The sequence below is a fragment of the Brevundimonas sp. NPDC055812 genome, assembly GCF_053616535.1.
In genome coordinates this window covers 1-110428 of record NZ_JBSHDX010000008.1, presented here as the reverse complement: position 1 = coordinate 110428, position 110428 = coordinate 1, and the positions used below count along the sequence as shown (strand labels likewise).

Here is a 110428-nt window from a genome sequence, read left to right as displayed (position 1 = left end):
TGTTGTTGGTGAAGGGCGCGCGGTCGTCCTGCGTCCGCGTCGAATAGATCAGGGTCCGCCCGTCGCGCGAGAGCGTCAGTCCGCCTTCGCCCACGCCGACGTCCGCATCCAGTCCGGCGGTCAGATCGCGCGGCGGGCCTTCGGCGAAACCCGAGCCGTTCAGCGGTTGCAGGAAGAGATGGCTCTGGCGCCCGTCAGCCCAGCGGTCGAACACGCGCAGCGGCATCCGGTCATAGACCTGCTGGGTCGACTTGGCCCGCTCGGCCAGTCGGTCCTTCGTGCAGTCCAGGGTCTCGCAATCCGTATAGACCGACACGCCCAGCACCAGGGCCTTGCCGTCCGGCGTGAAACGGAAGCCCGACACGGAGACCGGAAGCGTCGTCGCCTGCGCCGCCGCCAGACCCTCGCGGTCCGCGCGCCACACCTGGTTCGATCCGCCGCGTGACGACAGGAAATAGATCGACTGCCCGTCCGGCGCCCAGCGCGCGCTCGAGACGCCGCCGTCGGAGATCGGCAGGCGACGCGGCGCCGTCGCGCCGTCGACGTCGGCCATCCACAAGCCGGTCTGGTTCTTGTTGCCGGCCCAGTCCGTGGTGGTCACGGCGTAGATGACGCGGCGGCCGTCGGGCGAGACGCGCGGATCGCCGACCCGCTCCATCGTCGCCAGATCCTTCAGGCCGAGACGATCGGAAGCCGGGGCCTGGGCCGAAGCCGCAGCCGCGACCGGCGTTTCCTGCGCCAGCGTCGGCGTCGCCGCCAGGCCGCCCGCCAGCAACAGCATCTGGACGGCCGCCGCCGTCATCCAGTGTGATCGGGTCATTACGCTACATTCCCCCAAAGAATGGTCAGGCTTCCTGCATAGGGGGCCGTTCCCGCTTCGCCAAGCGGGATGGCGCTTGCCCGCCGCCGCCGCCTCGGCGACAAGCAGGCGATGAGTCCGGCTCTTCACATCGTCGACGTGCTGATCGCCGAGCGCGCGCCCCGGCTGACGGGATCGGCCGCCTGGCCCCTGGCGCGGCCCGCCCTCTACGGCCTGCTCGACTACGCCAAGGCGCGGCGCATGGCCGACGCCATCGGCCCCATGGCCGGACGTCAGGCGCTGGACTATGTCTCGGACCTGCTGGAGCTGACCGTGCGGACGGCGCATCTGGATCGCCTGCCCGCCTCGGGCCGCTGTCTGGTGGTGTGCAACCATCCGACCGGCATCGCCGACGGCCTGGCCGTGCATGACGCCCTGCGCACGGTGCGAAACGACCTGATCTATTTCGCCAACGCCGACGCCCTGCGCGTCTCGCCGCGCCTGTCGGAAACCGTCGTCCCCGTCGAATGGGTCACGGCCAAGCGCACGCGCGAGAAGACCCGCGCCACCCTCCAGGCCGCCAAGGAGGCGTTCGAGGCCGAACGCTGCGTCGTCATGTTCCCGGCCGGGCGCCTGGCCCGCGTCGGTGCGGACGGCCTGCTGACCGACCCCGAGTGGGCCGCCACCGCCGCCTCCCTGGCCCGCAAATACGAGGCGCCGGTGGTCCCGATCCACGTCTCCGGCCCGACCAGCCGCCTGTTCCATCTGTTCGACAAGGTGTCGCAGGAGCTGCGCGACATCACCCTCTTCCACGAACTGCTGAACAAGAAGGGCCGCGCCTTCGACCTGATCGTCGGCCGCCCCATCCCGCCGCCGGCCCTGGACGTCGACGCCCAGGCCGCCACTCTGAAACTGAAAACCTTCGTCGAGCGGACCCTGGCCGCCGATCCTGACGCGACCTTCGCCTGATGCCCTCCGCATGACGACTTTCGACCTTCCCGACGCCGACGCCACCACCTGCCTCGGCGAAGCCATCGCCCCCCTGCTGGCGCCGGGCGAGGCCGTTCTGCTCTACGGCCCGCTGGGCATGGGCAAGTCGACGCTGGCGCGCGGCCTGATCCGCGCCCTGACGCGCCCCAATGAGGACGTGCCGTCGCCGACCTTCACCCTGGTCCAGTTCTATGAGAGCGACCCGCCCATCGCCCACTTCGACCTCTATCGCCTCAGCCGGCCCGAGGAGGCCTTCGAGGTCGGGCTGGACGAGGCGCTGGACGAGGGCTGCGCCCTGATCGAATGGCCCGAACGGCTGGGTGACGATCCTGGCCGGATGCTCGGCCCCGACCGGCTGACGATCACCATCGCCGAAGACGGCGAAGGCCGGCTTGCGACCGCAACTGGCGCAGGGTCGTGGGAAGCCAAACTGAAGGAACTCCATGTCTGACCGCGAAGCCCTCCGTCTCGACTTCCTGCGCTCGGCCGGTCTGGCCGAGGCCGTCCGCGCGCCCCTGCCCGGCGACGCCTCGACGCGGCGTTACGAACGGCTGACGACGGCCTCGGGCGCCTCCCTGATGCTGATGGATCAGGCCCCCGCCGCCGAAAGCCGGCCCTGCGATCCATCGTGGACGCCGGAACAGCGCCACGCCCACGGCTGGAACGCCGTCGCCCGCCTGTCGGCCGGACGCATCGAGGCCTTCGCCGCCGTCGCCGCCCATCTGAAGTCGCTCGGCCTGTCCGCGCCCGAGATCGTCGCCGTCGATGCTCCGAACGGCCTGGCCCTGATCGAGGATTTCGGCGACGCCCTGTTCGCCCGCGTCATCGAGGACGGCGCCGACCCCGCCCCCCTCTATCGCGCCGCCGTCGAGGCTTTGGCCGTCCTGCACGCCGCCCCGACGCCAGAGTCGCTGAACGGCCCGGCAGGCGACTGGCCCCTGCTGACCTATGACCAGACGGCTTTGCAGGGCGGAGCCGACCTGTTGGTCGAATGGTTGCCGAAACTGCTTCCCGCGCTGAGCTTCGACGAAGCCGCCATCGCCGAGTGGCGCGCGGCCTGGGCGCCGATCACGGCGGCGGGCGAGGCGGGCGCGACCGTCATGGCCCACCGCGACTACCACGCGGAGAACCTGATCCGGCTGGACGGCAGGACCGGCGCCGCCTCGGTCGGGATGATCGATTTCCAGGACGCGGTGAAGGCCCACCCGTCATGGGATCTGCACTCCCTGCTGCAGGACGCCCGCCGCGACGTGGCGCCTGAGCTGGAGGCTCTGGCGCTCGACCACTATTTCACCCTGCGCCCCGAGGCCGACCGCGAGACTTTCATGGCCGCCTACGCCGGTCTGGCCGCCCTCAATGAGGCGCGCATTCTGGGCATCTTCGCCCGCCTGATCGCCCGCGACGGCAAGCCCCGCTACGCCGCATTCATACCGCGCATGTGGGCGCACCTGAACGCCAATCTGCAGGCGGCGGGCCTCGACGCCGTCGCCGCCTGGATGGACCGCCATGTGCCGGAGGATCTGCGTCGATGACCGCCCCCACCACCGCCATGGTCCTCGCCGCCGGGCTCGGCACGCGGATGCGGCCCCTGACCGACGACCGTCCCAAGGCTCTGGTCGAGGTCGGCGGCAAGGCGCTGATCGACCACGTCCTCGACCGGTTGGCCGAGGCGGGCGTGACCGACGCCGTGGTCAACGTCCACTGGTTCGCCGACCGGCTTGAAAGCCATCTGGCCGCCCGCACGCGCCCGATGATCCGCATCTCCGACGAGCGCGCCGAACTGCTGGAGACCGGCGGCGGCCTGAAGAAGGCCCGCCCCCTGCTGGGCGACGGTCCGGTGTTCGTGGCCAATATCGACAGCGTGTGGATCGACCGGGGCGACGCTCTGGGCGACCTGATCCGCCTGTGGGATCCTGCGCGCATGGACGCCGCCCTGCTGCTGGCCCGGCGCGAGGGCTCCATCGGCTTTGAAGGCGGCGGCGACTTCTTCCTCGGCGACGACGGCGCCCTGACCTTCCGGGGCGAGGCCGCCAGTGCGCCTTACGCCTATATGGGCGTCCACATCACCCGCCCCGACTACGCCGACCAAGGCCCCGACGGCCCCTTCTCCCTCAGCCCCCTGTGGCGCGCCTCGGCCGCCGAGGGGCGCCTGTTCGGCTGCGTGCTGGACGGCGACTGGATGCACGTCGGCGACCCCCAAGCACGTGACGAGGCCGAAGCCCGGCTGAAGGCGGAGACCTGATCATGACGGGGGGGCGCTTCGATCCGTTCGCCGGAAGCGGGCCGCGCTGGCGCGCCGTGCCCGCCTGGCGGCCCTTCCTCGAAGACATGGCGGCGGGGGTGCTGGACTGGCTGGGCGACGCCCCGCCCGAGGCCCTGACCGACGCCACCATCCTGCTGCCCAACCGCCGCGCCGCCCGCGCCTTCTCCTTCGCCCTGGGCAAGCTGGCGGGCGAGCGCCCCGTCCTGCTGCCCCAGGTGCGCCCGCTCGGCGATCTGGAGGAGGACGAGCCGCCCTTCGCCCCCGGCGAGCTGGGTCTGGACCTACCGCCCGCCATCGCCCCCTTGACGCGCCGCTTCGAGATGGCGCGCATGATCGCCGAGAAATTCGAGCCGGGCATGAAGCCCCTGCGCGCCCTCGAAATGGCCGATGCGCTGAGCGCCTTCCTCGATTCCTGCCAGCTGGAGGAAGTCTCGGACCTGTCGCGCGTCGCCACCCTGGCGGAACAGGATCTGGCCGAGCACTGGCGCGAGAGCGCCCGCTTCCTCGGCCTCGCCGTCGAGGCCTGGCCCAAGCGTCTGGAGGCGCTCGGCCTGGTCGATCCGGCGTGGCGCCGCGCGACCCTGCTGCGCCGTCTGGCCGAGGCCTGGGACGCCCGCCCGCCGCAGGCCCCGGTCATCGCCGCCGGTTCGACCGGCACCGTCCCCGCCGCCGCCGATGTGCTGAAGGCGGTGGCGAAAGCGCCGCAGGGCGTGGTCGTCCTGCCCGGCCTCGACCTCGATCTGGCCGCCGACGCCTGGGACCGCATCGACGACCAGCATCCGCAGGCCGCGCTGAAGGCCCTGCTGACCCGCGCCGAGGTCGCGCGCGAGGCCGTCCAGCCGTGGTTCCAGCCGCCGCTCGACCCCGCCATCGAGGCGCGCGGTCTGGCCCGCCAGCGCCTGATCAACGAGGCCCTGCGCCCCGCCGAGGCCACCGACGACTGGCGCCGCGAGATCAAGCGCCTGCGCGCCCGCTCGGCCGAGGCGGGCCGCGCCGCCGACCCCATCGCCGAGGGCCTGTCGGGCCTGACCGTCCTGTCCGTCCGCGCCGAGGAAGAGGCCGCGACCGCCGTCGCCCTGATGATGCGCGAGAGCCTTGAGCATCGCACGCCCGACGGCCGTCCGATCACCTGCGCCCTGGTGACGCCGGACCTGCAGTTGTCGCGCCGCGTCGAGGCGCGGCTGGCGCGCTGGGGCGTCGTCGCCGACTCCTCCACCGGCCAGCCGCTGTCGCGGATGACGGCGGGGGTGCTGGTCGACCTTTGCGCCCGCTTCCTGGCCGAACCGCTGAAGCCGCAGACCCTGCTGGCCCTGCTGAAGCACCCGCTGGTCCGTCTCGATCTGGGCGAGACGACACTGCTCGACGCCGCCGAGGCGCTGGAGGAGCACGCCCTGCGCGGCCCGCGTCCGCGGCGCTGGTTCCAGCTTCACGAACGCCTGCTGAAGGCGGCCGAGCCTCGGCGCGGCGGCCTGCCGCTGGCCGACTGGAAGCTGGCCCGTCTGAAGGGCGCGCAGACCCTCGCCGACCGGCTGGAGACGCTGGCGACCGCCCGCCCCTGTGCGCCGGACCAGGCCGCCCGAACCCTGACTGCCCTGATCGAGGCGCTGGCCGGTCAGAACGCCTGGGCCGGACCGGACGGCGAGGCCGCGGCTTCCCTGCTGTCGGCCCTGATCGAGGGCGGCGGCCCGCTGGGCCAGACCACGCCCGCCGAGTTCGCCGATCTGATCGCCGCCTTGCTGTCCGAGGCCACGGTGCGCACCGGCGGCGCCACCCACCCGTCCCTTCGCATCCTCGGCGCCATCGAGGCGCGGCTGGCGCGGGCCGACCGCATGATCCTGGCCGGACTGGAGGAGGGCGTCTGGCCGAACGCCGCCCCGGTCGATCCCTTCCTGTCGCGGCCCATGCGCGCCGCCCTGCCCCTGCCCGCGCCCGAGCGGCGTCTGGGCCAGACGGCGCAGGACTTCGTTCAGGCCGCCTGCGCCGACGAAGCCGTTCTGGTCCACTGCGAGCGTCGCGGCGGCCAGCCCGCCGTGCGCTCGCGCTGGCTGTGGCGGCTGGAGATGCTGACACGCGGCGCCGACGCGCCCGACACCCCGGTCAGCCTCAGCGCGCCCGAAGGCGTCGCCGACTGGACCCGCGCCCTGGACGCCCCGCCGCCCGGTCCCGCCCGGCTGGCCCCGCGCCCGGCGCCTACGCCCCCGGTCGAGCGCCGCCCGCGCAGCCTCTATGTCACCGGCGTCGAGCGCTGGGTCCGCGACCCCTACGCCCTCTACGCCCGCCGCCTGCTGAACCTCGAACCGATGGAGCGCCCCGGCGCCTCGGCCGAGGCCCTGGCGCGCGGCAACGCGGTGCACAAGGCCATCGAGCGCCTGACCGAGGACTGGCCCGACCTGCTGCCCGACGATCTCGACGCGGTGATCGAGCGCCTGCTGCTGGAGGAGCTGGGCGCCCACGGCTTTGAGGACGCCGCCATGGCCCGCGAGGCGCCGCTGGCGAGGAACGCCGCCCGCTGGCTGGCCGGGTTCGAGACCGAGCGCCGCGCGCGCGGCGTGACCCTGCTGATCGAACAGCAGGGCGCTCTGACCTTTGAGGCGCCCGGCGGCCCCTTCACCGTCAAGGCCTACGCCGACCGCATCGAGGTCGGCGCCCTGTCGGCCGCCGTCATGGACTTCAAGACCGGCCAGGTTCCGAGCGCCAAACAGATCAAGGCGGGCTTCGCCCCCCAGTTGACCCTGACCGGCGCCATCCTGGCCGCCGGCGGCTTCAAGGAGACCAACGGCCCCGTCGCGCCGGAAGAACTGACCTACGTCCGCGTCGTCGGCCGCAAGAAGGCGGGCGAGGTCGCCGTGCGCGCCGCCGGACCCGAGGCGCAGGCTCTGTCCGACGCCGCTCTGCAAGGCCTGATGGCCCGCGTCGCCGAATTCGACCGGCCGGAGACGCCCTACCTCTCGTGGGCCGCACCTCATCTGATGGGCAGCTACAGCCCCTACAACCTGCTGGCCCGCGTCTGGGAATGGCACGTCATCGGCGGCGGCGAAGAAGGAGAGGCGGAATGAACCTCCACGTCCGCGACAGCCTCAACCCCCAGACCCGCGCCGCCGATCCCGCCCGCTCGGTCTTCGTCACCGCCAACGCCGGGTCGGGCAAGACCACCACCCTGGTCAGCCGGGTGGCGCGCCTGCTGCTGGGCGGCGCCGCGCCCTCGGCCATCCTGTGCGTGACCTACACCAAGGCCGCCGCCGCCGAGATGCAGGCGCGCCTGTTCGAGACGCTGGGCAAATGGGCCGTCATGGACGACGCCGCCCTGTCCGCCGAGCTGGCGAAACTGGACGACAGCGATCCCGCCGACCTCAATCCGGCCCGTCTGTCCGAGGCGCGCCGCCTGTTCGCCCGCGCGCTGGAGACGCCCGGCGGGCTGAAGATCCAGACCATCCACGCCTTCTGCGAAAAGCTGCTGCGTCGCTTCCCCATCGAGGCGGGCGTGTCGCCGCGCTTCACCGTGCTGGAGAACGAGGCGGCGGTCGCCCTGTCTCATGCCGCGCGCGAAGACCTGGCCCGCGCCGCCCTGGCCGACGCCGAGGGGCCGATCGGCGAGGCCTACAGCCATTTCGCGGTCGAGCTGGACTGGGGCCGCTTCCAGGATCTTCTGGCCCTGATCGAGAGCAAACGCGCCGAACTGACCGACTATGTCGCTCGCGTCGCCGACGGCCGCGCGCCCGGCCCTTACGTCCTGACCGGCGCCGATCCGCAAAAGACGCCCGAGGACATCGAGGCCGACTTCCTTCGCTGGGTGGGCCGCGGCGAGGTCCGCCGCATGGCCGAACTGATGGCCACCGGCTCCAAGACCGACAAGGACCGCGCCGCCGAACTGATCCACGCCATCGACCACGACTGGAGCTTCCCCGGTCTCGGCGTCGTCTTCCTGACCGGCGCGGGAGCGCCCCGCAAGTCGATGGCGACCAAGCAGGCGCCGCCCGACGCCGCAGGCTGGCTGACCGATCTGCAGGACAAGTTTCTGGCCGCCCGCGACCAGTTGCGCGCCGCCAAGGTCGCCGACGACACCATCAGGCTGCTGACCCTCGCCAACGCCCACGCCGCCCTCTACGAGGCGGCCAAGACGGCGCACGGCGCGCTGGACTTCTCGGATCTGGTGGCGCGCACGGTTGAACTGCTGACCGTCCGTTCGACCGCCGCCTGGGTGCTGTACAAGCTGGACGGCGGCGTCGACCACGTCCTGATCGACGAGGCCCAGGACACCGCCCCCGAACAGTGGGCCATCATGCGCGCCCTGACCGGCGAGTTCTTCACCGTCCCCGACACCGACCGCACCGTCTTCGCCGTCGGCGACGAGAAGCAGTCCATCTACTCCTTCCAGGGCGCCCGGCCCGAACGACTGCGGCAGGAAGCTCAGGTCTATGACGGCCTGATCACGGGAGCAGGCGGGGCCTTCGAAGGCGTGCCGCTGGAGACCTCCTACCGCTCGACCGAGGCGGTGCTGAAGTTCGTGGACGACGTCTTCGCCACGCCCGAACGCGCCCGGGCGCTAGTCGGAGAAACGGGCGAGATCCCGCACCATACCGCCGCCCGCAAAGGCCAGCCCGGCGCGGTCGAACTATGGCCCCTGTTCGTCGACGAGGCCCCGCCCGAGCGCGACGCCTGGACCGATCCCGTCGATCAGGAAGGCGCCGCCAGCGCCCGCAAACGCATGGCCCAGACCCTGGCGCTCGAAATCAAGCGCCAGGTCGAGACCGGCGCCGTCGTCTTCGACAAGGGCGGGACGCCTCGCCCCTGCGGTTACGGCGACTTCCTGATCCTGGTTCGCCGCCGCGATGCGACGTTCGAGGAAATCATCCGTGGCCTGAAGGCGGCGGGCGCGCCTGTGGCGGGCGCCGACCGGCTGAAGCTGTCGCAGCACATCGTCTTCGACGACCTGAAGGCGCTGGCCCGCTTCGCCCTCTTCCCCGGCGACGACCTGACGCTGGCCGAGGTGCTGCGCGGCCCCTTCTGCGACGTCGACGAGGACAGCCTGTTCGAACTGGCGGGCCGCGAGAAGCGCGACGGCCTGTGGCGCGAGCTGAAAAAACGGGCTGAAGAGCGGCCCGATTGGGGTCAGGCGCTCGACCTGCTGCGCACGGCGCGCGGCGCGCGCGACCTTGATCCCTTCGGCTTTTTCTCCTGCCTGCTGAACCGCGTGGACGCGACCGGCGTCTCAGGCCGCGCCCGCATCCTGACCCGTCTGGGCCGCGAGGCCGAGGAAGCCATCGACGAGACCCTCAATCAGGTGCTGGCCGCCGAAGGGCGCGGCGGGACCGATCTGGAGACCTGTCTCGCCCTGCTGGAAGCCGCCGACGTCGAGGTGAAGCGCGAACTGGAAGGGCCGCGCGGCGAGGTCCGCGTCATGACCGTCCACGGCGCCAAGGGGCTGGAGGCGCCGGTCGTCATCCTGCCTGACACGACGATGAAGGCGAAGGCGCAGGGACCGTCGTTGATGCCAGTCCCCACCGAGAGCGGCGAAGCCTGGCTGATGTGCCCCGGCTCGTCCAAGGAAGATTGCCCCGCCTCGGCCGACGCCCGCGCGGCGCGCGAGGCGCGGGTCGGCGACGAATCCCTGCGCCTGCTCTACGTCGCCCTGACCCGCGCGCGCGACCGGGTGATCGTCATGGGACGCGGCTCGAAACGCGCGCCCGAGGCCGGGGACTGGTGGTCGGTGATCGCAGAGACCTTCGACCGGCTAGGCGATCAGGTGCGAGAGCTGGACGGCGGCGTCCGCCGCTACGGCGCCGATCCCGACAGCCTTCCCGCCGCCGTCGCCACGATTGAAGCCCGCCCTGAGGCGCCCGACTGGGCGCGGACCAACCCGCCGCGCGACGCCGCCGCCCGCTTCGCCTCGCCCTCGCAGATGCAGGAACAGAAGCGCATCCCGGCGCCGTCGCCCTTGGCGCGGGGCGAAGGCCCCGGCGCAGGCCTCGGCCGGTTCCGGCGCGGCGACCTGATCCACCGTCTGCTGGAGCGCCTGCCGGACCTGCCGTCGCCCGACCGTCCCGACGCCGCGCACCGGATGCTGGCGCGCGAGCGCGACCTGACCGAGGATCAGCGCGCCGAGATGATCGCCGCCGCCTTCGGCGTTCTGGACGACGCCCGCTTCGCCCCCGTCTTCGGCCCCGGCAGCCGCGCCGAGGTCGCCCTGACCGGGACCGCGCCCGACCTGCCGTCCGGCGTGTCGATCTCGGGCCGGATCGACCGGCTGGTGGTCACGCCCGAGCGGGTTCTGGTGGTCGACTTCAAGTCCAACCGTCCCGCTCCCGATCACGTCGAAGACGCCGATCCGGCCTATGTGCTGCAGATGGCGATCTACGCCGCCGTCCTGCGCCGCCTCTATCCAGACCGCGCGGTCGAGGCGGCCCTGGTCTGGACCGACGGGCCGAAGCTGATGGCCGTGCCGCAGGGCCTGATGGACGCCGCTCTCGAAAATGCGCGTTGATTTGTCGGGGATTCGCACCCACATCTGTGCCTGAACGCCGGAAATTCAATTCGGCGCGCCACTAAACGCGCTCAAGCAGCGAGCGACCGCGTCGCGAGCGTAGCGCACCAAAGGAGAGCCATTCATGGCGACTGTGAAAGTCACCGACGACAGCTTCGACGCCGACGTCCTGAAATCCTCGACCCCCGTTCTGGTGGACTTCTGGGCCGAGTGGTGCGGCCCCTGCAAGCAGATCGGCCCGGCGCTGGAGCAGATCGCCGACGAACTGGCCGGCAAGGTCACCGTCGCCAAGGTCAACATCGACGATAGCCCGATGGTCCCGTCCAAGATGGGCGTGAAGGGCATTCCGACCCTGATGCTGTTCAAGGACGGCCAAATGACCTCGATGAAGGTCGGCGCCATGCCCAAGGGCAAAATCGTCGAATGGCTGGCCGAAGCCGGCGTGAAGGCGGACTGAAACTGGACGCCTGATGTTCTGAAGCCCGCCGGACATCCGTTCGGCGGGCTTTTCATTGGACAGAGCTCCTGCCGCCGCCAATGCGCAAATCATCATGAAACACGCCGTCCTGACATCCATCGCGCACAACATCGCGGACTCGTTCGCCAGCGGCGCAGGCTTCATGATCGGCGTCTATGAAATCGACATCTGGGCTGCTGTCGCCGAAACCCCGTCGCGACAGATGGACATAGACTTCCTGACCGGAGAGTGCAGTCCCGCCGTTTCCGACCATCTGGCCCGCGCCGTCCAGCTATACGCGAGGGCCTTGCCGGATCTTTGCCGGAGGCAGGACGTCGACATCACCGATTTTGCAGGCCTGACGGCGCGCTTCGTAGGCGCGCCGCCTCTGCACCGAGTCGAAATCACGGTGACGGATCGCCTGGGGCGCACCTCGAACGACCCCTATTTCGGCGTCCCGCTCAAACGGCGGAAGGTCCTGGACAGGCTGGGACGGTTGCGCCCCGCCTGAAGGTTAGGCCGGCCAGGTCTCGCGGCTGGCGCCCAGCACCTCGCCCGCCAGATACAGCGAGCCGCAGATGACCACCCGTCCGGCGCCCAGGGTCAGGGCGCGGTCGAGCGCGGCGTCCACAGATCCCGCCGCCATGGCGCCGAAGCCGCGCCCCTGCGCGACGGCGGCCAGGGCCTCCGGCTCGGCGGCCGTTCCCTCGAAGCCGACGGTGAAGACCTGGGCGTCGATGCCCTTTAGCGCCTCGAAGAAGCCGCCGGCGTCCTTGTTGGCCAGCATGCCGACGATCAGAGCCGTGGGGCGCGGAGCGCGCGTCTGGCGATCGGACAGGGCGCGGGCCAGGGCGCGGGCGGCGTGGGGATTGTGCCCGCCGTCCAGCCACAGTTCGGCGTCGGCCTTCTGGGCCTTGTCGGCATAGGGGCCGGCGGTCAGCCGCTGCATCCGCGCGGGCCAGCGCACGGCCTTCAGCCCCTCGGCGATGGCGGTTTCGGGCAGGTCCAGCTCCAGCGCGGCGGCGATGGCGACGCCGGCGTTGTCGAACTGGTGCGCGCCGGACAGGGCGGGCGCGGGCAGGTCGAGGAACCGCTCCTGATCCTGATAGACGAGGCTGCCGCGTTCGGCCCAGGCGTCGAAGTCGACGCCCATGACGGTCAGGGGCGAGCCGACCTCGGCCGCGCGGCGCGCGATCACGGCCATGGCCGCCTCGGACTGGCGCGCCACGACGCCGCGCGCGCCCGCTTTCAATATGCCCGCCTTCTCGCCCGCCACGCCCTCGAGGGTCGTGCCCAGGAACTCGGCGTGGTCCAGATCGACGGGGGTGATGACGCTGAGCAGGGGCCGGGCGATGACGTTGGTGGCGTCCAGCACGCCGCCGAGGCCCACCTCGATGACCGCCAGGTCCGCAGGGGTCTCGCTCATGGCCAGAAAGCCCGCCGCCGTGGTGCTTTCGAACACCGTGGCCTGCCCGCCCGTTTCGGTCATGGCCGCCTCGACCCGGTCGAGGGTGGCGTTCAGGGCGTCATCGGTGATCAGCGTCCCGGCCAGCCGGATACGCTCGTTGAAGCGCACCAGATGCGGCGAGGTGTAGGCGTGGACGCGCAGACCCGCAGATTCTGCAATGGCGCGGATCAGGGCGACCGTCGAGCCCTTGCCGTTCGTGCCCGCGACATGGACGACCGGCGGCAGCTTGTCCTGTGGATTCCCGAGCGCCTCGCACAGGGCCCGCATCCGATCCAGCGACAGGTCGATGCGCTGGGGATGCCGGGCGCGCAGGCGTTCCGAAATCGGGTCCATGGAAAGAGTCTGCGGTTAGGCAGCCTTCTTCTGGGCCGCGCCGCTCATCAGCATGGACAGGATCAGGCCCAGCGTCGTCGGCAGGTCGCCGCGCGACACCACCTTGTCGACCATGCCCTTGTCCTTGAGGTATTCGGCGCGCTGGAAGCCCGGCGGCAGTTTCTCGCGGATGGTGGTCTCGATCACGCGCGGGCCGGCGAAGCCGATCAGGGCGCCCGGCTCGGCCAGGTGGACGTCGCCCAGCATGGCGTAGGAGGCCGTGACGCCCCCCGTGGTCGGGTCGGTCAGCACCACGACGTAGGGCAGCTTGGCCGCCTTCACTTCCTGAACGGCCAGGGTGGTGCGGGCCATCTGCATCAGGCTGAGGGCGCCTTCCTGCATCCGCGCCCCGCCGGCGGCGGTGTAGCAGACGAAGGGAACATTGCGCTTCACCGCCTCGCGCGCGGCGGCGATGAAGGCCTCGCCCGCCGCCATGCCCAGCGAACCGCCCATGAAGGTGAAGTCCTGCACGATGACCACGGCGGGGGCGCCGCCGATGCGGCCGTAGCCGATGGCCATGGTGTCCTTGCGGCCCGCCGCCTTGCGCGCCGCCGACAGGCGGTCGCGATAGGGTTTGCCGTCCGAGAACTTCAGCGGGTCTTCCGGCACGTCCGGCGTGTCGATCGCCTCATACAGGCCGTCGTCGAAGGTGGCCTTCAGGCGCGTCGGGGCGTTGATCCGCATGTGACGGCCCGACGGCGTGACCCACAGGGCCGCCTCCAGGTCCGAGCGGAACAGCATCTCGCCCGTGTCGGGGTCCTTGACCCACAGATTGTCCGGGGTGTCGCGCGGGCTGACGATCTTGCGCACGCCCGGCGCGAAACGCGACAGCCAGCCGCCGCGTGCCTTGTTCTCGGGATTCTTATCGACCATGGGCGGGGCCTTTAAACGGTTTCCGTCACGGAAGCACTAGCGCGGGCGCCATGAACCGCATCGGCCAGGGCCTTCACCTTGGCCAGAACGCGCGGCGCGGCGGGTTCGTTCGCCTCGAGAGCGGCGGCGACCTCGTCCACGAAGACCGAGCCGGCCACCACGGCGTCGGCGACGCGGGCGATCTCGGCGGCGCGTTCAGGCGTCCTGACGCCGAAACCGACGGCGACGGGGAGGCCGGCCGCGCGACGGACGCGCTCGACGGCGGGCGCCACCTCGGCGGCCACGGCCTCCTTCACCCCGGTCACCCCGGCGACGGAGACATAGTAGACGAAGCCCGACGTGCCCTCGGCGATGACCTTCAGCCGGTCGTCGTCGGACGTCGGCGTGGCCAGGCGGATCAGGGAGACCTCGGCCGCGTCCAGGGCGGCGGCCAGCGGCCCGGCCTCTTCCGGCGGACAGTCGACGACGATGATGCCGTCCACCCCGGCCTCGGCCGCATCGCGGGCGAAGACCTCATAGCCGTAGGATTCCACCGGGTTCAGATAGCCCATCAGGATCAGCGGCGTGTCCTGATCGCCCTTGCGGAAGTCGGCCACGAGGTCGAGCGTGCCGCGCAGGGTCATCCCCGCCTTCAGCCCGCGCAGGGCGGCGCGCTGGATCGGCGGCCCCTCGGCCATCGGGTCCGAGAAAGCCAGGCCCAGCTCGATCAGATCGGCCCCGGCGGCGGGCAGGCCCTTGAGGATTTCCAGCGCCTCATCCCGGCTGGGATCGCCGGTCATGACATAGGGGACCAGACCGGCCCGGTTCTCGGCCTTCAGCTTGGCGAAGCGGGCGTCGATGCGTGCGGTCGTCACTGAGTCGCTCCTTCCGAAGGCGTCGGCGCCGGAGGCTCGGGCGTCGCGGCGCAGACATCCCCCGGAATGACGGCGAAGCCCAGATAGCCCGGAGCGGTCGCCTCGGCGGGCTTGGACACGTCATAGAAGGCGACCATCTGCAGGCCGTCGCAGCCGCCGCCGTCGCGGCGGCGCACGAAGATGACGCGGTTGTCGTCGCCGTCCGCCGCCAGCCAGTTCAGGGTGGAGAGGTGCTCCGTATAGGCGTCGGCCAGGGCGCCGATCTGATCCAGTTGGGCCGTCACGCAGAAGGCCGGACTGCGCAGCAGGCCGCCGCAGTCGGCCGCTTCCGTCGCCGGCGGCAGGACCGGCATTCCCGTGGCCGCCGGACCGGGCGGGATGGCCGGGGCCGCCTGAACCGGCGCCTGGGGCGCTGGAGCGGCCGTGTTCTGCGCCAGGGGCAGGGTCGGAGAGAGGGTCGCCATGGCGGCGGCGATCAGCAGGGTCTTCATCATCACAGCTCCACGTCCAGATGCTTGGCCACAGTGTTGATGTCCTTGTCGCCCCGGCCCGACAGGACGATCACCAGATCGCCGTCCTTGCCGATCTGTCTGGCGACGTCGCCGGCGCGCGCCAGGGCGTGCGAGGACTCCAGCGCCGGGATGATGCCTTCCAGCCTGCACAGGGTCTGGAACGCGTCCAGCGCCTCCTGGTCTGTGGCCGACAGATATTCGCCCCGGCCCAGGTCGTGCAGCCAGGCGTGCTCCGGCCCGATGCCCGGATAGTCGAGCCCGGCCGAGATGGAGTGGCCCTCCAGAATCTGGCCGTCGGCGTCCTGCAGCAGATAGGTGCGGTTGCCGTGCAGCACGCCCGAGCGCCCGCCCTTCAGGCTGGCGGCGTGGTCGGGGGTGTCCAGGCCGAGGCCTGCCGCCTCGACCCCGATCAGACGCACGGCCTCGTCCTGGATGAAGGGATGCATGGCGCCGATGGCGTTCGATCCGCCGCCGATGCAGGCCATGACCGCGTCGGGCAGGCGGCCGATCTGACGCTGAGCCTGGGCCTTGATCTCCTTGCCGATCACCGACTGGAAGTCGCGCACCATGGCCGGGTAGGGGGCCGGACCCGCCGCCGTGCCGATGATGTAATAGGTGTCGGCGACATTGGTGACCCAGTCGCGCATCGCCTCGTTCATGGCGTCCTTCAGCGTCGCCGCCCCCGCCGTCACCGCCGAGACCTCGGCGCCCAGCAGCTTCATGCGGAAGACGTTCGGCTGCTGCCGGGCCACGTCGACGGCGCCCATGTAGACGGTGCAGGGCAGGCCGAAGCGGGCGCAGACGGTGGCCGAGGCGACCCCGTGCTGACCGGCGCCGGTCTCGGCGATGATGCGCGTCTTGCCCATGCGGCGGGCCAGCAGGATCTGGCCCATGCAGTTGTTGATCTTGTGCGCGCCCGTGTGGTTCAGGTCCTCGCGCTTCAGCCAGATCTTGGCGCCGCCGAAATGCTCGGTCAGCCGCTCGGCGAAATAGAGCGGGCTGGCGCGGCCGACATAGTGCTCCAGATAGCCGTCCAGTTCGGCCTGGAAGCCGGGGTCCGCCTTGGCCGCCTTATAGGCCGCCTCCAGCTCGTGGATCAGCGGCATCAGGGTTTCGGGCACGAAGCGGCCGCCGTAGGGGCCGAAGCGGCCTTCGGCGTCAGGCCAGGCGTAGGAATTCGATAGGGCGTTCACAGTCTGGGGCACGGTCTGGGGCACAACGAAAGTCTTCAGGGAGGAAGGCGACGAAATCAGGACCGCGATGCGGCGTCCAGAAAAGCTTTGATCAGGGCCCGGTCCTTAACACCCGGCGCGCTTTCAACGCCAGAGGAGACATCGACCATCGGCGCCCCGGAAATCCGCACCGCCTCGGAAACATTTTGCGGGTCCAGCCCGCCCGCGAGGAACCAGTTTGCCGGAAGCGCCCGGTTCTGCATCAGCCTCCAGTCGAAAGACGCCCCCACGCCGCCGGGCAGATCGGCCCCCTTCGGCGGCCTGGCGTCGAACAGCAGATGATCGGCGACGCCGGTCCAATCGGCGACGCCGGCGAAATCCGCTTCATCCCGGATCGGCAGCGCCTTGATGACACCCGCCCCCGTCAGCCGCCGCGCCTCCGCCGCGCGCTGCGGCGTCTCATGACCGTGCAACTGGATGAAGTCGGGCCGCAGGATCAGGGCGACTTCGCTCAACAGGGCGTCGTCGGGGTCGACCAGGACGGCGACCACCTTCGCCTTGCCTCGCGCCCGGTCGAACAGGGTGGCGGCGTGCAGCGGCGGGATATGGCGCGGGCTCTTGGGAAACACCACCGCCCCGACAAAGGCCGCTCCGCCGTCCAGCGCCGCATCCAGCGTATCCGGCGTCGTCAGGCCGCAGATCTTGGTGAGTGTCATGAGACAGGCAGGTGCGCGACTGCGGCGGGCAGGTCAAGCGCCGCACTCCCCCTCCCTTACCCCTCGTCATCCTCCGGCGGAGCGCAGCGACGACCGGGGGACCCAGCGGCGCCGGAGGCGATGTTTACGGCAAGCGCTACGCCCGCTTCTTTCGCGCTTACGCGCGCCGCTGGGTCCCCCGGTCTGCGCCGCTTGCGTGGCTTGCCGGAGGATGACGAAAGAGTGGTTCAGGCGAAGATCGAAGCGATCTCATCCTCGGTCAGCAGCCGCCATTCGCCCGGCGCCAGCTCATCCGGCAGCGCCAGCCCGCCCAGCCGCTCGCGATGCAGGGCCTCGACGTGATTGCCGACCGCCGCGAACATGCGGCGCACCTGATGATAGCGGCCCTCCGTCACTGTCAGCAGAGCCGCCGTCGGTGACACCACCTCCAGCCCGGCGGGCGCCAGCGGCTTGTCCTCGCCCTCCAGCACCAGTTCGCCCGAGGCGAACAGCGCGCCCTCCGTCCCGTTCAGCGGCCGCGCCAGCGTCGCGCGATAGACCTTGGCCACATGGCGCTTGGGACTGATCACCCGGTGCAGCAGGTCGCCGTCGTCGGTCAGCAGCAGCAGGCCGCTCGTCTGCTTGTCCAGCCGCCCGATGGTCGAGATCGCCGGGTCGCGCCGCCGCCAGCGGTCGGGCAGGACGTCATAGACCAGCGCTCCGTCCTCCTTGTGCGAGCAGGTCATGCCCAGCGGCTTGTTCAAAAGGATGACGAGGCCGGGCACGGGGTCCAGCGGCTCGCCGTCGATCTCCATTCGCATCGGCAGATCGGACGTCACCGGAATGCGCTTCGACACGTCGGTCAGATCGGCGCCGTCCAGCACGACGCCGCCCGCCTTGCCCAGCCGCGCCATCTCGGCCCGCGAGCCGTAGCCCATCGAGCCGAGCAGCTTGTCCACGCGCGATGTCGGAATCTTGCCCGCCATTATTTCACCGCCTCGAAAATCTTGTAGCCGCCCTGATCCACGACCATCCGCACCTGCTTGAAGGCCCCGTCCAGCTCGGCCTCATAGGGCAGGTGGCGGTTGGCGACGATCCAGGCGGTCCCGCCCTTCCTCAGCATCTCGGCCGCCTTGCGGATGAAGTTCTGGCCTAGCCGCCGGTCCTCGGCCCCGCCGTCGTGGAAGGGCGGATTGCTGACGATGAAATCCAGGTCGCCCGCCGCTTCCAGCGTCCGCACATCGGCCCAGTCGAAGCTGGCGCGCGCGTCCTCGACGTTGCGCTTCGCCGCCTCGACCGCGCGCCGGTCGATGTCGACCAGCCTTAGCGCCGTGACGGCAGGTGAGCGCAGCACCACCGTCGACAGCGCCCCGAAGCCGCAGCCCAGATCGGCGCCCGCCCCCTTCAGCGGCGGCAGGACTTCGGCCAACAGGGCTGTGCCCGGATCGATCCGGCCCCAGGCGAAGACGCCCGGCTGCGACCAGGCCTCCAGCCCCGGAACCACGCGCGGCGCGCCCGCCTCGATCGCCGCTTCCAGTCCCTCGACCGTCTCGGGGCGAATGACGACGCAGCGGCGATGGTGGGCCTTGGCCGTCTCGATCACCTCCAGCCCGAACGCCTTCAACTCCTTGCCCAGACGCGAGCCGCCCTTGTCCTTGGGCGCCATGACGTCCAGCCGGCCGCCGGGTTTCAGCGCCTTCAGCGCCAGGGCCAGCGTATAGCGCCGCTCCACCGCGCCGGGCGGGGCGTAGAGCATCGCCCCGTCGGCCGATCCGGGCGCGACCGTCTCCAGCGCCGTCGAGCCGGGGATCAGAGGCGAGGTCTGGGTCGCCGTCGACGGCGGATCGAACACCGCGGGCGGGCGGCCGTAGAGAAGCATGGTCATGACGCTGCCTATAATCCCTTCTCCCACAGCGGGAGAAGGGTTCGCGGGTGACACCCCCGGCCGAATACGGCACAACGGCCGCCATGTTGGACTTCCCACCGCCCGCTGACTTCTCGCCCACACTGGACGAGGCGCGGACCCTGCTGGAGCGGGTGTGGGGCCATGCTGATTTTCGAGGACTGCAAGCCTCGGTGATCGAGGAAGTCCTGGCCGGGCGCGACGTGCTGGCCGTGCTGCCGACCGGCGGCGGCAAGAGCGTCTGCTATCAGGTGCCCGCCATCCTGCGCGAGGGCGTGGGTCTGGTCGTCTCGCCGCTGATCGCCCTGATGACCGATCAGGTCGAGGCGCTGAAGCAGCAGGGCGTCGCCGCCGCCCGTCTGGATTCGGGGCTGACGATGGACGAGCGTTCCGCCGTTTGGCGCGCGGCGCGCTCGGGCGAGCTGGACCTGCTGTATGTCTCGCCCGAAGGGTTGGCGTCGGGGTCCATGCTGGAGCGGCTGGCCGAACTGCCGATTAGCCTGATCGCCATTGACGAGGCGCACTGCGTGTCCCAGTGGGGCCACGACTTCCGCCCCGATTACCGCACCCTCGGCCGTCTGGCTGAGATCTTCCCCCGCGTGCCCCGCATCGCCGTCACCGCCACCGCCGACGCCCGCACGCGCGACGACATTCTGGCCTCGCTGAAGCTGGGCGAGGCCCGCGTCTTCGTCGACAGCTTCGCTCGCCCGAACCTGCAGCTGACCGCCGAGCGCAAGGTCAACGGCTCGCGCGCCCGCACCGACGCCCGCGTGGTCGAACTGGTGCGCGAACGGCGCGGCCGCTCGGGCGTGGTCTATTGCGGCAGCCGCGACGGATGCGAGCGGGTGGCCGACGCGCTGCGAGACGCCGGGACCAACGCCATCGCCTATCACGCCGGGTTCGACGCCCGCGAGCGCGACCGGCGGCTGGAGCGCTTCCTGGCCGAGGACGGGACCGTCATGGTCGCCACCATCGCCTTCGGCATGGGGGTGGACAAGCCGGACGTGCGCTTCGTCATCCACGCCGATCCGCCCGGCAGCCTCGAGGCCTATTGGCAGGAGATCGGCCGCGCCGGACGCGACGGCGAACCGGCCGAGGGCATCACCCTCTACGGCCCGTCGGACATCGCCTGGTCCCTGCGCCGTCTCGACAGCCGCCCGATGGCCGAGGAGATCAAGCAGGTCCAGACCCGCAAGGTGCGCCAGTTGTTCGCCATGCTGGACGGCGCGACCTGTCGCCCGCAGTCCGTGCGTCGCTATTTCGGCGAGCAGGACGCCGAGCCGTGCGGCGTCTGCGACGTCTGTGGCGATCCGCCCGCCACCTTCGACGCCCTGATCCCGGCGCAGAAGGCCCTGGCGGCGGTGCATCGTCTGGGCGAGCGCTTCGGCCGCACGCGCGTCATCGACCACCTGCTGGGCAAGACCAAGGACGTCCAGCCGTGGGAGGCGGGGCTGTCGACCTGGGGCGTCGGCGCCGACCTGTCGCTGGTCGGCTGGCGCGACGTCATCGACCATCTGATGTTCGAGGGGCTGCTGGTCGAGGATCCCAACGACGGCAAGCCCTTGATCCGCCTGGGCGACCCTCAGGCCGTGCGCGGCGTCTATCGTGGCGAGCGCGAGGTGCGGGTGCGTCAGGCGCCGATCCGGGCCGCAGCCCTGGACAAGCCGCGCCGCAACGCCGGGCGCAACCTGGCGGTCGAGGGGCTGGACGCCGACGTGCGCGCCCGCTTCGAGGCCCTGCGCGCCTGGCGTCGCGAGCGCGCCGTCGAACAGCGCGTGCCGCCCTATGTCATCTTCCAGGACAAGACCCTGGTCGAGATCGCCCTTCAGGAGCCGCGCGGTCTGGATCAGCTGGCCGTCATTCCCGGCGTCGGCGCGGGCAAGCTGGAGCGTTACGGCCCGGCCGTGCTGGAGGCGCTGGAGGCCGTCGTCTGACGGTCGCCATGACCAAAACTTAACTGGCGCGCCGTTCCTCCCCCTGTCACCCCTTGGCTGACAGGGACGAGAGGATGCTCATGAACCGGATGTTGGCGGCGGGCGTCGCCTGCCTGGCGATGGCGGGCGCAGTGCAGGCGCAAGAGGCTTCAAACGGAGCGCCAGGGCCGATGGAGCAGCCGCGCGATTGGTCGGCCGCCCTGGTTCAGGACGCGACCGGCCTGCACGACATCATGATCGACAGCCATCCGGGCGTGCATGACCGGCTCAACCCCCAGTTCCGCGACCGTCTGGACCAGGGCTTGGCGACGGCGTTGGAGCGGGCGAAGACCACGACCGACGCGGGCGGCTGGTGGTGGGCGCTGCGCGCCTATGTCGCCAGCTTCGAGGACGGCCACGTCCAGATCAGCCTGGCCCAGAGGGATTTCGGCTTCCCGACCCGCTGGCCCGGCTTCCTGACCGTCTATCGCGGCGCCGATCAGGTGGTGGTCGATCGCGACGAGTCCGCCGCCGACGTCCCGCCGCTGGGCGCTCGGCTGATCGACTGCGACGGGGTGGACGCCGCCGCCCTGGCCGAACAGCGCATCGGCCAGTTCCGGGGGCGCTGGTTCCTGGAGGCGATCCGGACGCGTTTGGGCGACTGGATGTTCCTGAGTGCGGAAAACCCCTGGCAGACCGAGATGAAGGCCTGCCGGTTCGAGACCGACGGCGCGACCATGACCTACGCCCTCGACTGGCGTGCGGCGCCCGATGATCTGAGCGATCGCCGCGCCCGGTTGATGCAGAGCGCCAGGCCCGACTTCGCCCTGAAGCATTTCGACGACGGCGGCTTCTGGATCTCGACCCCCACGTTCAACGGCGACCCCGCCAGCGAGGCCCACGCCGAACTGACATCCCTGATCGCCGACATGAAGACCAAGCAGGACGCCCTGCGCGACGCCCCCTATGTGGTGCTGGACCTGCGGGGCAACGGCGGCGGCTCCTCGCACTGGAGCCAGCTGATGGCCCAGGTCCTGTGGGGCGACGACTGGATGGCTGCACACCCCGAGCCGGCGATCGAATCCGTCGACTGGCGCGCCTCGGACGGCAACATCGCGGAAATCTCCGCCTTCCTGGACAAGCTGCGCGCCACGAACAGCCAGCCGGAGCTGGTCGCCTGGGCCGAGGACGCCGTCGACGGGATGAAGGCGGCCCGGGCCGCCGGCGAGATCTATTGGCGCAGCGCCAATGACGAGGAGCCGGCCGACGCCGCCCCGTCGCCGCCCACGCCGCAACTGATGAAGGGCCGAGTCTACGTCCTGACCGATTCCAGCTGCGGCTCGGCCTGCCTGGACGCGGTCGACCTGTGGAAGACCGTGGGCGCCGTCCAGGTCGGACGCGAGACCTCGGCCGACACCGTCTACATGGAGATCCGCCAAGCGTCTCTGCCCAGCGGGCTGGCCGAAATCGCCGTGCCCATGAAGGTCTATCGCGGTCGCGCGCGCGGCAACAACGAACCGCAGCGGCCTCAGTATGTCATCGAAGGCGACATGAGCGACGATGCGGCCCTGCTGGCCTCGATCCGTCGGCTACAGCCGAACTGACGCCTCAGCGCAGGAAGCGATCGACCGCCGCCTGAAACTGCCGCGGGCGATCGATCATGACCATGTGCTCGGCGCCTTCGACCCGTTCGAAGGCGGCCGGGCGGGGCAGGGAGCGGTAGCCCGCGCGGAACAGGTCGTCGACGTGGCTGCGCGGGCTGCGGTCGTCCGGGCTCCAGCCGTAGACGACGGTGACCGGCGCCTCGATCAGCGGCAGACGCGAGCGCAGGTCCGTGGTCATCACCTCATACAGGCCCTGGGCCAGGACGCGGCGGTCGCCGCCCTGCCAGCCGAGGCCGCCCAGCACATTGTCGGCGGCGCCGCCCAGCTCCAGCCCCATGGAGGCCGCCTGGGTCCGCAGCGCCTGGTCGCCCAGCAGCATCAGGCCCTGATAGGCGATGCGGGCCAGGGGCTCGACGTCGGTGGCGGTTGATCCGGGGCTGATCAGCGACGGAAAGAAGGGCGAGGCGTCCACCACCATGACCTTGCCGATGCGGTCGCCGGCGTCGGCGGCGACCCGGAGGGCCACCTGGCCGCCCATGGAGTGGCCGATCAGGGCCGGGCGTCGAAGGCCCTGCTCCTCGATGTAGCGGCGGATCTCGGCGGCGACGGGCGCGCTGACCAGGCCCTCGGCGTTGCCGGCGGGCGCCGTCTCGCCGAAGCCGCGCACCGTCACCAGATGCACCCGATAGCGGCCTTCCAAAGCCGCCGCCGTGCGCGCCCACACCGCCGAGGTCGAGGCCAGACCGGGGATGAGCACCACGTCCGGCCCCTGGCCTTTCGTCTCGACCAGGATGCGCGAGGACTGGAACAGCGCCGGCGTCGGCGCGGTCGTCGGGCGCGCTGCCTGGGCGGCGGAGACGCTTTGCGCCGGCGCGCTCGACGGGATGATCGTCAGAACGGCGGAGAAAAGGGCGAAACAGAGCGATTGGCGCATGGCGTCAGCCTGCCCGTGGATAACGGCGAAACCTCGACCGGGCCGGGCCCGTGGCGGGACCATTGTGTTTTCGTCTTAACAGGAGTGAAATCCCCTTGTTCCTGGGGAGGATGAGATGAAACCAACTGTCATCACCATTGTCGCCGCCGTCGCCGCCCTGGCGGCATCGCCCGCCCTGGCCGAAAGCTGGCACGTCGTTTCGCGCAGCTCGGCCACGGTCTTCATGCTGGACGTGGACTCCATCACCGAGGCGAGCGGCGCGCGAACGGCCGTTCTGGCGCGCGTTCCGGCGTCCGGCCCGGTCGACGACCTGTCCTATTCCGCCGGCGAGATCACCATCCGCTGCAGCGCCAACCAGTCCAAGCCGGGCGTGGAGGTTCTTTACGGCCCCGACGGCGCGGAGCAGGAGCGCATCGACGACGGCTACGACTTCGACGCCATCGCTCGGAACTCGCTGGATTCCTACATCAAGGACATGCTGTGCGATGACCAGCGCGGCACGCTTGTCTACCCGTCCATCCGCGCCTTCATCGAGGCCGGGCGTCCTCGGGCGGACTGAGCCGCCGTCGAAGCGCCCTTGCCGGGGCGCAGCCGGGCGTCTATCGCCTAGCCGCAAGGGCGCATGCCCCTGTCCGGGCGATCCCTTGCTCCATCCTCAACGCCTGAGGCGGCGTCCAGGCGGCCGGACCCGTAGTGTAAACAGTCAGAGTCGCCGCCTTGCCCCATCCGACGTCGGCCGTCGTCACGTCGCCCATCGCTCCCGAGCCGCCGGTCGACCCGCTGAGCCTGGAGCGTCTGCGCGCCCTGCTCCATGATCAGGCCGACGCCATGGTGGCGGCCTTCTATCAGGTGCTGCTCGACGACCCCGAGGCCCAGACCTTCCTGCACCACTCCATCGTCCAGGAGCGGCTCAGCCCGTCCCTGCGCAACTGGCTGATCGACCTGTTCGCACCCGAACAGGACGTCGAGGGCGAGGCCTTCATCGCCCGCCAGACCAAGATCGGCGAGGTCCACGCCCGCATCAAGATTCCCATGCATCTGGTCATGGCCGGGGCGGCGGTGCTGAAGGCGCGGCTGGCCGATGATCTTGCGGCGGACCCGGCGGCCTTCGATCTGTTGCGCCTGGTCGGTCGGCGCATCGATCACGCCCTTCGCCTGATGAGTCAGTCCTATGAGAAGGGCGCCAGCAACCGGGCGCGCCTGGACGAGGCCTACCGCCTCTTCTCTCTGGATCAGGACATCCACTTCGAGCGCGAGAGCCAGCGCGCCGGCCTGATGGAGTGGAGCCAGAAGACCCTGTTCCGCATCCTCGCCTCGGGCGGCGTCGACGGGGCGGGCGCCCTGGGGGCCTCGCCCTTCGGCCTGTGGATCCGACATCGGGCCGACTTCCTGTTCGACGGCTCGCCGCACCTGGCGCGGCTGAACGCGACGATGGAACGGATCGACGGCGCGCTCTTGCCTCGCTTCACGCCCGGCGCGGCCCCGGCCGAGCTGGCCGCCCCCCTGAAGGCGCTGGAGGCCGCCGTCGAGGAGGTCGCCTTCCTGCTGAACGAGATGTTCCAGGGGCTGGCGGGCATGGAGGGCGGTCGCGACCCGCTGACCCGCGCCCTGAACCGGCGCTTCCTGTCATCGATCCTGAGCCGTGAGATCGGCTTCGCCAACACCAACCACACGCCGCTGTCGGTGCTGCTGCTGGACGTCGACCACTTCAAGCGGATCAACGACACGCACGGCCATCCGGTCGGCGACGAGGTGCTGCGCCAGGTGGCCGAGGCGGTGACCGAGAACGTCCGTCCCAGCGACTTCGTCTTCCGTTACGGCGGGGAGGAATTCCTGATCGTCCTGGTCGAGACCCATCTGCACCAGGCTGCGACCATCGCCGAGCGCATGCGTCTGGCCCTGGCGGCCAAGCCGATCACGGCGGCGGGCCTGGCGCCCTTCAACGTCACGGCGTCCATCGGCGTCGCCGAGCATCGCGGCCATCCGGACGAGAACTATCTGGTCAAGGCGGCCGACGACGCCCTCTATCGCGCCAAACAGAACGGTCGCAACCGCGTCGAGCAGGACCGCCGCAGCGCCTGACGGCCCCGCGACGGCTGTCGCAAAGACGCTTCCCCTCGCTTGAAAAACGGAGTTATCATCCGTGGCGGGCAGGGGGACGCAATGTCGGAATTTGACGCGCTTTTCGCCTTCTACGCCCTGCTGCTCGGGCTGGCGGTCGCCAATGTCGCGACCGCCTTCGCGGAGATGTACAAGGTGTGCGGCCGGGTCGTCATCGGCTGGACGGTCCCGCTGCTGGGCGCCGTCGTCCTGACCGCAGCCTGTCAGCAATGGCTGTCCCTGTTCCGCGCCCAGGCGGATATGAAGCTAGGCCCCGGCGAGCTTCTCATCTGCCTGGCGATGGCCCTGCCCTACATCTTCATCAGCCAGGTCATCCGGCCCCGTCACGACGAAACCGCGTCGCTGGAGGCCTATTACGCCGAACATCGCCGGATCCTCGCCGGGGCCTTGCTGGTCCCCGTGCTCGCCAGCAGCGTCGTCAACGTCATCTATGCGGTGGCGCTGAACGACGGCTTCGTTCCCGCCGCGCTCGGCTTCCTGATCTACCAGGGCGTCCGCTACGCCTGCATCATTCCCATGCTGATCTGGCCGAACGTCGCTGTGCAGCGGGCGGGACTGGTCGTCCTGCTCGCCCACACGGTCTTGATGATGTTCTAGGCGTCAGGCGTCGACGGCGGCGTCCAGGGCGTTGTCCTGGATGAACTCGCGGCGCGGTTCGACCACGTCGCCCATCAGCTTGGCGAACAGGTCGTCGGCGTCGTCGCCGTGCTCGACCTTGACCTGCAGCAGGGTGCGGGCGTTGGCGTCCAGCGTCGTCTCCCACAGCTGTTCCGGGTTCATCTCGCCCAGACCCTTGTAGCGCTGAATGGCGATGCCCTTCTTGCCCGCGTCCAGAACGGCCGCCAGCAGGTCCAGCGGGCCGCGGATGGTCGTGGTCTTGTCCTTGCGGCGATAGACGGCCGGTGCCGAGAACAGGCCGTCGAAGGCGGCGGCGCGCTCGGCCAGACGACGGGCGTCCAGCGACCGACCCAGCACCTCGTCCAGCACGATGGTCTCGCTGACGGCGCGGCGCACGCGGTTGAAGGCCACCCCGCCCTGGGCGGCCGGTTCGCCGCTCCACGGACCGTCGCCTTCCTCGGCGTAGAGGTTCAGCCGCTCGGCCGCGCGCGCGGCGCGTTCGGCCAGTTCGCCGGCGTTCTCGTCGAACAGGCCCGCCAGGGCGCCCTGTTCGATGGCGAAGGCCGGGGCGCGGGCGGCCAGGCGGTCGACCAGGGCCTTGAACGCCTTGGCCTCGCGGACCAGTTCCTGCAGGTCCATGCTGGCGCGCACCTCGCCCGAGGCCAGCTCCAGCGTCGCCTCGGCGCTGCCTTCCTCGATCAGATAGGCGTCCATCTCCGCCTGATCCTTGATGTAGCGGTGCTGCTTGCCCTTGGAGACCTTATAGAGCGGCGGCTGGGCGATGTAGACGTGGCCGCGTTCGATCAGCTCCGGCATCTGACGATAGAAGAAGGTCAGCAGCAGGGTGCGGATGTGGGCGCCGTCGACGTCGGCGTCCGCCATCAGGATGATCTTGTGATAGCGCAGCTTGTCCGCGTCGAAATCGTCGCGGCCGATGCCCGTGCCCAGCGCCAGGATCAGGGTCCCGATGGTGTCGGACGACAGCATCCGGTCGAACCGGGCGCGCTCGACATTCAGGATCTTGCCGCGCAGGGGCAGGACGGCCTGGTTCTCGCGGTTGCGCGCCTGCTTGGCCGAGCCGCCGGCGGAATCGCCCTCGACGATGAACAGTTCGGACTTGGCCGGATCGCGTTCCTGACAGTCCGCCAGCTTGCCGGGCAGGGAGGAGATCTCCAGCGCCGACTTGCGACGGGTCAGGTCGCGCGCCTTGCGGGCGGCCTCACGCGCCGATGCCGCCTCGATGATCTTGGAGACGACCAGCTTGGCCTCGACCGGGTGTTCCTCGAACCAGGTCGACAGGCCTTCGGTGCACAGGCTTTCGACGGCCGGCCGCACCTCGGACGAGACCAGCTTGTCCTTGGTCTGGCTGGAGAATTTCGGGTCCGGCACCTTGACCGACAGGACGCAGGTCAGACCCTCGCGCGCATCTTCGCCCGAGATGGAGACCTTCTCCTTCTTGGCCAGCCCCGAGCTTTCGATATAGGCGCCCATGACGCGCGTCAGGCTGGTGCGGAAGGCCGAAAGGTGGGTGCCGCCGTCCCTCTGGTTGATGTTGTTTGTGAAGCACAACATCGTCTCGTGGTAGGAATCGTTCCACCACATGGCCAGGTCCAGCTCGATGCCGTCCTTCTGGCCGCGGATGACGATGACGTCCTTCAGGATCGGCGTCTTGGACTTGTCCAGGTGGCGCACGAAGGCTTCGACCCCGCCCTCATAGTGCAGCAGGATCTCGACCGGCTCCGGCCCGCGCCTGTCGCTCAGCTTGATGACCACGCCCGAATTCAGGAAGGCCATTTCGCGCAGACGGTGTTCCAGCGTCTTCAGGTCGAAGTCGATGTGGCTGAAGGTGTCGATCGACGGATAGAAGGTGACCTCAGTGCCGGTCAGCAGACGGCCCTTGTCCTCGCGCATCGGCGCATCGCCGATGACGGCCAGCGACCGCACCGTCTCGCCGCGCTCGAAGCGCACGCTGTGCTTCTTGCCCTCGCGATAGATGACCAGCTCCAGCCAGTCCGACAGGGCGTTGACCACCGAGACGCCCACGCCGTGCAGACCGCCGGACACCTTGTAGGAGTTCTGGTCGAACTTACCGCCCGCGTGCAGCTGGGTCATGATGACCTCGGCCGCCGAAATGCCTTCCTCGGCGTGGGTCGCCACCGGAATGCCGCGTCCGTTGTCGGTCACGGTGACCGAGCCGTCCTCGTTCAGGGTGACGGTCACCAGATCGGCGTGCCCGGCCAGGGCCTCGTCGATGGCGTTGTCCACCACCTCATAGACCATGTGGTGCAGGCCCGAGCCGTCGTCCGTATCGCCGATATACATGCCGGGGCGCTTGCGCACCGCGTCCAGGCCTTTGAGAACCTTGATGGAATCGGCGCCGTACTCTGGCGTGGGAGCAGTCTGTTCGGTCATGAAAACGTCGGCTCAGGGTCCGCGGGCGGACAGGGAAGAGGCGACGCGAAAGCCGCCCGTTTCAGGACCGCAAATCAGCGCGCCCCGAAGTCTCAGATATATAGGAAATTCGACGGAAAAAGCGAGCCTTTAAGCCCTATGCCGACAGCCCGCCGCCTTCCACCGCCACGAACTGCGCGCGGCCTTCCAGGGCGGCGAACAGCGGCCGCTCCGTCCCGGTCATGAAGGCCTGAAGCTTCAGCGCCTCGATCTCGTCGAACAGGGCGGCGCGGCGGGCTTCGTCCAGGTGGGCGGGCGCTTCGTCCAGCAGCAGAACGGGCCGCGCAGGCTGATCCGCCAGCCGCGCCACCTGGGCCAGGATCAGGTTCAGCACCAGGGCCTTCTGCTCGCCGGACGAGCCTTCGGCGGCGGGGCGGTTTTTCTCGCGGTGCAGGGCCGTCAGGTCCGAGCGGTGCGGCCCGAACAGGCTGCGCCCGGCCGCCGCGTCGCGGGCGCGGGCGCGCATCAGGCCTTCGCCCAGCGCTTCGACGATGTCGGCCTCGTCCGCGCCCGCCGCCGCCATCTCCTCGGCCGGTCCCGCGAGCCCCAGATCGGCCTGCGGGAAGGGACGGTCGGCGCGGGCGTCGATCCCGGCCTGAAGCGCCCTCAACGCCCCGGCGCGCGCCATCGCCGCCCGGGCGCCGCTCTCGGCCAGCCGCGCCTCTAGCGCATCCAGCCACAGAGGATCGGCAGGACGAGTCTCGTCGGTCAGCAGGCGCAACCGCTCGCGCAGGGCCTTTTCATAGGTCGAGACGACGGCGGCGTGGTCAGGATGGGCGGCGAAGACCAGGCGGTCGAAGAACCGCAGCCGCTCGGCCCGCGCGTCCGAGAACAGCCGGTCCTGCTCCGGCGTGGCCCAGACCGGGCGGAGGTGGTCCAGCAGCCGCCCCGGCGGCGCCGTCTCGCCGTCGATGCGCACGATGCGCCGCGCCGACGGGCCCATGGTCTGGACCCCGGTGCCCAGGCGCACTTCGTCGCCGTCGGCGGCCTGCAGCGTCGCCGCCACGGCCCAGGGCCGCCCGACCGCTTCGCCCGGCTCGCGCCGTCCCATCTCGGCCGCCGTCGCCCCGCGCAGCCCCTTGCCGGGGGTCAGCAGGCTGATCGCTTCCAGAAGGTTGGTCTTGCCCGCCCCGTTCGGCCCATGCAGCACCACCGTCCCGCCGGAAACCGGCAGGGTCGCGCCCGCATAGGAGCGGAAGTCGGTGAGGGCGAGGGTGGTGAGGCTCAATCTATCCGCTCATCCCGGCGGACGCCGGGACCCAGTGCTTTGGCCGCAAGCGGCGCGGTTCAAAGGAGCGTCTCGAACAGATCGGCCCATTCAGGGTTCATACGCTCGATCAGGTCCAGCTTCCACTCGCGCCGCCATTCCTTGATGCGGCGTTCGCGAACAAAGGCCGCCGCTCGAGAGTCGTGGACTTCGTACCAGACCAGTCGCGAAACATCGTACTTCGCCGTGAAGCCGCCGCGCAATTTCTCGCGATGTTCCACGATCCGCTTCAGCAGGTCGTCAGTCGAACCTGTGTAGAGCGTGCCGTTAGGGCGGCTGGCCAGAATGTAGACGTAGAACATCCGACCGACCGCTCCCGGCTCTCACTGGGTCCCGGCGTCCGCCGGGATGAGCGGAAGAGGGGGCAGCACCGGCTAGCCCTACACCCGCAGCGGCATCAGCACGTACTGCACGCCCACGTCGGCCGGGTCGAGGACCAGCGTCGGGCTAGCCGGGTCCGCGAACTTGAAGTGGGCCGTTTCGCCGGTGATCTGACCGGCGACGTCCAGCAGGTAGCGGGCGTTGAAGCCGATCTCGAACGGTTCGTCGGAATAGCCGATCTCGACCTCTTCCTCGGCCTGACCGGCTTCCATGTTGCGGACGGTCAGCTTCACCCGGTCGTTGTCGAAGGCCAGCTTCACCGAGCGGCTCTTCTCGGCCGAGATGGTGGCCACTCGGTCGACGGCCTTGGCGAACAGGGCGTTGTCGATGTCGGCCTGTTTGTCGTTGCCCTTGGGGATGACGCGCAGATAGTCGGGGAAGGCGCCGTCGATGACCTTGGAGGTCAGGCTGGCCTGGCCGAACTCGAAGCGGATCTTCTGGGCCGAGACCTGGACCTCGACCGGGCCGGCGCCGTCGTCCAGCAGGCGGCGGACCTGGTCCACCGTCTTGCGAGGCACGATGACGCCGGGGCCGCCCGCCGCGCCTTCGGGCGCCGGGGTCTCGGCCAGGGCCAGGCGGTGGCCGTCGGTGGCCACGGCGCGCAGCAGCGGAATGCCGCCGTCGGCCACGGTGTGCAGATACAGGCCGTTCAGATAGTAGCGCGTCTCTTCGGTCGAGACGGCGAAGCGCGTCTTGTCGATCAGGCGCGCCAGGTCTTCCTTGGGCAGGGTGTAGCGCGCGCCCGAGGCCTCGGTCGACATGACCGGGAAGTCGCCCGCCGGCAGGACCGGCAGGTTGAAGCGCGAACGGCCCGCCGCCACCACCAGACGCGGATCGTCGCCCGAATAGGTCAGCGACACCTCAGCGCCGTCCGGCAGCTTGCGCACGATTTCATACAGGGTGTGGGCCGGGGCCGTGATCTGGCCCTCGACGTTCACCTGGGCCTCGGCCTCGTCGACCATTTCCATGTCCAGGTCGGTGGCGGCGAACGACAGGCGGTCGCGCCCGGCGCTCAGCAGCACGTTGGACAGGATCGGAATGGTGTTGCGACGCTCGACCACGCTCTGGACGTGCCCCAGGGCCCGAAGAAGCGCGGAACGTTCGATGGTCAGCTGCATATGGTCTCGCCCGGTCGCGACCCCGCCGAAGCAGCGTCGCCTTAAATATGGGCGGGAACACTAGCGCATTGAGCGAAAGGGGCAACGGGCAGAGGCGTCTCTACGCCGTCTGCCCCCGATTTCCACAGGCGATCGCCCTTAAATCCGCTCATCCCGGCCTTCGCCGGGATGAGCGGGCTAGGGACTTACCCGCGCAGTTTGCGCGTCAGGGCCTCGACGTCGCGGGCGATCTGGTCGTCCTTGGGCATCAGCTCCTCGATCTTGCGGACCCCGTGCAGGACGGTGGTGTGGTCGCGCCCGCCGAAGCGGCGGCCGATGTCGGGATAGGAGCGGGTGGTGTGCTGCTTGCACAGATACATGGCGATCTGGCGCGGGCGGGCGATGGCGCGGGTGCGGCGCTCGCTCAACAGGTCGGCCTGTTTCAGGTTGAAGTGCTCGGCCACCGTCTTCTGGATCTCGTCCACGGTGATGCGGCGCTCGGGTCCGGTGCGCAGGGCGGCGCCCAGCAGGGATTGAACCTCATCGACCGTCAGGGCCGACAGGCGGCTTCCGGCGACGGCGGCCAGGGTGTTCACGGCGCCTTCCAGCTCGCGCATCGAGCCGGGGGTGCGATCGATCAGATGCTCCAGCACATCGGCGCGTGCCTCGCCCGAGACGACGCCCAGCTGGGCCAGGGCGTTCAGGCGCGACTGGGCGACGGCGACCTTCAGGTCGCGATCCGCCGCCTCGACCGGGCAGGTCAGGCCGGCGGCCAGGTGGCTGCGCAGGCGCGGCTCGACGTCGGTCAGGGCCATCGGCGCGCGGTCGGCCGACAGGACGATGCGCTTGCCGTCCTCGATCAGGGCCGTGAGGGTGTTCAGCAGCTCTTCCTGGGTCGAGGTCTTGCCGCCGACGAACTGGACGTCGTCCAGCAGCAGCATGTCGGCCGAGCGCAGGCTTTCCTTGAAGGCGGCGGTCGAGCGGTCCTGCATGGCGCGCACGAAGGTCGACAGGAAGCGTTCGGCGGTCAGATAGACCACCTTGGCGTCCGGGCGCAGGCGCTGGGCCTCCCAGGCGATGGCGTTCAGCAGGTGCGTCTTGCCGTAGCCGTAGGGGCCGCAGAAGAAGACGGGGTTGAAGTGGCCGTCGGCCCAGGTCGCCACTTGCTTGGCGATGGCCAGGGCGAAGGCGTTGCCGTGGCCTTCGACGAAGCTGTCGAAGGTCAGGCGCTCCTGCAGGCCCGCAGCGCGCACGGCGCGGGCGCCGTCGGTGGCCGGAGCGAAGGCGGGCGCGGCAGGCGAGGCGGCGGGGGCGGCGCTGATCGAGGCCAGGCGCGGCGCGACGCCCGAGGCGGCGGCCGGCGGGACCGAACCCATCTCAGCGCGGCAGCGCACGTCCAGGCGGCGGGCCAGACCGTCCAGACCCAGCCACAGCTCGTTCATCCGGCGCAGGGCGTTCTTGCGCACCCAGTCGCGCGCATAGGCGGTCGGCGTCACCAGGATCAGATTGCCCTGTGAGTCCACACGCACCGCGGAGGGCGCGATATAGCTGCTGAAGGGTCCGTCCCCGATCTCAGCCTTCAGGCGGTCCGCCGCCTCGGTCCAGATACGGTTGGGATCCGTCATTCCCGCCATCGCCGCGCCCCCGATCATTCAGAACACCCGCCACAAGAGTTATCACCGACGAACGCCCTTCGAGATATCGGGTCCAGGGACGACTTCTCTCGTCTCGCGAAGCAGGCTTCGCAAGCGGGGTCGTACTCGCAGACAGACATCTCGCGCCAAGGGAAACCATTGATTTCCCTCGTCTTCATCCAGAAAGGACGGAAGTGCGTTACCCCCTCAACTTACCCCCGGAGCGGCGGAGATCAACGCTGATTCGAGTCGAGATTCGCACTTAAATTGATTGACTCCGGCAAACCTCGGCAGGGCTTGGGAAAATGGCGATTTCGCCTCATTCCAGAACCGGAATCGTCAAGCGCCACTTAGGCGCAGACAGCAAGACGGCGAGGGAGCTTGCGCTTCCTCGCCGTTGAATTTCTTACATTCTTTTACGAAATGCCTGTTACAGGCCTTCCGTAGCCGTCGCATTGCGCCGTTTGACGAAGCCGTGAAGACCCGTCCGAGCGCCCCTGCGAAATCAGGCGGCCGACAGCTTCTTCAGCTGGGCGGCCAGACGGCTGACCTTGCGCGAGCCGGTGTTCTTGTGAACCACGCCCTTGGACACGGCGCGCATCAGTTCCGACTGGGCGGTGATGAACGCGGCCTTGGCGGTCTCCACGTCGCCGCCCGTGACGGCTTCCTGGAACTTGCGCAGGTAGGTGCGAACGCGGGTGCGGCGGGCCTTGTTCACTTCGGTCCGCGCTTCGATCTTGCGGATCGCCTTGCGGGCGCCTGCATTGTTGGCCATCGGGTAAAAACCTTCGAACGAAAACGCCGTAGACCCACGTCCACGGCGAGAAAATCTCAAGAGCGCGCGGCTATAGCGGAAACCCCCCGGACGGTCAACGCGATCCGGCGGGAATTGAGTCGGGGCCGGGGTTTGCGCCCCATATGATCCGGCCCCGACAGGATTCAGCGTCCGGTGAAAGCGGGCTTCCGCTTCTCGACGAAGGCGGCCATGCCCTCCTTCTGGTCGTCGAAGGCGAACAGGGAGTGGAACAGCCGGCGCTCGAACACCACGCCCTGCGCCAGGGTCGTCTCGAAGGCGGCGTTGACCAGCTCCTTGTTGGCCATGACGGCCAGGATCGACTGTCCGGCGATCTTGGCGGCGGCGGCGCGCGCCTCGTCCAGCAGGGCGTCGGCGGCGACGACGCGCGACACCAGTCCGGCGCGCTCGGCTTCGGCCGCGTCCATCATCCGGCCGGTCAGGCACATGTCCATCGCCTTGGCCTTGCCCACGGCGCGGGTCAGGCGCTGGGAGCCGCCGATGCCGGGCGCCACGCCCAGGTTGATCTCGGGCTGGCCGAACTTGGCCGTCTCGGAGGCGATGATGAAGTCGCACAGCATGGCCAGTTCGCAGCCGCCGCCCAGGGCATAGCCCGAAACCGCCGCGATGATCGGCTTGCGGAAGCTCGCCACCCGGTCGTGGGCGCGCGCGAAGAAGTTGCCGCGATACATGTCGGCGTAGGCCTGATCCGCCATCTCCTTGATGTCGGCGCCCGCCGCAAAGGCCTTCGCCGAGCCGGTCAGGACGATGCAGCGCACGCTGTCGTCGTCGGCCACGCTTTCGAGGAAGTCGCCCAGTTCGCCGGTCAGGGTGGTGTTCAGGGCGTTCAGCGCCTCGGGCCGGTTCAGGGTGACGACCGCATAGCCGTCGGCGTGCCGTTCAATCAGCAGGGTGGAATAGGCGTCGGCCATGGGGCGCTCCTCATCTGTCTTCGCGGGCAGGTCTAGCCGCTCGGGCGGCCTGCGCAAACACCCGGCTAGCGCTTCTGGCAGACCGGGCAGAAGAAGGTCGAGCGCCCGCCCTGCACGATGCGTTTCACCACGCCGCGACAGCCCGCGGTGCGGCACGGCTCATGCTCGCGCCCATAGACGTCGAAGCGGTGCTGGAAATAGCCCTGTCCGCCCTCGACGTTGGCGAAGTCCTTCAACGTCGACCCGCCCGCCGCGATGGCGTCGTGCAGGACGTTGCGGACCTCGAGCGCCAGCCGCTCCAGTCGGGGGCGGCTGACCTCGCTCGCCGCCGTCAGGGGCGAGATGCGCGCGCGGTACAGGGCCTCGCATACATAGATGTTGCCCAGGCCGGCCACGATGCACTGGTCCAGCAGGCTGACCTTGATGTTCTGCGCCTTGCCCGCAAAGGCCTCGGCCAGATGCGCGCCCGAAAAGGCGTTGCCCAGAGGCTCGGGTCCCAGCTTGGCGAACCAGGCGTGACCCTCGACCGCCTCGGTGGGGATCAGGCCCATGAAACCGAAGCGCCGGGCGTCGGCGTAGCCCAGCCGCGTCAGCACCCCGTCCCGATCGGCCGTCAGGCTCATGTGCTCATGCTTGCCCATGACAGGGGCGGCCGTTTCGAACGCGCCGGGGGCGACGCCCTCCAGGGTGAAGCGCCCGGTCATCCCTAAGTGCGTGATCCAGGTCTCGCCGGTGGACAGGGGAAACAGCAGGTATTTCGCCCGCCGCTCCAGCCGCAGCACGGATGCGCCCTCCAGCCGCTCGACGAAGCGCTCGGGAAAGGGGAAGCGCAGGTCCGGCCGGTTCTGGCGCGGCGCCGTCAGGCGCGCGCCCTCCAGCACCGGCTGCAGGCCGCGACGCACGGTTTCGACTTCGGGAAGTTCAGGCATGGCGCAAATCTAGCCTGTCACGCCTCTCGCCGCATCTCCCGTCTACGCCGGGCGTCCGGCTCGCTCGCAGGGCCGAGGTCCTGAACGGTGTCGGACGGCGAGATGCGCGATGGGCCAAAAGCAAAAATCCCCGCCGAAGGCGAGGGCCTGGATGGGACTGCGTCAACCCGGAGAACCGCAGTCCCGCCCCGGAGCCCGCCGGAAACCGGCGGGGCGGACGGCGGCCCCTCTAGGGACCGTTCGTGTCGGCCATGGGGCCGAAAGTCGACGACGCGGCGGCCCTGCTCAAGCAGCGAGCCGCCGCGCGGCGAACGCTAGCAGGCTTAGAGCTCAAGCAGCGAGCGACCGCGTCGCGAGCGATAGCGGACTTAGATGTACCGCCGCAGGCTGCGGGCCAGGTCGGACGAGGCGTCCTTGCCGGCGCTCTTGCGGACCTGGGGCTGGTAGGCGACGCGGGCGTGCTCGACGCAGTAGACGCCTTCCGAGGCGCGGCGGCCGCAGAAGCTGAACTCGCTGGTCGAGGGGTCGCCGATCGGCCATTTGCACATGTGGGCGCCCAGCGTCAGCACGGTGGCGGTGCCGGCCAGTTCAGGCGCGGGGGCCGGGGCGGGCGTCTGAGGCGCGGCGACGACGGGGCGCGGCGCGGCGGCCTCGATGCGGCGCGGCGCCGAGGGGGCCTGCGTCGGCGCGGCCGGAGCGGCGGCGCGCGGACGAGCCGGGCGGAAGGTGGTCCGCGCGGGCTGCGACGGGGCGGCCCGGCCCGACAGGCCCAGGCGGTGCACCTTGCCGATCACGGCGTTGCGGGTCACGCCGCCGCCCAGGGCCTTGGCGATCTGGCTCGCTGACTGGCCTTCCAGCCACAGCTTCTTCAGCGCGCCGACGCGGTCTTCGGTCCAGCCTGGGTTCATGTCGCCCTCCTGCGGAGTCGGATTCAACATCTTGTGCCGGAGTCCGAATTTCGGCCCCTCATCACGCCTCTAATCGTAAATCACCTCTTAAAACACGCAATATGTGGGAATTCACCTGTCCACAGAAACTATATCTAGTATGGTTAATGTCTCGATTTGACTCAATTTCTTGGTCGTCATCCACAGGCCCCACGCCTTGCGAAACCGGCTTGGCTGTCGCATCTGAGGCCGCATGACGCACCTGACCGCCGGTTCCGACGCCCCTTCCGCCCCTCACGGCCTGCCCCAGCCCCGTCGCTATGACGGGATCAACTGGGTGGGCCTGCGCACCCTCTACCTGAAGGAGGTCCGCCGCTTCTGGAAGGTGGGCGCCCAGACGGTGGCGGCGCCGGTGGTGACGACCCTGCTCTACATGATGGTCTTCGTGGTGGCGCTGAAGGGGGCGAGGCCGCCGTTGCACGGCACGCCCTTCGCCGAGTTTGTGGCGCCGGGCCTGATCATGATGGCCATTCTTCAGAACGCCTTCGCCAACGCCTCCTCCAGCCTGATCCAGGCCAAGATCATGGGCACGGCGACCGACTTCCTGACCCCGCCGCTCAGCCCGCTGGAGCTGACGATCGGCTTCACCCTGGGCGCGGCGACGCGCGGGGTGGCGGTCGGCCTGGTGACGGCGATCTGCGTCATGCCCTTCGCCAGGCTGGGTCTGGCCAACATCGCCCTGATCGTCTGGTTCGGCCTGATCGCCTCCCTGCTGATGGGCATGGTCGGAGTGCTGGCGGGTCTGTGGTCCGAGAAGTTCGACCATCTGTCGGCGGTGCAGAACTTCGTGGTCATGCCGATGACCTTCCTGTCGGGCACCTTCTATCTGATCGACAGCCTGCCCGAGCCCTTCGCCAGCATCAGCAAGTTCAACCCCTTCTTCTATCTGATCGACGGTTTCCGGGCGGGCTTCATCGGCCACGCCGAGGGCAGTCTGGCGATCGGCGTGGTCATGAGCGCCGTGCTGACCGTGGTCCTGGGCGCCGCCTGCTGGCTGGTCTTCCGTTCGGGCTGGCGGCTGAAGAGCTGACGTTTTAATCAAGGCGTCGAGCGCGGGGCGAGGGGCCTTCGCGAAAGGGGCCTCGCCATGTCGTTTCGTCTTCGTCTGAAAGCCGTCGCCAGCGGCGTCTGCCTGGCCGCCGTCTGCCTGACGGCCGCGCCGTCCTTGGCCCAGAACCGCGCTGCCGATCTGCGCGAACAGGTCGGGGCCTACGTCAAGCCGTCCAACGCCGAGCGTCTGGAGGTGCTGCTGGGCCAGCTTCGGGCCGAGGGCTTCGCCCCGACGGTCGAGACCTTCGAGGGCGGCGGCCGCGCCGGTCCGATGCAGGGCTCAAACGTCGTCGTCACCCTCGGCGAGGGCGAGAAGGAAATCCTGCTCACCGCCCACTACGACGCGGTGAAACTGCGCGACGGAACGATGGCGGACGGCCTGGTCGACAACGCCGGCTCTGTCGTCGCCCTGATCGAGGCGGCCAAGATCCTGCGCGAGGCGCCGCTGTCGCACCGCGTCCGCATCATCTTCTTCGACCAGGAAGAGCTGGGCCTGATCGGCGCCAAGAAGTGGATCGAGGCGCACGGGATCGCCCATGTCGCGGCCGTGGTGAACTCGGACGTCGCCGCCTATGGCGACACCATGATGTACGGCCAGAACAACGGGGCGCAGTCGGCCTTCGTCACCCGCGCGGTGCAGGAGCTGTGCGCCGAGCGCGCCCAGCAGTGCGTCGGCTTCCCTGAGTATCCGCCGTCGGACGACCGCGCCTTCTCGGCCGCCGGCGCGCCGGTCGTCTCCCTGGGCTTCCAGGACGAGGTCGGGGCCCATCAGATGTGGCTGGCCTTCAACGGCGGCGAGACCAACGGCCTGGCCGAGGGCTTCGTCCCGCAGGTCTTCCGCCTCATCCATTCCAAAGACGACGCGATCGAGGCGGTCGAGGGCCACACGATCGACCTGGCGGGCCGGACCTATGCGGCCCTGATCGTGAAGCTGGACGCGCAACTGCGCTGAATTCGCGCCCCGCGTGGTGTTGACTAAGCCGGAATAGCGCCCGACAAGTTCGTCGCCCTTTTCCAAAGCGGTCCCGTCGCAGACGCGCCGGGACCGTCTCGCTTTATGGAGTCTGCCAAGTGTCCGGTCATCTGATGGGTGTCTACAATCGCGCGCCGCTGGAAGTGGAGCGCGGCCAGGGCGTCCGCCTGTGGTCCACGGACGGCACGGAGTATCTGGACTGCGTCTCGGGCATCTCGACCAACGCCCTGGGCCACGCCCACCCCAAGCTGGTGCAGGCGGTCAAGGATCAGGCCGAGAAGCTGTGGCACGTCTCCAACATCTTCCGGATTCCGGGGCAGGACGCCCTGGCCGATGATCTGTGCGCCAAGTCCTTTGCCGACGTCGTCTTCTTCACCAACTCGGGCACCGAGGCCGTCGAATGCGCCCTGAAGACGGCGCGCAAATTCCACGTCGCCAACGGCCAGCCTGAGCGGATCGACATCTACGGCTTCGACGGCTCGTTCCACGGCCGCACCTACGGCGCCATCAACGCCGCCGCCAACCCCAGCTACACCGAGGGCTTCGGGCCCAAGATGGAGGGCTTCCATCAGCTGAAGTGGGGCGACAAGGACGCCCTGACGGCGGCGTTCGAGAATCCGACCACGGCGGCGATCATCCTGGAGCCGGTTCAGGGCGAGGGCGGCTGCCGCGCCACGCCGGACGCCGATCTGCGCTGGATGCGCGAGATGGCTGACAAGTACGGCGTCCTGATCATCTTCGACGAGGTTCAGTGCGGCATGGGCCGCACCGGCAAGCTGTGGGCCCACGAATGGGCGGGCATGACGCCGGACATCATGGCCATCGCCAAGGCCCTGGGCGGCGGCTTCCCTATCGGCGCCTGCCTGGCCACCGCCGAGGCGGCCAAGGGCATGACGGTCGGCGTGCACGGCTCGACCTTCGGCGGCAACCCGCTGGCCATGGCGGTCGGCAAGGCCGCCTTCGCCGAGGTGTCGTCCGACGCCATCCTGAACAACGTCAACGAAGTCGCCGGCTATCTGAAGCAGCAACTTCATGGCCTGCAGGAGCGCTTCCCCGACGTGATCGTCGAGGTGCGCGGCAAGGGTCTGCTGCTGGGCGTCAAACTAGTTCCGAACAACCGCGAGTTCATGGGCTGGGCCCGCGACGAGGCCAGGCTGCTGGTCGCCGGCGGCGGCGACAACCTGGTCCGCATCTTGCCGCCGCTGAACATCACGCTCGAAGAGGCCCGGGAGGCCGTCGAGAAGTTCGAGAAGGCCTGCGAGTTCGCTCGCGCCAAGGTCGCGGGCTGACGCTGTTTCTCCCTCCCCTTCATGGGGAGGGTGGCCGAGCCCGTCAGGGCGAGGCCGGGTGGGGACGCTTTCTTCTACCTCCAGACTTCCGCAGGGCCGCCCCCACCCGGTCCCTGCGGGACCACCCTCCCCATGACGGGGAGGGAGAAGGCTTGGTCATGGTTCGTCACTTCCTCGACATCCACCGCCTGGACGCCGCCGATCTGCGCGCCATCCTGGACGACGCCCACGCCCGCAAACGCGCCCGAAAAGGCTGGCCCCAGGGGCGCGCCGACGCCGACGCGCCGGGCAAGGACCGCGTCCTGGCGATGATCTTCGAGAAGAACTCGACCCGCACCCGCTTCAGCTTCGACGCGGCCATCCGTCAGTTGGGCGGCGACTCCATCATCGCCACCGCCTCGGACATGCAGCTGGGCCGGGGCGAGCCGGTCGAGGACACGGCCCGCGTCCTGTCGCGCATGGTCGACGCCGTGATGATCCGCGCCAACGACCATGAGGACGTCGAGCGCTTCGCCCGCGTCTCCACCGTGCCGGTCGTCAACGGCCTGACCGACCGCAGCCACCCGTGCCAGATCCTGGCCGATCTGATGACGATCGAGGAGCATCGCGGCCCGATCGAGGGCAAGACGATCGCCTGGATCGGCGACGGCAACAACGTCTGCCACAGCTTCATGCACGCCGCGCCCAAGTTCGGCTTCCACCTGCACGTCGCCTGCCCGGCGGAATATCATCCCGACCTGCGCGATCTGGAGAAGGGCGGCGCCCACGTCCACCTGACCAGCGACCCGCGCGAGGCGGTCAAGGGCGCCGACGTTGTCGTCACCGACACCTGGGTCTCCATGGGCGATCAGGACTATGAGGCCCGCCTGGCCGCCTTCGAGCCTTACGGCGTCGACGAGGCCCTGATGGCCGAGGCGGCCGACGACGCGGTCTTCCTGCACTGCCTGCCGGCACACCGCGGCGAAGAGGTGACCGACGCTGTCATCGACGGCCCGCAGTCGCTGATCTGGGACGAGGCCGAGAACCGCCTGCACGCCCAGAAGGCGGTCCTGGCCTGGTGCTTCGGGGCTTTCTAGGTTGCCCTAACGCGCTTCGCGCTGCTTGAGGGCGAGTGAGGCGCAGGCCTCGCCGCCTAGAAGGATCCGGCGCCCGGCAGCGGCCGCCCGCTGACTTCGGCCAGCAGGTGGATCAGCAGGAAGAAGACCAGGGCGGCCGCCAGCAGCATGATGAAGCGCCAGGGCATCATGCGCGGGCCGCGCGTGATGTCTGTCGGTCGCGACCCGCGCCATCCGGCGAAGACGACGACCGCCACGGAGGCGACCAGCAGGATCAGGGTGAGCACAGCGTCCATGAAGGCGCCAGTTGGGACATCGGCGGGCGCGTTGCAAGCGCATGGACCCCGGCTTTCGCCAGCTTGGCCGTATTTCTTGATGCGGGGTTAATCTAAACGCGGCATTAACCATGTCGGGCGCATCAGCGCCTGGTCGGCTGCCGTCGGCGCCTCGCCGTGAGGCGCCACATCTAGCGGTTAACGACACGTTTACACGCTTTATCTGGAAGGATACCGTTCGCGCCATGGGTCGGGAGGCGAATCAGTGACCGCAGCGGCGCCGTGGAGCGTGAAGGGCATCGATCCGAAGGCGCGCGAGATCGCCAAGGATCTGGCGCGACGCTCGGGCATGACCCTGGGCGAGTGGCTGAACTCCATGATCATGGATGAGCCGGACGAGGACGACGGCGTCGCCACCCTGCCGCGCCGGTCGCCCATTCCCGATCCCTATGACCGCCGCAGCCGCTCGCGCCGTCTGGACGACGTCTATGGCGAGGATGGGCGCCAGGGTCCGGGGCGCCATGAGAACCTAGGCAGAATGGGCGCCTCGCTTGAGGTGATCGCCGAGCGTCTGGAAGCGGCCGAGCGCCGCTCGACCCTGGCCATCCAGGGCATCGACCAGGCCGTGGCCGGCCTGGTGCGTCGTCTGGAGACGCAGGACGAGGCCGAGGCGGCCAAGGCCCGCCGCATCGACGACATCGCCGAGGAGCTGCGCGAGGGCCACCGCCGCCTGCGCCGTCTGGAGCAGGACGCCGGGACCGAGGCGCGTGAAGGGCTGGACAAGCTGGACGCGGCCCTGACCGCCGTCTCCACCCGCCTGTACGAGATGGACGAGCGCCAGCGCGCCGGCGTCAGCGAACTGCGCGACCGTATCGAAGCCGTTGAAAAGGCGGCTGGGCCGGGCGCCGGAACGAACCTGCTGTCGCAGGTCGGGGTGCGTCTGGACGACGCCCAGTCGCGCACCTCCGAGGCGCTGAAGGGGTTGGAGCGGTCGTTCGCGGCTCTGGATCTGCGGATGCGGGACGCCGAACGCCGCATCGAGCCGGACCATGCGCGCGAAGCCTCGCGCTTCGAGAAACTGGCCGAGAGCCTGACGCGGCAGGTGGAATCCAGCCGCACCGAGATGATCCGCCGCCTTGACGCGGTCGAGACCGAGGGACGCGTCGACCGCATCGAGCGCGCCCTGGCCGCCATCGGCGATCAGGCCCGGGCCGCCGAGCAGCGCTCGGCCTCCGCCGTCGAAGGCATGGGCCGCGAGATCATGCGCATCGCCCGCAACCTCAACGGTCGGCTGGAGACGGTCGAAGCCGGCGGCGCCGGTCCGTCCGACGCCCGCGTCGCCGCGCTGGAGCAGAAGCTGGAGCGCGATCTGGCGCGTCACGCCGAAGCCGTGGATCAGCGTCTGACCCAGGCCGACGACCAGCACGCCCTGGCGCTGGAGCGGCTGGGCGGCGAGATCGCCCGCATCTCGGACCGCCTGAGCGAACGCATCGCCCAGTCCGAGCGTCGCTCGGCCCAGGCCCTGGACGACATCGGCCGCCGCCTGTCGGAAAGCACCGACAAGATGCACCAGCGCCACGAGCGCGCCTCGGGCGATCTGGCCGAACGGATGCGCCAGAGCGAGGAGCGCACGGCGCGCCTGCTGGCCGACGCGCGCGACAGCATGGAGCAGCGCGCCGATCGCGACGTCCGTCGCGCCCCGCCGCTGGAAAGCCCTGACCCCGCGCCCTGGACTCCGGCGGAAACCGCCGGGGGCGACTGGCGGGCGACGGCCTTCGCCGATCCGATCGACGACTGGAGCGCCGAGCCCCTGACGGGCGCCGACGCTGCGCCGGGACAGCCGTTCGACTCGGGCGCCGGGAGCGTCTTCGGCGATCCGCTGGACGCCGAACTGCTGGACGCCGGGCCGACGACGGCGCCCTTCGGCCGGATCGCGGACGACGCCTGGCCGCACGCCGCTCCGGCGCCTGCGTCCTCGGCCGATGACGATCTGTTCGGCGGCGCCGACGTCAGCGACATCCTGAACGCCGCAGCCGATCTGGACGCCGAGCGGCCGCTCGAACTGGACCGCGTCGGCGACGACGACGGCTTCTCGGCCGATCTGGACTTCATCTCCCCGCACGCCTCGGCGCAGGAGCCGACCGCGAGCTCGACGCGCGACGTGCTGGAGGCCGCCCGCGCGGCCATGACGCCGGAAGAGGATACGGCCCCGCGTCAGGCCTTCGGCCTGGCCAAGCGCGGCGGCAAGTCCAAGCTTCAGGAGCGGCTGGACAAGCAGGCCGGCCGTCAGAGCTCGACCATGCGCACCGCCCTGGGGGCCATGGCGGTGGCGGCTCTGGGCGTGGTCGGCGGCTACGCCACCTTGCAGGTCGTGGGCGGTTCGGGTCTGAGCCTGCCGGGCGGCTTCGCCCTGGCGCCGACCCCGACGACCGGCGCGGCGCCGGCCGAGACGGCGACGCCGATCGCCGCCCTGGCGCTGGACGCCTCCCCGACCGACGCCGTGCCGTCGCCCGACGCGGCGGCGACCGAGGGCGCAGGCCTGTTCGCCCGCGCCGTGCAGATGCTGGATAACGGCGACGACGGCGGCCTGGAGCCCCTGACCCGCGCCGCCAACCTGGGCTACGCCCCGGCGCAGCTGCGGCTGGCCAGCCTGTATCAGGACGGCGCCGCAGGCCTGACGGCGGATGAGGCCGAGGCTCGCGCCTGGGCCCGTCGGGCGGCCGAGGCGGGCGACGCCAAGGCCATGCATTTCTACGCCATGCAGCTGTATGACGGCGTCGGCGGCGCGCGGAACCGCGCCGAGGCCCTGGCCTGGCTGACCAAGGCCGCCGGCGCCGGCCGCGTCGACAGCCAGTACAACGTCGCCCAGCTGCTGGAGAAGGGCGACGAGGGCGTGGCCCCCAATCGGGTCGAGGCGTTCAAGTGGTACATGATCGCGGCGCGCCGCGGCGATCAGCAGGCTCTGGCCTCGGTTCAGCGCATGACGTCGGGCCTGTCGGTCGTCGACCGCCGCAAGGCGCGCGAGGCGGCCGACGCCTTCACCGTCGAGCCCGTCGCCTGATCGGCGACGCCAGCGTGCAACCGGGGGTGGCGGTTCGCCGCAGGGGCGGCTAAGACCGAAGGCCTAGTCGCCTTTCCGGCGCTGATTGCCTGTCCTTCCAGCCGAAGGCGCGTGCCGTGGATATTTACCTGCCGATCGCCGAAGTCTCGGTGAACTGGCCGCTCCTAGTCATGCTGGGGGCGCTGGTCGGATTCGTGTCGGGTCTGTTCGGCATCGGCGGCGGCTTCCTGATGGCGCCGGTCCTGGTCTTCCTGGGCATCCCTCCGACGGTGGCGGTGGCCAGCCAGGCCAGCCACGTCGTCGCCTCCTCGACCTCGGGCGTCATCCGCTATTCCGGCATGAAGGCGGTGGACTACCGCATCGGCGGCATCATGGCGGTTGGCGGCGCCCTGGGCGCGCTCGTGGGCGTCGAGCTGTTCCGCTACCTGCGCCTGCTGGGTCAGGCCGATCTGGTGGTGGCCCTGTCCTATCTGCTGTTCCTCGGCTCGATCGGCTGCATGATGCTGTACGAGAGCCTGACGCAGATCCTGCATCGCGTCCGGGGCGAGACCCCGCCGCGCAAGGAGCGCCGTCGCCCCATGTGGCTGTACGGCTTGCCGTTCAGGATGCGCTTCCCGCGCTCGGGCCTCTACATCAGCGCCATTCCGCCGTTCGGCCTGGGCGTATTCGCAGGCATCCTGTCGGCCATCATGGGGGTGGGCGGCGGCTTCATCCTGGTGCCGGCCATGCTCTATGTGCTGCGGATGAAGGCCAGCGTGGTGGTCGGCACCAGCCTGTTCCAGATCATCATCACCACCGCCATCACCACGGTGCTGCAGGCCGGGCGCAACCAGACGGTGGACATCGTCCTGTCGACCATCCTGCTGCTGGGCGGAGTGGTGGGGGCGCAGTACGGCGCGCGCCTGTCGGGCCGCTTCCGCGCCGAAGAGATGCGCGCGGCCCTGGGCCTGATCGTCCTTCTGGTCGGCATCCAGATGGGGCTCGAACTGTTCGTGCGGCCCAGCGACCTGTTCCTGCTGGCGCCGGGGGTGGCGGACTGATGTTCCAGGTCCTGCCGCCAGAACCGCCGCCCCAGGCTGCGGCGCCCGAGATCATCATCGAGCGCTCGGCCGCCACGAACGAGGAGGTGCGGGTCGCCGCCGCCTTGACCGACGCGCGGGTCGATGTGGATTCCGGCTTCCGGGGGGCGTCCATCGTCCTCTACGGCGCCGTGTTCAACCCGACCGACACGCCCGCCGATGTGGTGGTGGTGGTGCGCGGTCCCGACGCCCCGGTGCGCCTGGTCAAGAAGACGCGCAACATGGGGGTCTGGCTGAACAGCCGCCCGGTGCTGTTCGAGGGCGCGCCGGGCTTCTACATGACCGCCTCGACGCGGCCGCTCAGCGACATCGCCGACTTCGGCCAACTGCGTCGCCTGGGCGTGGGCGTCGACCACCTGCGTATCGATGCGCCGGAAGAGGCGCGCACCGTCACCCGCTATGGCGTGCGCGACGTGGTCGTCAGCCGTCTGGGCGAGGACTATCTGGACTGGCGCCGCGCCGTCATCCGGCTGAAGGAGGCGGCGGCCCTCTACGACACCGATCCCAAGGGGGTGGAGTTCGTCGACCGGGGCCTGTTCCGCGCCGAGGTCAAACTGCCCGCCGTGGCGCCGACGGGGAAGTATTACGCCGAGGTCTGGCTTTTCCAGGAGGGGGCGCCGGTGTCGGTGTCTAACCTCACCCTGACCGTCGAGAAGGTGGGACTGGAGCGCGACATCTATGAGTTCGCCCACAATCGCCCGTGGAGCTACGGCGTGCTCTGCGTGATCCTGGCGGCGATGACCGGCTATGCGGCGTCGCGGGTGTTCCGGAGCAGATAATACCCATCCGTTCATCCCGGCGGACGCCGGGATCCAGTGAGAGCCAAGCGCTCTGCCTTTGAAGAAAGGCAGATTTCCACCTGCGAGGATGCGGCCAAAGAACTGGGTCCCGGCGTCCGCCGGGATGAGCGGAGGTTGGGGCTGCGCTCAAGCAGCGAGCAATTGCGTTGCGAGCGATAGCGCCCAAAAAACATGCTCAAGCAGCGAGCGACCGCGTCGCGAGCGATAGCGCAAAAAGAAAGGGCGGCCCGCGAAGGCCGCCCTTTCCGTTTCAGTCTGAAGCCGAGCCTCAGGCCGCCTTCTTCTCCGGCGCGAAGCGGCCGTAGAAGGTCTCGTCCTTGGCGGCCATGTCGCGCAGAAGCTGCGGAACCTTGAAGCGGTCGCCGTATTTGGCGGCCAGGTCGTCGGCCTTGGCGACGAAGGCCTTCAGGCCGGTCTGGTCCATGAAGGTGATGGGGCCGCCGGTCCAGGGCGCGAAGCCCCAGCCCAGGATGGCGCCCAGGTCGCCCTCGCGCGGGTCGTCGATGACGCCCTCTTCCCAGCAACGGGCCACTTCCACCGCCTGGCGATACAGCAGGCGGGTCTTCAGTTCGTCGACAGCGGCCAGGGCCTCGGGGCTTTCGCCGAAGGCCTCGCCCTTGGTGGTCGGGGCCAGGTCGTAGAGGCCCGGCCAGATGACCTTGGGCTTCTGGTCATAGTCGTAGAAGCCCTTGCCGTTCTTGCGGCCATAGCGGCCCTGCTCGACCATGGTGGCGACGATCTGCTCGCCCTCGTTGGGGACGTATTCAGCGCCCAGATCCTCGCGGGTCTGTTTGGCGATCTTGTACGACAGGTCAAGCGCCACGTCGTCGTGCATCTCCAGCGGGCCGCGCGGCATGCCGGTCATGCGGCCGACGTTGTCGATCAGCACGGGCGAATAGCCCTCTTCCAGCATGGCCATGCCTTCCATCAGGAAGGTGGAGAAGCAGCGCGAGGTGTAGAAGCCGCGGCTGTCGTTGACGACGATCGGCGTCTTCTTGATCTTCAGGACATAGTCCAGCGCCTTGGCCAGAGCCGCGTCGCCGGTTTTTTCGCCCATGATGATCTCGACCAGCATCATCTTGTCGACGGGCGAGAAGAAGTGGATGCCGATGAAGTCTTCCGGCCGCACGCTGGCCTCGGCCAGGCCGGTGATCGGCAGGGTCGAGGTGTTGGAGCCGAACACGGCGCCCTCGGCCAGTTGGGCTTCGGCGCGCTTGGTGACGTCGGCCTTGATCTCGCGGTTTTCGAACACGGCCTCGATGACCAGGTCCGAGCCCTTGATCAGGTCATAGTCCGTCGTCGCCGTGACCAGGGCCAGAGTGGCGTCGAACTTCTCCTGCGTCATCTGACCGCGCGACAGGCGCTTCTTCAGCAGTTCCTCGACGTGGGCCTTGCCCTTGTCGGCGGCTTCCTGCGTCTGGTCGATCAGCACGGTCTCGATGCCGGCCATGACCTGAACATAGGCGATGCCCGCGCCCATCATGCCGGCGCCCAGGACGCTGACTTTCTTGGGATCGGACTTGGGCACGCCCGCCGGGCGCACGGCGCCCTTGTCCAGCTCTTGCTTGGACAGGAACAGGCTGCGGATCATCGCCTGGGCCTGGGGCGTCATCAGGGTCTTGATGAAGTAGCGCGTCTCGATGCGCAGGCCCGCCTCGATCGGCACCTGCACGCCTTCATAGACGGCCTTCATCATGTTCAGCACGGCCGGATAGTTGCCGTAGGACTGCTTGCGCAGGATGGCGTTGCCCATGATGAAGACCTGGGCGCCCGCCGGGTGGTAGGGGCCGCCGCCGGGGATCTTGAACTTGGGATCGTCCCAGGGCTGGACGGCCTTGCCGCCCCCCTTGATCCAGGTCTTGGCGGCCTCGACCGACTGGCCCTTTTCGACGACTTCGTGGACGACGCCGGCGCCCTTGGCGTCGTTGGGGCGCCAGGACTTGCCTTCGGCCATCTGCATCAGGGCGTTCTGCACCCCGATCAGGCGCGTCAGGCGCTGGGTGCCGCCGCCGCCGGGGAAGAGGCCGACCTTGATCTCGGGCAGGCCTAGCTGGATCTTCGGGTCGTTCTCGACCACGCGATAGTGGCAGGCCAGGGTGAACTCCAGCCCGCCGCCAAGCGCCAGGCCGTTGATGGCCGCCGCCACCGGCTTGCCCGAGGTTTCAAGCGCGCGGAAGGCGCCGTTCAGCGCCCAGCCGGTGTCGAACGCCTTCTGCAGGTCGCCCCCGCCGGCCAGCATCCCGGCGGCCATGTCGCCCAGGTCCGCCCCGGCGCAGAAGCCGGTCGTCTTGCCCGAGGTGATGACCACGCCCTTGATGGCGTCGTCGGTTTTGATCTTCTCCACCAGGGCCGGGATCTCGGCGATCACGGCCGAGGTCAGGGTGTTCATCGAACGGCCCGGCACGTCGAAGGTCACGAGCGCGACGCCGTCGGCGTCGATGTCGATCTTGAAGTTTTCCATCGTCATATGCTCCCGGATCAGACGCGTTCGATGACGGTGGCGGTGCCCATGCCGCCGCCGATGCACAGGGTGGCCAGGGCCGTCGACTTGTTCGAGCGTTCCAGCTCGTCCAGCACCGTGCCCAGGATCATGGCGCCGGTGGCGCCCAGCGGGTGCCCCATGGCGATGGCGCCGCCGCAGACGTTGATCTTGTCGTGCGGGATGTCGAGCGCCTGCATGTAGCGCAGCACCACGGCCGCGAAGGCCTCGTTCAGTTCATACAGGTCGATGTCGCCGGGCTGCATGCCCAGCTTGCCCAGCAGCTTGCGGGTCACGGGCTCGGGGCCGGTCAGCATGATCGACGGCTCGGAGCCGATCGAGGCGCCGCCCAGAATCTTGGCGCGCGGCTTCAGGCCCAGGGCCTCGCCCATCTCCTTGGAGCCGACCAGCACGCCCGCCGCGCCGTCGACGATGCCGGACGAGTTGCCGGGGGTGTGGACGTGGTTGACGCTGGCGACCTCGGGGTAGCGCTGGCCGATCACGGCGTCGAAGCCCATGCCGCCCATCATGACGAAGGAGGGATTCAGCCCGCCCAGGATCTGCATGTCCGTGTTCGGACGAATGGTCTCGTCGTGGTCCAGCTGGGTCAGGCCGAGCTGGTTCTTGACCGCGATCACCGACTTGTCGAAACGGCGCTCGGCCCAGGAGCGGGCGGCGCGCTTGTGGCTTTCGACCGAATAGGCGTCCACGTCGTCGCGGCTGAAGCCGTATTTGGTGGCGATCATGTCGGCCGAGACGCCTTGCGGCACGAAATAGGTCGGGAAGGCCGAGGACGGGTCGGTCGGCCAGGCGCCGCCGTCCGAGCCCATCGGCACGCGGCTCATGGCTTCCACGCCGCCGCCGACGGCCATGCCCGCCTCGCCTGACTTCACCTTGGCGGCCGCCACGTTCACGGCCTCCAGACCCGAGGCGCAGAAGCGGTTGATCTGGAAGCCCGCCGTCGCCTGGTCCCAGCCCGCCGCCAGGACGGCGGTGCGGGCGATGTCGGCGCCCTGTTCGCCAACCGGCGAGACGCAGCCCAGGATCACATCGTCGACCTTGGCGGTGTCCAGGCCGTTCCGATCGCGCAGCGCCTCCAGCACCTGGCTGGCCAAGCTCAGCGCCGTGATCTCGTGCAGGCTGCCGTCCTTCTTGCCCTTGCCGCGCGGGGTGCGCACGGCGTCGTAGATGTAGGCGTCGGCCATGAGGCGTCTCTCTCTCTCGTTGTGTTCCTATCGTTCGCTGCGCGGCAGCGAACTGCATGAGGAACGGGTTCTTGGTGTCCCTGTCGCTCGGCGCGCGGCGCCTCGCTGCATGAGGAACGGTTGGCGTCTTGAGGGCGGCGCGATGGGGAGCGGGTCTGATCATCGCGTCTGGAATTGAAACTCAGGCCGTTAGAAAGCCGACGTTTACGTCAACGTCAAGTAACAAGGCGCGTGAGGTCGCCGGATGTGAAAAGGGCGGGCCGTTGTGCGCGGCCCGCCCCGTCTCTTCTCAGTCTCAGCGGCGCGCCAGCCGCACCAGCTTGCCGTTCTCCTCGTCCGTCACGACCCAGACGGCGCCGTCAGGCCCGACCGCCACGTCGCGGATGCGTTCGCCCAGCCCAGTCAGCAGGCGCTCCTCGCCGACCACGCGGCCGTCCTGCAGCACCAGACGAACCAGGTGCTTGCCGCCCAGGCCGCCGATCAGGGCGTTCCCCTTCCAACCGGGGAACATGGCGCCCTCATAGAAGACCATGCCGCCCGGCGCGATCACCGGGTCCCAGTAGTAGACGGGCTGGACCGTCCCTTCGCGGGTCGTCGTCGCGTCGGGAATGGCGTCGCCGCTGTATTCGATGCCGTAGGCCGCGCCGGGCCAGCCGAAATTGGCGCCGGCCTTCTCCAGGTTCAGCTCGTCGCCGCCGCGCGTGCCGTGTTCGATGCTCCAGACCGCGCCGGTTTCCGGCTGGACGGCGATGCCCTGCGGGTTGCGATGGCCGTAGGACCAGATTTCGGGCAGGGCGCCTTCGCGGCCGACGAAGGGGTTGTCGGACGGGACCGAGCCGTCGGCGTTGATGCGGATGACCTTGCCGTGGTGCGAGGCCAGGCTCTGGGCGGTCGGTCGCATCGGCTTGTCCGAGCGCTCGCCGATGGTGACGTACAGCTTGCCGTCCGGGCCGAAGACCAGGGAGGAGCCGAAATGCTTGTCCCCGTCATAGGTGTCCTTGACCTGGAAGACGACCTGCACGTTCTCGACTCGGCTCAGGTCGTCCGACAGGCGGCCGCGCGCCACAGCCGTGCCGTTGCCGCCGTTCCGTGGCTGGGCGTACGACCAGTAGATCGTCCGGTCCTCGGCGAAGGTCGGGCTCAGGATCACGTCCAGCAGACCGCCCTGGCCGCGCGCCGCTACGGCGGGCAGGCCGCTGATCGGGGCGCCGATCTGGCCCTGCGCGCTCACGACGCGCATGCGGCCGGGACGTTCCGTCACCAGCCATTGGCCGTCCGGCAGCAGGGCCAGGCCCCAGGGATGCTCCAGCCCTTCCGCCACGACGGCGTGCTGCATGGCCACGGCGGTGCTGACCGAGGGCGCGCGGGTCTGGCCTTCGACGGCCGGCTTCTGGTCGGGATTGTTCGGCGGACGGGTTTCGACCGGGGCGCCCGTGGCGGCGGGCGCTTGTCCCTCGTCCTGTCCATTGGCTCCGCAGGCGGCGAGAACCAGGGCGGCGGCGGAAACGGCGAAGAGGGCGGGACGCATGGCGGCTCCTGAACAGCGTGGCGTGGAAGGGGCAGGATGCAGCCACATCGCGCTTTACGCGAGCCGAAAGGCGCCGCGACCGATGGTCCCGCACGAAATCCCTGTCGAAGCGGCTTGAACCGGACGAAAGGCGGCGATATACGCACCCCTCTCGCGCCCAAGGGTCCTTCAAGGGCTCGCGCGAAACTCCCGTGTGGGGTTGGGTAGCTCAGATGGTTAGAGCGGTGGATTCATAACCCACAGGTCGGCGGTTCGATCCCGCCTCCAACCACCACGGATTTTCTCGGAGATCTTCAGAAGACCGCCCGCGCCTCATCCCTGAGGGATGCGCGAGGCGCCGCCGGTGATCTTGCAGACGTAGTCGGTCTGCGGACGGCCGGTCTGGAGGCCGGTGGGCGAGAGGATGCCGCCGCGGTCGCGGCACTCGGCTTCCAACTGGTCCATTTCCTGCTGATAGGTCGGCAGGGGGCGGCCCGAGGCGCAGGCGACGAGCGCCAGCGGGGCGGCGATGACGGCGGCGAGGAACAGGGGGGCGCGCATGATGGTCTCCTTCAGCCGGTGAAACGAGCCGTGAGACGGAATGATCCCTCTGAACCCGCCTCGGAGCAAGGCCAGGCTACAGGCGACCGGATCAGCCGGCCAGCACGGCCAGGTGCTCCAGCAGGATCTTCAGGCCCAGGGCGATCAGGGCGACGCCGCCGATCAGTTCGACGATCTTGCCCAGGCGTACGCCCACGGCCTTGCCCACCAGCAGGCCCAGCGTCGCCAGGGCGAAGGTGGTGAAGCCGATGCAGGCGGCGATCAACCAGATGTTGGCCTCCAGCAGGGCCAGGCCGACCCCGACCGCGCCCGCGTCGATCGACGTTCCCACGGCGGTGGCGACCAGGGCCACAAGGCCGCGCGACGCCGGCTTGGCGTCCTCCTCCGCCTCATCCCGCTGCAGCGCTTCCCAGATCATCTTCAGGCCTACGGCGCCCAGCAGGCCGAAGGCGATCCAGTGGTCTATGGCCTGAACGAAGTCGGCGGCGGCCACGCCCAGGGCGAAGCCGATCAGGGGGGTGATCGCCTCGATCACGCCGAACACCAGGCCTGAACGCAGGGCCTGGGGCACGGTGGGGCGATGCTGCGCTCCGCGCCCGACGGCGGCGGCGAAGGCGTCGGCGGACATGCTGACGGACAGGATGGCGATGGCGACGGGGGACATCATGGGAAAACGCACTCAGCCGGACGCATGACAGCACGCTCCATCCACGGGCCGGCCCCGTCGATGCAGCATGCTGGTCTCGCTAGGCGGAGCTGATCCGCTGGCCGCGCCATGCCCGCAGGCAAGTGTGTTGACGCGACCCCGGCTGGGATATGCCGGAAGCTACTCCCCAACGGCCGCCCCTCTAACGCCTCGTTCCGAGTCTATCAACCCGCACATGGCCAAAGGCGACAAGACGCCCCATCTGTGCTAGACGCCGCCGCTTCACCCTTCGCCGCAGGACATCCGCCCTTGAGCATTTCGCTCGATCTCACGCGCGCCAGCGCCCCCGTTCAGGGCATGGCGAAGACGCCCGTCAACCTCAGCGGTCTGACGCGCGACGAGCTGCGCCAGGCCCTGATCGACGCCGGAATCTGCCCGCCGGAGAAGGCCCGGATGCGCGCCTCTCAGGTGTGGCGCTGGATTCACCATTACGGCGTGACCGACTTCGCCCTGATGAGCGACGTGGCCAAGGACACGCGCGCCAAGCTGGCCGAGGCCTTCACCCTGGCCCGCCCCGAGATCGTCGAGCGCCAGGTGTCCAAGGACGGCACCCGCAAATGGCTGATCCGCACGGCGCCGGGCATCGAGATCGAGACCGTCTACATCCCCGACGTGGGCCGGGCCGGCGCCCTGTGCGTCTCGTCCCAGGTCGGCTGCACCCTGAACTGCACCTTCTGCCACACCGGTACGCAGAAGCTGGTCCGCAACCTGACCACGGCCGAGATCGTGGCCCAGGTCCAGGTGGCCCGCGATGATCTGGACGAGTGGCCCTCGCCCAAGGAAGACCGCCGCCTGTCCAACATCGTCTTCATGGGCATGGGCGAGCCGCTCTACAATCTGGACCACGTCGCCAACGCCATCGACATCATCTCCGACAATGAGGGCATCGCCCTGTCGCGGCGCCGGATCACCGTGTCGACCTCGGGCGTGGTGCCGCAGCTGAACGCCCTGGGCGAGCGCACGGCGGCCATGCTGGCCATCAGCCTGCACGCCACCAACGATCCCCTGCGCGACCGACTGGTGCCGCTGAATAAGAAGTATCCGCTGGACCAGCTGATGGCGGCCATCCGCGCCTATCCCGGCCTATCCAACGCGCGCCGGGTGACGTTCGAATACGTCATGCTGAAGGGCGTCAACGACAGCCCGGCCGAGGCGCGCGCCCTGATCAAGCTGATCGAGGGCATTCCGTCCAAGGTCAACCTGATCCCGTTCAACCCCTGGCCCGGCACGGATTATCAGTGCTCGGACTGGAAGACGATCGAGACCTTCGCCGCCATCCTGAACAAGGCCGGCTACGCCTCGCCCATCCGCACCCCGCGCGGCCGCGACATCCTGGCCGCCTGCGGGCAGTTGAAGTCCGAGAGCGAAAAGCTGCGGGCCTCGGCGCGCCTGAAGGCCGAGCGCGAAGAAGCCGACGCGGCTTAAAGCGGCTTTCGCATCATTTCGCGATAGGTCAGGCCTCCGATCGCTCCGGCGAGCGGTAATGCGACTGCGAACATCATGCCCGTCAGCCCGAGTGCATGGCTCAGAAGACTCGCGCCGCCCAGTGTGGCCAGCAATCCTCCGGCTAAGGCTGCCGGCCAGGCGCGGTCGAGCTTCAGACGAGTCAGCGCCCATGCCGAAGGCGCGCCCAGCACAGCCGCTCCCACAAGGAAGCAAGGCAGGGCCAGCATCAGGGAGATGGGGACGATAAAGGCGGCAAATGCGGCTGATCCTTCGCCTGTGATGAAGGTGTTGATGATCGCCAGCGCCAACCACAGCAGGGCGACGGTCAGGGCGCCGAAGATAGATGTGGCCAGAACAGCGAATACCCATCGCGTGAAAACGGCGGCCGTCATGAGGGGACCTCTTCCAGATGCTCGATGCGGGCAGCCATCGTTTCCGGCGTTCGCACGTTCCAGGCCAGGCTCAGCTGCTCCAGAAGCTGGATGAAGCGGAAGCCCCAGTCGCTTTGGCCGGGGTAGAGGCCGATGCGGGCCGAGCCGGGGAAGGCGTGGTGATTGTTATGCCAGGCCTCGCCCATGGTCGGGATGGCGGCCCAGGGCACATCGTAAGCCTGAACGCCTGCTTCATGCACCAGCCAGGTCTGCGGGCCGCGTCGATGGGCCAGGTGGCCGACGAACCAGTGGCCGATTACGCTGACCGACACTCGCGCGCATACGCCCCAGACCACGAAGCCCCAGCCGCCGATCAGCCACAGCACGGCCGCGACCGGCGCCTGTTGCAGCATCCAGGTGCGTTCCAGAAAACGATAGAAGGGATCGCGCCCTATGCGGCCAAGATCGAAGGCGGGCGGTCGATCCAATTCCAGGCGGCAATGCATCTGCCAGACGGCGTCGACCGCCATCGGGCGGCGGTGGGCCAGGTAGTCGTGGCACGCCGCCTGACGCTGGGCCCAGTCGCGGAGGTCGTGGGTGCGGATCATCCAGAACGGTCCGCTCATGCCCACCAGGGTCCCGAACCACACCAGGGTCCGCTCCAGCCACTGCGGACAGTCGAAGCTGCCGTGGATCAGGCGGCGATGGAACCCCACGGAGTGTCCCAACAGCAAGGTGCTCCCCGTCGCGAGGACGAAAATCGCCAGGGCGCCGAGGCTGAAGGTCGCCGCGCCGAAGACCAACGTCATCGCCAGCATGGCCCCGTTCCATAGCGAATGGAGGGGATCCCATCGCACCCGACCCGCGAGGGCGTCACAACCGGGCGTTTCGATCAGGCTGTTCACGGCGCAAGGATCATGGTCGGTCATGAGAATGGCGTCCATAAAATGTTTAAGTAATAACTTAATCATTAAATTGATGGAGCTGGCAAGCTCTTAGCAAATCGCTTAAATACCTTCTCATGCAGCGCGTGTTCGAAGCCCTCTCCAGCCCGGTCCGGCGCAAGATTCTGGCCTATCTGACCCATGCCGAAATGACGGCGGGTGAGATCGCGGCCAAGTTTGAGATCTCCAAGCCTGCGGTCTCCCAGCATCTGTCGGTGCTGGAGACGGCTGGCCTGGTGCAGAGCGAGAAGCGCGGTCAGTTCGTGCACTACAGCCTGGTGCGCGATCACCTGGCCAACACCCTGAACAGCTATGTGCAGGAGGTTTGCCCCGTCTCCAGGCCGCTGAAGCAGGACAGCGCGGAGGTCGCCCGTGCGCGCCGTGACGCGGAAACATAGGGCTGCCGATCATCCGGATGGACGCTTTGTCCGCCGACTGTGGCGCGGGCGCCCTAGCGGAAGCGCCGAGCTTTCGGGCAAGGGTGTTTTGGTTTCGTTCCCCTTCAGGCTGGGAGGCTAGGGTTCGTCGTCATGGAGACCTCGTCGTTGCCGGGCGTTCTGTCGACTCCTGAACTCCAGGCGTTCGCGACGGGCTTTCCGATCCTGATGCTGCACCTGGCGGTGACGTTCGGCCTGCTGGCGGCGGGGGCGGCGGTCTACGCCCTGCTGACGCCGTGGCGCGAGATCGCCCTGATCCGCCAGGGGAATCCGGCCGCCGCCGTGGCCTTCGCCGGGGTGCTGGTCGGCCTGGCCATTCCGCTGGCGGTGTCCCTGTCGGTGTCGACCTCGATCCGCGACATCGCCATCTGGGGCGTGGCGACGGTGGTGCTGCAACTGCTGGCCTTCCGCGTCGTCGACTTCCTGCTGCACGGCCTGCCGCAACGCATAGAGAAGGGCGAGACCTCCGCCGCCGTGGTCCTGGCCGGGGCCAAGCTGTCGACCGCCCTGATCCTGGCGGCCGCCCTGACGGGTTGAGGGGGCGGCCTTGCGCTTTCCCCACCTTCCCGACTGGACCATCTACGCCGCCGTCATCGGCGTGATCCTGATCGCGTCCCTGAACCGGGGCGAGCGCGCCGATGCGCCGCACGACTTGCCTGAAGATGAAACGGCGGGGCCTCTGCTGGGGCCGATCACGCCCTTCGATCCGTCCGTCACGGTCGACACCTCGGACGAGCATGAGCCGGTGTCGGGCACGGCCTTCTCCATCGCCGGGGACGGCCGCTGGATCACCGCACGCCATGTGGTCGAGGGCTGCCGCAAGCCCGCCCTGGTGATCGACAAGACCCGCGCCCTGGCCGCCGACGTGCGCCTGGCCGCGCGGGCCGACGTGGCCCTGCTGCTGACCGACGGCGGGCCGCCCGCCCTGCCGATCGCGCCCCAGGCGCCGCTCTACAAGGGCCAGCGCGCCTTCCATCCCGGCTTCCCTCAGGGCCAGCCGGGCGAGGTGGCCTCGCGCCTGATCGGCCGCGAGACGCTGAAGATTCGCGGCCACCGCTCCTATGACGAGCCGGTGCTGGCTTGGGCCGAGGCTGGGCGCACGCGGGGGCTGAAGGGCACGCTGTCGGGCCTGTCGGGCGCGCCTGTGCTGGACCGTCGCGGGCGGGTGCTGGGCGTGACCATCGCCGAGTCGCCCCGGCGCGGCCGCATCTACACCACGGCGCCCGACACCTTCGTCCCCACGGTGGGCGCCCAGCAGCGCGCCGACGAAGCGGCGCTCGGCCAGGCCGTGACGACCCAGAACTACGGCGCCGTCTCCGACCGCCTGCGGCAGGACCTGCGCGTCGCCCAGGTGGTCTGCCTGACGACGTGATCCAGGCGATTAGACCGGCGTAGCCTGAACGAGAAACGCCTCCCCATGCGATGGGGAGGCGTTCTGGTTTTTACTTCAGCGAGGCGCTGTCCAGGTTCAGGTCGGTCAGCGGGATGACCTCGACGTCGGGGTATTTCGCCCGTAGGCCGTCGATGAACTTCGAGGCGTCGCCGACCACGACCAGGCTGGCCCGGTCGGTCGGCAGATGCTCGGCGAAGGCCGCCTCGACCTGATGCGGCGTGACTGCGCGCACGCGTCCGGCGTAGTCGGCCAGGTCGCTCATCGGCAGGTCGTAGAGGGCCAGGTTGGCGACCAGGCCGCCCAGGCCGTCCACGGTCTCCAGCGAGCGGCCGAAGGCGCCGATCAGGGTGGCGCGGCGCGGAGCCAGTTCGGCCTCGGTCGCCGGGGCGTCGCCCAGCTTGCCGATCTCGGCCAGCATCAGCTCGACCACCTCGGTCGCCGACTCGTTCTTGGTCTGGGTCGAGGCGGTGAAGACGCCCGTGTCCGCCCGCGCGCCCAGCGACGAGCCGGCGCCGTAGGACAGGCCCTTCTCGATGCGGATCTTCTGGTTCAGCCGCGAGGAGTAGCCGCCGCCCAGCAGGGTGTTGCCGACCGTCAGCGGGAAGAAGTCGGCGTCGGTGCGGCTGACGCCGCGGATGGCGGCGACGACCGCCGCCTGTCCGGCGCCCGGCTGGTCGATGACGACGACGCGGGGCGCCAGGGCCTGGCCCGCCTTGTCTATAGCGGCCGGGGCGGGACGGGCGTCGCGCCAGTCGCCGAAGGCTTCATCCGCCAGGGCGCGGGCCTCGGCCGGGGTCACGTCGCCCGAGAAGACCAGGGTCGCCTGCGACGGGCGGAAGCGGTCGGAGTGGAACACCGCCACGTCGTCGCGCGTCAGGGCGGGGATGCTGTTCACCGTGCCTGAGCCCGGCGCGCCGTAGGGGGCGTCGCCGTAGATCACGCGGCCCACTGACTGGGAGGCGATGGAGCCCGGCTGGCTCAGCGCCACGCGCAGACCGTCCAGGGTCTGGGACTGCTGACGCTCCAGCTCCTCGGCGGCGAAGGCCGGGTTGCGCACCAGATCGGCCATCAGGGTCAGGGTCTGGCCGAACACGTCCTTGGGCGCATTGGCGTAGACGTTGGTGAAGTCGGCGCCCGCGCCGGCGCCGATGCTGGCGCCCAGCTGTTCGATGGCGGTGGCGATTTCCGGGGCCGCCTTGGTCGTCGTGCCCTGGGTCAGCAAGGCGGCGGTCATGGAGGCGACGCCCGGCTTGCCCGCCGGGTCATGGGCCGATCCGGCGTTGAAGTTCAGCCGCGCCGAGACGAGGGGCAGGCCCTGCGTCGGGGCGACCAGGACGCGCAGGCCGTTGTCCAGACGGAAGTCGGCGATGGCGGGGGTGGCGGGCGACACTTCCGGCCCCGGCTGGGGCAGGCGGGCGCGCTCAGCTTCCGGCAGCAGGACGGCGACCGGACCGGCCGGGGCCAGGGACGCGACCGTGACGGGGGCGTCGACGTTCTTCTTCTGCTCGCTGGGCGCGTTGGCGTCGTCGGCGGGCAGGTAGTTGATGGTGATCTGGCGCTCCGGCGTCAGATAGCGGCGGGCCACGCGCTGCACGTCGGCGGCGGTGACGGCCTGGATCTCGGCGATCTCGCGGTCAGCGGCGGTCGCGTCGCCGGTCATGATCAGGGCCATGCCCAGGGTGGTGGCGCGGTCGTCGATGCTTTCACGCCCACGCAGGGCGTCGGCGACCAACTCGTTCTTGGCCTCGGCCAGTTCGGCGGCGGTGACGGGTTCGTCGCGCAGGCGCGCGATCTCGGCCTCCAGCGCGGCCTTGCCGGTCTCGACCGTTTCGCCACCCGCCATGATGGCGTAGGCGGCCAGATTGCCCGCCTGCTGGGCGAAGTCGGGGTTGGAGCCCGCCGAGGCGGCGATCTGCTTGTCATAGACCAGCGAGCGGTACAGGCGGCTGCTTTCCCCGGTCGACAGGATGCCGTCCAGCACCGTCAGGGCCGCGCGGTCGGCGTCCTTGTAGGCCACGGTGTTCCAGGCCAGGGCCACGGCGGGCAGGGGCACGTTCGGCGCATAGTAGGTGGCGGTGCGCGGGCCGGTCGGCTCGGGCTCCTTCACGTCGTTGGCGGGCAGGGGCGTCGACGGGCGCTTCAGCGGGGCGAAGTATTCGTCAACCCAGCCGTCCAGCTGCGCCTGATCGAAATTGCCCGCCACGATCAGCATGGCGTTGTCCGGCCGGTAGTAGGTGGCGTGGAAACGCAGCACGTCGTCCAGGGTCGCGGCGTCCAGCTCCTCGATCGAGCCGATGCCCGGGCGGCGATAGGGGTGGTCCTGATAGATGGTCTCGGGCGCGAACAGGCCGAACAGACGGCCGTAGGGGCTGGCCAGAATCCGCTGGCGGTATTCTTCCTTCACCACGTCGCGTTCGGAGGCGAAATTGGCCTCATCGACGACCAGCGAGCCCATGCGGTCCGCCTCGGCGAACAGGATGCGCTGCAGGTGGTTGGCCGGTACGACCTCGTAATAGGCGGTCACGTCGTCGGCGGTGAAGGCGTTGTTGAAGCCGCCGACGTCCTCGGTCAGACGATCGAACGTCTCGGACGGCATGTTCTTCGTCGCCTTGAACAGCAGGTGCTCGAACAGGTGGGCGAAGCCCGAGCGGCCCGCCGGATCGTCCTTCGACCCCACGCGATACCAGACCTGGACCGTGACGTTCGAGGTCGAGGCGTCGCGCGCCGTATAGACCTCCATGCCGTTGGCCAGCACCCGCTTGGTGAAGCCCAGCGGCGGCACTTCGACCCCGCCCTGGGCGGCAGACGCGGCGGCGGGCGGCGCCTTGGCCCAGGCCGGGGCGGCGGCGGGCAGGCCGAGCAGCAGCGCCGAGGCGCAGGCGGTCAGGATCAGGCGATTCTTCATGAGGGGCGGCTTTCCAACGCCCGCAGTCGAAGAAACGGGCGTCGAAAGCCTAGCAGGGCGAAGAGCCGCCGCGCACCTTACGGAGATGTAATGAAGCCGGGCTCTTATTCCCCGCTCATCCCCGGGGATGAACGGAATTCGGAGGTTCCCGCCCGAACACCTCGACGCCGACGCTGCCGTCGGTCGCCAACCAGGCGCGCTTCATGCCCTGGCTGTTGTAGGGCTGGGCGATGTTGCCGTGACGGTCCAGGGCGATCAGGCCGCCGTCCCCGCCCAGGGCGCCGATGCGGTCGATGACGGCTCGCGACGCCTCGTTCACAGACTGACCGGCGGCGACGCCGAAGGCGGTGCGCGCGGCGGCGGCGACGCGGATGAAGTACTCGCCCTGGCCGGTGCAGGAGACGGCGGCGTGCTCGTCGGCCCAGGTTCCGGCGGCGGGGATGGGGGTGTCGCCGACGCGGCCCGGCATCTTGCCGAACACGCCCGCCGTCGAGGTGGCGGCCGCCAGACGGCCCTGGCTGTCCAGCACGCAGCAGCCGACGGTGCCGTGGCTCAGGCCGCTGGGCGGATGGTTGTCCTCGCCCTGACCGGCGCGGGTGTACCAGGCCTCGGGATCTTCGACGCGCGCCAGACCCTGTTCGGCGGCGAAGCGGGCAGCGCCGTTTCCGGCCAGCATGACGTGGGGGGTGCGGTCCATCACCGCGCGGGCGGCGACGACCGGGTTGCGGAAGCCCTGCAGGGCCGCGACGGCCCCGGCCTTGCCGGTGACGCTGTCCATGATGCTGGCGTCCAGCTCATAATCGCCCGCCAGATTGGGCGAGGCGCCGCGCCCGGCGACATAGAGGCCGGAATCCTCCAGCATGACGACCGCCTCGACGGCTGCGTCCAGGGCCGAGGCCCCGGCGTCCAGCCGCGCCTTCATCGCCTCCACCACCTCGCGCATGTGCACGACCTCGGCGTCGTAGTTGCGCTCGCGCCGGGCGCCGGCGCCGCCGTGAAGGATGAGGGCGGGTTTCGCCATGATCGTCTCCTCAGAACCCATTCGGCCTCTTTGCATCGGGCCGCAGGCTGATTAGCGTCGCCGGCGTGTCGGCGCCATGGCCGATGGGGGATAGCTGAAAAGAGTTCCTATGCGCGCAGTCCTGTCCAAGGCCCCCGGCGGCCCGGAATCGCTCGTCGTCGAGGAGGTCATGGACCCCACGCCCGGTCCGGGCGAGGTGGTGATCGAGGTCAAGGCCGTGGGCGTCAACTATCCCGACGCCCTGATCATCGCCGACAAATACCAGTTCAAGCCCGAGCGTCCCTTCGCGCCGGGGGCCGAGGTCGCGGGCGTGGTCGACGCCGTCGGCGAGGGGGTGAAGGGCGTATTCCGGGGAGACCGGGTCGTCGCCGTGCCCGGCTGGGGCGGCATGGTCGAGCGGTTGAAGGTCAAGGCCGACAGCCTGATCCCCATTCCCGACGGCATGGACTATGAGACCGCCGCCGCCTTCATCATGACCTACGGCACCAGCTACTACGCTCTGAAGGACCGGGCGCAGCTGCAGCCGGGCGAGACCCTGCTGGTGCTGGGCGCGGCGGGCGGCGTCGGCGCCGCCGCCGTCGAACTGGGCAAGGCGATGGGCGCGCGCGTGGTCGCCGCCGCCTCGACCAACGACAAGGTTGAGTTCGCTCTGGAGCTGGGCGCAGACAACGGCCTGATCTACCCCTCTGGTCCGATGGACAAGGCGGCTCAGAAGGAACTGTCGGGCGAGTTCAAGCTGTCGACCGGCCGCGACGGGGCGGACGTTGTCTTCGACGGCGTCGGCGGCGACTACGCCGAGCCGGCCCTGCGGGCCATGGACTGGAACGGCCGCTATCTGGTGGTCGGCTTCCCGGCGGGGATTCCGTCGCTGCCGCTGAACCTGACCCTGCTGAAGTCGGTGTCGGTGGTCGGCGTCTTCTGGGGCGCGGCCGTCGCCCGCGATCCCAAGGCTCACGCCGCCAACATGGCCGAGCTGATGCAGCTCTACGTCGAGGGCAAGATCAAGCCGCGCGTCAGCCGCACCTTCCCTCTGGAGCGCGCCCACGAGGCCATCCAGGCCCTCAGCGACCGCACGGCCGTCGGCAAGATCGTGGTGAAGGTCGAGGACTGATCGTGGCCACCTTCTCCCCTTGTGGGAGAAGGTGGCAGGCGAAGCCTGACGGATGAGGGGTTGCGGGACCTCGGCCTCGCAGCCTTCATCCGATTTCGGAGAGACCCCTCATCCGTGCGCCTTCGGCGCCCACCTTCTCCCGCAAGGGGAGAAGAGCTTACGCCTCCTCTTCCTCACGCAGCCGCCTCAGCGCCTGCGCCGCCTGATCGTGGTGGCGGGGCTTGAGGTGGGCGCCCAGGGTCGCCAGCACCGCCGCGATCACCGCTGCGTCGTCGGTGAAGCCGATGCCGACGAAGACGTCGGGAATGGCGTCGACCGGCATGACGAAATAGGCCAGGGCCCCCAGGATCAGCCCCTTGGCCGCCAGCGGGGTCTTGGGGTCCTGGGCGGCGTACCAGGCGGCGACCGCCTGCTGGGCGAAGGGGATGCGGGCGGCGGTGCGCCGCATCTTGGGCCAGAAGCCCTTGCGCACGCGCATCTCGTTCACCTTCTGCACGGCGGGAACCAGGGCCTTTTCAGGATTGATGGCGTCATCGGGCGACACCCCGTTGGTCTTTGCGGTCATGGCCGCTAAATCCTCGCACGAGCACTCGGTTCAATCGAATATAGGACGACTTTCATGAAACTCGACGCTTCGATCGCGGCGGTGGTGACGGGCGGGGCTTCGGGCCTCGGCGAAGGCACGGCGCGCGCCCTGGCGGCCAAGGGCGTCAAGGTCGCCCTGTTCGACCTGAACGAAGAGCGCGGCGAGGTCATCGCCCAGGAGATCGGCGGCGTCTTCTGCAAGGTGGACGTGACCTCGGACGAGAGCGTCGCCGCCGGCTTCGCCAAGGCCCGCGCCGCCCACGGCCAGGAGCGGCTGACCGTCAACTGCGCCGGCATCGCCACCGGCCAGAAGACCGTCAGCCGCAAGCGTGACACCGGCGAACTGCGCGCCCATGACATGGCGTCCTTCGAACGCACGGTCTCGATCAACCTGTTCGGCACCTTCCGCGTCCTGTCGCAGTCGGCGCTCGGCATGGCGGCGCTGGAGCCGATGGCCGACGGCGAGCGCGGCCTGATCGTCAACACCGCCTCGGTCGCGGCCCAGGACGGCCAGATCGGCCAGGCGGCCTACTCGGCGTCCAAGGGCGGCGTCTACGCCATGACCCTGCCGGTGGCCCGCGACCTGGCCCAGGAAGGGGTGCGGGTGAACACCATCCTGCCCGGCATCATGTGGACGCCGATGATGGCCGGCATGGACCAGAAGGTTCAGGACAGCCTGGCCGCCGCCATCCCCTTCCCCAGCCGCCTGGGCACGCCTGCCGACTACGCCGCCCTGGCCCTGCACCTGGCCGAGAACGTCTACATCAACGGCGAGTGCATCCGCCTGGACGGGGCTATTCGTCTCGCGCCTCGCTAAGCGAGGCGCGACGAGGCCGCTATCGCTCGCCGCGCGGCGGCTCGCTGCTTGAGCGGGTTGGGCGGCAATGTGGCGGCGGCGGTGCTTTGAAGCGGCCTCCGGGGCGTCCTTGCGGGCGTTTCGGGGCCGTTTTCGTGTGAAGTTTCAGGGCTGTTCGAAAAAGATCGGCGGATTGGCCGAAAAACGAAAAAGGGGCTTGCGCGATCCGAAGTCGGTCCGCTATACGCCCCTTCCTCGACGGGGAGCAGCACATCGCTCCCAACGGAGTGCGGGCGTAGCTCAGGGGTAGAGCATCACCTTGCCAAGGTGAGGGTCGGGCGTTCGAATCGCCTCGCCCGCTCCAGTCGAAACGGAAAACGGGGTCCGGCCGCAAGGTCGGGCCCCGTTTCCTTTTGCGCCCAGATCAGCGACGCACATGAAAAAGGCCCGACGCGATCGCCGGGCCTTTTCGCGTTCCGTCCTCCGACCTTACAGCCCCAGCGCCGCGCGGATGTCCCGCCAGTCGACGTATTTGAAGTTCTGGGTTCCGGTGTCGTTGACGTCGTCCTGGATCACCACCAGGCCCTCGGGGAAGGGGCCGACCGGACCGCCCAGAGCGGCCAGGCCGTCGGTGCCCGTCACCCCGTCGACCGTCCCGTCCACGACCACGAAGCGGCCCTTGTATTGCGGCGCAGCGCCGTCGATGCGCCAGACGGGGAAGGTCGAGTCGCCCTGGCTGGAGGCGATCAGATAGCGCGCCTCCCCGTCCGTCAGCGTCGTCAGCCCCTCGGCGTCGGCGACCAGCACGCCCGGCGCGACCGGCTGGACCAGGGTGCGCGTCCCGCCCGAGGCCGGGTCGAGGCTGTAGCGCCACAGGCCGACGTTCTCCTCGTTGACGTACAGGGCGTCGGTCGCCGGATCGGCGGCGCAGCCTTCGGAGATCGAGCCGATCTCGGCGCGGCGGACCAGTTGCGCGGACGGGCGGCCGTCGGGCCCGGCGGCGACGACGAACTGGCGCAGTTCGCCTTCATGGCCGACCAGTATGGCGTGGATCTCCTCGCCGCGTCGGGCGAGGCAGAAGCCGTAGGGCTCGACCACGTCGGTCGTGATGGAGCCCCAGTAGCGCACCTTGTTGTCGCCGGTCCCGGCCGGGTCGAACAGATAGAGGGCGACGCCCATACGGCCCGGTGTGCGGTCGCTGGCGCCGATCAGCAGCTGCGGGCGGCCGTCGACGTTCAGTCCCTCGACCGCATCGACGTTGTTCAGCAGTCCCTCGGGCATGAACTGCAGGATGGCCCCGTCGAAACCGTAGACGTAGAGGCCCGCCTTCTTGTCGGTGCCGACGACGAAGCCGGGGGTCTGGACCCCCTCGACGGTCACGGGGGTCTTGGAGGCCCAGATGGCGGGGTCGTCGGCCGCGTCGTCGCCGACCGTGCCGACCGAGGGCGTCTCCAGCACGGCGCGCACGGGCGCGCCCTGGCCGACGACGCCGTCGCCCTCGCCCTGGAAGTCGACCTCATGTCCGGCGCAGGCGGCCAGCAGCAGGGCGGGGATCAGAAGGCCGGCGAGCATGGCGGGGCGCGAGCGCCGGGGCGGGATGGCGGGCATGGCGGGGCTTTCGGTCCAGGTTGGTCTATCCGCCCGAAACACGCGCGCGAAGGCCCGGTCAACGGCGTCCCTGCGACGCTTTGGCGATGGTTCGACAACGGATGATCCGAACGGGGATCAACTGTCGTGATCCCGTGTTCCGCTCGCAGATTCCTTTTCGTGAAATCGTCGCGGCCGCGTCGCCGGGACGTATTAGCCATCCCGCCGGAACCGGGCCGCCAGAAGCGGCGCCGGCCTTCGGGGATATGGACATGAAGCTCGGACTTCTTCTCAGCGCGGCGAGCCTGCCGCTGGTTTTCGCCGTGGCCGCCCAGGCGGCCGATATGGCGGTTGACGCGGCTCCGGCCGTCGCGGCCGCTCCGGCGGGCGACGGCCTGATCGGCCGTGTCGTCAACGCCGACGGCTCGCCCTTGCCGGGCGCCGAGATCATCGACCGCGCCAGCGGCCGCCGCGCCGTCAGCAACAGCCAGGGCGAGTTCAACCTGGGCGGCGTTTCGGGTCAGGTGACGCTGGAGGCCCGCTACATCGGCCTGCCGACCGCGACCCAGACCGTCGCCGCCGCGCCGGGCCGCCTGACCTCGGTCACCGTCATGATGGGTTCGGGCGATGCGGTCGCCGTCGCCGACGTCATCGTCAACGGCGTCATCACCGAGGGCGTGGCTCGCTCGCTGAACCAGCAGAAGAACGCCGACGGCGTGATCAACGTCCTGTCGGCCGACGCCATCGGCCGCTACCCCGACCCGAACGTGGCGGAATCCCTGCAGCGCGTTCCCGGCATCGCCATCCAGCGCGACCAGGGCGAGGGCCGCTACATCAACGTGCGCGGCGCGCCGTCGGCCTTCACCGCCGTGTCGGTGGACGGGGTGACGGTTCCGGCCGTCGATCCGGGCACGCGCGCGGTCGACCTGGACACCCTGCCCAGCGACATCGTCTCCAACATCGAGATCTCCAAGACCCTGCTGCCGAGCCAGGACGCCGACTCCATCGCCGGCGCGGTCAACATCAAGACCCGCTCGCCCTTCGACCAGCGCCGCCTGGCCGTCAGCGGCTATGCGGGCGGCAGCTACAACGACTACGGCGGCGAGGACATCCGCGCGGGCGCCACGGCGTCGAACGTCTTCGGCGCGGACCAGACCTTCGGCGGCCTGCTGTCCTACTCCTACTCCAAGACCAACCGCCGTCCCGACAACGTCGAGTCCGGCTGGACCAAGATGGAGACGCCGGAAGGAGGCGAGGTCTTCGCCCTCGAGGAAACCCTGTTCAAGGACTACGACACCGAGCGCACGCGCCAGTCGCTCAGCGGCTCGCTGGAGTTCCGCCCCTCGGAGTCCCTGCGGGCCTGGGTCCGCGGCTCGTTCGCCCAGTTCGAGGACGACGAATACCGCAACCAGCTGCTGCTGACCTATGACGAGGAGAATCTTCAGGCCGGCGCGACCGACCGCAAGGCGACCTTCGACGAGGTGACGGTCGAGCGCCAGCTGCGTCACCGCACCCAGAAGAACGAGATCATGACCCTGACGGCGGGAGGGGAGCGCATCTTCAGCAATGGCGCGGTTCTGGACGCCAGCCTGTCCTGGGCTGACAGCGAGCAGACCTATCCGAACCGCAATGAGCTGCTGTTCCGCTCGCGCCTGAAGCCGTCCGTCACCTATGACTTCTCCGGCAGCCACTACGAGCCGACCTATTCGATCTTCTCGACCGGGGAGCATATGAACGCTGCGGAATATCGTTTCCGCGAGAACGCCTTCCGCTCAAGCACGACACAGCAGGAAGAGATGACGTTCCAGACGAACCTGGAACTGCCCTCGGTGCTGGCGGGGCGTGAAGTCACCTGGAAGGTCGGCGGCAAGTACCGCACGCGGGACGTATCGGCCGACGAGGAGCGTTTCCGCAGTCGCGACGCCGCCCATGCGCCGTCGCAGTCCTATGGAGATCTGCTGACCGACACGGAGTCGCGCAACTACGACTATCTGTTGGGCTACAAGTTCGACAACGGCCTGGTTGACGACTACTTCGCCCAGATGCGCCCGCTGTCGGGGCGCCGACTGCCGGACTCCATCGCCGCCGACTACACGGCCAAGGAAGATATCCTGTCAGCCTACGCCCAGGCGCGCTTCGACATCGGCGCGACGAACGTCACGCTTGGCCTGCGCGTCGAGAACACTCAGTTCGAAGGCGAAGCCGCCAGCCTGATCGACAATGACGGATCCGATCCGTTCGACATGGCCCGGGTCGATCGCGACGACACCGAGTTCTTCCCGAACCTGACGGTCCGCCACAGCTTCTCGGACAATCTGATCGGCCGCTTCGCCCTGACGCGCTCGATCTCGCGTCCGGAGTTCAACCAGATCGTCCCGCGTCGCATCGAGGAGACGGACGGTTCGGACATCTCTTACGAGATCGGCAATCCGGACCTGCAGCCTACGCTGTCGAACAACGTCGACTTCGGGCTGGAATACTACTTCGCCTCGCTGGGCGTAGTGTCGGCCAACGTCTTCTACAAGGACCTGACCGACTATCGCTACATCCTCAAGTACGAGGACAAGGTGACGATCGACGGGACCGAGTTCGACGCCGAGTTCGAGACCCCGATCAACGCTCCGAACGGCCACTTGATGGGTCTGGAGCTGAACTGGCAGCAGAAGTTCAGCTTCCTGCCGGGCTGGGCCTCGGGCTTCGGCGTCTTCGCCAACTACACCTGGACCGACGCCGAGATCGAAACGGCCCAGGCTTATGGCGGCCGCACCAAATTCTCCCTGCCGGGCCAGTCGGAGAACAACTACAATCTGGCCCTCTTCTACGAGATGGCCGGCTTCAGCGCCCGCCTCAGCTACACCAAGCGCAGCGACTATCTGGAAGAGATCAACGCCGACGATCCCGACTTCGACCTGTTCGTCGAGGGCCGCGAGCAGCTGGACTTCACCGCCTCCTACGACTTCGGCAACGGGGTCGAGGTGTTCGGCGAGGCCAAGAACCTGACCGACTCGGCGGGCGTCCGCTACTACGGCTCGCGCGAGCGGACCTATGAGTACGAGAAGTTCGGCTACAACGTCTTCATGGGCGTGCGCTTCAAATACTGACCGGTCCATAGCGGCTGAAAATGGAAGGCCGGGCGGCGACGCCCGGCCTTTTGCTTTCGTCGGCATGGCCCCCGGAGCGATCCGCGCCTATATGGACCGTGGCGGTTGACCCCGCCGGGGTCGGCGCTAGTGTCCGCGCCGCTTCATTTTCAGCGCCTGAACGATCAGAGGACCTCATGGCCGACGCCGCTTCCCAGACCTACGACGTGGTGATCATCGGGGGCGGGCCGGGCGGCTACAACGCCGCCATCCGCGCCGGACAACTGGGGCTGAAGACCGCCCTGGTCGAAAAGCGCGCGACGCTGGGCGGCACCTGCCTGAACGTCGGCTGCATGCCGTCGAAGGCCCTGCTGCACGCCTCGGAACTGTATGAGGCCGCCAACGTCGAATTCGCCGGCATCGGCATCGAGGTGAAGCCCAAGCTGAACCTGGCCCAGATGCACAAGGCCAAGGACGATAGCGTCGAGGCCCTGACCAAGGGCATCGAATTCCTGATGAAGAAAAACAAGGTCGACGTGGTGAAGGGCTTCGGCCGCATCGTCGGGGCCGGCAAGGTCGAGGTCGAAGCCGAGGGCGGCGCCAAGACCACGCTCGAGACCAAGAACATCGTCATCGCCACCGGCTCCGAGCCGACCCCGCTGCCGGGCGTCGCCTTCGAGGACGGCAAGGTCATCGACAGCACCGGCGCCCTGTTCCTGCCCAAGGTGCCCAAGCATCTGATCGTCATCGGCGCGGGCGTCATCGGCCTCGAGCTCGGCTCGGTCTGGCGCCGTCTGGGCGCCCAGGTCACGGTCGTGGAGTTCCTCGACAAGGTCGGCGCGGGCATGGACGGCGAAGTCGCCACCGCCTTCCAGCGCGGCCTGACCAAGCAGGGCATGACCTTCCGCATGGGCACGAAGGTCACCGGCGCCAAGACCTCCAAGGACGGCGTTGAACTGACGCTGGAACCGGCCAAGGGCGGCGAGGCCGAAACCCTGAAGGGCGATGTGGTTCTGGTCGCCATCGGCCGCCGTCCCTACACCGAAGGCCTGGGGCTGGAGACGGTCGGCGTCACGCCGGACCAGCGCGGCTTCATCGCCAACGACCACTTCAAGACCTCGGCGCCGGGCGTCTGGGTCATCGGCGACGTGACGCACGGCCCGATGCTGGCTCACAAGGCCGAGGAAGACGCCGTGGCCGTGATCGAACTGATCGCAGGCAAGCCGGGCCACGTCGACTACGACCTGGTGCCGTCGGTCATCTACACCGGCCCGGAAGTGGCCTGGGTCGGCAAGACCGAAGAGGCGCTGAAGGCCGCGGGCGTCAACTACAAGAAGGGCAAATTCCCCTTCGCCGCCAACAGCCGCGCCAAGATCAACCACGAGACCGAGGGCTTCGTGAAGGTCCTGGCCGACGCCGCGACGGACAAGGTTCTGGGCGTTCACATCTACGGCCCGCAGGCGGGCGAGCTGATCGGCGAGGCCTGCATGACCATGGCCTTCGGCGGCGCCTCGGAAGACGTGGCCCGCACCTGCCACCCGCACCCGACCCGCTCGGAGGCCTTCCGTCAGGCCGCCATGGGCGTCGAAGGCTGGACGATGCAGGCGTAAGAGCCTCACCGTCTTTCCGACTGCGATCAGAACGGCGCGCTCCGCACAGGGCGCGCCGTTTTTCGTTGCCGAAACTTAACTTGCTGGCCTCGGCGTGCGTCTTCAGTTTCACCGCGAAACGGCGGGAGCGAGGGCGAAGCGATGCGTTTGGCGATTGGATTGGCGGCGGCGGCCTGGGCGGTGATCGGTTCTGCCGCCTCGGCGCAGGACTATCGACCCACGTTTCACCCTGACCAGTTGAAAGGCCCTCCGGCAGGCGCGTTCAATGAGGTTCTGGTGCTGGGTTCGCCGCACCTGTCCGACCTGCCCGACAGCTTCCGCGCCGAACAGCTTCAGCCTCTGCTGACGCGACTGGAGGCTTGGCGGCCGACCGCCGTCGCCGTCGAAAACCTGTCCGGCCTGCAGTGCGACTTCATGCGGCGCTATCCGTCGCGTTATGCGGAATCGGTCGAGGCCTTCTGCTATGACCCGTCCGCCGCCGGCCGGGCGCTGGGTATGGATGTGCCGACGGCCAATGCCGAGGTCGAGCGTTTGCTGGAGGCCTGGCCCAAGGCGCCGACGGCGGCCGATCGGCGACGTCTGGCGGCTCTCTTCCTCGCAGCGGGAGAGCCGGGTTCCGCCTCGGTGCAATGGCTGCGTCTGCCCGCTGCTGAGCGGGTGGCGGGCGACAGCCTGACGGCGGAAATGGCGGCGGCCCTGGACCGCCGGATGACCCGAAAGAACGAGGTCGACCTGGTCGCGGCCGTACTGGCGGCGCGGCTGGGGCATGAGCGCCTGTGGGCGGTTGATGATCACACGGCGGACTCCGCAACCCCGCCTGACGAGGAAGAGGCGCAGGCCAAGGCGATCATGGCGGCGTGGGACAATCCCTATGTCCAGGCGCGCAAGGACGCAGACCAGCGGCTGTATGCCGACCTGGAGCACCCGGACGGCGTGCTGAACATCTATCGCGACTACAACACGCCGGACACGCAGATGGTCGTCTATCGTTCGGATTTCGGCGCGACCCATGTAGAGCCCTCGCCGCAGGCGTTCGGGCGTCGCTATCTCGGCTATTGGGAGACGCGCAATCTGCGCATGGTCGCCAATATGCGCGATGTGCTGGGGCGCTATCCGGGCACGCGGATGCTGACCATCGTCGGCGCCTCGCACAAGGGCTACTACGAAGCCTATCTGAACCAGATGCACGACGTGCGGCTGGTCAGCTCGGATGAGGTTTTGCGCTAGTTTCCGTGTCTCGCCCGCGACTTTGGTCGACGGGGCTCGCAATCGGTCGCGCCTGCGCCCATGTCAGCGGCGAAAGCTTCATGAGGCAGGGGATAACGGCATGGACCTTCAACTCACCGGCAAACGCGCCCTGATCTGCGGCGGCTCCAGCGGTCTCGGCCGCGCGGTGGCGACGGCCCTTGTGGCCGAGGGCGCTCATGTGGCTCTGCTGTCGCGCGATGCGGTCAAGCTGCAGGCCGCGGCCGATGAACTGAACGCCATGGGGCCGGGCCGAGCGATCATCGCCCCGGCCGACCTGGCGGATCACGAGGCCCTGCTGAAGGCGGTGGACGTCGCCGAGGCGGGTCTGGGCGGGCCGATCCAGATCCTGTTGAACAACACGGGCGGGCCGCCGCCCTCGGGCGTGGCGGGGCTGGACCCGGCGCTGTGGCGTGAGCAGTTCGAGGCCATGGTGTTGTCGGTCTTCCGCCTGACCGACCGGGTGATGCCGGGAATGCGGTCGATGGGCTGGGGGCGGGTGCTGAACGTCGCCTCGACCAGCGTGATCGAGCCGATCGGGACGCTGGGCGTGTCCAACACCCTGCGCGCCTCGGTGGCGGCATGGGCCAAGACGCTGGCGGGCGAGGTCGCGGCCAACGGGGTGACGGTCAACACCCTGCTGCCGGGCCGCATCGACACGCCGCGCATCGAACGGCTGGACGCCGCCCGCGCCGCCGCCACGGGCGCGACGCCGCAGGACGCACGCGCCGAGTCGGTCAAGTCTATCCCCGCCGGACGCATCGGCGCGACAGAGGAATTCGGCGCCGTGGCCGCCTTCCTGGCCAGTCCGCTGGCGGGCTATGTCACCGGCTCGTTGATCCGGGTGGACGGCGGAGCGGTCAGGGCCATCTGAGGCGTAATTATCGCCTTATGCGGACGATGGCGGCCGGCGCGTTACGCTGCCGAAGCCGATGCGCCTAGCGCCATAGTCCAGCACCACGCGGTCGAACCGAGTCAGTACGTCCGCCCCTAGCAGCAAGGCGGGCGGCTCGATCAGGCCGAGTATGTGAAAGGCGTGCAGATCGGCGAACAGTAGGGGCGTGAGGCCCAGGTCTCTTTGATGCAACTGCAGGCTTGAAACCTGCCCGACCTCGGCCATCAGCGATTGGCCGGTCACGCCGTATACTCGCGCCTGCGGACGATCCACTCGGCCCAGGCGTGCATCCAGCGTCCGCATCAGGGCGTGGTTGCCGATGGAATACTGCGCCCCGGTGTCGATGAAGGCGACGGCTTCGACGCCGTCAGCGACGACGCGGCTGATCAGTAGACGCTGAAACAGGTTCTCCTGAACCAGGCTTTCGACGAAGGGCAGGCGGCTGGCGCGGCCCTCCGCGAACACGCTGGTGGAGCCTGGACCATACGAGGGCGCCAGGAGCACGCGCCTGTTGTGGAAATCCAGAGTCAGGCGGAAGCGCGACAGGGCGTCCAGACCCAGAAGTCCATCCGTTCTCAGCAGCGCGTAGGGGAAGATCGGCAGGATCAGATCGGCGAAACGTCGCTGTGAAAAGCTCAACTGGGGCAGACGCGCGGTTGGTGCGAGCACCGACCCAGTGATGCCGTGGACGCGTACAAGGGGGCCTGCCGCCAGCTTCAGCTCCGCAGCAAGGCGATCCGAGATCGAGGTGCGCTCGGCGCCGGTGTCGATGACGAAGAGGGCGCGCCGTCGCCCTAGTTCAACCTCGACCGCCATGCGCGTCAAAAGATTAGTTAGCAGGCGGGCTTCGGCTTCCGGTTCGTTCTGGGCGCAGAGCGGCCTAGCCAGGCCGAGCACGCCCGTCGCCAGCAACAGCGTCAGCAGCGCGCGTCGATCGGGAACACTGGCTATGCACACGCGCGAACTCCCGTCCCGCGATCATCCCCAAGCCAAATCTGGCGCCTTTTCCGTGTGCTGAACAGTCACCCGCGCGGGTGGGCCTGGCTATAGGCGGCCAGCAGGCGGGCGGCGTCGACCTGGGTGTATTTCTGCGTCGTCGACAGGCTGGCGTGACCCAGCAGCTCCTGGATCGAGCGCAGGTCGGCGCCGGCGCCCAGCAGGTGGGTGGCGAAGCTGTGCCTCAGCGCATGGGGCGTGGCCGAGGCGGGCAGGCCGAGGCGCCCGCGCAGCCGCTGCACCGTCGCCTGCACATGGCGGGCGCTCAGGGGACCGCCGCGCCGCGCGCGGAACAGGGCCTGATCGGCGTCGATGACGAAGGGCTGCAGCGCCAGATAGGCGTCCGTCGCCTCGCGCACCTGCGGCAGGACGGGGACCATGCGCGTCTTGTCGCCCTTGCCGGTGATGCGAAGGCTGTCGGGCAGGGGCGCGTCCGATCGCTTCAGCGACAGGGCCTCTGAAATCCGCAGGCCGCAGCCGTAGAGCAGGGTCAGGACGGCGCGGTCGCGTGCGGCCTCCCACGGCTCCATGTCGGGATCGGCCTCGGGTTCGTGCAGCAGTCCCTTCGCCTGATCCTCGCTGACCGGGCGGGGCAGGGATGGCTTGATTTTCGGCCCGCGCACCAGGGCCAACTGCGGCGTCGCCACGCCCAGGCGCCGGTCGAGGAAGGCGTGAAAGCCCCGGATGGCGGCCAAGGTCTGGCTGAGCGAGCGGGCGTTGAGCGGGCGATCCCCGCTGCGGCGCTCGGCCAGATGGGCGCGTGCATCGGCCGCCGTGACGGACCCGAGGTCCGCCGCGCTTTGCGGCCCTCCGCGATGGCGCTCCAGAAAGGCGAGATACAGCCGGCCGATGTGGCCGTAGGCCTCCAGCGTGCGCGGCGACAGGCGGCGCTCATGGGCCAGATGCTCCAGCCAGGCGGCCAGAGCGCCCTGCGCGGTCAGGCTTCCAGCGGCCATCGCTCGGCCATGCGTTCGACGACGCGGGCGACGAAGGCCACCAGTTCGCAGCCCATGGCGGGGGTGAAGCCGTCGTCCTCGCCCGAGCCGAAGGCGCACAGGGCGGCGCGGGGCGCAGCCTCGCCCGGCGCGCGCAACGTCATCCGCACCAGGGCGACCGAGGCGACCTCGCCCTCGGAAGGGCCGAACAGGCTGAGGCCGGTGAAGTTGGGGCCGAGCCAGTGCAGGCCGTCCTCGCCCAGCAGGGCGTCGACGCGGCCTGGCTCCAGCGCTTTCCAGCCGAAGGGGACGGCCCCCGGCTTCTCGATCGCCACGGCGGCGCCCGCCAGACCGAAACGGCCTTGCGCCACGGCGTCCAGCTGCCGCGCCAGTTCGGCGTGGGTGCGGGCCTCCATCAGGTCCAGGGCGGCGACGTGGGTCTGGGTCTGGGCGGCGAAGTTGGCGCGGGCGATCTCTTCGATCAGCTTGCGGGCGCCCGCCTCGCGCTGGGCGACGGCCTCCAGCCGCGCCAGGGCGGCGCGGCCGAAGTCGACGACGTTGCGGCCGGTGGCGGCCAGGCCCAGCTCTTCCAGCAGGGCGCGATCATCCAGCAGGTGTTCAGCGTGATCGCCGAGCCAGGCGCGCACCTCAGGCCAGTGCAGGCCTGGCGCCGCCGGGTCGGTGGAGAGGTCCAGGGAAGTGCTCAAGCGGACCTCTCATCGGGTCTAAATTACAGAATTGACTGACCGGTCTTGCCCCAGTCCGCCAGAAACGCATCCAACCCCTTGTCGGTTAACGGGTGCTTGACCAAAGCCTTGAAAACGTCGGCCGGAATGGTCGAGGCGTCGGCGCCGGCAAGCGCAGCGGCGGTCACATGGTCCGGATTGCGCACCGAGGCGGCCAGGATTTCCGTGCTGAAGTCGTGGATGTCGTAAAGGGTGCGGATGTCTTCCAACAGGCCCACGCCGTCGGCGCCGACATCGTCCAGGCGACCGACGAAGGGCGAGATGAAGGTCGCGCCCGCCTTGGCCGCCAGCATGGCCTGGGCCGCCGAGAAGCACAGGGTGACGTTGGTCTTGATCCCCTTGTCGGCGAAGGCGCGGGTGGCGCGCAGACCGTCCCACGTCAGCGGCAGCTTGACCACTACATTGGGGGCGATCGAGGCCAGCTTGTCGCCCTCCTTGACCATGGTCTCGAAATCGGTGGCCACGGCCTCGGCCGAGATCGGCCCCTCGACCAGGGCGCAGATTTCGGCGATGACCTCGGCGATGTTGCGACCCGACTTGGCGATCAGGCTAGGATTGGTGGTGACGCCGTCCACCATCCCGGTGGGCAGCAGGTCCTTGATGACGGCGACGTCGGCGGTGTCGAGAAAGAGTTTCATGAGACCAGTTTTAGCGCCGAGTTGTGACGGAAGCGACCGTCTTTCGCGGCCGGGGATATTTCAGACTCCGTGACCAAAAAAACAGAGTCCAATTCGTCTGAATCGTCTGAAATCGCTTCGCCGGGCGTGGCGAAGGGCGGCGATCATGGCAGGGCGCGACGTCGGTATCGGACGTCGGCGTTGCGGGCGTGCGAGGGCGCGCGGTGAAGGTCGCCTCCGTCCTCATCCCCCTGCCCGTGCCGGAAGCCTTCGACTATGCGGTTCCCGAGGCGCTGGCGGTCGCGCGCGGCGATCAGGTCGCCGTGCCGCTGGGGCCGCGCCTGATCCGGGGCGTGGTGGCCGAGGTGTTCGAGACGACCGGCTCCAATCGCAAGCTCAAGGCGGTCGAGCAGGTGCTGGACGATCCGCGCCTGCCGGAACGGACGCTGGACTTCGTCGAATGGGCGGCGCGCTGGACGCTGAGCCCGCCGGGCGAAATGGCGGCGACGGCGCTGAAGGGTCTGCGCGCGCCCCGGCCTCGCCCCGAGCGGCGCGTGCGGCGCGTCGAGGGGCGCAGTCCCGCTCGCCCTACTGCGGCGCGCACGGCGGTGCTGGAGGCGCTGGGCGTGCGGGCCATGACAGCGGCCGATCTGGCGCGGGCGGCGGGCGTCTCGTCCGGGGTGGTCAAGGGGCTGGTCGACGAAGGCGTGCTGGAGGCGTTCGAGGTCGAGGCGGTCGCCGCCTTCGATCCGCCCGATCCCGACCATGCGCCTGCGACGCTGAACCCCGATCAGGCGGCGTCTGCGGCCGCCATCGCCGAGGCCGTGGCGGCGGGCGGCTTCGCGCCTTTCCTGCTGGACGGGGTGACGGGCTCGGGCAAGACGGAGGCCTATCTGGAGGCGGCGGCGCGGGCGTTGCGGGCCGATCCGACGGCGCAGGTGCTGATCCTGCTGCCCGAGATCGCCCTGACCCAGGCGGTGATCGAGCGCATCACCGCCCGCTTCGGCGTCGCCCCGGCCGAATGGCATTCCGGCGTCGCCCCCCCGCGCCGGCGTCAGGCGTGGGAGGCGGTGGTCGCCGGGCGCTGCAACATCGTGGTCGGCGCGCGCTCGGCCCTGTTCCTGCCCTACGCCAACCTGCGCCTGATCGTGGTGGACGAGGAGCACGACGGCTCGTTCAAGCAGGAAGAGGGGCTGGTCTATCACGGTCGCGACCTGGCCGTGGCGCGGGCGCGGATCGAGGGAGCGGCGGTGGTCCTGGCCTCGGCAACCCCGTCGCTGGAGACGCTGTGGAACGCCCATCAGGGGCGGTATCGCTGGCTGAAGCTGGCGGCGCGACACGGGGCGGCGGTGCTGCCCGAGATCGGCCTGATCGACCTGCGCGAATGTCCGCCCGATCCGCAAACCTGGCTGTCTCAGCCCTTGCGCGAAGCCATCGGCGAGACGCTGGCGCGGGGCGAGCAGAGCCTGCTGTTCCTCAACCGGCGCGGCTATGCCCCGGTGGTGCTGTGCCGCGCCTGCGGGCACCGGCTGACGGCGCCGGACACGGATTCCTGGCTGGTCGAGCATCGCTACACCGGGCGGCTGGTCTGCCATCTGACGGGCTTCTCCATGCCCAAGCCCAAGGCCTGTCCTTCGTGCGGGGCCGAGGACTCGTTGGTGCCCGTCGGGCCGGGGGTCGAGCGGGTCGAGGAGGAGGTGCGCCAACTCTTCCCACAGGCCCGCACCGCCGTCTTCAGCTCGGACACCGTGCCGGACGGCAAGTCGGCCCGCGCCCTCATACAATCCATGGCCGACGGCGAGATCGACATCCTGGTCGCCACCCAGGCTGCGGCGAAAGGCCACAACTTCCCGCGCCTGACCCTGGTCGGAGTGGTCGATGCGGACTTAGGGCTTCGCGGCGGCGACCTGCGCGCGGCCGAGCGCACCTATCAGCTGCTGGCGCAGGCCACGGGGCGGGCGGGGCGGGCGGATCGGCCGGGCCGCGCCCTGTTGCAGACCTGGACGCCGGAACACCCGGTGCTGATGGCCCTGGCGGCGGGCGACCGCGACGCCTTCGTCGAGGCCGAGATGGCCGAGCGCGAGGCCGCCTCCCTGCCGCCGCACGGCCGTCTGGCGGCGCTGATCCTGTCCAGCGAGAACGCCATGGCGGTCGAGAAGGTCGCCCGCGACCTGGCCGAGGCCATCCCCAACGCCGAGCGGCTGGAGGTCTACGGCCCTGCCGACGCGCCTTTGGCGCTGGTGCGCGGGCGACGGCGCAAGCGGCTGCTGGTGCGGGCCGACCGCGACGTGAACCTGCAGGCCTTCCTGCGCGCCTGGCTGGCGCGGGTGAAGGTTCCGGCCTCGGTGCGGCTGACCGTGGACGTGGATCCCTATAGTTTCTTGTAGGGCGCTATCGCTCGCCGCGCGGCGGCTCGCTGCTTGAGCGCAGACCGTCTCGCTTCCGCTCACCCCGGCGGACGCCGGGGCCCAGTGAGAGCCTCGGACGGCGGTCGTTTTCAGCCAAAGGACTGGATCCCGGCGTCCGCCGGGATGAGCGGGAGGAAGGGCCTACCTCGGCCCGGTCAGCCGGATCTCGAACAGGCTGGGCCAGTTCTTGCCGGTGACGAACAGGCGGCGGTTCTGCGCGTCCCAGGCGATGCCGTTGAGCACGTCGTCGACCGGATCCTTCACCTGATCCTTCGGCAGCAGACCGCTGAGGTCGATGACGCCGACCACCCGGCCGGACTCAGGGTCGATGCGGAGGATGTAGTCGGTCTGCCAGACGTTGGCCCAGACCTCGCCGTCGATCCATTCCAGCTCATTCAACTGGCGCACCGGGCGGCCGTTCAGGGTGATGGAGACGCGGCCGGTCTCGGCCTGGGTGTCGGGGTCGAGAAAGCGCAGGGCCGCCGATCCGTCCGACAGGATCAGGCGCGTCCCGTCGTGCGTCAGTCCCCAGCCTTCGCCCGCATAGGCGAAGCGGGAGACGGGCTTCAGGTCGTCCGCATTCCAGATGAAGCCGACGCCGTTGATCCAGGACAGGGAGAAGACGCGGCCGTCCTTCTCGGTCAGGCCCTCGCCGAAATATTGAGAATCGAGCTCGCGCTTCTGCAACACGACGCCGTCCTCCAGCCGCACGCGGCGCACGCTGGGGGGATCGCGGCCGGTGCTCTCGATCAGCACGCCGTCGCGGATGACCAGGCCCTGGGTGAAGGCGGTCGGATCGTGGGGGAAGGTCCGCACCACCTCATAGCCGTAGACCGGAACCCGGGCCGGCTGGGCGGCGGAAGAAGAGGGGGCCGGCCCCGGCGTCTGCGCCGCCGCCGACGCGGGAAGCGCCAGCAGAAGCATCGCCAGGACCGGCCCGATACGCACGTCTAGACGCCGGGCTCGGCGGTTTCGGCCTTGTTGAGGGCGGCCTTGGCGGCTTCCTCGGCCTGGTTCTTTCTGATCTGGGCGTTGCGCGACCACATGTTCAGGCCCTCGACCAGGGCCGAGAAGGCCATGGCGGCGTAGATATAGCCCTTGGGCACGTGGACGCCGAAGCCGTCGGCGATCAGCACGGCGCCGATCATCAGCAGGAAGCCCAGGGCCAGCATGACCACGGTCGGGTTCTTGTCGATGAAGTTCGCCAGAGGGTCGGCGGCCAGCAGCATGACGGTCACGGCGATGATGACGGCGACCATCATGATCGGCACGTGATCGGTCATGCCCACGGCGGTCAGGATGGAGTCGACCGAGAACACCAGGTCCAGCAGGATGATCTGGACGATGGCGGCGCCGACGTTGTTGATGACGACGTCCTTCTTGTCCTTCTCCAGCATGTCGTTCGAAGGGGTGACGTCGACGGCGTGGTGGATTTCCTTGGTGGCCTTCCAGACCAGGAAGAGGCCGCCGGCGATCAGGATCAGGTCGCGCCAGGAGAAGGCGGTGTCGAAGGTCTCGCCGTGGAAGCCCAGGTCGAACACCGGCGTGGTCAGGCCGACGATCCAGCCGATCGTGGCCAGCAGGCCCAGGCGCATGATCAGGGCCAGACCGATGCCGATGCGGCGCGTGCGCTGGCGGTGTTCGGGCGGCAGCTTGTTCGACAGGATCGAGATGAAGATCAGGTTGTCGATCCCCAGCACCACCTCCATGACGACCAGGGTCACGAGGGCCGCCCAGGCGGCGGGATCGGTCAGCAGCGGGGTTATGCTTTCAAGCATCGGGGTTCCTGATGGAGGTTAGGATTTTTCGGTAACGGGAGCGTGAGCGCGCATCAAGCGCCCAGCCGCGTCGTCATCGTCGCAGGCTCTTCTGATCGCTCCAGCTTGGCCGGTCCATCTTAGACCAAAGAGAGCGCGGGTGCGGCGTTATCGTTCCGCGCCCCTTGGTTGCGGGTTTCCGCCTTGCATGGTATCAGCCGCGCGGCTTTAGCGAAGGGCGTATCGAAAGATGCGTCCCCAGCGTGCTTTCTACAAGCATTTCAGGCCCTTGACTGGCGCGGGCGACTGCGGCCGGTCTTGATCCAAACGCTTCAGACGCGGACCAAATATAAGTGGCGGACGAATTCAGGACGACGGAAGTCGGCGGACGGTATGCACAGGCGCTGTTCGACCTGGCGGATGAGACGGGGGCGCTGGACGCCGTGCGCGCCGATCTGGCTTCGCTCAAGGCGGCCTGGATCGACAGCGCCGACCTGCGCCGTCTGGCGACCTCGCCGCTGATCTCTTCGGACGATCAGGCCAAGGGTCTGGCGGCCATCGCCGACAAGGCCAAGTTCAAGGCGACGACGCGCAACTTCCTCGGGTTGGTGGGTCAGAACGGCCGCGCGGCCGACCTGCCGGGCGTGATCGCCGCCTTCGAGGCGCTGTACGCCAGGAAGACGGGCGTCGTGGCCGCCGAGGTGGTCTCGGCCGTGGCCCTGAGCGCCGCCCAGACCAAGAAGATCCAGGCCGAGCTGCGCGCCGCCCTGGGCCGCGACCCCGAGCTGACCGCCCGCGTCGATCCGTCGATCCTGGGCGGCCTCAAGGTCAAGGTGGGCTCGAAGCTGTTCGACGCCTCGCTGAAGACCAAGCTCGACCAGATGACCTTTGCGCTGAAACGCGCCTAAGTCCCGAATTTCAGATCAAGCCGGGCCAGCGGGCCCGCACCGAAGACGAAAGCCGAAAGAGCCCATCATGGATATCCGCGCCGCCGAAATCTCGGCCATCCTCAAGTCGCAGATCGCCAACTTCGGCGTGGAAGCCGACGTCTCGGACGTCGGCCAGGTGCTGTCGGTCGGCGACGGCATCGCGCGCATCCACGGCCTCGACAACGTTCAGGCCGGTGAAATGGTCGAGTTCACCAAGGCCGGCGTGAAGGGCATGGCCCTGAACCTGGAGCGCGACAACGTCGGCGCCGTGATCTTCGGCGCGGACGCCGCCATCGCCGAGGGCGACGACGTGCGCCGCCTGGGCGAGATCGTGGACGTGCCGGTCGGCAAGGGCCTGCTGGGCCGCGTCGTCAACCCGCTGGGCGAGCCGATCGACGGCAAGGGCCCAATCCAGTTCACCGAGCGTCGCCGCGTCGACGTGAAGGCCCCCGGCATCATCCCGCGCAAGTCGGTTCACGAGCCGATGCAGACGGGCATGAAGGCGATCGACACCCTGATCCCGGTCGGCCGCGGCCAGCGCGAGCTGATCATCGGCGACCGTCAGGTCGGCAAGACCGCCGTCGCCATCGACACCATCCTGAACCAGAAGACGGTCAACAAGTCGGACGACGAGTCGGCCAAGCTCTACTGCATCTACGTCGCCATCGGTCAGAAGCGCTCGACCGTGGCCCAGATCGTCAAGACCCTCGAAGAGTCCGGCGCGCTGGAATACACCATCGTCGTCGCCGCCACGGCGTCGGAACCGGCCCCGCTGCAGTTCCTGGCCCCGTTCGCCGGCACCGCCATGGGCGAGTATTTCCGCGACAACGGAATGCACGGCCTGATCATCTATGACGACCTGTCCAAGCAGGCCGTGGCCTACCGCCAGATGTCGTTGCTGCTGCGCCGTCCGCCGGGCCGTGAAGCCTATCCGGGCGACGTCTTCTACCTGCACTCCCGTCTGCTGGAGCGTTCGGCCAAGCTGAACGAGGATTACGGCTCGGGCTCGCTGACCGCCCTGCCGATCATCGAGACCCAGGCCAACGACGTGTCGGCCTACATCCCGACCAACGTGATCTCGATCACCGACGGCCAGATCTTCCTGGAATCGGACCTGTTCTATCAGGGCATCCGTCCGGCCGTGAACGTCGGCATCTCGGTGTCGCGCGTCGGCTCCTCGGCCCAGATCAAGGCGATGAAACAGGTCGCCGGTTCGATCAAGGGCGAGCTGGCCCAGTATCGTGAAATGGCCGCCTTCGCGAAGTTCGGCTCGGACCTGGACGTCTCGACCCAGCGCCTGCTGGCTCGCGGCGCCCGCCTGACCGAGCTGCTGAAGCAGCCGCAGTACTCGCCGCTGGCGGTCGAAGAGCAGGTCGTGTCGATCTACGCCGGCACGCGCGGCTACCTGGACGCCATCGCCGTTTCGGACGTCGGCCGCTTCGAGAGCGAACTGCTGGCCCGCATCCACGCCAACCACGCCTCGCTGCTGGACGGCATCCGCACCAAGAAGGCCCTGACGCCCGAGCTGGAAGCCGAGCTGAAGGACATCCTGGCGGCCTTCGCCAAGACCTTCGCCTGATCGTTCGGCCCTGTAGTCAAAGGAAGAGCAGAGCCGGATGGCTAGCCTCAAGGAAATGCGCGATCGGATCGGAAGCGTCAAAGCGACGCAGAAGATCACGAAAGCCATGCAGATGGTCGCGGCGGCCAAGCTGAAGCGCGCCCAGGAGCAGGCGGAGAACGCCCGCCCCTATGCGACGCGGATGGCCTCGGTCATCGCCAACCTGGCGGCCGGCGTCGGCGACGACGGCCCGCGCCTGATGACCAGAACCGGCGCCGACCAGAAGCACCTGGTCGTCGTCGCCACGGCCGACAAGGGTCTGGCGGGCGGGTTCTCGACCAACGTCATCCGCGCCGCGCGGGACCACATCAACAGCCTGATCGCCAACGGCAAGACGGTCGAGATCGTGGCCGTCGGCCGCAAGTCGCGCGACCAGCTGACCCGCCTGTTCGGCGACAAGGTCGTCAAGACTTTCGAACTGAGCGAGCACAAGACGGTGGGCCTGCACGCGGCCCAGCCGATCGCCGAACTGCTGGCCGAAAAGTTCGAGGCGGGCGAGGCCGACAAGGTCACCCTCTTCTACAGCCAGTTCAAGTCGGTGATCTCCCAGGTCCCGTCGTCGCGTCAGCTGGCCCCGGCCGAAGTCGACGCCGACGCCTCGTCGGACGCCGGCGCGCTCTATGAGTATGAGCCGTCGGAAGAGGACATCCTCGAGACCCTGCTGCCGCGCAACCTGACGACGCAGATCCTGGCCGCCCTGCTGGAGAACCAGGCCGGCTTCTTCGGCGCCCAGATGGCCGCGATGGACAACGCCACGCGCAACGCGGGCGACCTCATCAGCGCCCTGACGCTGCAGTACAACCGTTCCCGCCAGGCTCAGATCACCACCGAGCTGATCGAGATCATCGCCGGCGCTGAAGCGCTCTGATCCCGACACAGCTGACATTCGACACGGACAAGCACCGATGACCGACACCACCGCCCCGAAGAAACCCGCCGCCCCCAAGACGGCTGCAAAGAAGCCGGCCGCTCCCAAGAAGGCCGCCGCTCCGAAGGCCGCCGCCGCAGTTACGGCCCAGGGCAAGATCGCCCAGGTCATCGGCGCCGTCGTCGACGTCGAGTTCGACGGCCACCTTCCGGGCATCCTGAACGCTCTGGAAACCCAGAACGTCGACCAGAAGACGGGCGAGCCCTTCACCCTGGTCCTGGAAGTCGCCCAGCACCTGGGTGAGAACATGGTCCGCACCATCGCCATGGACACGACCGAAGGTCTGACGCGCGGCCAGGCCGTCGTCGACACCGGCAAGTCGATCATGGCCCCGGTCGGCCCGGGCACGCTCGGCCGCATCATGAACGTCGTCGGCCAGCCGATCGACGAAGCCGGCCCGATCAAGACCACCGAGTTCCGCCCGATCCACCGCGAGGCGCCTTCGTTCGAAGAGCAGTCGACCTCGTCGGAAATCCTAGTCACGGGCATCAAGGTCATCGACCTGATCTGCCCCTACACCAAGGGCGGCAAGACCGGCCTGTTCGGCGGCGCCGGCGTCGGCAAGACCGTGACCATGCAGGAACTGATCAACAACATCGCCAAGGCTTACGGCGGTTATTCGGTTCTGGCCGGCGTGGGCGAACGCACCCGCGAAGGCAACGACCTGTATCACGAGATGATCGAGTCGAACGTGAACGTCGCCGGCGGCGGCGAAGGCTCCAAGTGCGCCCTGGTCTACGGCCAGATGAACGAGCCCCCCGGCGCCCGCGCCCGCGTGGCCCTGACCGGCCTGGCCCAGGCCGAATACTTCCGCGATGAAGAGGGCAAGGACGTCCTGCTGTTCATCGACAACATCTTCCGCTTCACGCAAGCCGGTTCGGAAATGTCGGCTCTGCTGGGCCGCATCCCCTCGGCCGTGGGCTATCAGCCGACGCTGGCCACCGAGATGGGCAACCTGCAGGAGCGCATCACCTCGACCAAGAAGGGCTCGATCACCTCGATCCAGGCCATCTACGTCCCGGCCGACGACCTGACCGACCCGGCGCCCGCCGCCTCGTTCGCCCACCTGGACGCGACGACGGTTCTGAACCGCGACATCGCCGCCCAGGCCATCTTCCCGGCCGTGGACCCGCTGGACTCCACCTCGCGGATCATGGACCCGCTGGTGATCGGCGAGGAGCACTACACCGTCGCCCGTCGCGTTCAGGAAATCCTGCAGCAGTACAAGGCGCTGAAGGACATCATCGCCATCCTGGGCATGGACGAGCTGTCGGAAGACGACAAGCTGGTCGTGTCGCGCGCCCGCAAGATCAGCCGCTTCCTGTCGCAGCCCTTCTTCGTGGCCGAGCAGTTCACCGGTTCGCCGGGCAAGTTCGTCGAGCTGGCCGACACCATCCGCTCGTTCAAGGCGATCTGCGACGGCGAATACGACCACCTGCCGGAAGCCGCCTTCTACATGGTCGGCGCCATCGAAGAGGCCGTCGAGAAGGCCGCCAAGATGGCTGCGGAAGCCTAAGCCATGGCCGGTAAGCTGAACTTCTCCCTCGTCGCCCCGGAACGCGAAGTCTTCGCCGGTTCGGTCGATCAGGTCGATGCGCCGGGCGTCGAGGGCGACTTCGGCGTCCTGCCGGGCCACGCGCCCTTCATGACCACCCTGCGCGAAGGCGTGGTGACGGTCTATGACGGCGCCCAGCGCCGCCGCTTCGAGGTCAAGGGCGGCTTCGCCGACGTCAACGGCGAAGGCCTGACCATCCTGGCCGAAGAGGCTTCGGAGCTGACCGCGAACTGAGGTTCGCACGGCTGAAACGATCAAGGGCCCCTCGCTTGCGGCGAGGGGCCTTCTTCGTGCGACAGACCCGACGCCGCCTCCGTCGTCGTCACTTCTCTCGCCGTTACCCTCTACTCTGCCGTCATCCTCGGGCTTGACCCGAGGATCCAGCGGGACGCGCTCCACCTGGCCAAGGTTTCGCACGCGGACGGCTGGATCCTCGGGTCAAGCCCGAGGATGACGGCAGTGGGATCAGAAGGGCGATGGGGGCGCCTAGAGAGGCGTCAGTGCGTCAGGCGGCCCATTCCCCAAACGCCCGCACCACCTGCTCATAGACCGGGCGCTTGAACGGCACGATCAGGCCGGGCGCCTCTTCCAGCCGCCCCCAGCGCCAGGCGTCGAATTCGGGCTCGCCGTGGCCGTTCAGGTCGATCTCGTCCTCCCCGCCGGTGAGGCGAAAGGCGAACCACTGCTGGCGTTGCCCCTTCAACCCCTTCCAGCTCTTGGGGCTCGGCAGGCCCTCGGGAAAGTCATAGGGAATCCATTCGGTGGTGCGGCCCAGAAGGGCGATGGAGCGCACGCCCGTCTCTTCATGCAGTTCACGGCGGGCGGCGGCTTCCAGGTCCTCGCCGTCGTCGACGCCGCCTTGCGGGAACTGCCAGTTCCACGGCTCGGGCGTGTCGGCGCGGCGGCCGAACCAGACCTGGCCGGCCGGGTTGAACAGGACGACCCCGACGTTGGGGCGATAGAGGGACAGATCGATGGTCATGTCCTTCGCATACGCCGCCGTCTCGACGCGGGCTAGGCGTCAACGTCCGGGAAAGGCCGCGCGGCTAGGGTGGCGTCATGGACAGACGTCAACTGATCGCCCTGGCTCTGAACGGCGCGGCTCTCGGCGGCCTCGCGGCGGCCGGCGCCGCTCATGCCTCTGCGGAGAAGAGCGGGGGCGGCAAGGGCGGCTATCTGTCCATGCCGACCGCCACGGCCACGGTTCTGCGCCGCGACGGGCGACGCGGCGTGTTGACGGTCGAGACGGGTCTCGACATCGCCGACGGCGCCTTGATGGAGCGGGCGCGCCTGTCCCAGCCGCGTCTCAGCGCCGCCTACAATGAGATCGCCCGCATCGCCGCCGAGCGGCTGCTGCCGGACGCGCCGCCGAACGTCGAATGGCTGGCGGTCGCCCTGCAACACGCCACCGACGCCATTCTGGGCAGGCCGGGGGCGAAACTTCTGCTCGGCACGGTGATGGCGGCCTGAGGTGGTAGCCGCTGACGTTCCAATCCCGCCCCCACCCACATGCCGTCATTCTCGGGCTTGACCCGAGGATCCAGCGCAGGGCGCGCTCGACCTCGCCTATGTCGTGCAGGCGGATGAGTGGATCCTCGGGTCAAGCCCGAGGATGACGGCGTGGGGAAGGCAGCGGGCGGGCGAGGGGGCGTCGCGACGCTCGCGCCTCAGTCCTGCGTCGGATCGGGGCGGCTCGTGTCGCCGTAGGTCATGGCCAGGAAGACGTCTTCCAGATCCGGGTCCTCGGTGGCGATGTCCTTGATGGTCACGCCCGCCGCGCGGACGGCGGCCAGCACCTGCTCGACGCTGGATTCGCCGGTGCGATAGGTGACGACGAAGGCGCCGTTGGCGCGCGGGGCGACGATGAAGCCGTTCAGGGCGGGCAGGGTGTCGGGCGCCGTCTCGGGCGTCACCACCACATTGCGGGTGTCCAGCCGCTTCAAGAGCTGTTCGGTCGGCTCGCAGGCCACGACCTCGCCCCGGTTGATGATGGCGATGGTGTCGCACAGCTCCTGCGCCTCTTCGAGGTAGTGGGTGGTCAGGATCACCGTCACCCCCTCCTCGTTGATCTTGCGGACATAGTCCCACAGCTGGCGGCGCAGCTCGACGTCCACGCCCGCCGTCGGCTCGTCCAGGATCAGCACCGGCGGATTGTGCACCAGGGCCTTGGCCACCATCAGGCGCCGCTTCATGCCGCCCGACAGGGCGCGGACATAGGCGTTGGCCTTGTCCGACAGGCCCAGCGCCGCCAGCAGTTCGTCCGAGCGGCGCTCGTCCGCCGGCACGCCGTAGAAGCCGGCCTGCACCTCCAGCGCCTCGCGCGGGGTGAAGAAGACGTCGGCGACGATCTCCTGCGGCACCACGCCCAGGGCCGAGCGGGCGTCGCGCGCCTCATGGTCGATGTCGCGATCCCAGATGCGGACCGTGCCCTCGGACTTGTTCACCACCCCGGCGATGATGTTGATCAGGGTCGACTTGCCCGCGCCGTTCGGCCCCAGAAGGCCGAACATCGAGCCGCGCGGCACCGTCAGGTCGACCCCGCGCAGGGCCGTCTTCGGCGGCGACTTGCGTGAGCCCTTGTAGGTCTTCTTCAGCCCCCTGACCTCGATGGCGTTGACGGGCAGGCGAGGCGTTTGTGTCATGGCGCGGACTTCAACTCAGGCAGGTGTCGGGGAGGCGGGGCCGGACGGCATAGGTAGGGGGCCGAGGGCCGTTCGCCAAGCGCCTCAGGGCGCCGAACTGGACAAGTTTGCGAGACGATATGTCAAAGTCGCTTGACGATCGTATCGGTTGTGTCTAGCGTGCTTGTCAGAAAGACAACTTCCCTTGGATTAAGGACACGCCATGACCGCCGCCGTCTCCGCCCGCAAGCCCCTGACCCGCACCCGCCTGATCGGCTTCATCGCCATGGGGTTCTGCGTCGTCGGCTATGCCGGCTTCACCCTGGCCCTGCTGGCGGGCAAGCTTGAGTATCTGCCCATGGCCCAGGCGGCGGTCATCGCCGCGGTCGCCGCCGTGGTCGGCGAGATCGGCCTTTGGGTCGGCGCGGGGTGCCTGGGCTTGACCCTGTTCAAGAAACGCAAGGCCCTGTTCGATCGGGTGATGGGCCGCAAGGCGCCGGCCTCGGACGTTTGACCTGACGGTCCGGTCCGCCTAGGAACGGCGCAAAGCCTTTCCAGACCGGACCGGATCATGCCTCCCCGCCATCTCGAAGCCGTCATTCCTCCGCCCGAAGAGATCGTGGTCTCGACCAAGCGCGTCGCCTGCGACGGCGGGGGCGGGGCCCTGGGCCACCCGCTGGTCTACATGGACATGGGCGAGGACGATTTCATCGAGTGCGGCTACTGCGACCGCCGCTTCGTGCTGTCGGCCCATCCGCACCCTGAGAGCGAATATCTCGATCCGGCGGCCCGCCCGCCCGAGGCGCACTGAGCCCGGTCATGCGTTATCTGCACGCCATGGTTCGGGTGAAGGATCTGGACGCCTCGATGCGTTTCTACCGCGACCTGCTGGGTCTGGAGGAGACGCGCCGCGCCGACTATGAGGCGGGCCGCTTCACCCTGGTCTATCTGGCCGCGCCCGCCGACAAGGCCCGCGCCGAGGCCGAGAAGTCGCCCGAGGTCGAGCTGACCTACAACTGGGACGATCAGGACTACGACGGCGGCCGCAACTTCGGCCACCTGGCCTTTCAGGTCGACGACATCTACGCCGCCTGCCAGCGCCTGATGGACGGCGGCGTGGTCGTCAACCGTCCGCCGCGCGACGGCCACATGGCCTTCGTCCGCTCGCCGGACGGCATCTCGATCGAGCTGCTGCAGGCGGGCGAGCGCCTGGCCCCGGCCGAGCCCTGGGCCTCCATGCCGAACGTGGGGGCCTGGTGAGCGTTTCGGCGCGGCTGATCCTGGGCCTGGCGGTCCTGAGCCTGGGCGCCTGCGCCTCGGTGACGGAGACCAATCCGGCGCGGACGGCCACCGACATGCTGCTGGTCAACCGCGCCGCCGACCGGGCGGTCGAGGGGCTGACCCTGCCGATCCCCCAGGGCGCGCGCGTCTTCGTCGACGAGACCTATTTCCAGGCCGAGAACGCCCGCTATGCGCTGAGCGCCATCCGCGCCGCCCTGTCGGAGGCGGGCTACGCCATCGTGCGCGAGCGCGGCGAGGCTGACGCCATCTTCGAGGTGCGCGCCGGCGCCCTGTCGCTGGACCAGCTGCGCCGGGTGGTGGGCATTCCCGACATGCGGGTGCCGATCAATGAGAGCCTGAACGTCGTCTCCCTGCCGGAGCTGTCGCTCTACTCCAACCGCGACCGCATGGGCGTGGCCGAGTTCTCGGGCTTCCTCTACGACGCCCGCACGGGGATGCCGCTGGGCGCCGTCACGCCGATGATCGGCCAGTACAAGATCCGCAGCCACAAGGCCTTCATGATGATCACCTGGGGCCAGCAGCTGGCCCAGCCGGGCGAGCGTGATCCGGGTTCGAGCTGGAAGGAATTCTAGCGCGAGCGCTCGCTCCGTTCGCGGAGCGAGACAGCCGCTTCGGACCGTGTTAGGGCGCAGGTGAGCATAAGGCGTTGGCCGCGCTCATCCGTTCGCCGCCGCCGCAAGAGACGCCCTTGTCCTTCTTCCACGCCGGTCCTGCGCCGAAAGGCTCCGGTCTTCGCCGAGGCGCCCTGCGCGACGGGCTGGACCTGGCGCCGGGGATGAAGGTCGGCCTGTTCGGCGGCTCGTTCAATCCGGCCCACGACGGCCACGCCCATGTGGCGGCCACCGCCATGCAGCGGCTGGACCTGGACCGGGTGGTCTGGCTGGTGTCGCCGCAGAATCCGCTGAAGTCCGGACACGAGACCGCCCCCCTGGCCGAACGCATGGCCTCGGCGCGCGCCGTGGCGGCGAGCGTCGGCCCGGCCATGATCGTCTCGGACTTCGAGACGCGCGCGGGCACGCGCTGGACCGTCGATACCCTGCGCGCCATCGTCGCCCGCCATCCCGGCGTGCATTTCGTCTGGCTGATGGGATCGGACAATCTGGCGGGCTTCCACCGCTGGAGGGGCTGGACCGACATCATGCGGCTGATGCCGGTGGCGGTGATCGCGCGGCCGGGCAGTCTGCTGGACAGCCGTACGGCCCCGGCGGCGGCGCGCTTCGCCCGCTATCGCATTCCCGCCGCCCAGGCGGGTCTGCTGCCCAATCTCGAGGCGCCGGCCTGGACCTATCTGACCGCGCCGCTGAATCACCGCTCCTCCACCGCCATCCGGGCCACGCGCGCGGCGGGGTGAAGAGTCGTCGCAGGCCGGGTGACCTTTCACGCCGGGCGTGCTAGACTGGAGTTTTAGTAATCGCCTCGGAGCCCTCCGCTGACCCCCTCGACCGCGCATGATGCGCAAGACGCCGTTTCGAACGCGGCGCACGAAATGGACCTGATGGATTCCGTCCATTCCGAAGACGGTCAGGCCGAGGACGGCCCCAGTAGCGACGAGCGCCAGCCCCTGCCGGTCGGCGCGACCGAGCTGGAGCAGGCCATCCTCGCCAAACTCGACGAAGACAAGGCCCAGGACATCGTCCTGATCGACCTGCGCGGCAAGAGCCCCATGTCCGACGCCATGATCGTGGCCTCGGGCCGCTCGCACCGCCACGTCGGCGCCGTCGCCGACCACCTGCTGCGCCTGTTCAAGGAGCAGGGGCTGGGCAAGGTGAAGGTCGAAGGCCTGCCGCATTGCGACTGGGTGCTGCTGGATGCGGGCGACGTCATCGTCCACCTGTTCCGCCCGGAAGTGCGCACCTTCTACAACATCGAGAAGATCTGGGCGGTCGACAGCGCCCACCGCGGCGGCCCTGTCCGCGGCTGATCCTTCCTTTGACGGCGGGCTGACCTCATGAAGCTGGCGATCGCGGCCATCGGCAAGCCGGGCCGCGGTCCCGAGGCCGCCCTGGCCGACGACTACGCCCGGCGGGTGACCCTTTCGGGCCGGCCGCTGGGCCTGGGGCCCCTCGAACTCATCGACCTTGAGCCGAAGAAGCCCGGCAAGGCGCCGGAGGCCGAGCTGCTGCTCGCCGCCGCCGAGGGCGCGCATCTGATCGCCTGCGACGAGCGGGGGCGGACCTATTCCTCGCGCGCCTTCGCCGACCACGTGGCCGCCTTGCGCGATCAGGGGGAACGGCGGCTGGTCTTCGTCATCGGCGGCGCCGACGGCCTGGACGAGAGCGTGCGCCGCGCCGCCCGTTCGACCCTGGCCTTCGGACCGCAGACCTGGCCCCACGCCCTGGCGCGCGCCATGCTGGCCGAGCAGCTGTATCGGGCCGTGACCATCCTGGCCGGTTCGCCCTATCATCGCGACTGATGCGACGCGGGGCCGTTCTTCTTCTGACCTCCTCCAGCCTGCTGCTGGCCCTGGCCGGGCCGGCGGCCAGCCAGCGCGCGGTCCAGCCGAACGCCGAGCTGACCCGGCTTCAGGCCGAGTATCGCGACGAGACGGCTCGCGCCCGCCGCCTGCGCGCCGAGGCCGCCGCCGCCGCCGAGGAGATCGTCGACCTGGACCGCCAGCTGCGCGAGCTGCGCCGCGCCGAGGCCGAGGACGACGTGCAGATGGAGGCCCAGCGCGCCCGTCTGAAGGAACTGGGCGATCGCGAGGCCGCCCTGCTCGCCGCCCTGTCCCGCGAACGCGCGGCGCAGGGACGGCTGCTGTCCGCGCTGCAGATGATGAGCCGCAAGCCGCCGCCGCCTCTGCTGATCCCGGCGGACCAGGCGGTGGACACGGTGCGCGCCTCCATCCTGATCCGAGCCATCACGCCCGACCTGCAGAAACGCGCCGAGACCCTGGTCGAGCGCCAGGCCGAGATCGGCCGCATCCGCCGTCTGGCCGCCCTGTCCAGCGAGCGCCTGTTCACCGTCGAAAGCGCCCAGAACGACCGCCGCGCCGAGATCGAGGGGCTGACGGCGCGCAAGACCGCCCTGCGTTCGGTCCTGCGGGCGGAGGCGGCGCGGGCCGAACGCGCGACCAAGGCGCTGGAAGCCCGCATCCGGGAACTGGGCGGGCAGGCGCCCCAGATCGCCGAAGCGCCCGAAGAGACTCCGGCGGCCCGCCTGCCCGCAGGCCGCAGCCGCCTGACGCCGCCCATCGCAGGGACGCCCTCGCAACGCTTCGGCGGCCGCTCCGCCGGATGGAGCTGGCGCTCCAGCCATGAGGCGGTCGGCGCGCCTGCGGCGGGCCGCGTCGCCTACGCCGGTCCCCTGAAGGAATGGGGCGAGGTGGTGATCCTCGATCTCGGCCCCGGCTGGCGCGCCGTGATCGCGGGCCTCGACCGGCTGGAGGTCGAGACCGGCCAGCGCGTGTCCGACGGCCAGACCCTGGGCCGCACCGGCGAGGACGGCGAGGCCTATTTCGAACTGCGCCGCCAGGAACGGCCCATCGATCCCGCGCCCTGGCTGCAGTAGCGGGCCAACCGCGCGAAATTCCTTTCAAATCGGCGCGGACGCTGTTTGTATCGGCGCAACTGTCGTGCGCGCCGTCGTGGCGCCTGCGCCGCCCTGGACGACCGGAGCCGAAAGCGGATCCGATGGAAAGAGACCGAATGCGTAAACTGCTTCTCGTGGGCGCCGCCGCCCTGGCGCTGGGCGGATCGGCGGCGGCCGTGGCCAGCCAGACCCCGCGCAACGAGACCTTCCGCATGCTCGAGATGTTCGGCGACGTGCTGGGCATCGTCGAGCAGGCCTACGTCGTTCCGGTCGACAACAAGAAGCTGATCGAGGCCGCCCTTCAGGGCATGATGACGGCGCTCGACCCCCACTCCAACTACCTGCCCGCCAAGGGGTTCGACGACCTGCGCGAGCGGACCTCGGGCGAATATTCCGGCGTCGGCCTGACCATCACCTCCGAAGGCGGTCTGGTGAAGGTCATCTCGCCGATGGACGACAGCCCGGCCGGTCGCGCCGGCGTCCAGGCGGGCGACGTCATCAGCGCCGTCAACGGCCAGAACGCGGCGGGCCTCAGCGTGTCCGAGGTCTCGGACAAGCTGCGCGGCGCCACCGGGACCAGCGTCACCGTCACCTTCCTGCGCGACGGCGAGGAGCCGCGCGAGGTCGTGCTGACGCGCGAGGTCATCAAGGTCGAATCCGTCACGGGCCGTCTGGAAGGCGACTTCGGCTACCTGCGCATCTCGACCTTCAACGAGAACACCGGCCGCGAGCTGACCGAGACCATCGAGCGGCTGAAGACCGAGAAGCCGGGCCTGAAGGGCTATGTGCTGGACCTGCGCAACAACGGCGGCGGCCTGCTGACGGCGGCCATCGACGTGTCGGACGCCTTCCTGGAGCGCGGCGAGATCGTCAGCCAGCGCGGCCGCAAGCCCGAGGACATCGAACGCTACGCCGCCAAGCCGGGCGACCTGACCGGCGGCCTGCCGGTGGTGGTGCTGATCAACTACGGCTCGGCCTCGGCGTCGGAGATCGTGGCCGGCGCCCTGAAGGATCAGGAGCGGGCGACGGTCGTCGGCCTGACCAGTTTCGGCAAGGGGTCGGTGCAGACGGTGATCCCGCTGCGCGGCGGCCAGGACGGCGCCCTGTCGATCACCACGGCGCGCTACTACACCCCGTCGGGCCGTTCGATCCAGAAGATCGGCATCGAGCCGGACCTGGAGGTTGCGCGTTCCGAGGCCGAGGCGCGCATCGTCTCGCGCTCCAGCTTCATCTACTCGGAGGCCGCCTATTCGACGGCGCTGGACTCCTCCATCGGGGCCGAGCGCAAGGGCCCGCACACCCCGCGCGAAGCGCCGGGCGCCGACTACGCCAAGGACAAGGACTATCAGCTGGAGCGGGCGCTGGACGTGCTGCGCGCCGGCGGCGACCTGGCCAAGCTGGCCGCCGCCCCTGAGGGGATCGTCATCACCGAACCCGGCGAAGACAAGGTCGAGACGGCCGAGGCGGAGACCGACACGCCCGAAACGCCGACGGTCACGGTCAAGCCGGACGAACCGAAGACGGACTGACCGCCGCGTCCCGCAAACGTGGTGAACGCGCTGTTAGGCTTTCTTAACCGGCGCAGGGCTTAACTGAGGCTGAGGGGCGCCGCGTCTGTGCGGCGCCTGCCAGCCCGAGCCGACGCCCTGACCATGTTCGCCAAGCGCCAGTCCGCCCTCGCCGCCGCCGCAGGCGCGCCGCCGGAGCCCCGGTCGCGCCTCGCCATGGAGCCGGTCCTGAACGCCCTGAAGAAGCCGCCCGTCGCGGCGGGCGCGGCCGGGGCCTTCGTCATCGGCGCGGCCGCCCTGTTCGTCGCCGTGCTGGGCGACCCGCGCGCGGGCGCGCCGACGGCCAGCGCCATGCTGGAGCGGCCCGCCGCCGCCGACACGGCCCCGACCGGCGCCGAGGCCTTCGGCTTCAGCGGTCTGGACATCTATCAGGATCTCGGCCCCATCGACCCGGCCCTGATGGGCGAAGAGGGCGCAGGCATGGCGGGCGAAGCCCTGATCACCCTGCCCGACGGCGCCAGCGTGGCCTCGGGGCAGGGTTTCAGCGCCCCGGTGCGTGCGCCGTCCAACCCCCTGCCCAAGGCGCCGATCGCGGGCCTGTTCCAGCCCGGCCCGAACGGCCCCCTGCCGCGCATCGCCGCCGACGGCCGCGTCCCGGCCCAGGCCTACGCCCGGCCCTTCCGCTCGAACGGCAAGCCGATGGTGGCCCTGGTGGTCGGCGGGCTGGGCCTGAACAGCGCCACGACCCGCGCGGCGATCGAGCGTCTGCCCGCCGAGGTGACGCTGTCCTTCGTGCCCTACGCCGAGGGCTTGCAGACCTGGATCGACATGGCCCGCGCCCACGGCCATGAGGTGATGATCGAACTGCCGATGGAGCCGACCGGCTATCCCGACAACGACCCCGGCCCCTACACCCTGCTGTCGTCCGGCGGCGCCGACGATGTGGCGGTCAAGCTGGACTGGCTGCTGGCGCGCGCCACCGGCTATTTCGGCGTGACCAACTATCTGGGCGATCGTTTCGCGACCTCGGACGAGGGGGTGACGGCCCTGATGACCAACCTGCGCCAGCGCGGCCTGGCCTTCCTCGACGACGGCTCCATGCGCCGCCGCCCCGGCGCCTTCGCCCGCGCCAGCGCCGACCGCGTGGTGGACGAGGAACAGACCCCCGCCGCCATCCTGCGCCAGTTCAACGCCCTTGAGGCCGCCGCCAAGACCAACGGCGCGGCCTTGGGAACCGGCTTCTCCTACCCCGTCACCGTCGAGGCCGCCGCCCGCTGGACGGCGGGCCTGGAGGCGCGCGGCCTGCAACTGGCGCCCGCTTCGGCGATGACCCGGCGACCGGGGCGGTAGGCCGCATAATCCGCGCGGCGAAGGCGTCGGCGTGTTAGAGAGTCCGGCATGAGCACCGACGACGATCACGCCCCCGCCGCCGAACCTGCAGACGCCGTTCCCGGCGAAACGCCCGTGCAGCGGGCGCTGCGGCTCAAGAAGGCGGCGATCGACGCCCGGCCCAAGCCGCCGCGCGGCGGACGTTTCCAGCGCGAACAGGCGGCTCGCATCAAGAGCGGGGCGTCGCGTCCCTGGATGAGCAAATAGCCAGCCCGGGCCCTTGGCTTGATTAGCTCGGGTAGGCGTGATCGTCTGTCGATATGACGATGTTCGCGCTGTTCCTGGCTTTGGCTTTCGTGGCCGTGCTGGCGGCCATGTCCTGGCGCGCTGCGAGAGGCCTGACGCGCGAGATGCGGCTGCCGATGCAGTGGGGCTTTGACGGGCGGTCAATATGGCGTGCGCCTCGTGACGTCGCCTTGAGCTTCACGCCTATTCTGGCGGCCTTGACCCTGCTCCCCACGGCGATGGCGAGTCTGTTGGGGCCGCTGGAGAGCGCGGACGCGCGGCGTTACTTCGGCGTCCTGATCGTCATGGGATTGGCCTGGATCGGCGCTCACACTCTGCACCTCAGGCTCGTGCGAGGCTGGCTCGCACGGCAGGGCTAAAGCGTCAGCCGCATGGCGACGCGGTCGGTCAGGCCGTTGGCGGCCTCTGCGGCCAGGGTCTCGCGCAGATAGGCAGGCGTTTCTGCAAACGTCAGCGCCGCATAGCCCAGGCGCGCATAGAAGGGGGCGTTCCACGGAACGGCGTGGAAAGTGGTCAGCGTCAGCGCTCGCTTGGCGCGGACCTCGGCTTCCTGTCGCGCGGCCGCCATCAGCGCCCGCCCAGCGCCGCACCCCTGATGTTCAGCAGAGACTGACAGCTCAAGGATATGCAGGTCCGCGTCCGTCTCGGCGGCGATCAGGAAGCTGATCGGCTGGTCGGCCGCATCGACCGCGACCCAGGACAGGCCCTGCGCGACGGCTATGCGGTGCGTGTCCGGTCCGGCGACATGGTCGTCGGCGATCCAGGCCAGATCGGGCAGGGTGCGGAACAGCGTCGCCGCCGACCGCTCCACCGCCTCCAGACGGCCGATGTCCGTTCCGCGCGTCGGGCGGACCCGGATCAATGGGCGTCGCAGCCCTTGGCGGGCATGGGTTTCAGGTCCAGCAAGGCGAACAGCCTAGCGTCGTCGTCCTCTTCCGGGTTCGGCGTGGTCAGCAGCTTGCCGCCGACGAAGATGGAGTTGGCGCCGGCCAGGAAGCACAGGGCCTGCATCTCCGGCGTCATGCCTTCGCGCCCGGCCGACAGGCGGACCATCGACTTGGGGCAGACCAGGCGGGCGACAGCGACGGTGCGGACGAACTCGATCGGGTCGATCTCGCCCTCCTTCAGCACCCGCTCGCCCAGCGGCGTGCCGCCGACGGGGACCAGGGCGTTGACCGGCAGGCTGTCCGGGTGGACGGGCAGGGTCGCCAGGGCGTGCAGCAGGCCCGCGCGGTCGCGCCGCTTCTCGCCCATGCCGACGATGCCGCCGCAGCAGGTGTTCATGCCCGCGTCGCGGACGTGCTGCAGCGTCTCCAGACGGTCCTGATAGGAGCGGGTCGTCACCACCTCGGCGTAGTACTCAGGCCCGGTGTCGAGGTTGTGGTTGTAGTAGTCGAGGCCCGCGTCCTTCAGCTGTTTCGCCTGATCGGCGTTCAGCATCCCCAGGGTGGCGCAGGTCTCCAGGCCGAGCGCCTTCACGCCCGAGATCATGGCCGCCAGCTTGGGCGTGTCGCGGTCCTTCAGCTCGCGCCAGGCGGCGCCCATGCAGAAGCGGCTGGCCCCGCCCGCCTTGGCCGCCATGGCCTCGGCGATGACGGGGGTCGGTTCCATCAGCTTCTCGGCCTTCAGCCCGGTCTTGAAGCTGGCCGACTGCGAGCAATAGCCGCAGTTCTCGGCGCAGCCGCCGGTCTTGACCGACAGCAGCTGGGATTTCTGCACCTCGCTGGGGTCGAAGGTGCGCCGGTGCACCGTCGCCGCCTCGAACACCAGCTCCATGAAGGGGCGGGCGAAGAGGGCCTCGACCTCCTCCAGCGTCCAGTCGTGGCGAGGGATCGAGAAATCGCGGGCGGGTCGGATTGATGCGTCGTCAGCCATGGGACGACGGCTTAGACGACTTGCTCCCGATCCGCCAAGCCTGTGTTGATCGCGCGGCGTTGCGTGAAGGAGGCGTGAGGAGGCGCCGGTTCGGATCAGGCGACCAGGCGCGGCCCTCGTGAGGCGCCGGCGGCGACGGAGCGGTCCAGGCGGAAGCGGGCGACCTGCTGGTTCAGGCTGACGGCCTCATTGGCCAACTGGCGAGCGGCGGCGGTGGCTTCTTCGGTCATGGCGGCGTTCTGTTGGGTGATGTCGTCCATCTCGCCCATGGCGCGGCGGACACGGGCCAGGCCGTCGGACTGTTCCTGGGCCGAGCCGGCGATGCCGCCCGCCAGGCCGTCGACGGCCGAGACCTTGGCTCCGATGCGCTCCAGCGCCGCGCCGGTGCGCTCGACCAGGTCGACGCCGCGCGCCACCTGGGCCGAGGAGGTGGAGATCAGGGTGCGGATCTCGCCGGACGCTTCGGAGGAGCGCTGGGCCAGGGCGCGCACTTCCTGGGCCACCACGGCGAAGCCGCGCCCGGCGTCGCCGGCGCGGGCGGCCTCGACCCCGGCGTTCAGGGCCAACAGGTTGGTCTGGAAGGCGATCTCGTCGATCAGGCTGGTGAAGCGGCCGATCTCGCTCGAGGATTCGGCGATGGCGTGGATGGCGCTGACGGCGTCGCCGACCACCTGGGTCGTGTGCTCGACATCGGCGCGGGCGGCGGCCAGGGCCTCGGCGGTCTGACGCGCGCCGTCGGCGGTCGAGGCGACCTGGCGGGCGATGGCGTCGGCTTCGGCGACCGTGCGCTCCAGGTTGGCGGCCTGGCGCTCGGTGCGGCTGGCCAGGTCCTCGGAGGCGACGGCCAGCTGGCTGGAGCCGGCGCTCAGGCTCTCGACGCTGTCGGCCACGGCGCGGACGGCGGTGCGCAGGGCGCGGGTGGCGGCGTGGAAGTCGTTCTGCAGCGACCGGTATTCCTCGGGGAAGACGTCCGGGATGGTTACCGACAGATCGTTGTCGGCCAGGCTGTGCAGGGCGGCGCCCAGGGCGCGCACGACCTCGGCCTGGCGCGCTTCGGCGGCGGCGTGTTCGGCCTGCACGCGGTCGCGCTCCTCCTGCAGGGCGTCCAGGTAGATGGAGATGGCCAGGTCCATGTCCAGCATGACCCGCTGGTTCAGTTCGGCCACGGCCTCGGCGGTGATGCGGTCGTGTTCGCGGCGATTGGCGAACAGCTTCCTGGGTCGCTCGATGATGGCGCGGGTCAGATGGGCCAGGAGAATGCTGTAGCCGCCGATGTACCAGCGCGGCTCCAGACCGATGCGGGCGTGGACGCGGCCGATGGTGCGCACCGAGGCGGCGTAGTCCTCGTCGGCGCGGCCCTCGATGATGGCGTCCCAGTGGCGCTGCTGGGCGTTGCTGGCGGCGGCGACATGGCCTTCGTCACGGAAGAAGCGGCGGGTCTCCGGCTCGGCGCGCACCCTGTCGTAGAAGGCGGCGAGGGCCAGGGGGATGGAGCGGCGCAGCAGGCCCGAGATGGCGCTGTAACCGGCGGACGGCCGACCCAGCCCCATGAAATGCATGCGGCGGTCGATCTCGTGGGAAGCCATGACGCAGACTCGTTTCAACGACGGGGCGAGGGGAGAGCCCCAATACCCCTTGTCGCCAAGAGGGTATTGTCCGGGTTAAGCCGAGATTGCGTAGATTTCCTTAATCCGCGCCGAACCGGCGACGGCGTCATCGGCGGCAGTCATATAAAGACATCCTTATGTCTTGATTGCTCCCGTGACCGCGCCGCGCTATAGCGGCGACAATCCCCCGACAGTGGCCGAAAGACATTTCAGCATGACCGACTACATCGTCCGCGACATCTCCCTGGCCGATTTCGGCAACAAGGAAATCGCCATCGCCGAAACCGAGATGCCGGGCCTGATGGCGCTGCGCGACGAATACGGCGCCGCCCAGCCGCTGAAGGGCGCCCGCATCGCCGGCTCCCTGCACATGACCATCCAGACGGCGGTGCTGATCCAGACGCTGGAAGCCCTGGGCGCCGAAGTGCGCTGGGCCTCGTGCAACATCTTCTCGACCCAGGACCACGCCGCCGCCGCCATCGCCGCGTCGGGCACGCCGGTCTTCGCCTTCAAGGGCGAGAACCTGGTCGAATATTGGGACTACGCCCACAAGATCTTCGAATGGCCAGCCTCTGAAAAAGAACCGGGCGGCGGCTATCCGAACCTGATCCTGGACGACGGCGGCGACGCCACCCTGCTGTGCGTGCTGGGGCCGAAGGCCGAGAAGGACCCCTCGGTCCTCGACAACCCGACCAATGAGGAAGAGGAAGCCCTCTTCTCGGTCATGAAGCGCTATCTGAAGGAGAAGCCGGGCTTCTACTCGGCTATCCGCGACGCCATCGGCGGCGTGTCGGAAGAGACGACCACGGGCGTCCACCGCCTGTATCAGATGGCCGAGCGCGGCGAACTGCCCTTCCCCGCCATCAACGTCAACGACAGCGTCACCAAGTCGAAATTCGACAACCTGTACGGCTGCCGTGAATCGCTGGTCGACGCCATCCGTCGCGGCACCGACGTCATGCTGTCGGGCAAGGTGGCGGTGGTCTGCGGCTATGGCGACGTGGGCAAGGGTTCGGCCGCTTCGCTTCGCAACGGCGGCGCCCGCGTGATCGTCACCGAGATCGACCCGATCTGCGCCCTGCAGGCGGCGATGGAAGGCTATGAGGTCCAGACCCTCGAGGATGTCGCCGACAAGGCCGACATCTTCGTCACCACCACGGGCAACAAGGACGTCATCCGCGTCGAGCACATGCGCGCCATGCGCAACAACGCCATCGTCTGCAACATCGGCCACTTCGACTCCGAGATTCAGGTCGCGGGCCTGAAGAACTTCAAGTGGGACAAGATCAAGGATCAGGTCCACCACGTCGAGTTCCCGGACGGCAAGAAGATCATCCTGCTGTCGGAAGGCCGTCTGGTGAACCTGGGCAACGCCACGGGCCACCCGTCCTTCGTGATGTCGGCGTCCTTCACCAACCAGACCCTGGCCCAGATCGAGCTGTGGACCAACGCCAAGGCCTACGACAACAAGGTCTATACCCTGCCCAAGCACCTGGACGAGAAGGTCGCCTTCCTGCACCTGGCCAAGCTGGGCGCCAAGCTGACGACGCTGAACCAGGAACAGGCCGACTACATCAATGTGCCGGTCGAGGGTCCGTTCAAGCCGGAACACTACCGCTACTGAGACCTGTCTCGGGTCTGAAAGACAGAACCCCGCGCCGGCGACGGCGCGGGGTTTTGTTTGCTTGAAACGCACCTGCTCTCATACCGTCATCCTCGGGCTTGACCCGAGGATCGAGTGTCGAACGCGCTGCTTCCTTGCAGGCGTCCTGCAGACGGATGATCCGATCCTCGGGTCAAGCCCGAGGATGACGGCAGGGTAAGAGGGGAGAGCCCTAGGCCGCGACGTCGCGGGGATCGAATTCGTCGGGCCCTCGGCCCATCAGGCCGGTCTCGAAGTCCATGAAGATGTCGATCAGCTCCTCGACGCCCACCGGGGGCGCCTTGGGGCTGAATCGGAAGCGCCAGAAGCTGACGATGTGCTGCACCGCCCCCAACTGGTCGCCCAGCCGGGTGAACAGGGCCGGCGCCTCCAGCAGGAAGTCGCGGAAGGCCAGCGGATTGCCCTCGCGCGTCAGTCCCGCATAGGCGTCGTCGTAATAGCGCAGGGTGCGGCTGACCTCTTCGCAGGTCTTCATGATGCGGCCGCGCAGCACGGCCCGGCCCCGGGCGATATAGTCCTTGGCGGCCTGGTCGCTGGGGCCGGCGGGCCGGATCGTTCCCACTTCATCGGCGACATGGACGATGTCGGCCATCAGGCTGCTGAGCGACCACTTGTAATAGAGGAAGCCCTTCCAGCAGAAGACGCCCTCCTGATACTGCTCGGGCTCCAGCTTCAGCGTCAGGCGCAGCGCCTCCAGCCGGTCGCCGGGGGCGTTGGACAGGATCTTCGAGGCCATGCGGGCGGTCGATCCGGCGGCCACGACTCCGTCGCCGATGCTGAGGGTGACCAGGGGCTCGATCTCCTTCTGGACGAACTCCAGCATCCGCTCCAGGTCGGCTTCGCTGAGGGCGAAATAGCAGGGCGCCGCGTCCACGCCGCCGCGCCGTAGCTGTTCGCGCAGCAGGAAGGGGTCCAGAGACGGCAACTGATCCATCAGCCGCAGGGTCTTCAGATCCGGATGGTCGGGATCGACGCCGAAGGCTTCGTGCATGGCGCGCTCGAAGCCGATCTGATTGACGAAGATGAAGCGGCCGCCGGTCTTTAGATCGGTGCTGTCGATCGGCACCACGATCTTGGTCGCCACCTGACGGCGGCCGGGGAAGGCGTCGGTCTCGTTGCGCCGCAGCCGGTGCTTGATGATCAGGCAGCGATTCAGCGCAGGATTGCGGAACATGGGCCGCTCGGCCCAGTCCTCGCTGTCGCCGTGCTCGTCATAGACCTTGAGCAGGTTCAGCACCCGCGCGGTCGAGGCGGTCCGGCGCAGGTGTTCGAGATTGCGAATGGCGCGATCGGTCATGGCGGCCACTCTGCCAGCCAAAAATGACCAACGGCTTAGTTTGGCGCAGGTCAAAAAAACGGGCCGCTTCCTGAAGGAGGCGGCCCGGTCAGTCGGGGAGGAAACTGAAAAGGGATCAGAAGGTCGTCGTCACCGACAGCCACAGACGACGCGGCTCCTGGTTGTTGGCGTATTCCGGCGAATAGGCGACGGGCGTCCCGTAGGGGGCCAGGCGGACGAAGTCCTTGTCGAACAGGTTGTAGATCGCCGCATTGACCGTCACGCGGTCGTTGACCTCGTACGAGCCGCCGATGTGGAACAGCTCATAGGCCTTGAAGTCGCCCAGGGCGTCGCGAGCGGCGCCCGCGCCGCGCCAGCGCTCTGAGCGGTACTCCCCGCGCACCCAGGTCGACAGGCGGTCGGTAGCCTGCCAGCGCAACTGGGCGTTGACCATGTGCTCGGGCGTGTCGGTCAGGGGCTGGCCGGCCTGCGAACCGGTCTTCTGCTCGCTGTCGGTGTAGGTGTAGTTGCCGTGCAGGCTCCAGGCCTCGGCGAAGCGCCAGCGGGCGGCGAACTCCAGACCCTGGGTCGTGGCCTCGTCGATGTTCACGCTCTGGCCGAACTCGGGAATGGCCGACCAGAAACCGACGTCGACGCAACCCGTCTTGGAGTAGTCGCCGGCGTCATACTGGGCCTGGGTCAGGCCGAAGGTGCAGTTGGCGACCGGCTGGCCCGAGGCGATCTTGTCCTCGAAATCGTTGCGGAAGACGGTGGCGTTGGCGCGGAAGGTCGAGCCGTTGTCGAAATAGACGCCGAACTCATAGGCCACGCTGGTTTCCGGGGTCAGGCCGGGGCTGCCGATCAGCGGCAGGGCGCCCTGGCGGCCGAAGCCGTTGATGCCGGGGGTCAGTTGTTCCAGGCGCGGGGTCTTGTAGCCGCCGCTGACGCCGCCCTTCAGGGTCCATTGCTCGTTGGCGTTCCAGACCAGATAGGCGCGCGGGCTGACGTGGTCGCCGAAGCTGGAGTGGTCGTCGTAGCGGAGGCCGACGGTCAGGGCCAGGTCGTCGCGCAGCCGCCATTCGTCCTCGGCGAACAGGGCCCACTGCTCGAAGGTGAAGTTGCCGGCCGCCACGCCGTCGGTCATTTCAGCGTCCATATACTGGCCGCCGACGGTGAAGGTGTGGTTGCGCCACTGGCTGTTCAGCTTGGTGTCGAACAGGGTGGTCGTGGTCTCCAGGGTGCGGTCATCGCCGGCGCCGGGAACGCCGCGCGGGATCAGGCGGCCCAGCGTCTCGGTCTTGTTGTGCGACAGGGTCGATTCCAGCGTGCCGAAGCTGAGGCGCCAATTGTGCGCCAGCAGGTACTGTTCGCGGTTGAACTCCAGGAAGTCCTTGTAGCCGCCGGCGACGGTGTTGGTGCCCATCTGGCCCTTGGCGTTGTCGTACCACTGGCTGGCGGCGTCGACGTCCAGCCACAGGTCGTGGTCGGTGTTCGGCGTCAGGCTGAGGCGGGCGCCCAGGGTCCAGATCTCATAGGCGGTGGCGCTGCGGCCGAAACCGGTGACGTCGACTTCATCGCCGTTCACGTCGCGGTATTTCAGGTCCGACTGCTCGCGTTCGGACCACGAGCCGCGCAGCGCCAGGCCCAGGCGGTCGGCGATCAGCGGACCCGAGGCGTAGCCGTTGATCCCCCAGAAGTCGCCGAACTCGTCGTCGCCCTGCAGCGTGTAGTTGGCCGAGGCCGAGCCGGTCCAGGCGTCGCCCACCTTGCGGGTGATGATGTTGACCACCCCGCCCATCGCGTCCGAGCCGTAGAGGGTGGCGACCGGGCCGCGCACCACCTCGACCCGTTCAATGGCCGAGACCGGCGGCAGGAAGCTGGTCGAGGTCTCGCCGAAGCCGTTGGGCGTGACGCTGCCGGCCGTGTTCTGGCGGCGTCCGTCGATCAGGATCAGGGTGTAGTCCGAGCCCATGCCGCGGATGTTGATGGTCTGGCCGCCGGTCTTGCCGACGCCCGAACCCGTGTCGACGCCCTCGATGTTGTTCAGGATCTCGGCGATCGAGGTGGCGCGGATCTCTTCGATCTCCTCGCGCGGCAGGACGCTGATCGAGGCGGGCGCCTGGGTGATCTTCTGCTCGAAGCCCGAGGCGGTGACGACCACGTCGGCCACCTGATGGCTCTGCTCCAGAACGTCCGCAGCCTCGTCGGCCAGGGCGGGCGCCGCGGCCCCGACGGTCATCAGGGCGGTGGCGGCCAGCAGGGACGAGCGGCGGGACGTGCGGGAGCAGGACATTGGAGCGGGGCCTTTGGAAATGAGAACGCCTCTCAACAGCGTTCGCATTCTCAGCGCAATGGGGGTGTGCGAATAGGTCGCATTTGCGCCGCGCTTCCGACACGTCTGGCGCGGAAATGCGGTCGGGCCTAAGAAGCGGGCATGGACATCATCGACATCCTGATCCTCATCGCCGTGGCCGCCGTCGCCGTCACCCTGGGCTTGGGCCTCTACAATCTGAAGCGCGGGGGCGAGGGGGCCAGCGTCCGGTCCAACAAGCTGATGCGGTTGCGCGTCGCCTTGCAGGCGGTGGCGGTGCTGCTGCTGATGATCGGCATGTGGCTGAAGCGCACCCACGCGGGCTGAGGTCGGACAGGAACAGGGGAGGGCGCGCCATGGTGACGCTGAACAAGATCTACACCCGCACCGGCGACGCCGGTCAGACGCGGCTGGCGTCGGGCGCGCCCGTGTCCAAGACCGATGCGCGGGTCGAGGCCTATGGGACGGTGGACGAGCTGAACGCCGTCATCGGCGTGGCGCGCCTGAACAGCGGCCAGAACGATCGCATCGACGCCATGCTGGGCCGCATCCAGAACGAGCTGTTCGACCTGGGCGCCGACCTGGCCACGCCGATGGAGCCGGCGCCCAAGTGGGAGGCCCTGCGCATCATCGCCTCCCAGGTCGAGCGGCTGGAGAACGAGATCGACTGGATGAACGACTGCCTCAAGCCGCTGGACAGCTTCATCCTGTCGGGCGGCTCGCCCCTGTCGGCGCATCTGCATCTGGCGCGCACGGTCTGCCGCCGGGCGGAACGGGACGCGGTGCGCCTGGTCGAATCGGGCGAGGCGGTGAATCCGGACGCCGTCCGCTATCTCAACCGCCTGTCGGACCTGTTGTTCGTCGCCGCGCGGCGCGCCAACGCCAATGGGGCCGGCGACGTCCTGTGGCGCCCCGGCGCGACGCGCTGAGGCGCAGGCCTTACTGAGACTGCAGCGCCTGGACCCGCTTGCGCTCCGCCTCGGTGGCGGCGGTGCGGGCGCGCTTCTCGGCGTTGACCTGGTCTTCCAGCACCAGCAATTCCTGATTGGCCTTGTTCGAGGCCTCGGCCCGCGTCGTCCCGGCCGGGCGGCCGGTGATGTCGGGGATGTAGATGGGCTGGGCGCAGATCCGGGTCTCCAGATCGTACCAATAGCCCTTGGCTGCGCAGCGATCGCCCGGATCGACCCAGAAACGCTGGAGGACGAACACGCCCGCCAGCGTCACGGCGAACAGGCTGAAGAAGATGATGCTGAGGCGACGGATCGTCAGAAAGCGTTTCATGCGGGTCTCATAACCGAAAATTGGCCGCTGGACACGAACACAGTTCACGTAGCGTTACGTTGACAGGCCGGTTTCGTCGGTCCAATCCCTCGGCCGACATTTCGACGACCAAGTGGATAGGCTCATGAAGGTACTCGTCCCGGTGAAACGGGTGATCGACTCCAACGTCAAGGCGCGCGTCAAGGCGGACCAGACCGGCGTCGACCTCGCCAACGTCAAGATGAGCATGAACCCCTTCGACGAAATCGCCGTCGAAGAGGCCGTGCGCCTGAAGGAAGGCAAGGAACACCATGCCGCAGGCACGGCGACGGAAATCGTCGTCGTCTCCATCGGCGTGACCCAGGCCCAGGAAACCCTCCGCACGGCCCTGGCCATGGGCGCCGATCGCGGCGTCCTGGTGCAGTCGGACACGGACCTGGAGCCGCTGGCCGTCGCCAAGGTGCTGAAGGCCGTGGTGGACGAGGAGAAGCCGGACCTGGTGCTGCTGGGCAAGCAGTCGATCGACGGCGACAACAATGCGGTCGGCCAGATGCTGGCGGCCCTGCTGGACTGGCCGCAGGCCACCTTCGCCGGCAGGCTGGCGATCGAAGGCGGCAAGGCGGTCGTCACCCGTGAAGTCGACGGCGGTCTGCAGACAGTCTCGGCCGAACTGCCCGCCGTGGTCTCGGTCGACCTGCGCCTGAACACGCCGCGCTATGCGTCGCTGCCGAACATCATGAAGGCCAAGAAGAAGGAGATCGCCATCAAGGCGGTCGCCGACTACGGCGTCGATACGACCGACCGCCTCAAGGTGCTGAAGGTGACGGAGCCGCCGAAGCGTTCGGCGGGCGTCAAGGTCGCCGATGCGGCCGAACTGGTTTCCAAGCTCAAGTCCGCGGGGGTGCTGTAATGGCCGTTCTCGTCATCGCCGACCACGACGGCTCGGCCGTTCGCGACACCACCAACAAGACCGTGACGGCCGCCCTGGCCCTGTCGTCCGACGTCGACGTTCTGGTCCTGGGCAAGGGCGCCAAGGCCGTGGCTGACGCCGCCGCCAAGATTTCGGGCGTGCGCAAGGTGCTTCTGGCCGAAGGCGACGCCGTCGCCCACGGCCTGGCCGAGGCCGTCGAGGCCACCGTCCTGCCGCTGGCCGGGAACTACGACGCCATCCTGACCCCGGCCAACACCGACGGGAAGAACTTCGCCCCGCGCATCGCCGCCAAGCTGGACACGGCGCCGATCTCGGACATCGTCGAGGTCGTCTCGACCGATACCTTCGTGCGCCCGATCTATGCGGGCAACGCGCTGGAGACGGTGCAGTCGGCCGACGCCAAGAAGGTCATCACCGTGCGCCCGACGGCCTTCGCCGCCGCCGCTGAAGGCGGTTCGGCCCCGGTCGAGAACGTCGCCGCCGGCGAAGCGCCCAGGACCGCCTTCGTCTCCGAGGAAATGGTCAAGTCGGACCGCCCCGAACTGGGCGCCGCCAAGATCGTCGTCTCGGGCGGCCGCGCCCTGGGCTCGGCCGAAGAGTTCCACGCCGTCATGGACCCCCTGGCCGACAAGCTGGGCGCCGCCGTCGGCGCCTCGCGCGCGGCGGTCGACGCGGGCTACGCCCCCAACGACTATCAGGTCGGCCAGACCGGCAAGGTCGTGGCACCGGCCCTCTACATCGCCATCGGCATCTCGGGCGCCATCCAGCACCTGGCCGGGATGAAGGACTCCAAGGTGATCGTCGCGATCAACAAGGACCCCGACGCCCCGATCTTCCAGGTCGCCGACTACGGCCTGGTCGCCGACTACAAGACCGCCGTGCCGGAGCTGATGGCCGCTCTGGGCTAAGGGCGGGCGTCACGCTGAGCATTGAAGCGCGCCGGATGGGAAACCGTCCGGCGCGTTTTCTTTTTGGCGCGCCTTATCTTTCGTCATCCTCCGGCGACCCTCGCGAAAGCGGGGGGAGACCGGGGGACCCAGCGGCGCCGAAGGCGATCTTCGCCGCAAGCGCAGCGTCCGTATCTTTCGCCCTCCGGGCGCCGCTGGGTTCCCCGGTCTGCGCCGCTGCGCGGCTTGCCGGAGAATGACGAAAATTTGGACCTTTCCTCTCCTTGGGCCAAACACGTCCCATGACCGCCCGCATTCCCGTCAAGCTGACCCCTCGCGCCGCCGCCGACCGCATCGACGGCTGGGACGTCGACCCGGACGGCCGTCCGGTGCTGAAGGTCCGCGTCCGCGCCCAGCCGGTGGAGGGCGAGGCCAACGCCGCCCTGACCGCCTTCCTGGCCAAGACCCTGGCCGTGCCCAAGCGCGACGTGACCCTGGCGCGCGGCGGCCAGTCTCGTCTGAAGATGATCGAGGTCGACGGCCTGACCGACGCGGAGGTCCGCGCGCGCCTGCCCGCCGACTGAGCGCGCGACTGACTTTGCCGCGAGCGCGGCTTTTAGAGCTTTACCCTGACGGAAACACGGGATTGTATACGCGCCGTTGTCTGCCCGCAGTTCGCGGGCGCGAGGGGGCTCGCCCATGTTGTTCAGTCGCCTGCGGGGGCCAAGCCTCGCTGTTCTCACCTGCGCGCTCGGCGCGCTCAGCCTGTCGGCCTGCGCCACGACCGGCGACGCCGCGCCCAAGACCGAGACGGCCTCCGCCTCTTCGTCCAGGGATCGGACCATGGCGCCGGGCCTGGACGGCTGGGCCAATCAGGACCCCTATCCCTCGACCTATCGCGGCCTGCCGCGCCAGAACATGGCCATCGTCGGCGCCACGGTGCTGACCGGCGCGGGCCAGAAGATCGAGGGCGGCGTCGTCGTCGTCACTGACGGCCGCATCGCCGCCGTCGGCGGCGCGGACACCCCGGTCCCGGCGGGTCACCAGGTAGTGGACGCGCGCGGCCGCTTCGTCACGCCCGGCATCATCGACATTCACAGCCACCTGGGCGTCTATCCCTCGCCCGGCGTGCAGGGGATGAGCGACGGCAACGAAGCCACCAACCCCAACACCGCCCAGGTCTGGTCCGAGCACTCCATCTGGCCCCAGGATCCCGGCTTCAACACCGCCCGCGCGGGCGGGGTGACGACGATGCAGATCCTGCCCGGTTCGGCCAACCTGTTCGGCGGCCGCGGCGTGACCCTGCGCAATGTGCCGTCGGTCACCATGCAGGGGATGAAGTTCCCTAACGCCCCCTACGGCCTGAAGATGGCCTGCGGCGAGAACCCGTCGCGCGTCTACGGCTCGCGCAACCAGTCGCCGGCCACCGGCATGGGCAATGTCGCGGGCTATCGCGCCGGCTTCATCGCCGCGCGCGACTACAAGGCCAAGTGGGACAAGTGGCGCGAGGACGGTCAGGGAACGCCCCCGACCCGCAATCTGCAGCTTGAGACCCTGGCGGGCGTGCTGGACGGTTCGATCCTGATCCAGAACCATTGCTATCGCGCCGACGAAATGGCGGTGATGCTCGATGTGGCCAAGGAGTTCGGCTACAAGGTCACCACCTTCCACCACGCGGTCGAGGCCTACAAGATCGCGCCCCTGCTGGCCCGTGAAGGCGTCTGCGCCGCCATGTGGACCGGCTGGTGGGGCTTCAAGATGGAGGCCCTGGACGGCATCGAGGAGAACGCCGCCCTGACCGACGCGCCCGAGGGCTCGTGCGCCGTCATCCACTCGGACGACGCCGAACTGATCCAGCGCTTGAACCAGGAAGCCGCCGCCGCCCTGTCGGCCGGTCGGCGCGCCGGGATGAACATCTCCGAAGAGCACGCCATCAGCTGGATCACGCTGAATGCGGCCAAGTCCATCGGCATCGACAAGGAAACCGGCTCGCTGGAGAGCGGCAAGCGCGCCGACGTGGTGATCTGGAGCGCCGATCCCTTCTCGATCTACGCCCGCGCCGATCAGGTCTTCATCGACGGCGGCCTGGCCTTCGATCGCCAGAACCCCGCCTTCCAGCCCGTGTCCGATTTCGAACTGGGCCAGCCCGGCTTCGGCCAGGCCGCCGCCGGCGTCGCCCAGGGAGCTCGCTGAACCATGCGTATCAAAACTCTCCTCGCGGGCGCTGTCGCGGCCATCGCCCTGACCGGCCCCGCCCTGGCGCAGGACGTCGCCATCACCGGCGGCCAGGTGCTGACCGGAACCTCGGTGATCGAGAACGGCACCGTCGTCATCCGTAACGGCAAGGTCGTTTCGGTCGGAACCGGCGGCGCGCCGGCCGGTCTGCGCGTCATCGACGCGCGCGGCAAGATCGTCACGCCGGGCTTCGTCGCCGTGGATTCCGGCTTGGCCGGGACCGAGGTCGGCTCGGTGCGGGGCTCCAACGACCTGTCGAACCGCGCCAACACCCTGACGGCGGCCTTCGACCTGTCCTATGGGCTGGACCCCTGGTCCTTCACCCTGCCGACGGCGCGGCTGGGTGGCGTCACGCGCGCCGTCGTCACGCCGCAGCACGGCGGCTCGGGCGGCGGTCACAGCCACGACGATTCCGACTTCGCCGGCGCCGGCGCGGGCGGCTTCCAGACGCCGGGCCTGTTCGCGGGCCAGGCGGCGGTCATCAAGCTGGGCGGCGCCGACATCCTGGTGAAGCCGCGCGTGGCCATGGTCGCGCCCTTCGGCGAGGCCGGCAAGGCGGTGGCGGGCGGCGCGCGCGGCGCCGAGTTCGTCCTGTTCAAGGAGACCCTGGCCGAGGTTCGGACCTACGCCCGCAACAAGGCCGCCTATGACCGGGCGGCGCTTCGCGACCTATCCCTGTCGCGGGCCGATCTGGAAGCCCTGATCCCGGTGGCCGAGGGGCGCATGCCGCTGATCGTCACCGTCAACCGGGCGGCGGACATCCAGCAGGTGCTGCGCCTGGCGCGCGAGGAAGGGGTCAAGATCATCCTCGACGGCGCCGCCGAAGGCTGGCTGGTGGCCGATGAGATCGCGGCGGCGAACGTGCCGGTCCTGCTGCACCCGATCACCAACCTGCCCTCGAACTTCGAGATGCGGGCGGCGCGGATGCAGAACGCGGCGGCGCTGAACGCGGCCGGCGTCGTCATCGCCATCAAGGGCAACGAGGGCTCGGCCCACCGCGCCCGCGACATCCGCTACAACGCGGGCAACGCCGTGTCGCACGGCCTGCCGTTCGCGGCGGCCATCCAGGCGATCACGGTCAACCCGGCGCGCATCTTCGGCTTCGACGGCCAGTTCGGCGAGCTGAAGGCCGGGGCCGCGGGCGACGTCGTGGTCTGGTCCGGCGATCCGCTGGAGCCGCTGAGCCAGCCCTCGGCCGTGCTGATCGACGGGGTGGAGCAGCCGCTGCAGGCCCGCAACCTGCTGCTGCGCGACCGCTACCGCACCGGCGGCGAAGGGGCGATGCCGCCCGCCTACGGCAACTGAGGTTCACGGCCTGAAGACGGAAGGGCGCTGCGGGAGACCGCAGCGCCCTTTTTCATTGCTCCCGACTCC

Annotated in this window: 102 protein-coding genes, 2 tRNA genes and 1 riboswitch (1 of these 105 cut by a window edge); of the genes, 59 read left to right on the top strand and 45 right to left on the bottom strand. The window is 69.1% G+C overall.

Features of this window, described 5'->3' with window-relative positions:
* Positions 1-820: the 5' end (the start) of a dipeptidyl-peptidase 5 gene (locus ACWGL1_RS13960; protein ID WP_452112325.1), read on the bottom strand. Its footprint begins 1289 nt before the window's first position; only the first 820 of its 2109 coding nucleotides appear in the window; it begins with the start codon at positions 818-820; its stop codon lies beyond the left edge, outside the window.
* Positions 821-889: 69 nt separating this feature from the next.
* On the opposite strand from ACWGL1_RS13960, the gene ACWGL1_RS13955 reads away from it, so the two are divergent.
* The 8 genes from ACWGL1_RS13955 to ACWGL1_RS13920 all read left to right on the top strand — a co-directional run bounded on the left by ACWGL1_RS13955 (position 890) and on the right by ACWGL1_RS13920 (position 11501).
* Positions 890-1768 carry a 1-acyl-sn-glycerol-3-phosphate acyltransferase gene (locus tag ACWGL1_RS13955; RefSeq protein ID WP_452112324.1) on the top strand — a complete coding sequence of 293 codons (879 nt, stop codon included), beginning with the start codon at positions 890-892 and terminating at the stop codon, positions 1766-1768.
* A gap of 10 nt (positions 1769-1778) precedes the next feature.
* Positions 1779-2240, top strand: coding sequence for a tRNA (adenosine(37)-N6)-threonylcarbamoyltransferase complex ATPase subunit type 1 TsaE (tsaE, locus tag ACWGL1_RS13950; RefSeq protein ID WP_452112323.1), 462 nt, complete (start codon positions 1779-1781; stop codon positions 2238-2240).
* Entirely contained in the window at positions 2233-3321 is a 1089-nt protein-coding gene (amgK, locus tag ACWGL1_RS13945) for an N-acetylmuramate/N-acetylglucosamine kinase AmgK (protein ID WP_452112322.1), read from the top strand. The genes tsaE and amgK overlap by 8 nt, the downstream gene beginning before the upstream one ends.
* Positions 3318-4031 carry an N-acetylmuramate alpha-1-phosphate uridylyltransferase MurU gene (murU, locus tag ACWGL1_RS13940; RefSeq protein ID WP_452112321.1) on the top strand — a complete coding sequence of 238 codons (714 nt, stop codon included), beginning with the start codon at positions 3318-3320 and terminating at the stop codon, positions 4029-4031. The genes amgK and murU overlap by 4 nt, the downstream gene beginning before the upstream one ends.
* 2 nt (positions 4032-4033) lie before the next feature.
* On the top strand, positions 4034-7108 hold the full coding sequence (gene addB, locus ACWGL1_RS13935; protein ID WP_452112320.1) for a double-strand break repair protein AddB: 3075 nt from the start codon (positions 4034-4036) through the stop codon (positions 7106-7108).
* Positions 7105-10533, top strand: a complete 3429-nt coding sequence (addA, locus tag ACWGL1_RS13930; RefSeq protein ID WP_452112319.1) for a double-strand break repair helicase AddA — start codon at positions 7105-7107, stop codon at positions 10531-10533. The genes addB and addA overlap by 4 nt, the downstream gene beginning before the upstream one ends.
* Positions 10534-10657: 124 nt before the next feature.
* Positions 10658-10990 carry a thioredoxin gene (gene trxA, locus ACWGL1_RS13925; RefSeq protein ID WP_003168818.1) on the top strand — a complete coding sequence of 111 codons (333 nt, stop codon included), beginning with the start codon at positions 10658-10660 and terminating at the stop codon, positions 10988-10990.
* 94 nt (positions 10991-11084) lie between these two features.
* Positions 11085-11501, top strand: coding sequence for a hypothetical protein (locus tag ACWGL1_RS13920; protein WP_452112318.1), 417 nt, complete (start codon positions 11085-11087; stop codon positions 11499-11501).
* Between the two features lie 3 nt (positions 11502-11504).
* Here the strand turns inward: ACWGL1_RS13920 and ACWGL1_RS13915 are convergent, their stop codons facing one another.
* The 8 genes from ACWGL1_RS13915 to ACWGL1_RS13880 form a co-directional block, all read right to left on the bottom strand.
* Entirely contained in the window at positions 11505-12791 is a 1287-nt protein-coding gene (locus ACWGL1_RS13915) for a bifunctional folylpolyglutamate synthase/dihydrofolate synthase (RefSeq protein ID WP_452112317.1), read from the bottom strand.
* A 15-nt stretch (positions 12792-12806) separates the two neighbouring features.
* On the bottom strand, positions 12807-13703 hold the full coding sequence (locus ACWGL1_RS13910) for an acetyl-CoA carboxylase carboxyltransferase subunit beta (protein ID WP_312220894.1): 897 nt from the start codon (positions 13701-13703) through the stop codon (positions 12807-12809).
* Between the two features lie 11 nt (positions 13704-13714).
* A complete protein-coding gene (trpA, locus tag ACWGL1_RS13905) occupies positions 13715-14557 on the bottom strand; it encodes a tryptophan synthase subunit alpha (protein WP_452112316.1) in 843 nt (280 codons plus the stop codon).
* A complete protein-coding gene (locus tag ACWGL1_RS13900; protein ID WP_452112315.1) occupies positions 14554-15051 on the bottom strand; it encodes a hypothetical protein in 498 nt (165 codons plus the stop codon). The genes trpA and ACWGL1_RS13900 overlap by 4 nt, the downstream gene beginning before the upstream one ends.
* Positions 15051-16262 carry a tryptophan synthase subunit beta gene (trpB, locus tag ACWGL1_RS13895; RefSeq protein ID WP_452112369.1) on the bottom strand — a complete coding sequence of 404 codons (1212 nt, stop codon included), beginning with the start codon at positions 16260-16262 and terminating at the stop codon, positions 15051-15053. The genes ACWGL1_RS13900 and trpB overlap by 1 nt, the downstream gene beginning before the upstream one ends.
* A 56-nt stretch (positions 16263-16318) precedes the next feature.
* Positions 16319-16957: a phosphoribosylanthranilate isomerase gene (locus tag ACWGL1_RS13890; RefSeq protein WP_346485139.1), complete on the bottom strand. Its 639-nt coding sequence runs from the start codon at positions 16955-16957 to the stop codon at positions 16319-16321.
* 227 nt (positions 16958-17184) lie between these two features.
* Positions 17185-17922, bottom strand: a complete 738-nt coding sequence (locus tag ACWGL1_RS13885; protein ID WP_452112314.1) for a pseudouridine synthase — start codon at positions 17920-17922, stop codon at positions 17185-17187.
* Complete coding sequence (locus tag ACWGL1_RS13880) at positions 17922-18821, bottom strand: class I SAM-dependent methyltransferase (protein ID WP_452112313.1); 900 nt, start codon at positions 18819-18821, stop codon at positions 17922-17924. Before ACWGL1_RS13880 ends, ACWGL1_RS13885 begins: the two co-directional genes overlap by 1 nt.
* 83 nt (positions 18822-18904) lie before the next feature.
* On the opposite strand from ACWGL1_RS13880, the gene recQ reads away from it, so the two are divergent.
* Together recQ and ACWGL1_RS13870 are read left to right on the top strand one after the other, a co-directional pair.
* Positions 18905-20773 carry a DNA helicase RecQ gene (recQ, locus tag ACWGL1_RS13875; protein ID WP_452112368.1) on the top strand — a complete coding sequence of 623 codons (1869 nt, stop codon included), beginning with the start codon at positions 18905-18907 and terminating at the stop codon, positions 20771-20773.
* Positions 20774-20853: 80 nt separating this feature from the next.
* Positions 20854-22356: a S41 family peptidase gene (locus tag ACWGL1_RS13870; RefSeq protein ID WP_452112312.1), complete on the top strand. Its 1503-nt coding sequence runs from the start codon at positions 20854-20856 to the stop codon at positions 22354-22356.
* Between the two features lie 4 nt (positions 22357-22360).
* Here ACWGL1_RS13870 and ACWGL1_RS13865 read toward each other — a convergent pair whose 3' ends face one another.
* Positions 22361-23290 carry an alpha/beta fold hydrolase gene (locus ACWGL1_RS13865; protein WP_452112311.1) on the bottom strand — a complete coding sequence of 310 codons (930 nt, stop codon included), beginning with the start codon at positions 23288-23290 and terminating at the stop codon, positions 22361-22363.
* Between the two features lie 115 nt (positions 23291-23405).
* Here ACWGL1_RS13865 and ACWGL1_RS13860 point away from each other — a divergent pair, with 115 nt between their 5' ends.
* From ACWGL1_RS13860 to ACWGL1_RS13850, 3 genes are all read left to right on the top strand, one after another.
* The gene (locus ACWGL1_RS13860; RefSeq protein WP_291781052.1) at positions 23406-23849 is read left to right on the top strand and encodes a hypothetical protein; all 444 of its coding nucleotides are present in this window, start codon (positions 23406-23408) and stop codon (positions 23847-23849) included.
* 158 nt (positions 23850-24007) lie between these two features.
* Positions 24008-25372 (top strand): diguanylate cyclase, encoded by a 1365-nt coding sequence (locus ACWGL1_RS13855; RefSeq protein WP_452112310.1) that lies wholly within the window; start codon positions 24008-24010, stop codon positions 25370-25372.
* An 81-nt stretch (positions 25373-25453) separates the two neighbouring features.
* A complete protein-coding gene (locus ACWGL1_RS13850; RefSeq protein WP_452112309.1) occupies positions 25454-26008 on the top strand; it encodes a hypothetical protein in 555 nt (184 codons plus the stop codon).
* 3 nt (positions 26009-26011) lie between these two features.
* On the opposite strand, the gene gyrB is transcribed toward ACWGL1_RS13850, so the two are convergent.
* From gyrB to gcrA, 9 genes are all read right to left on the bottom strand, one after another.
* Complete coding sequence (gyrB, locus tag ACWGL1_RS13845; RefSeq protein WP_452112308.1) at positions 26012-28441, bottom strand: DNA topoisomerase (ATP-hydrolyzing) subunit B; 2430 nt, start codon at positions 28439-28441, stop codon at positions 26012-26014.
* A 136-nt stretch (positions 28442-28577) separates the two neighbouring features.
* Positions 28578-29708, bottom strand: coding sequence for a DNA replication/repair protein RecF (recF, locus tag ACWGL1_RS13840; RefSeq protein ID WP_452112307.1), 1131 nt, complete (start codon positions 29706-29708; stop codon positions 28578-28580).
* 59 nt (positions 29709-29767) lie between these two features.
* Entirely contained in the window at positions 29768-30049 is a 282-nt protein-coding gene (locus ACWGL1_RS13835) for a GIY-YIG nuclease family protein (protein ID WP_452112306.1), read from the bottom strand.
* Between the two features lie 78 nt (positions 30050-30127).
* Positions 30128-31246, bottom strand: a complete 1119-nt coding sequence (gene dnaN / locus ACWGL1_RS13830; protein WP_452112305.1) for a DNA polymerase III subunit beta — start codon at positions 31244-31246, stop codon at positions 30128-30130.
* 185 nt (positions 31247-31431) lie between these two features.
* Positions 31432-32850 (bottom strand): chromosomal replication initiator protein DnaA, encoded by a 1419-nt coding sequence (gene dnaA / locus ACWGL1_RS13825; protein WP_338577264.1) that lies wholly within the window; start codon positions 32848-32850, stop codon positions 31432-31434.
* Between the two features lie 514 nt (positions 32851-33364).
* Positions 33365-33634 carry a 30S ribosomal protein S20 gene (gene rpsT, locus ACWGL1_RS13820; protein WP_024355020.1) on the bottom strand — a complete coding sequence of 90 codons (270 nt, stop codon included), beginning with the start codon at positions 33632-33634 and terminating at the stop codon, positions 33365-33367.
* A gap of 164 nt (positions 33635-33798) precedes the next feature.
* Positions 33799-34584 (bottom strand): enoyl-CoA hydratase, encoded by a 786-nt coding sequence (locus ACWGL1_RS13815; protein ID WP_452112304.1) that lies wholly within the window; start codon positions 34582-34584, stop codon positions 33799-33801.
* A 65-nt stretch (positions 34585-34649) separates the two neighbouring features.
* The gene (mutM, locus tag ACWGL1_RS13810; protein ID WP_338577262.1) at positions 34650-35513 is read right to left on the bottom strand and encodes a bifunctional DNA-formamidopyrimidine glycosylase/DNA-(apurinic or apyrimidinic site) lyase; all 864 of its coding nucleotides are present in this window, start codon (positions 35511-35513) and stop codon (positions 34650-34652) included.
* Positions 35514-35881: 368 nt separating this feature from the next.
* Positions 35882-36421, bottom strand: coding sequence for a cell cycle sigma 70 cofactor GcrA (gene gcrA / locus ACWGL1_RS13805; RefSeq protein ID WP_338577261.1), 540 nt, complete (start codon positions 36419-36421; stop codon positions 35882-35884).
* 232 nt (positions 36422-36653) lie between these two features.
* Here gcrA and ACWGL1_RS13800 point away from each other — a divergent pair, with 232 nt between their 5' ends.
* The 4 genes from ACWGL1_RS13800 to argF all read left to right on the top strand — a co-directional run bounded on the left by ACWGL1_RS13800 (position 36654) and on the right by argF (position 40848).
* On the top strand, positions 36654-37490 hold the full coding sequence (locus ACWGL1_RS13800) for an ABC transporter permease (RefSeq protein WP_346485118.1): 837 nt from the start codon (positions 36654-36656) through the stop codon (positions 37488-37490).
* Positions 37491-37547: 57 nt separating this feature from the next.
* Entirely contained in the window at positions 37548-38462 is a 915-nt protein-coding gene (locus ACWGL1_RS13795; protein ID WP_452112303.1) for a M20/M25/M40 family metallo-hydrolase, read from the top strand.
* Positions 38463-38596: 134 nt separating this feature from the next.
* The gene (locus ACWGL1_RS13790; RefSeq protein WP_452112367.1) at positions 38597-39772 is read left to right on the top strand and encodes an acetylornithine transaminase; all 1176 of its coding nucleotides are present in this window, start codon (positions 38597-38599) and stop codon (positions 39770-39772) included.
* A gap of 158 nt (positions 39773-39930) precedes the next feature.
* Entirely contained in the window at positions 39931-40848 is a 918-nt protein-coding gene (argF, locus tag ACWGL1_RS13785; RefSeq protein ID WP_312220195.1) for an ornithine carbamoyltransferase, read from the top strand.
* A 56-nt stretch (positions 40849-40904) separates the two neighbouring features.
* Here argF and ACWGL1_RS13780 read toward each other — a convergent pair whose 3' ends face one another.
* Entirely contained in the window at positions 40905-41123 is a 219-nt protein-coding gene (locus ACWGL1_RS13780) for a hypothetical protein (RefSeq protein ID WP_338577257.1), read from the bottom strand.
* 244 nt (positions 41124-41367) lie between these two features.
* Between ACWGL1_RS13780 and ACWGL1_RS13775 the strand changes: the two genes are divergently transcribed.
* From ACWGL1_RS13775 to ACWGL1_RS13765, 3 genes are all read left to right on the top strand, one after another.
* Entirely contained in the window at positions 41368-44163 is a 2796-nt protein-coding gene (locus ACWGL1_RS13775) for an SEL1-like repeat protein (RefSeq protein ID WP_452112302.1), read from the top strand.
* Between the two features lie 116 nt (positions 44164-44279).
* Positions 44280-45203 (top strand): sulfite exporter TauE/SafE family protein, encoded by a 924-nt coding sequence (locus ACWGL1_RS13770; protein WP_312218899.1) that lies wholly within the window; start codon positions 44280-44282, stop codon positions 45201-45203.
* Complete coding sequence (locus ACWGL1_RS13765) at positions 45203-46021, top strand: TIGR02186 family protein (RefSeq protein ID WP_291781110.1); 819 nt, start codon at positions 45203-45205, stop codon at positions 46019-46021. Before ACWGL1_RS13770 ends, ACWGL1_RS13765 begins: the two co-directional genes overlap by 1 nt.
* Positions 46022-46310: 289 nt before the next feature.
* Here the strand turns inward: ACWGL1_RS13765 and ACWGL1_RS13760 are convergent, their stop codons facing one another.
* The 3 genes from ACWGL1_RS13760 to ACWGL1_RS13750 form a co-directional block, all read right to left on the bottom strand.
* Positions 46311-48503 (bottom strand): 3-hydroxyacyl-CoA dehydrogenase NAD-binding domain-containing protein, encoded by a 2193-nt coding sequence (locus tag ACWGL1_RS13760; RefSeq protein ID WP_452112366.1) that lies wholly within the window; start codon positions 48501-48503, stop codon positions 46311-46313.
* 17 nt (positions 48504-48520) lie between these two features.
* Positions 48521-49726, bottom strand: coding sequence for an acetyl-CoA C-acetyltransferase (locus ACWGL1_RS13755; protein WP_338577254.1), 1206 nt, complete (start codon positions 49724-49726; stop codon positions 48521-48523).
* A 295-nt stretch (positions 49727-50021) separates the two neighbouring features.
* Complete coding sequence (locus ACWGL1_RS13750; RefSeq protein ID WP_338577253.1) at positions 50022-51254, bottom strand: PQQ-dependent sugar dehydrogenase; 1233 nt, start codon at positions 51252-51254, stop codon at positions 50022-50024.
* Positions 51255-51451: 197 nt separating this feature from the next.
* Between ACWGL1_RS13750 and ACWGL1_RS13745 the strand changes: the two genes are divergently transcribed.
* A tRNA-Met gene (locus tag ACWGL1_RS13745) sits at positions 51452-51528 on the top strand.
* Between the two features lie 38 nt (positions 51529-51566).
* Here ACWGL1_RS13745 and ACWGL1_RS13740 read toward each other — a convergent pair.
* A complete protein-coding gene (locus ACWGL1_RS13740; protein WP_338577194.1) occupies positions 51567-51794 on the bottom strand; it encodes a hypothetical protein in 228 nt (75 codons plus the stop codon).
* A 91-nt stretch (positions 51795-51885) separates the two neighbouring features.
* Positions 51886-52461: a manganese efflux pump MntP gene (locus ACWGL1_RS13735; RefSeq protein ID WP_452112301.1), complete on the bottom strand. Its 576-nt coding sequence runs from the start codon at positions 52459-52461 to the stop codon at positions 51886-51888.
* A 5-nt stretch (positions 52462-52466) separates the two neighbouring features.
* Positions 52467-52631: riboswitch (yybP-ykoY riboswitch) on the bottom strand.
* Positions 52632-52749: 118 nt separating this feature from the next.
* Between ACWGL1_RS13735 and rlmN the strand changes: the two genes are divergently transcribed.
* Positions 52750-53925, top strand: coding sequence for a 23S rRNA (adenine(2503)-C(2))-methyltransferase RlmN (gene rlmN / locus ACWGL1_RS13730; protein ID WP_291781124.1), 1176 nt, complete (start codon positions 52750-52752; stop codon positions 53923-53925).
* On the opposite strand, the gene ACWGL1_RS13725 is transcribed toward rlmN, so the two are convergent.
* Together ACWGL1_RS13725 and ACWGL1_RS13720 are read right to left on the bottom strand one after the other, a co-directional pair.
* Positions 53922-54338, bottom strand: coding sequence for a hypothetical protein (locus tag ACWGL1_RS13725; RefSeq protein WP_452112300.1), 417 nt, complete (start codon positions 54336-54338; stop codon positions 53922-53924). The two genes, rlmN and ACWGL1_RS13725, sit on opposite strands and share 4 nt — an antisense overlap.
* Positions 54335-55246: an acyl-CoA desaturase gene (locus ACWGL1_RS13720; RefSeq protein WP_291781131.1), complete on the bottom strand. Its 912-nt coding sequence runs from the start codon at positions 55244-55246 to the stop codon at positions 54335-54337. Before ACWGL1_RS13720 ends, ACWGL1_RS13725 begins: the two co-directional genes overlap by 4 nt.
* A 92-nt stretch (positions 55247-55338) precedes the next feature.
* Between ACWGL1_RS13720 and ACWGL1_RS13715 the strand changes: the two genes are divergently transcribed.
* From ACWGL1_RS13715 to ACWGL1_RS13705, 3 genes are all read left to right on the top strand, one after another.
* A complete protein-coding gene (locus ACWGL1_RS13715) occupies positions 55339-55659 on the top strand; it encodes a metalloregulator ArsR/SmtB family transcription factor (protein WP_291781135.1) in 321 nt (106 codons plus the stop codon).
* 132 nt (positions 55660-55791) lie between these two features.
* Positions 55792-56235: a DUF350 domain-containing protein gene (locus tag ACWGL1_RS13710; RefSeq protein ID WP_286951707.1), complete on the top strand. Its 444-nt coding sequence runs from the start codon at positions 55792-55794 to the stop codon at positions 56233-56235.
* 10 nt (positions 56236-56245) lie between these two features.
* On the top strand, positions 56246-57070 hold the full coding sequence (locus ACWGL1_RS13705) for a S1 family peptidase (protein WP_291781144.1): 825 nt from the start codon (positions 56246-56248) through the stop codon (positions 57068-57070).
* Positions 57071-57140: 70 nt separating this feature from the next.
* Here the strand turns inward: ACWGL1_RS13705 and ACWGL1_RS13700 are convergent, their stop codons facing one another.
* Both ACWGL1_RS13700 and ACWGL1_RS13695 read right to left on the bottom strand, forming a co-directional pair.
* Positions 57141-59996, bottom strand: coding sequence for a M16 family metallopeptidase (locus ACWGL1_RS13700; protein WP_452112299.1), 2856 nt, complete (start codon positions 59994-59996; stop codon positions 57141-57143).
* Between the two features lie 115 nt (positions 59997-60111).
* Positions 60112-61017 (bottom strand): isoaspartyl peptidase/L-asparaginase family protein, encoded by a 906-nt coding sequence (locus ACWGL1_RS13695; protein ID WP_452112298.1) that lies wholly within the window; start codon positions 61015-61017, stop codon positions 60112-60114.
* 109 nt (positions 61018-61126) lie between these two features.
* On the opposite strand from ACWGL1_RS13695, the gene ACWGL1_RS13690 reads away from it, so the two are divergent.
* Positions 61127-62128 (top strand): NADPH:quinone oxidoreductase family protein, encoded by a 1002-nt coding sequence (locus ACWGL1_RS13690; RefSeq protein WP_452112297.1) that lies wholly within the window; start codon positions 61127-61129, stop codon positions 62126-62128.
* A 157-nt stretch (positions 62129-62285) separates the two neighbouring features.
* Here the strand turns inward: ACWGL1_RS13690 and ACWGL1_RS13685 are convergent, their stop codons facing one another.
* A complete protein-coding gene (locus ACWGL1_RS13685) occupies positions 62286-62693 on the bottom strand; it encodes a YkvA family protein (protein WP_452112296.1) in 408 nt (135 codons plus the stop codon).
* 54 nt (positions 62694-62747) lie between these two features.
* Between ACWGL1_RS13685 and ACWGL1_RS13680 the strand changes: the two genes are divergently transcribed.
* Together ACWGL1_RS13680 and ACWGL1_RS13675 are read left to right on the top strand one after the other, a co-directional pair.
* Complete coding sequence (locus tag ACWGL1_RS13680) at positions 62748-63530, top strand: SDR family NAD(P)-dependent oxidoreductase (protein ID WP_346519687.1); 783 nt, start codon at positions 62748-62750, stop codon at positions 63528-63530.
* A gap of 268 nt (positions 63531-63798) precedes the next feature.
* Positions 63799-63873: transfer RNA gene (locus tag ACWGL1_RS13675), tRNA-Gly, on the top strand.
* Between the two features lie 125 nt (positions 63874-63998).
* On the opposite strand, the gene ACWGL1_RS13670 is transcribed toward ACWGL1_RS13675, so the two are convergent.
* Entirely contained in the window at positions 63999-65117 is a 1119-nt protein-coding gene (locus ACWGL1_RS13670) for a phytase (protein ID WP_452112295.1), read from the bottom strand.
* A gap of 251 nt (positions 65118-65368) precedes the next feature.
* Here ACWGL1_RS13670 and ACWGL1_RS13665 point away from each other — a divergent pair, with 251 nt between their 5' ends.
* The 4 genes from ACWGL1_RS13665 to ACWGL1_RS13650 all read left to right on the top strand — a co-directional run bounded on the left by ACWGL1_RS13665 (position 65369) and on the right by ACWGL1_RS13650 (position 71905).
* Positions 65369-68197: a TonB-dependent receptor gene (locus ACWGL1_RS13665; RefSeq protein WP_291781167.1), complete on the top strand. Its 2829-nt coding sequence runs from the start codon at positions 65369-65371 to the stop codon at positions 68195-68197.
* 176 nt (positions 68198-68373) lie between these two features.
* On the top strand, positions 68374-69786 hold the full coding sequence (gene lpdA / locus ACWGL1_RS13660; RefSeq protein WP_452112294.1) for a dihydrolipoyl dehydrogenase: 1413 nt from the start codon (positions 68374-68376) through the stop codon (positions 69784-69786).
* Positions 69787-69927: 141 nt separating this feature from the next.
* On the top strand, positions 69928-71013 hold the full coding sequence (locus ACWGL1_RS13655; protein ID WP_338577183.1) for a DUF5694 domain-containing protein: 1086 nt from the start codon (positions 69928-69930) through the stop codon (positions 71011-71013).
* A 100-nt stretch (positions 71014-71113) separates the two neighbouring features.
* Positions 71114-71905 (top strand): SDR family oxidoreductase, encoded by a 792-nt coding sequence (locus ACWGL1_RS13650; RefSeq protein ID WP_338577181.1) that lies wholly within the window; start codon positions 71114-71116, stop codon positions 71903-71905.
* Positions 71906-71920: 15 nt separating this feature from the next.
* Here the strand turns inward: ACWGL1_RS13650 and ACWGL1_RS13645 are convergent, their stop codons facing one another.
* The 4 genes from ACWGL1_RS13645 to fsa all read right to left on the bottom strand — a co-directional run bounded on the left by ACWGL1_RS13645 (position 71921) and on the right by fsa (position 75241).
* Positions 71921-72883 (bottom strand): retroviral-like aspartic protease family protein, encoded by a 963-nt coding sequence (locus ACWGL1_RS13645; protein WP_452112293.1) that lies wholly within the window; start codon positions 72881-72883, stop codon positions 71921-71923.
* 65 nt (positions 72884-72948) lie between these two features.
* Positions 72949-73878 (bottom strand): tyrosine recombinase XerC, encoded by a 930-nt coding sequence (locus ACWGL1_RS13640; protein ID WP_452112292.1) that lies wholly within the window; start codon positions 73876-73878, stop codon positions 72949-72951.
* Complete coding sequence (locus tag ACWGL1_RS13635; protein WP_452112291.1) at positions 73860-74564, bottom strand: DUF484 family protein; 705 nt, start codon at positions 74562-74564, stop codon at positions 73860-73862. The genes ACWGL1_RS13640 and ACWGL1_RS13635 overlap by 19 nt, the downstream gene beginning before the upstream one ends.
* 23 nt (positions 74565-74587) lie before the next feature.
* Entirely contained in the window at positions 74588-75241 is a 654-nt protein-coding gene (gene fsa, locus ACWGL1_RS13630; RefSeq protein WP_087141371.1) for a fructose-6-phosphate aldolase, read from the bottom strand.
* A gap of 203 nt (positions 75242-75444) precedes the next feature.
* On the opposite strand from fsa, the gene ACWGL1_RS13625 reads away from it, so the two are divergent.
* Positions 75445-77607: a primosomal protein N' gene (locus ACWGL1_RS13625; protein WP_452112290.1), complete on the top strand. Its 2163-nt coding sequence runs from the start codon at positions 75445-75447 to the stop codon at positions 77605-77607.
* Positions 77608-77769: 162 nt separating this feature from the next.
* Here ACWGL1_RS13625 and ACWGL1_RS13620 read toward each other — a convergent pair whose 3' ends face one another.
* Together ACWGL1_RS13620 and ACWGL1_RS13615 are read right to left on the bottom strand one after the other, a co-directional pair.
* The gene (locus tag ACWGL1_RS13620) at positions 77770-78552 is read right to left on the bottom strand and encodes a glutaminyl-peptide cyclotransferase (protein WP_452112365.1); all 783 of its coding nucleotides are present in this window, start codon (positions 78550-78552) and stop codon (positions 77770-77772) included.
* Positions 78553-78578: 26 nt separating this feature from the next.
* Entirely contained in the window at positions 78579-79406 is an 828-nt protein-coding gene (locus tag ACWGL1_RS13615; RefSeq protein WP_291782620.1) for a TerC family protein, read from the bottom strand.
* A 332-nt stretch (positions 79407-79738) separates the two neighbouring features.
* On the opposite strand from ACWGL1_RS13615, the gene ACWGL1_RS13610 reads away from it, so the two are divergent.
* The 5 genes from ACWGL1_RS13610 to ACWGL1_RS13590 all read left to right on the top strand — a co-directional run bounded on the left by ACWGL1_RS13610 (position 79739) and on the right by ACWGL1_RS13590 (position 84649).
* A complete protein-coding gene (locus ACWGL1_RS13610) occupies positions 79739-80293 on the top strand; it encodes a F0F1 ATP synthase subunit delta (RefSeq protein WP_343830232.1) in 555 nt (184 codons plus the stop codon).
* 67 nt (positions 80294-80360) lie between these two features.
* Positions 80361-81893, top strand: a complete 1533-nt coding sequence (gene atpA, locus ACWGL1_RS13605) for a F0F1 ATP synthase subunit alpha (RefSeq protein ID WP_291782628.1) — start codon at positions 80361-80363, stop codon at positions 81891-81893.
* Positions 81894-81930: 37 nt separating this feature from the next.
* Positions 81931-82800 carry a F0F1 ATP synthase subunit gamma gene (locus ACWGL1_RS13600; RefSeq protein WP_452112289.1) on the top strand — a complete coding sequence of 290 codons (870 nt, stop codon included), beginning with the start codon at positions 81931-81933 and terminating at the stop codon, positions 82798-82800.
* A 37-nt stretch (positions 82801-82837) separates the two neighbouring features.
* The gene (atpD, locus tag ACWGL1_RS13595; RefSeq protein ID WP_338577169.1) at positions 82838-84376 is read left to right on the top strand and encodes a F0F1 ATP synthase subunit beta; all 1539 of its coding nucleotides are present in this window, start codon (positions 82838-82840) and stop codon (positions 84374-84376) included.
* A gap of 3 nt (positions 84377-84379) precedes the next feature.
* A complete protein-coding gene (locus ACWGL1_RS13590; RefSeq protein ID WP_003167474.1) occupies positions 84380-84649 on the top strand; it encodes an ATP synthase F1 subunit epsilon in 270 nt (89 codons plus the stop codon).
* Positions 84650-84920: 271 nt separating this feature from the next.
* Here ACWGL1_RS13590 and ACWGL1_RS13585 read toward each other — a convergent pair whose 3' ends face one another.
* A complete protein-coding gene (locus tag ACWGL1_RS13585; protein WP_452112288.1) occupies positions 84921-85397 on the bottom strand; it encodes an RNA pyrophosphohydrolase in 477 nt (158 codons plus the stop codon).
* A 77-nt stretch (positions 85398-85474) separates the two neighbouring features.
* Here ACWGL1_RS13585 and ACWGL1_RS13580 point away from each other — a divergent pair, with 77 nt between their 5' ends.
* Positions 85475-85885 (top strand): Tat pathway signal protein, encoded by a 411-nt coding sequence (locus ACWGL1_RS13580; protein ID WP_312219564.1) that lies wholly within the window; start codon positions 85475-85477, stop codon positions 85883-85885.
* A gap of 197 nt (positions 85886-86082) precedes the next feature.
* Here ACWGL1_RS13580 and ACWGL1_RS13575 read toward each other — a convergent pair whose 3' ends face one another.
* Complete coding sequence (locus tag ACWGL1_RS13575) at positions 86083-87057, bottom strand: ABC transporter ATP-binding protein (protein WP_338577165.1); 975 nt, start codon at positions 87055-87057, stop codon at positions 86083-86085.
* Positions 87058-87259: 202 nt separating this feature from the next.
* Here ACWGL1_RS13575 and ACWGL1_RS13570 point away from each other — a divergent pair, with 202 nt between their 5' ends.
* The 12 genes from ACWGL1_RS13570 (at position 87260) to ACWGL1_RS13515 (ending at position 95368) form a co-directional block, all read left to right on the top strand.
* Complete coding sequence (locus tag ACWGL1_RS13570) at positions 87260-87550, top strand: hypothetical protein (protein ID WP_291782648.1); 291 nt, start codon at positions 87260-87262, stop codon at positions 87548-87550.
* Positions 87551-87607: 57 nt separating this feature from the next.
* Complete coding sequence (locus tag ACWGL1_RS13565) at positions 87608-87847, top strand: zinc-finger domain-containing protein (protein ID WP_040346318.1); 240 nt, start codon at positions 87608-87610, stop codon at positions 87845-87847.
* A gap of 8 nt (positions 87848-87855) precedes the next feature.
* Positions 87856-88296, top strand: a complete 441-nt coding sequence (locus ACWGL1_RS13560) for a VOC family protein (protein WP_312219560.1) — start codon at positions 87856-87858, stop codon at positions 88294-88296.
* A complete protein-coding gene (locus ACWGL1_RS13555; protein ID WP_125900381.1) occupies positions 88293-88910 on the top strand; it encodes a DUF6655 family protein in 618 nt (205 codons plus the stop codon). The genes ACWGL1_RS13560 and ACWGL1_RS13555 overlap by 4 nt, the downstream gene beginning before the upstream one ends.
* 116 nt (positions 88911-89026) lie before the next feature.
* Positions 89027-89689: a nicotinate-nucleotide adenylyltransferase gene (locus tag ACWGL1_RS13550; protein WP_312219558.1), complete on the top strand. Its 663-nt coding sequence runs from the start codon at positions 89027-89029 to the stop codon at positions 89687-89689.
* 135 nt (positions 89690-89824) lie between these two features.
* The gene (rsfS, locus tag ACWGL1_RS13545) at positions 89825-90259 is read left to right on the top strand and encodes a ribosome silencing factor (RefSeq protein ID WP_291782663.1); all 435 of its coding nucleotides are present in this window, start codon (positions 89825-89827) and stop codon (positions 90257-90259) included.
* A 27-nt stretch (positions 90260-90286) separates the two neighbouring features.
* Positions 90287-90751, top strand: coding sequence for a 23S rRNA (pseudouridine(1915)-N(3))-methyltransferase RlmH (rlmH, locus tag ACWGL1_RS13540; protein ID WP_291782666.1), 465 nt, complete (start codon positions 90287-90289; stop codon positions 90749-90751).
* Complete coding sequence (locus tag ACWGL1_RS13535) at positions 90751-91845, top strand: murein hydrolase activator EnvC family protein (RefSeq protein WP_452112287.1); 1095 nt, start codon at positions 90751-90753, stop codon at positions 91843-91845. The genes rlmH and ACWGL1_RS13535 overlap by 1 nt, the downstream gene beginning before the upstream one ends.
* Positions 91846-91982: 137 nt before the next feature.
* Entirely contained in the window at positions 91983-93395 is a 1413-nt protein-coding gene (locus ACWGL1_RS13530) for a S41 family peptidase (RefSeq protein ID WP_338577155.1), read from the top strand.
* Between the two features lie 87 nt (positions 93396-93482).
* Entirely contained in the window at positions 93483-94724 is a 1242-nt protein-coding gene (locus ACWGL1_RS13525) for a divergent polysaccharide deacetylase family protein (protein WP_452112286.1), read from the top strand.
* 48 nt (positions 94725-94772) lie between these two features.
* Positions 94773-94970 carry a hypothetical protein gene (locus ACWGL1_RS13520; RefSeq protein ID WP_128114909.1) on the top strand — a complete coding sequence of 66 codons (198 nt, stop codon included), beginning with the start codon at positions 94773-94775 and terminating at the stop codon, positions 94968-94970.
* Between the two features lie 53 nt (positions 94971-95023).
* Complete coding sequence (locus tag ACWGL1_RS13515) at positions 95024-95368, top strand: hypothetical protein (protein WP_452112285.1); 345 nt, start codon at positions 95024-95026, stop codon at positions 95366-95368.
* Here the strand turns inward: ACWGL1_RS13515 and ACWGL1_RS13510 are convergent.
* The 3 genes from ACWGL1_RS13510 to ACWGL1_RS13500 all read right to left on the bottom strand — a co-directional run bounded on the left by ACWGL1_RS13510 (position 95365) and on the right by ACWGL1_RS13500 (position 98470).
* The gene (locus tag ACWGL1_RS13510; protein ID WP_452112284.1) at positions 95365-95871 is read right to left on the bottom strand and encodes a GNAT family N-acetyltransferase; all 507 of its coding nucleotides are present in this window, start codon (positions 95869-95871) and stop codon (positions 95365-95367) included. The two genes, ACWGL1_RS13515 and ACWGL1_RS13510, sit on opposite strands and share 4 nt — an antisense overlap.
* The gene (gene bioB / locus ACWGL1_RS13505; RefSeq protein ID WP_452112283.1) at positions 95868-96884 is read right to left on the bottom strand and encodes a biotin synthase BioB; all 1017 of its coding nucleotides are present in this window, start codon (positions 96882-96884) and stop codon (positions 95868-95870) included. Before bioB ends, ACWGL1_RS13510 begins: the two co-directional genes overlap by 4 nt.
* Before the next feature lie 95 nt (positions 96885-96979).
* Complete coding sequence (locus tag ACWGL1_RS13500; protein WP_452112282.1) at positions 96980-98470, bottom strand: methyl-accepting chemotaxis protein; 1491 nt, start codon at positions 98468-98470, stop codon at positions 96980-96982.
* A 235-nt stretch (positions 98471-98705) separates the two neighbouring features.
* Between ACWGL1_RS13500 and ahcY the strand changes: the two genes are divergently transcribed.
* A complete protein-coding gene (gene ahcY / locus ACWGL1_RS13495) occupies positions 98706-100115 on the top strand; it encodes an adenosylhomocysteinase (protein WP_452112281.1) in 1410 nt (469 codons plus the stop codon).
* A gap of 211 nt (positions 100116-100326) precedes the next feature.
* On the opposite strand, the gene ACWGL1_RS13490 is transcribed toward ahcY, so the two are convergent.
* Both ACWGL1_RS13490 and ACWGL1_RS13485 read right to left on the bottom strand, forming a co-directional pair.
* A complete protein-coding gene (locus ACWGL1_RS13490; RefSeq protein ID WP_343830263.1) occupies positions 100327-101451 on the bottom strand; it encodes a hypothetical protein in 1125 nt (374 codons plus the stop codon).
* Between the two features lie 115 nt (positions 101452-101566).
* Entirely contained in the window at positions 101567-103723 is a 2157-nt protein-coding gene (locus ACWGL1_RS13485; RefSeq protein ID WP_452112280.1) for a TonB-dependent receptor domain-containing protein, read from the bottom strand.
* A 141-nt stretch (positions 103724-103864) separates the two neighbouring features.
* On the opposite strand from ACWGL1_RS13485, the gene ACWGL1_RS13480 reads away from it, so the two are divergent.
* Complete coding sequence (locus ACWGL1_RS13480; RefSeq protein ID WP_312219866.1) at positions 103865-104068, top strand: twin transmembrane helix small protein; 204 nt, start codon at positions 103865-103867, stop codon at positions 104066-104068.
* 29 nt (positions 104069-104097) lie between these two features.
* Positions 104098-104670 (top strand): cob(I)yrinic acid a,c-diamide adenosyltransferase, encoded by a 573-nt coding sequence (locus ACWGL1_RS13475; RefSeq protein ID WP_338577138.1) that lies wholly within the window; start codon positions 104098-104100, stop codon positions 104668-104670.
* Positions 104671-104680: 10 nt separating this feature from the next.
* Here the strand turns inward: ACWGL1_RS13475 and ACWGL1_RS13470 are convergent, their stop codons facing one another.
* Positions 104681-105022 (bottom strand): hypothetical protein, encoded by a 342-nt coding sequence (locus ACWGL1_RS13470; protein ID WP_452112279.1) that lies wholly within the window; start codon positions 105020-105022, stop codon positions 104681-104683.
* A gap of 124 nt (positions 105023-105146) precedes the next feature.
* On the opposite strand from ACWGL1_RS13470, the gene ACWGL1_RS13465 reads away from it, so the two are divergent.
* From ACWGL1_RS13465 to ACWGL1_RS13445, 5 genes are all read left to right on the top strand, one after another.
* Positions 105147-105911 (top strand): electron transfer flavoprotein subunit beta/FixA family protein, encoded by a 765-nt coding sequence (locus tag ACWGL1_RS13465; protein WP_452112278.1) that lies wholly within the window; start codon positions 105147-105149, stop codon positions 105909-105911.
* Positions 105911-106840: an electron transfer flavoprotein subunit alpha/FixB family protein gene (locus tag ACWGL1_RS13460; protein WP_452112277.1), complete on the top strand. Its 930-nt coding sequence runs from the start codon at positions 105911-105913 to the stop codon at positions 106838-106840. The genes ACWGL1_RS13465 and ACWGL1_RS13460 overlap by 1 nt, the downstream gene beginning before the upstream one ends.
* A gap of 281 nt (positions 106841-107121) precedes the next feature.
* A complete protein-coding gene (locus ACWGL1_RS13455; protein ID WP_291782715.1) occupies positions 107122-107403 on the top strand; it encodes a DUF167 domain-containing protein in 282 nt (93 codons plus the stop codon).
* Positions 107404-107518: 115 nt separating this feature from the next.
* Complete coding sequence (locus ACWGL1_RS13450) at positions 107519-109012, top strand: amidohydrolase (RefSeq protein ID WP_452112276.1); 1494 nt, start codon at positions 107519-107521, stop codon at positions 109010-109012.
* A gap of 3 nt (positions 109013-109015) precedes the next feature.
* Entirely contained in the window at positions 109016-110359 is a 1344-nt protein-coding gene (locus tag ACWGL1_RS13445) for an amidohydrolase family protein (protein ID WP_338577126.1), read from the top strand.
* Positions 110360-110428 lie beyond the last annotated feature (69 nt).

What these genes read in the sequence shown, in the direction of transcription:
- ACWGL1_RS13485 (WP_452112280.1), bottom strand. Translation starts at nt 103,723, where the DNA reads ATGTCCTGCTCCCGCACGTCCCGCCGCTCGTCCCTGCTGGCCGCCACC.
- ACWGL1_RS13515 (WP_452112285.1), top strand. Translation starts at nt 95,024, where the DNA reads ATGACGATGTTCGCGCTGTTCCTGGCTTTGGCTTTCGTGGCCGTGCTG.
- fsa (WP_087141371.1), bottom strand. Translation starts at nt 75,241, where the DNA reads ATGAAACTCTTTCTCGACACCGCCGACGTCGCCGTCATCAAGGACCTG.
- ACWGL1_RS13580 (WP_312219564.1), top strand. Translation starts at nt 85,475, where the DNA reads ATGGACAGACGTCAACTGATCGCCCTGGCTCTGAACGGCGCGGCTCTC.
- ACWGL1_RS13760 (WP_452112366.1), bottom strand. Translation starts at nt 48,503, where the DNA reads ATGGAAAACTTCAAGATCGACATCGACGCCGACGGCGTCGCGCTCGTG.
- ACWGL1_RS13735 (WP_452112301.1), bottom strand. Translation starts at nt 52,461, where the DNA reads ATGATGTCCCCCGTCGCCATCGCCATCCTGTCCGTCAGCATGTCCGCC.
- amgK (WP_452112322.1), top strand. Translation starts at nt 2,233, where the DNA reads ATGTCTGACCGCGAAGCCCTCCGTCTCGACTTCCTGCGCTCGGCCGGT.
- ACWGL1_RS13650 (WP_338577181.1), top strand. Translation starts at nt 71,114, where the DNA reads ATGGACCTTCAACTCACCGGCAAACGCGCCCTGATCTGCGGCGGCTCC.
- ACWGL1_RS13450 (WP_452112276.1), top strand. Translation starts at nt 107,519, where the DNA reads ATGTTGTTCAGTCGCCTGCGGGGGCCAAGCCTCGCTGTTCTCACCTGC.
- addB (WP_452112320.1), top strand. Translation starts at nt 4,034, where the DNA reads ATGACGGGGGGGCGCTTCGATCCGTTCGCCGGAAGCGGGCCGCGCTGG.
- ACWGL1_RS13740 (WP_338577194.1), bottom strand. Translation starts at nt 51,794, where the DNA reads ATGCGCGCCCCCCTGTTCCTCGCCGCCGTCATCGCCGCCCCGCTGGCG.
- ACWGL1_RS13535 (WP_452112287.1), top strand. Translation starts at nt 90,751, where the DNA reads ATGCGACGCGGGGCCGTTCTTCTTCTGACCTCCTCCAGCCTGCTGCTG.
- ACWGL1_RS13720 (WP_291781131.1), bottom strand. Translation starts at nt 55,246, where the DNA reads ATGACCGACCATGATCCTTGCGCCGTGAACAGCCTGATCGAAACGCCC.
- ACWGL1_RS13465 (WP_452112278.1), top strand. Translation starts at nt 105,147, where the DNA reads ATGAAGGTACTCGTCCCGGTGAAACGGGTGATCGACTCCAACGTCAAG.
- ACWGL1_RS13455 (WP_291782715.1), top strand. Translation starts at nt 107,122, where the DNA reads ATGACCGCCCGCATTCCCGTCAAGCTGACCCCTCGCGCCGCCGCCGAC.
- ACWGL1_RS13590 (WP_003167474.1), top strand. Translation starts at nt 84,380, where the DNA reads ATGGCCGGTAAGCTGAACTTCTCCCTCGTCGCCCCGGAACGCGAAGTC.
- ACWGL1_RS13445 (WP_338577126.1), top strand. Translation starts at nt 109,016, where the DNA reads ATGCGTATCAAAACTCTCCTCGCGGGCGCTGTCGCGGCCATCGCCCTG.
- ACWGL1_RS13800 (WP_346485118.1), top strand. Translation starts at nt 36,654, where the DNA reads ATGACGCACCTGACCGCCGGTTCCGACGCCCCTTCCGCCCCTCACGGC.
- ACWGL1_RS13715 (WP_291781135.1), top strand. Translation starts at nt 55,339, where the DNA reads ATGCAGCGCGTGTTCGAAGCCCTCTCCAGCCCGGTCCGGCGCAAGATT.
- ACWGL1_RS13880 (WP_452112313.1), bottom strand. Translation starts at nt 18,821, where the DNA reads ATGACCATGCTTCTCTACGGCCGCCCGCCCGCGGTGTTCGATCCGCCG.
- dnaA (WP_338577264.1), bottom strand. Translation starts at nt 32,850, where the DNA reads ATGACGGATCCCAACCGTATCTGGACCGAGGCGGCGGACCGCCTGAAG.
- addA (WP_452112319.1), top strand. Translation starts at nt 7,105, where the DNA reads ATGAACCTCCACGTCCGCGACAGCCTCAACCCCCAGACCCGCGCCGCC.
- ACWGL1_RS13725 (WP_452112300.1), bottom strand. Translation starts at nt 54,338, where the DNA reads ATGACGGCCGCCGTTTTCACGCGATGGGTATTCGCTGTTCTGGCCACA.
- ACWGL1_RS13750 (WP_338577253.1), bottom strand. Translation starts at nt 51,254, where the DNA reads ATGCGTCCCGCCCTCTTCGCCGTTTCCGCCGCCGCCCTGGTTCTCGCC.
- ACWGL1_RS13665 (WP_291781167.1), top strand. Translation starts at nt 65,369, where the DNA reads ATGAAGCTCGGACTTCTTCTCAGCGCGGCGAGCCTGCCGCTGGTTTTC.
- ACWGL1_RS13685 (WP_452112296.1), bottom strand. Translation starts at nt 62,693, where the DNA reads ATGACCGCAAAGACCAACGGGGTGTCGCCCGATGACGCCATCAATCCT.
- ACWGL1_RS13920 (WP_452112318.1), top strand. Translation starts at nt 11,085, where the DNA reads ATGAAACACGCCGTCCTGACATCCATCGCGCACAACATCGCGGACTCG.
- ACWGL1_RS13575 (WP_338577165.1), bottom strand. Translation starts at nt 87,057, where the DNA reads ATGACACAAACGCCTCGCCTGCCCGTCAACGCCATCGAGGTCAGGGGG.
- bioB (WP_452112283.1), bottom strand. Translation starts at nt 96,884, where the DNA reads ATGGCTGACGACGCATCAATCCGACCCGCCCGCGATTTCTCGATCCCT.
- ACWGL1_RS13620 (WP_452112365.1), bottom strand. Translation starts at nt 78,552, where the DNA reads ATGCTTCTGCTGGCGCTTCCCGCGTCGGCGGCGGCGCAGACGCCGGGG.
- ACWGL1_RS13795 (WP_452112303.1), top strand. Translation starts at nt 37,548, where the DNA reads ATGTCGTTTCGTCTTCGTCTGAAAGCCGTCGCCAGCGGCGTCTGCCTG.
- ACWGL1_RS13640 (WP_452112292.1), bottom strand. Translation starts at nt 73,878, where the DNA reads ATGGCCGCTGGAAGCCTGACCGCGCAGGGCGCTCTGGCCGCCTGGCTG.
- ACWGL1_RS13530 (WP_338577155.1), top strand. Translation starts at nt 91,983, where the DNA reads ATGCGTAAACTGCTTCTCGTGGGCGCCGCCGCCCTGGCGCTGGGCGGA.
- rpsT (WP_024355020.1), bottom strand. Translation starts at nt 33,634, where the DNA reads ATGGCCAACAATGCAGGCGCCCGCAAGGCGATCCGCAAGATCGAAGCG.
- ACWGL1_RS13475 (WP_338577138.1), top strand. Translation starts at nt 104,098, where the DNA reads ATGGTGACGCTGAACAAGATCTACACCCGCACCGGCGACGCCGGTCAG.
- ACWGL1_RS13470 (WP_452112279.1), bottom strand. Translation starts at nt 105,022, where the DNA reads ATGAAACGCTTTCTGACGATCCGTCGCCTCAGCATCATCTTCTTCAGC.
- ACWGL1_RS13765 (WP_291781110.1), top strand. Translation starts at nt 45,203, where the DNA reads ATGTTCCAGGTCCTGCCGCCAGAACCGCCGCCCCAGGCTGCGGCGCCC.
- ACWGL1_RS13850 (WP_452112309.1), top strand. Translation starts at nt 25,454, where the DNA reads ATGTCGGAATTTGACGCGCTTTTCGCCTTCTACGCCCTGCTGCTCGGG.
- ACWGL1_RS13695 (WP_452112298.1), bottom strand. Translation starts at nt 61,017, where the DNA reads ATGGCGAAACCCGCCCTCATCCTTCACGGCGGCGCCGGCGCCCGGCGC.
- argF (WP_312220195.1), top strand. Translation starts at nt 39,931, where the DNA reads ATGGTTCGTCACTTCCTCGACATCCACCGCCTGGACGCCGCCGATCTG.
- ACWGL1_RS13480 (WP_312219866.1), top strand. Translation starts at nt 103,865, where the DNA reads ATGGACATCATCGACATCCTGATCCTCATCGCCGTGGCCGCCGTCGCC.
- ACWGL1_RS13860 (WP_291781052.1), top strand. Translation starts at nt 23,406, where the DNA reads ATGAAACCAACTGTCATCACCATTGTCGCCGCCGTCGCCGCCCTGGCG.
- ACWGL1_RS13755 (WP_338577254.1), bottom strand. Translation starts at nt 49,726, where the DNA reads ATGGCCGACGCCTACATCTACGACGCCGTGCGCACCCCGCGCGGCAAG.
- mutM (WP_338577262.1), bottom strand. Translation starts at nt 35,513, where the DNA reads ATGCCTGAACTTCCCGAAGTCGAAACCGTGCGTCGCGGCCTGCAGCCG.
- ACWGL1_RS13910 (WP_312220894.1), bottom strand. Translation starts at nt 13,703, where the DNA reads ATGGTCGATAAGAATCCCGAGAACAAGGCACGCGGCGGCTGGCTGTCG.
- ACWGL1_RS13815 (WP_452112304.1), bottom strand. Translation starts at nt 34,584, where the DNA reads ATGGCCGACGCCTATTCCACCCTGCTGATTGAACGGCACGCCGACGGC.
- ACWGL1_RS13585 (WP_452112288.1), bottom strand. Translation starts at nt 85,397, where the DNA reads ATGACCATCGATCTGTCCCTCTATCGCCCCAACGTCGGGGTCGTCCTG.
- ACWGL1_RS13870 (WP_452112312.1), top strand. Translation starts at nt 20,854, where the DNA reads ATGAACCGGATGTTGGCGGCGGGCGTCGCCTGCCTGGCGATGGCGGGC.
- gcrA (WP_338577261.1), bottom strand. Translation starts at nt 36,421, where the DNA reads ATGAACCCAGGCTGGACCGAAGACCGCGTCGGCGCGCTGAAGAAGCTG.
- murU (WP_452112321.1), top strand. Translation starts at nt 3,318, where the DNA reads ATGACCGCCCCCACCACCGCCATGGTCCTCGCCGCCGGGCTCGGCACG.
- ACWGL1_RS13490 (WP_343830263.1), bottom strand. Translation starts at nt 101,451, where the DNA reads ATGACCGATCGCGCCATTCGCAATCTCGAACACCTGCGCCGGACCGCC.
- ACWGL1_RS13700 (WP_452112299.1), bottom strand. Translation starts at nt 59,996, where the DNA reads ATGAAGAATCGCCTGATCCTGACCGCCTGCGCCTCGGCGCTGCTGCTC.
- atpA (WP_291782628.1), top strand. Translation starts at nt 80,361, where the DNA reads ATGGATATCCGCGCCGCCGAAATCTCGGCCATCCTCAAGTCGCAGATC.
- rlmH (WP_291782666.1), top strand. Translation starts at nt 90,287, where the DNA reads ATGAAGCTGGCGATCGCGGCCATCGGCAAGCCGGGCCGCGGTCCCGAG.
- lpdA (WP_452112294.1), top strand. Translation starts at nt 68,374, where the DNA reads ATGGCCGACGCCGCTTCCCAGACCTACGACGTGGTGATCATCGGGGGC.
- ACWGL1_RS13560 (WP_312219560.1), top strand. Translation starts at nt 87,856, where the DNA reads ATGCGTTATCTGCACGCCATGGTTCGGGTGAAGGATCTGGACGCCTCG.
- trxA (WP_003168818.1), top strand. Translation starts at nt 10,658, where the DNA reads ATGGCGACTGTGAAAGTCACCGACGACAGCTTCGACGCCGACGTCCTG.
- ACWGL1_RS13885 (WP_452112314.1), bottom strand. Translation starts at nt 17,922, where the DNA reads ATGGCGGGCAAGATTCCGACATCGCGCGTGGACAAGCTGCTCGGCTCG.
- ACWGL1_RS13890 (WP_346485139.1), bottom strand. Translation starts at nt 16,957, where the DNA reads ATGACACTCACCAAGATCTGCGGCCTGACGACGCCGGATACGCTGGAT.
- ACWGL1_RS13690 (WP_452112297.1), top strand. Translation starts at nt 61,127, where the DNA reads ATGCGCGCAGTCCTGTCCAAGGCCCCCGGCGGCCCGGAATCGCTCGTC.
- ACWGL1_RS13790 (WP_452112367.1), top strand. Translation starts at nt 38,597, where the DNA reads ATGGGTGTCTACAATCGCGCGCCGCTGGAAGTGGAGCGCGGCCAGGGC.
- ACWGL1_RS13600 (WP_452112289.1), top strand. Translation starts at nt 81,931, where the DNA reads ATGGCTAGCCTCAAGGAAATGCGCGATCGGATCGGAAGCGTCAAAGCG.
- ACWGL1_RS13865 (WP_452112311.1), bottom strand. Translation starts at nt 23,290, where the DNA reads ATGCGCCAATCGCTCTGTTTCGCCCTTTTCTCCGCCGTTCTGACGATC.
- gyrB (WP_452112308.1), bottom strand. Translation starts at nt 28,441, where the DNA reads ATGACCGAACAGACTGCTCCCACGCCAGAGTACGGCGCCGATTCCATC.
- recQ (WP_452112368.1), top strand. Translation starts at nt 18,905, where the DNA reads ATGTTGGACTTCCCACCGCCCGCTGACTTCTCGCCCACACTGGACGAG.
- rsfS (WP_291782663.1), top strand. Translation starts at nt 89,825, where the DNA reads ATGGACCTGATGGATTCCGTCCATTCCGAAGACGGTCAGGCCGAGGAC.
- ACWGL1_RS13655 (WP_338577183.1), top strand. Translation starts at nt 69,928, where the DNA reads ATGCGTTTGGCGATTGGATTGGCGGCGGCGGCCTGGGCGGTGATCGGT.
- ACWGL1_RS13500 (WP_452112282.1), bottom strand. Translation starts at nt 98,470, where the DNA reads ATGGCTTCCCACGAGATCGACCGCCGCATGCATTTCATGGGGCTGGGT.
- ACWGL1_RS13670 (WP_452112295.1), bottom strand. Translation starts at nt 65,117, where the DNA reads ATGCCCGCCATCCCGCCCCGGCGCTCGCGCCCCGCCATGCTCGCCGGC.
- ACWGL1_RS13565 (WP_040346318.1), top strand. Translation starts at nt 87,608, where the DNA reads ATGCCTCCCCGCCATCTCGAAGCCGTCATTCCTCCGCCCGAAGAGATC.
- tsaE (WP_452112323.1), top strand. Translation starts at nt 1,779, where the DNA reads ATGACGACTTTCGACCTTCCCGACGCCGACGCCACCACCTGCCTCGGC.
- ACWGL1_RS13915 (WP_452112317.1), bottom strand. Translation starts at nt 12,791, where the DNA reads ATGGACCCGATTTCGGAACGCCTGCGCGCCCGGCATCCCCAGCGCATC.
- ACWGL1_RS13520 (WP_128114909.1), top strand. Translation starts at nt 94,773, where the DNA reads ATGAGCACCGACGACGATCACGCCCCCGCCGCCGAACCTGCAGACGCC.
- ahcY (WP_452112281.1), top strand. Translation starts at nt 98,706, where the DNA reads ATGACCGACTACATCGTCCGCGACATCTCCCTGGCCGATTTCGGCAAC.
- ACWGL1_RS13900 (WP_452112315.1), bottom strand. Translation starts at nt 15,051, where the DNA reads ATGATGAAGACCCTGCTGATCGCCGCCGCCATGGCGACCCTCTCTCCG.
- ACWGL1_RS13460 (WP_452112277.1), top strand. Translation starts at nt 105,911, where the DNA reads ATGGCCGTTCTCGTCATCGCCGACCACGACGGCTCGGCCGTTCGCGAC.
- ACWGL1_RS13570 (WP_291782648.1), top strand. Translation starts at nt 87,260, where the DNA reads ATGACCGCCGCCGTCTCCGCCCGCAAGCCCCTGACCCGCACCCGCCTG.
- ACWGL1_RS13615 (WP_291782620.1), bottom strand. Translation starts at nt 79,406, where the DNA reads ATGCTTGAAAGCATAACCCCGCTGCTGACCGATCCCGCCGCCTGGGCG.
- ACWGL1_RS13780 (WP_338577257.1), bottom strand. Translation starts at nt 41,123, where the DNA reads ATGGACGCTGTGCTCACCCTGATCCTGCTGGTCGCCTCCGTGGCGGTC.
- ACWGL1_RS13835 (WP_452112306.1), bottom strand. Translation starts at nt 30,049, where the DNA reads ATGTTCTACGTCTACATTCTGGCCAGCCGCCCTAACGGCACGCTCTAC.
- atpD (WP_338577169.1), top strand. Translation starts at nt 82,838, where the DNA reads ATGACCGACACCACCGCCCCGAAGAAACCCGCCGCCCCCAAGACGGCT.
- dnaN (WP_452112305.1), bottom strand. Translation starts at nt 31,246, where the DNA reads ATGCAGCTGACCATCGAACGTTCCGCGCTTCTTCGGGCCCTGGGGCAC.
- ACWGL1_RS13955 (WP_452112324.1), top strand. Translation starts at nt 890, where the DNA reads ATGGCGCTTGCCCGCCGCCGCCGCCTCGGCGACAAGCAGGCGATGAGT.
- ACWGL1_RS13710 (WP_286951707.1), top strand. Translation starts at nt 55,792, where the DNA reads ATGGAGACCTCGTCGTTGCCGGGCGTTCTGTCGACTCCTGAACTCCAG.
- ACWGL1_RS13680 (WP_346519687.1), top strand. Translation starts at nt 62,748, where the DNA reads ATGAAACTCGACGCTTCGATCGCGGCGGTGGTGACGGGCGGGGCTTCG.